General features: G+C 58.7%; 98 protein-coding genes and 1 pseudogene (1 of these 99 running past the window's edge). 51 read left to right on the top strand and 48 right to left on the bottom strand.

The annotated features are described in order from the left end of the window. From H663_RS30470 to H663_RS30445, 6 genes are all read right to left on the bottom strand, one after another. Nucleotides 1-14713: the 5' portion of a type I secretion C-terminal target domain-containing protein gene (locus H663_RS30470; protein WP_053174185.1), read on the bottom strand. 1874 nt of this gene lie to the left of the window's left edge; the window shows 14713 of its 16587 coding nt (coding positions 1-14713); it begins with the start codon at nucleotides 14711-14713; the stop codon falls past the left edge of the window. Between the two features lie 153 nt (nucleotides 14714-14866). Beyond that, the gene (locus tag H663_RS30465; RefSeq protein ID WP_053174184.1) at nucleotides 14867-16207 is read right to left on the bottom strand and encodes a TolC family outer membrane protein; all 1341 of its coding nucleotides are present in this window, start codon (nucleotides 16205-16207) and stop codon (nucleotides 14867-14869) included. 1 nt (nucleotide 16208) lies between these two features. Then, a complete protein-coding gene (locus tag H663_RS30460) occupies nucleotides 16209-17552 on the bottom strand; it encodes an HlyD family type I secretion periplasmic adaptor subunit (protein WP_083451250.1) in 1344 nt (447 codons plus the stop codon). After that, nucleotides 17549-19237 carry a type I secretion system permease/ATPase gene (locus H663_RS30455; protein WP_053174182.1) on the bottom strand — a complete coding sequence of 563 codons (1689 nt, stop codon included), beginning with the start codon at nucleotides 19235-19237 and terminating at the stop codon, nucleotides 17549-17551. Before H663_RS30455 ends, H663_RS30460 begins: the two co-directional genes overlap by 4 nt. Further along, entirely contained in the window at nucleotides 19234-20988 is a 1755-nt protein-coding gene (locus H663_RS30450; RefSeq protein ID WP_083451249.1) for a type I secretion system permease/ATPase, read from the bottom strand. Before H663_RS30450 ends, H663_RS30455 begins: the two co-directional genes overlap by 4 nt. A 241-nt stretch (nucleotides 20989-21229) precedes the next feature. After that, nucleotides 21230-21463, bottom strand: coding sequence for a DUF6429 family protein (locus H663_RS30445; protein WP_420844046.1), 234 nt, complete (start codon nucleotides 21461-21463; stop codon nucleotides 21230-21232). 510 nt (nucleotides 21464-21973) lie between these two features. On the opposite strand from H663_RS30445, the gene H663_RS30440 reads away from it, so the two are divergent. From H663_RS30440 to bktB, 6 genes are all read left to right on the top strand, one after another. Further along, nucleotides 21974-22645, top strand: coding sequence for a DUF1345 domain-containing protein (locus H663_RS30440; RefSeq protein WP_083451248.1), 672 nt, complete (start codon nucleotides 21974-21976; stop codon nucleotides 22643-22645). A gap of 44 nt (nucleotides 22646-22689) precedes the next feature. After that, nucleotides 22690-24138, top strand: coding sequence for an argininosuccinate lyase (argH, locus tag H663_RS30435; protein WP_053174178.1), 1449 nt, complete (start codon nucleotides 22690-22692; stop codon nucleotides 24136-24138). A 405-nt stretch (nucleotides 24139-24543) separates the two neighbouring features. Beyond that, nucleotides 24544-26169, top strand: coding sequence for a DUF4139 domain-containing protein (locus H663_RS30430; RefSeq protein ID WP_083451247.1), 1626 nt, complete (start codon nucleotides 24544-24546; stop codon nucleotides 26167-26169). 175 nt (nucleotides 26170-26344) lie between these two features. Beyond that, a complete protein-coding gene (locus H663_RS30425; protein WP_053174174.1) occupies nucleotides 26345-26833 on the top strand; it encodes a bacteriohemerythrin in 489 nt (162 codons plus the stop codon). A gap of 106 nt (nucleotides 26834-26939) precedes the next feature. Continuing rightward, a complete protein-coding gene (locus H663_RS30420) occupies nucleotides 26940-27695 on the top strand; it encodes an SDR family NAD(P)-dependent oxidoreductase (RefSeq protein WP_053174172.1) in 756 nt (251 codons plus the stop codon). A gap of 107 nt (nucleotides 27696-27802) precedes the next feature. Beyond that, nucleotides 27803-28987 carry a beta-ketothiolase BktB gene (bktB, locus tag H663_RS30415; RefSeq protein WP_053174171.1) on the top strand — a complete coding sequence of 395 codons (1185 nt, stop codon included), beginning with the start codon at nucleotides 27803-27805 and terminating at the stop codon, nucleotides 28985-28987. Nucleotides 28988-29565: 578 nt separating this feature from the next. Here bktB and H663_RS30410 read toward each other — a convergent pair. The 3 genes from H663_RS30410 to H663_RS30400 all read right to left on the bottom strand — a co-directional run bounded on the left by H663_RS30410 (nucleotide 29566) and on the right by H663_RS30400 (nucleotide 34013). After that, on the bottom strand, nucleotides 29566-30318 hold the full coding sequence (locus H663_RS30410; protein ID WP_053176760.1) for a 2OG-Fe dioxygenase family protein: 753 nt from the start codon (nucleotides 30316-30318) through the stop codon (nucleotides 29566-29568). 540 nt (nucleotides 30319-30858) lie between these two features. Continuing rightward, nucleotides 30859-31335, bottom strand: a complete 477-nt coding sequence (locus H663_RS30405) for an FKBP-type peptidyl-prolyl cis-trans isomerase (protein WP_053174170.1) — start codon at nucleotides 31333-31335, stop codon at nucleotides 30859-30861. A 221-nt stretch (nucleotides 31336-31556) separates the two neighbouring features. Then, nucleotides 31557-34013: a UvrD-helicase domain-containing protein gene (locus H663_RS30400; RefSeq protein ID WP_053174169.1), complete on the bottom strand. Its 2457-nt coding sequence runs from the start codon at nucleotides 34011-34013 to the stop codon at nucleotides 31557-31559. A 203-nt stretch (nucleotides 34014-34216) separates the two neighbouring features. Between H663_RS30400 and H663_RS30395 the strand changes: the two genes are divergently transcribed. Further along, nucleotides 34217-34423, top strand: coding sequence for a hypothetical protein (locus H663_RS30395; RefSeq protein WP_053174168.1), 207 nt, complete (start codon nucleotides 34217-34219; stop codon nucleotides 34421-34423). Between the two features lie 229 nt (nucleotides 34424-34652). Here H663_RS30395 and H663_RS30390 read toward each other — a convergent pair whose 3' ends face one another. Both H663_RS30390 and H663_RS30385 read right to left on the bottom strand, forming a co-directional pair. Further along, a complete protein-coding gene (locus H663_RS30390) occupies nucleotides 34653-35066 on the bottom strand; it encodes a hypothetical protein (RefSeq protein ID WP_053174166.1) in 414 nt (137 codons plus the stop codon). A gap of 27 nt (nucleotides 35067-35093) precedes the next feature. After that, a complete protein-coding gene (locus H663_RS30385; protein ID WP_053174164.1) occupies nucleotides 35094-35609 on the bottom strand; it encodes a YbjN domain-containing protein in 516 nt (171 codons plus the stop codon). A gap of 176 nt (nucleotides 35610-35785) precedes the next feature. Between H663_RS30385 and H663_RS30380 the strand changes: the two genes are divergently transcribed. The 14 genes from H663_RS30380 to H663_RS41595 all read left to right on the top strand — a co-directional run bounded on the left by H663_RS30380 (nucleotide 35786) and on the right by H663_RS41595 (nucleotide 45386). After that, nucleotides 35786-36199, top strand: a complete 414-nt coding sequence (locus tag H663_RS30380) for a helix-turn-helix domain-containing protein (protein WP_053174162.1) — start codon at nucleotides 35786-35788, stop codon at nucleotides 36197-36199. A 107-nt stretch (nucleotides 36200-36306) separates the two neighbouring features. Beyond that, nucleotides 36307-36471: a hypothetical protein gene (locus tag H663_RS41600; protein WP_165803898.1), complete on the top strand. Its 165-nt coding sequence runs from the start codon at nucleotides 36307-36309 to the stop codon at nucleotides 36469-36471. A gap of 52 nt (nucleotides 36472-36523) precedes the next feature. Beyond that, on the top strand, nucleotides 36524-36715 hold the full coding sequence (locus tag H663_RS41315) for a hypothetical protein (protein ID WP_133240003.1): 192 nt from the start codon (nucleotides 36524-36526) through the stop codon (nucleotides 36713-36715). A 64-nt stretch (nucleotides 36716-36779) separates the two neighbouring features. Further along, nucleotides 36780-37466: a GTPase gene (locus H663_RS30375; RefSeq protein WP_053174160.1), complete on the top strand. Its 687-nt coding sequence runs from the start codon at nucleotides 36780-36782 to the stop codon at nucleotides 37464-37466. Beyond that, a complete protein-coding gene (locus H663_RS30370) occupies nucleotides 37444-37932 on the top strand; it encodes a hypothetical protein (RefSeq protein ID WP_053174158.1) in 489 nt (162 codons plus the stop codon). The genes H663_RS30375 and H663_RS30370 overlap by 23 nt, the downstream gene beginning before the upstream one ends. Further along, nucleotides 37925-38719 carry a hypothetical protein gene (locus H663_RS30365; protein ID WP_053174156.1) on the top strand — a complete coding sequence of 265 codons (795 nt, stop codon included), beginning with the start codon at nucleotides 37925-37927 and terminating at the stop codon, nucleotides 38717-38719. The genes H663_RS30370 and H663_RS30365 overlap by 8 nt, the downstream gene beginning before the upstream one ends. A 117-nt stretch (nucleotides 38720-38836) precedes the next feature. Beyond that, entirely contained in the window at nucleotides 38837-39439 is a 603-nt protein-coding gene (locus H663_RS30360) for a hypothetical protein (RefSeq protein WP_053174154.1), read from the top strand. Nucleotides 39440-39568: 129 nt separating this feature from the next. Next, nucleotides 39569-40867, top strand: coding sequence for a hypothetical protein (locus tag H663_RS30355; protein ID WP_053174152.1), 1299 nt, complete (start codon nucleotides 39569-39571; stop codon nucleotides 40865-40867). A 29-nt stretch (nucleotides 40868-40896) separates the two neighbouring features. Continuing rightward, the gene (locus H663_RS30350) at nucleotides 40897-41178 is read left to right on the top strand and encodes a hypothetical protein (protein ID WP_053174150.1); all 282 of its coding nucleotides are present in this window, start codon (nucleotides 40897-40899) and stop codon (nucleotides 41176-41178) included. A gap of 12 nt (nucleotides 41179-41190) precedes the next feature. Further along, nucleotides 41191-42084 (top strand): hypothetical protein, encoded by an 894-nt coding sequence (locus H663_RS30345; RefSeq protein ID WP_053174148.1) that lies wholly within the window; start codon nucleotides 41191-41193, stop codon nucleotides 42082-42084. A gap of 32 nt (nucleotides 42085-42116) precedes the next feature. Continuing rightward, the gene (locus H663_RS30340; RefSeq protein WP_053174146.1) at nucleotides 42117-42383 is read left to right on the top strand and encodes a helix-turn-helix domain-containing protein; all 267 of its coding nucleotides are present in this window, start codon (nucleotides 42117-42119) and stop codon (nucleotides 42381-42383) included. Between the two features lie 187 nt (nucleotides 42384-42570). Next, nucleotides 42571-43806 carry a DUF445 domain-containing protein gene (locus H663_RS30335; RefSeq protein WP_053174144.1) on the top strand — a complete coding sequence of 412 codons (1236 nt, stop codon included), beginning with the start codon at nucleotides 42571-42573 and terminating at the stop codon, nucleotides 43804-43806. 202 nt (nucleotides 43807-44008) lie between these two features. Beyond that, on the top strand, nucleotides 44009-45148 hold the full coding sequence (locus tag H663_RS30325; protein ID WP_083451356.1) for a peptidylprolyl isomerase: 1140 nt from the start codon (nucleotides 44009-44011) through the stop codon (nucleotides 45146-45148). Between the two features lie 76 nt (nucleotides 45149-45224). Beyond that, on the top strand, nucleotides 45225-45386 hold the full coding sequence (locus tag H663_RS41595; RefSeq protein WP_165803897.1) for a DUF445 family protein: 162 nt from the start codon (nucleotides 45225-45227) through the stop codon (nucleotides 45384-45386). Nucleotides 45387-45691: 305 nt separating this feature from the next. Here H663_RS41595 and H663_RS42505 read toward each other — a convergent pair. Then, nucleotides 45692-45833, bottom strand: a pseudogene (locus H663_RS42505) (IS5/IS1182 family transposase); the annotation flags it as partial. Between the two features lie 175 nt (nucleotides 45834-46008). Beyond that, nucleotides 46009-47337, bottom strand: coding sequence for a PQQ-binding-like beta-propeller repeat protein (locus H663_RS30315; RefSeq protein ID WP_165803896.1), 1329 nt, complete (start codon nucleotides 47335-47337; stop codon nucleotides 46009-46011). Nucleotides 47338-48391: 1054 nt separating this feature from the next. On the opposite strand from H663_RS30315, the gene H663_RS30300 reads away from it, so the two are divergent. The 12 genes from H663_RS30300 (at nucleotide 48392) to H663_RS30240 (ending at nucleotide 63406) form a co-directional block, all read left to right on the top strand. Beyond that, nucleotides 48392-48706 (top strand): hypothetical protein, encoded by a 315-nt coding sequence (locus H663_RS30300; protein WP_083451245.1) that lies wholly within the window; start codon nucleotides 48392-48394, stop codon nucleotides 48704-48706. A gap of 669 nt (nucleotides 48707-49375) precedes the next feature. Further along, nucleotides 49376-50353 carry a GMP reductase gene (locus tag H663_RS30295; protein ID WP_053174131.1) on the top strand — a complete coding sequence of 326 codons (978 nt, stop codon included), beginning with the start codon at nucleotides 49376-49378 and terminating at the stop codon, nucleotides 50351-50353. Nucleotides 50354-51325: 972 nt separating this feature from the next. Further along, on the top strand, nucleotides 51326-52915 hold the full coding sequence (locus H663_RS30290) for an ABC transporter substrate-binding protein (RefSeq protein ID WP_053174129.1): 1590 nt from the start codon (nucleotides 51326-51328) through the stop codon (nucleotides 52913-52915). Between the two features lie 88 nt (nucleotides 52916-53003). Beyond that, nucleotides 53004-53981 carry an ABC transporter permease gene (locus H663_RS30285; RefSeq protein ID WP_116695851.1) on the top strand — a complete coding sequence of 326 codons (978 nt, stop codon included), beginning with the start codon at nucleotides 53004-53006 and terminating at the stop codon, nucleotides 53979-53981. After that, nucleotides 53981-54889, top strand: coding sequence for an ABC transporter permease (locus H663_RS30280; RefSeq protein ID WP_116695852.1), 909 nt, complete (start codon nucleotides 53981-53983; stop codon nucleotides 54887-54889). The genes H663_RS30285 and H663_RS30280 overlap by 1 nt, the downstream gene beginning before the upstream one ends. Nucleotides 54890-54905: 16 nt before the next feature. After that, nucleotides 54906-55937 carry an ABC transporter ATP-binding protein gene (locus H663_RS30275; RefSeq protein ID WP_240620483.1) on the top strand — a complete coding sequence of 344 codons (1032 nt, stop codon included), beginning with the start codon at nucleotides 54906-54908 and terminating at the stop codon, nucleotides 55935-55937. Beyond that, nucleotides 55934-56944, top strand: a complete 1011-nt coding sequence (locus H663_RS30270) for an ABC transporter ATP-binding protein (protein ID WP_053174125.1) — start codon at nucleotides 55934-55936, stop codon at nucleotides 56942-56944. The genes H663_RS30275 and H663_RS30270 overlap by 4 nt, the downstream gene beginning before the upstream one ends. A gap of 31 nt (nucleotides 56945-56975) precedes the next feature. Further along, nucleotides 56976-58646, top strand: coding sequence for an amidohydrolase (locus H663_RS30265; protein WP_053174123.1), 1671 nt, complete (start codon nucleotides 56976-56978; stop codon nucleotides 58644-58646). A 129-nt stretch (nucleotides 58647-58775) separates the two neighbouring features. Beyond that, nucleotides 58776-59828, top strand: a complete 1053-nt coding sequence (locus tag H663_RS30260; protein WP_053174121.1) for a CobW family GTP-binding protein — start codon at nucleotides 58776-58778, stop codon at nucleotides 59826-59828. 941 nt (nucleotides 59829-60769) lie between these two features. Then, on the top strand, nucleotides 60770-61726 hold the full coding sequence (gene tauA, locus H663_RS30250) for a taurine ABC transporter substrate-binding protein (RefSeq protein WP_053174117.1): 957 nt from the start codon (nucleotides 60770-60772) through the stop codon (nucleotides 61724-61726). Nucleotides 61727-61800: 74 nt separating this feature from the next. Then, complete coding sequence (locus H663_RS30245; RefSeq protein ID WP_053174115.1) at nucleotides 61801-62589, top strand: taurine ABC transporter ATP-binding protein; 789 nt, start codon at nucleotides 61801-61803, stop codon at nucleotides 62587-62589. Further along, nucleotides 62582-63406: an ABC transporter permease subunit gene (locus H663_RS30240; RefSeq protein ID WP_053174113.1), complete on the top strand. Its 825-nt coding sequence runs from the start codon at nucleotides 62582-62584 to the stop codon at nucleotides 63404-63406. Before H663_RS30245 ends, H663_RS30240 begins: the two co-directional genes overlap by 8 nt. Nucleotides 63407-64812: 1406 nt before the next feature. On the opposite strand, the gene pdxR is transcribed toward H663_RS30240, so the two are convergent. After that, nucleotides 64813-66411 carry a MocR-like pyridoxine biosynthesis transcription factor PdxR gene (gene pdxR / locus H663_RS30235; RefSeq protein ID WP_053174111.1) on the bottom strand — a complete coding sequence of 533 codons (1599 nt, stop codon included), beginning with the start codon at nucleotides 66409-66411 and terminating at the stop codon, nucleotides 64813-64815. Nucleotides 66412-66523: 112 nt separating this feature from the next. On the opposite strand from pdxR, the gene H663_RS30230 reads away from it, so the two are divergent. Both H663_RS30230 and H663_RS30225 read left to right on the top strand, forming a co-directional pair. Beyond that, a complete protein-coding gene (locus tag H663_RS30230) occupies nucleotides 66524-66916 on the top strand; it encodes a nuclear transport factor 2 family protein (RefSeq protein WP_240620482.1) in 393 nt (130 codons plus the stop codon). 68 nt (nucleotides 66917-66984) lie between these two features. After that, nucleotides 66985-68403, top strand: coding sequence for an NAD(P)/FAD-dependent oxidoreductase (locus tag H663_RS30225; protein ID WP_053174109.1), 1419 nt, complete (start codon nucleotides 66985-66987; stop codon nucleotides 68401-68403). A gap of 15 nt (nucleotides 68404-68418) precedes the next feature. On the opposite strand, the gene H663_RS30220 is transcribed toward H663_RS30225, so the two are convergent. The 5 genes from H663_RS30220 to H663_RS30200 all read right to left on the bottom strand — a co-directional run bounded on the left by H663_RS30220 (nucleotide 68419) and on the right by H663_RS30200 (nucleotide 72741). Continuing rightward, nucleotides 68419-68718: a hypothetical protein gene (locus H663_RS30220; RefSeq protein ID WP_053174107.1), complete on the bottom strand. Its 300-nt coding sequence runs from the start codon at nucleotides 68716-68718 to the stop codon at nucleotides 68419-68421. Nucleotides 68719-68726: 8 nt separating this feature from the next. Next, nucleotides 68727-68981: a sulfur carrier protein ThiS gene (gene thiS, locus H663_RS30215; protein ID WP_053174105.1), complete on the bottom strand. Its 255-nt coding sequence runs from the start codon at nucleotides 68979-68981 to the stop codon at nucleotides 68727-68729. A 16-nt stretch (nucleotides 68982-68997) separates the two neighbouring features. After that, nucleotides 68998-70278 carry an NAD(P)/FAD-dependent oxidoreductase gene (locus tag H663_RS30210; RefSeq protein WP_053174103.1) on the bottom strand — a complete coding sequence of 427 codons (1281 nt, stop codon included), beginning with the start codon at nucleotides 70276-70278 and terminating at the stop codon, nucleotides 68998-69000. Nucleotides 70279-70390: 112 nt separating this feature from the next. Then, nucleotides 70391-72238 (bottom strand): aldehyde ferredoxin oxidoreductase family protein, encoded by a 1848-nt coding sequence (locus H663_RS30205; protein WP_053174101.1) that lies wholly within the window; start codon nucleotides 72236-72238, stop codon nucleotides 70391-70393. A gap of 26 nt (nucleotides 72239-72264) precedes the next feature. Then, nucleotides 72265-72741 (bottom strand): 4Fe-4S dicluster domain-containing protein, encoded by a 477-nt coding sequence (locus H663_RS30200; RefSeq protein ID WP_053174099.1) that lies wholly within the window; start codon nucleotides 72739-72741, stop codon nucleotides 72265-72267. Nucleotides 72742-72895: 154 nt separating this feature from the next. On the opposite strand from H663_RS30200, the gene H663_RS30195 reads away from it, so the two are divergent. Next, entirely contained in the window at nucleotides 72896-74035 is a 1140-nt protein-coding gene (locus tag H663_RS30195; RefSeq protein WP_053174097.1) for a helix-turn-helix domain-containing protein, read from the top strand. Here H663_RS30195 and H663_RS30190 read toward each other — a convergent pair whose 3' ends face one another. The 10 genes from H663_RS30190 to xseB form a co-directional block, all read right to left on the bottom strand. Then, complete coding sequence (locus tag H663_RS30190) at nucleotides 74036-74851, bottom strand: ABC transporter substrate-binding protein (RefSeq protein WP_053174095.1); 816 nt, start codon at nucleotides 74849-74851, stop codon at nucleotides 74036-74038. Then, nucleotides 74848-75570, bottom strand: a complete 723-nt coding sequence (locus tag H663_RS30185; protein WP_053174093.1) for an ATP-binding cassette domain-containing protein — start codon at nucleotides 75568-75570, stop codon at nucleotides 74848-74850. The genes H663_RS30190 and H663_RS30185 overlap by 4 nt, the downstream gene beginning before the upstream one ends. After that, a complete protein-coding gene (locus H663_RS30180) occupies nucleotides 75567-76310 on the bottom strand; it encodes an ABC transporter permease (RefSeq protein ID WP_053174091.1) in 744 nt (247 codons plus the stop codon). The genes H663_RS30185 and H663_RS30180 overlap by 4 nt, the downstream gene beginning before the upstream one ends. A gap of 130 nt (nucleotides 76311-76440) precedes the next feature. After that, on the bottom strand, nucleotides 76441-78240 hold the full coding sequence (locus H663_RS30175) for a TRAP transporter large permease (protein WP_053174090.1): 1800 nt from the start codon (nucleotides 78238-78240) through the stop codon (nucleotides 76441-76443). Continuing rightward, the gene (locus tag H663_RS30170; protein WP_053174088.1) at nucleotides 78240-78839 is read right to left on the bottom strand and encodes a TRAP transporter small permease subunit; all 600 of its coding nucleotides are present in this window, start codon (nucleotides 78837-78839) and stop codon (nucleotides 78240-78242) included. The genes H663_RS30175 and H663_RS30170 overlap by 1 nt, the downstream gene beginning before the upstream one ends. Before the next feature lie 129 nt (nucleotides 78840-78968). After that, complete coding sequence (locus H663_RS30165; RefSeq protein ID WP_053174086.1) at nucleotides 78969-80093, bottom strand: substrate-binding domain-containing protein; 1125 nt, start codon at nucleotides 80091-80093, stop codon at nucleotides 78969-78971. Between the two features lie 91 nt (nucleotides 80094-80184). Next, a complete protein-coding gene (locus H663_RS30160; protein WP_053174084.1) occupies nucleotides 80185-81264 on the bottom strand; it encodes a TRAP transporter substrate-binding protein in 1080 nt (359 codons plus the stop codon). A gap of 182 nt (nucleotides 81265-81446) precedes the next feature. Then, nucleotides 81447-83291, bottom strand: coding sequence for a 1-deoxy-D-xylulose-5-phosphate synthase (dxs, locus tag H663_RS30155; RefSeq protein ID WP_053174081.1), 1845 nt, complete (start codon nucleotides 83289-83291; stop codon nucleotides 81447-81449). A gap of 3 nt (nucleotides 83292-83294) precedes the next feature. Then, nucleotides 83295-84203 carry a polyprenyl synthetase family protein gene (locus H663_RS30150; RefSeq protein ID WP_053174079.1) on the bottom strand — a complete coding sequence of 303 codons (909 nt, stop codon included), beginning with the start codon at nucleotides 84201-84203 and terminating at the stop codon, nucleotides 83295-83297. Further along, on the bottom strand, nucleotides 84200-84451 hold the full coding sequence (gene xseB, locus H663_RS30145; protein ID WP_053176750.1) for an exodeoxyribonuclease VII small subunit: 252 nt from the start codon (nucleotides 84449-84451) through the stop codon (nucleotides 84200-84202). Before xseB ends, H663_RS30150 begins: the two co-directional genes overlap by 4 nt. Before the next feature lie 275 nt (nucleotides 84452-84726). On the opposite strand from xseB, the gene H663_RS30140 reads away from it, so the two are divergent. The 3 genes from H663_RS30140 to H663_RS30130 are packed head-to-tail and all read left to right on the top strand — an operon-like array spanning nucleotide 84727 to nucleotide 87628. Then, the gene (locus tag H663_RS30140) at nucleotides 84727-85854 is read left to right on the top strand and encodes an aromatic ring-hydroxylating oxygenase subunit alpha (RefSeq protein ID WP_053174077.1); all 1128 of its coding nucleotides are present in this window, start codon (nucleotides 84727-84729) and stop codon (nucleotides 85852-85854) included. Between the two features lie 13 nt (nucleotides 85855-85867). Continuing rightward, a complete protein-coding gene (locus H663_RS30135; protein ID WP_053174076.1) occupies nucleotides 85868-86755 on the top strand; it encodes a DMT family transporter in 888 nt (295 codons plus the stop codon). 15 nt (nucleotides 86756-86770) lie between these two features. Beyond that, nucleotides 86771-87628: a sulfurtransferase gene (locus tag H663_RS30130; protein ID WP_053174074.1), complete on the top strand. Its 858-nt coding sequence runs from the start codon at nucleotides 86771-86773 to the stop codon at nucleotides 87626-87628. A gap of 70 nt (nucleotides 87629-87698) precedes the next feature. On the opposite strand, the gene rplS is transcribed toward H663_RS30130, so the two are convergent. The 4 genes from rplS to rpsP form a co-directional block, all read right to left on the bottom strand. After that, entirely contained in the window at nucleotides 87699-88082 is a 384-nt protein-coding gene (gene rplS / locus H663_RS30125; protein WP_053174072.1) for a 50S ribosomal protein L19, read from the bottom strand. Nucleotides 88083-88249: 167 nt separating this feature from the next. Then, the gene (trmD, locus tag H663_RS30120) at nucleotides 88250-88999 is read right to left on the bottom strand and encodes a tRNA (guanosine(37)-N1)-methyltransferase TrmD (RefSeq protein ID WP_053174070.1); all 750 of its coding nucleotides are present in this window, start codon (nucleotides 88997-88999) and stop codon (nucleotides 88250-88252) included. Nucleotides 89000-89027: 28 nt separating this feature from the next. After that, nucleotides 89028-89645 (bottom strand): ribosome maturation factor RimM, encoded by a 618-nt coding sequence (gene rimM, locus H663_RS30115; protein ID WP_053176748.1) that lies wholly within the window; start codon nucleotides 89643-89645, stop codon nucleotides 89028-89030. A gap of 16 nt (nucleotides 89646-89661) precedes the next feature. Further along, nucleotides 89662-89913 (bottom strand): 30S ribosomal protein S16, encoded by a 252-nt coding sequence (rpsP, locus tag H663_RS30110; RefSeq protein ID WP_053174068.1) that lies wholly within the window; start codon nucleotides 89911-89913, stop codon nucleotides 89662-89664. 137 nt (nucleotides 89914-90050) lie between these two features. On the opposite strand from rpsP, the gene H663_RS30105 reads away from it, so the two are divergent. Then, nucleotides 90051-90572: a GNAT family N-acetyltransferase gene (locus tag H663_RS30105; protein WP_053174066.1), complete on the top strand. Its 522-nt coding sequence runs from the start codon at nucleotides 90051-90053 to the stop codon at nucleotides 90570-90572. Between the two features lie 8 nt (nucleotides 90573-90580). After that, the gene (locus tag H663_RS30100; protein ID WP_053174064.1) at nucleotides 90581-91027 is read left to right on the top strand and encodes a TM2 domain-containing protein; all 447 of its coding nucleotides are present in this window, start codon (nucleotides 90581-90583) and stop codon (nucleotides 91025-91027) included. Nucleotides 91028-91108: 81 nt separating this feature from the next. Here the strand turns inward: H663_RS30100 and H663_RS30095 are convergent, their stop codons facing one another. The 8 genes from H663_RS30095 to H663_RS30060 all read right to left on the bottom strand — a co-directional run bounded on the left by H663_RS30095 (nucleotide 91109) and on the right by H663_RS30060 (nucleotide 97755). Then, complete coding sequence (locus H663_RS30095) at nucleotides 91109-92122, bottom strand: inorganic phosphate transporter (RefSeq protein ID WP_053174062.1); 1014 nt, start codon at nucleotides 92120-92122, stop codon at nucleotides 91109-91111. Nucleotides 92123-92143: 21 nt separating this feature from the next. After that, on the bottom strand, nucleotides 92144-92791 hold the full coding sequence (locus H663_RS30090; RefSeq protein ID WP_053174061.1) for a DUF47 domain-containing protein: 648 nt from the start codon (nucleotides 92789-92791) through the stop codon (nucleotides 92144-92146). Nucleotides 92792-92885: 94 nt separating this feature from the next. Continuing rightward, complete coding sequence (locus H663_RS30085) at nucleotides 92886-93248, bottom strand: DMT family protein (protein ID WP_053174059.1); 363 nt, start codon at nucleotides 93246-93248, stop codon at nucleotides 92886-92888. Then, nucleotides 93245-93736, bottom strand: coding sequence for a 2-amino-4-hydroxy-6-hydroxymethyldihydropteridine diphosphokinase (gene folK / locus H663_RS30080; RefSeq protein ID WP_053174057.1), 492 nt, complete (start codon nucleotides 93734-93736; stop codon nucleotides 93245-93247). Before folK ends, H663_RS30085 begins: the two co-directional genes overlap by 4 nt. A gap of 5 nt (nucleotides 93737-93741) precedes the next feature. Then, complete coding sequence (gene pcnB, locus H663_RS30075) at nucleotides 93742-95295, bottom strand: polynucleotide adenylyltransferase PcnB (protein WP_053174055.1); 1554 nt, start codon at nucleotides 95293-95295, stop codon at nucleotides 93742-93744. Further along, nucleotides 95292-95960, bottom strand: a complete 669-nt coding sequence (locus H663_RS30070) for a histidinol-phosphatase (RefSeq protein WP_053174053.1) — start codon at nucleotides 95958-95960, stop codon at nucleotides 95292-95294. The genes pcnB and H663_RS30070 overlap by 4 nt, the downstream gene beginning before the upstream one ends. Further along, complete coding sequence (gene hda, locus H663_RS30065) at nucleotides 95957-96643, bottom strand: DnaA regulatory inactivator Hda (protein ID WP_053174051.1); 687 nt, start codon at nucleotides 96641-96643, stop codon at nucleotides 95957-95959. The genes H663_RS30070 and hda overlap by 4 nt, the downstream gene beginning before the upstream one ends. Continuing rightward, on the bottom strand, nucleotides 96640-97755 hold the full coding sequence (locus H663_RS30060) for an AI-2E family transporter (RefSeq protein ID WP_240620481.1): 1116 nt from the start codon (nucleotides 97753-97755) through the stop codon (nucleotides 96640-96642). Before H663_RS30060 ends, hda begins: the two co-directional genes overlap by 4 nt. Nucleotides 97756-97888: 133 nt before the next feature. Here H663_RS30060 and purM point away from each other — a divergent pair, with 133 nt between their 5' ends. Then, a complete protein-coding gene (gene purM / locus H663_RS30055; protein WP_053174049.1) occupies nucleotides 97889-98941 on the top strand; it encodes a phosphoribosylformylglycinamidine cyclo-ligase in 1053 nt (350 codons plus the stop codon). Between the two features lie 38 nt (nucleotides 98942-98979). On the opposite strand, the gene H663_RS30050 is transcribed toward purM, so the two are convergent. Together H663_RS30050 and murJ are read right to left on the bottom strand one after the other, a co-directional pair. Continuing rightward, the gene (locus H663_RS30050; RefSeq protein WP_053174047.1) at nucleotides 98980-99840 is read right to left on the bottom strand and encodes a SirB1 family protein; all 861 of its coding nucleotides are present in this window, start codon (nucleotides 99838-99840) and stop codon (nucleotides 98980-98982) included. Nucleotides 99841-99858: 18 nt separating this feature from the next. Next, nucleotides 99859-101424 (bottom strand): murein biosynthesis integral membrane protein MurJ, encoded by a 1566-nt coding sequence (gene murJ / locus H663_RS30045; RefSeq protein ID WP_053176744.1) that lies wholly within the window; start codon nucleotides 101422-101424, stop codon nucleotides 99859-99861. Between the two features lie 190 nt (nucleotides 101425-101614). On the opposite strand from murJ, the gene rpsT reads away from it, so the two are divergent. Beyond that, nucleotides 101615-101917, top strand: coding sequence for a 30S ribosomal protein S20 (rpsT, locus tag H663_RS30040; RefSeq protein ID WP_053174045.1), 303 nt, complete (start codon nucleotides 101615-101617; stop codon nucleotides 101915-101917). 105 nt (nucleotides 101918-102022) lie between these two features. On the opposite strand, the gene H663_RS30035 is transcribed toward rpsT, so the two are convergent. Continuing rightward, nucleotides 102023-102343, bottom strand: coding sequence for a DUF3579 domain-containing protein (locus H663_RS30035; RefSeq protein ID WP_053174043.1), 321 nt, complete (start codon nucleotides 102341-102343; stop codon nucleotides 102023-102025). Nucleotides 102344-102556: 213 nt separating this feature from the next. Here H663_RS30035 and H663_RS30030 point away from each other — a divergent pair, with 213 nt between their 5' ends. The 8 genes from H663_RS30030 to H663_RS29995 all read left to right on the top strand — a co-directional run bounded on the left by H663_RS30030 (nucleotide 102557) and on the right by H663_RS29995 (nucleotide 111299). Next, nucleotides 102557-103759 (top strand): aspartate aminotransferase family protein, encoded by a 1203-nt coding sequence (locus tag H663_RS30030; RefSeq protein WP_053174041.1) that lies wholly within the window; start codon nucleotides 102557-102559, stop codon nucleotides 103757-103759. Further along, nucleotides 103756-104691 carry an ornithine carbamoyltransferase gene (gene argF / locus H663_RS30025; protein WP_053174039.1) on the top strand — a complete coding sequence of 312 codons (936 nt, stop codon included), beginning with the start codon at nucleotides 103756-103758 and terminating at the stop codon, nucleotides 104689-104691. Before H663_RS30030 ends, argF begins: the two co-directional genes overlap by 4 nt. 355 nt (nucleotides 104692-105046) lie before the next feature. Then, nucleotides 105047-105355 carry a YkgJ family cysteine cluster protein gene (locus H663_RS30020; protein WP_053174037.1) on the top strand — a complete coding sequence of 103 codons (309 nt, stop codon included), beginning with the start codon at nucleotides 105047-105049 and terminating at the stop codon, nucleotides 105353-105355. A 68-nt stretch (nucleotides 105356-105423) separates the two neighbouring features. Continuing rightward, nucleotides 105424-106053 carry an arylformamidase gene (kynB, locus tag H663_RS30015; protein WP_053176742.1) on the top strand — a complete coding sequence of 210 codons (630 nt, stop codon included), beginning with the start codon at nucleotides 105424-105426 and terminating at the stop codon, nucleotides 106051-106053. A 23-nt stretch (nucleotides 106054-106076) separates the two neighbouring features. Further along, a complete protein-coding gene (gene kynU, locus H663_RS30010; RefSeq protein WP_205872712.1) occupies nucleotides 106077-107363 on the top strand; it encodes a kynureninase in 1287 nt (428 codons plus the stop codon). A 10-nt stretch (nucleotides 107364-107373) separates the two neighbouring features. Beyond that, nucleotides 107374-108279 (top strand): tryptophan 2,3-dioxygenase, encoded by a 906-nt coding sequence (gene kynA, locus H663_RS30005; RefSeq protein WP_053174034.1) that lies wholly within the window; start codon nucleotides 107374-107376, stop codon nucleotides 108277-108279. Between the two features lie 288 nt (nucleotides 108280-108567). Next, on the top strand, nucleotides 108568-109035 hold the full coding sequence (locus H663_RS30000; RefSeq protein ID WP_053174032.1) for a (2Fe-2S)-binding protein: 468 nt from the start codon (nucleotides 108568-108570) through the stop codon (nucleotides 109033-109035). Beyond that, nucleotides 109032-111299: a xanthine dehydrogenase family protein molybdopterin-binding subunit gene (locus H663_RS29995; protein ID WP_053174029.1), complete on the top strand. Its 2268-nt coding sequence runs from the start codon at nucleotides 109032-109034 to the stop codon at nucleotides 111297-111299. Before H663_RS30000 ends, H663_RS29995 begins: the two co-directional genes overlap by 4 nt. A gap of 2 nt (nucleotides 111300-111301) precedes the next feature. Here H663_RS29995 and H663_RS29990 read toward each other — a convergent pair whose 3' ends face one another. The 4 genes from H663_RS29990 to H663_RS29975 form a co-directional block, all read right to left on the bottom strand. Continuing rightward, nucleotides 111302-112546, bottom strand: coding sequence for a lytic murein transglycosylase (locus H663_RS29990; protein WP_116695850.1), 1245 nt, complete (start codon nucleotides 112544-112546; stop codon nucleotides 111302-111304). A gap of 118 nt (nucleotides 112547-112664) precedes the next feature. Beyond that, complete coding sequence (locus H663_RS29985) at nucleotides 112665-113447, bottom strand: HNH endonuclease (protein ID WP_053174023.1); 783 nt, start codon at nucleotides 113445-113447, stop codon at nucleotides 112665-112667. 30 nt (nucleotides 113448-113477) lie between these two features. Beyond that, a complete protein-coding gene (locus H663_RS41305; RefSeq protein ID WP_133240001.1) occupies nucleotides 113478-114050 on the bottom strand; it encodes an HNH endonuclease in 573 nt (190 codons plus the stop codon). Nucleotides 114051-114113: 63 nt separating this feature from the next. Further along, a partial coding sequence (locus H663_RS29975) for an ISL3 family transposase (RefSeq protein WP_116695849.1) occupies nucleotides 114114-115343 on the bottom strand: 1230 nt, incomplete at its 5' end.

Genomic DNA, 115343 nt, shown 5'->3' with positions numbered 1-115343 from the left:
CGAGCAAGTTGGCAGCCGTATTGCCAGCGATGACGTTGTTCAATGCATTGCCCGTTGCGTTGATGGCTGATGCGCCAGTCAAACCCAGGTTCTCGACAAAGTTGCCCAAGACATAGTTCACCGAACTGTTGACCTGGTCCACCCCCCCAGCATCCACGCTGCCATTGAGCGATGTGCTCTCGGACACCACGTCGGAGGCATCGTCGACCACATAGCTGTCATTGCCCGCACCCCCGGTGAGCGTGTCGGCACCCATTCCACCGTCCAGGGTGTTGCCAGCAGCATTGCCCACCAACAAGTTGTTCAGTGCATTGCCCGTCGCATGGATGGCTGCGCCCCCGGTCAGTGACAGGTTCTCTACAAAAGCGCTCAGCGTGTAGCTCACGGAACTGTTGATCTGATCTTGCCCGCCTGAATCGATGGAGCCGTTGAGCAAGGTGCTCTCCGACACCAGATCGGCCGCATCATCGACCACATACACGTCATCACCCGCGCCACCGGCCAGGGTGTCCGCACCCAGACCACCGTCCAGCGTGTTGGCTGCAGCATTGCCAGTGATCAAGTTGTTCAGACCATTGCCTGTGCCGTTGATGGCCGAGCTTCCCGTCAGGCTCAGGTTCTCGACAAACGCACCCAGCGCATAGCTCACCGAACTGTTGACCTGGTCCACACCACCTGCATCCACTGTGCCATTGAGCAAGGTGGCCTCAGACACCCAATCGGCCAGATCGTCGACCACATAGGTGTCGTTGCCAGCACCTCCGATGAGTGTGTCCACGCCCAGACCACCATCGAGCGTGTTGGCTGCGGCGTTGCCTGTGATCAGATTGTTCAGTGCATTGCCGCTTGCATTGATGGCTGAGCCCCCTGTCAGATTCAAGTTCTCGACAAATGCACCCAATGCATAACTGACCGAACTGTTCACCACGTCCGTGCCACCGGCGTCAATGCTGCCATTGAGCAGCGTGCTCTCAGACACCACATCAGCCGCGTTGTCCACCACATAGCTGTCATTGCCTGCCCCACCGATCAGCGTATCGGCACCCAGGCCACCGTCCAAAACGTTGTCGCCAGCATTACCGGTGATGGTGTTACTCAAGCCATTGCCCGTGCCATTGATGGTCGTGCTGCCCGTCAATGTGAGTTTTTCGAGATAGCTGCCCAATGTGTAGCTCAAAGAACTGCTGACCAGATCGGTACCCCCGGCATCAATGCTGCCGTTAAGCATAGTGGTCTCTGACACCACATCAGCGGCGTTGTCCACCACATAACTGTCATTGCCTGCACCACCGACCAGCGTGTCGGCACCCGCACCACCGTTCAAGATGTCATGGCCCGCACCACCGTCGAGCCAGTTGGCCGCCGCGTTGCCCGTGATCGCGTTGTTCGAAGCATTGCCTGTACCGTTGATGACCGAAGTGCCCGTCAGAGTCAGATTCTCCACAAACACGCTCAGGGTATAGCTCACAGAACTGTTGACCAGATCGGTGCCACCTGCGTCAATGCTGCCGTTGAGCAGCGTGGCTTCCGAGACCACATCCGCCGTGCTGTCCACCACATACGTGTCGTTGCCCGCACCCCCTGCCAAAGTGTCATCGCCTGCGCCACCACTGAGGGTATTGGCTGCAGCATTGCCGACGATCAGGTTGTTCAGGGCATTGCCTGTGCCGTTGATGGCCGCACTGCCCGTCAAGCTGAGGTTTTCGACAAAAGAACCCAGGGTGTAGCTCACCGAACTGTTGACCCCGTCCACACCGCCTGCGTCCACCGTGCCATTGAGCGCCGTCGCCTCTGACACCACATCAGCGGCGCTGTCCACCACATAAGTGTCGTTACCGGCACCGCCAACCAATGTGTCGGCCCCGGCGCCACCGTCAATGGTGTCATCGCCATCGCGACCCACCAATTGGTTGTTGGTGGCGCTGCCCGTGATGACATCGTTGAAATCCGAGCCCTCTGCGTGCTCGATGTTTTTCAGGGTGTCTGTACCGCCCAAGCCCAAAACATTGTTGGCACCACCCCAGCCATCCACGGCCAAACCGGTCGTCAAATTGATGTTCACACCTGCAGGGTCCCCACTGGAGAAGACCCAGTCGTTGCCCGCACCACCATCCAAAATGTCGCTGCCACCATCGCCGCGCAGCCAGTTGTCCCCACTGTTGCCCACGATGGTGTCGTTGGAACGCGTGCCGGAAATACCTTCGATGTTGATCAAGGTATCCACACCGCCTTTTTTGTCCGCAAGGGTGCTGCCCAACGTGACGTTGATGCCACCCATGCTCAAGGGCGTGTCGACAAAGGTCACGATGTCAATGCCTGCCCCGCCGTCGATCGTGTCGTTACCGGCAAAGCCCGTGTAGAACTGCCGCACATTGACATCGTCGCTGCCACGCAGATAGTCGTTGTAGTTCGAGCCCTGGATGTTTTCAATGTTGATGAGCGTATCCACGCCCCCCATGCCATCCATAGCGGTACCACCGGCCACCGTCACCACGCCTGTCAAGCCGGTCACTTTGGCCGTTGCACCATTGACCACCAGTGCCGTGGCGCTCAAGTTCACAATGGCACCCGCTGTTGATTGCCAATAACGGACATTGTCCGAATTGGCGCCGCCATCCAGCGTGTCATTGCCTGCACCACCATCGAGCACATCGCGATCACTGCTGCCCACAATCCAGTCGTTGCCACTGCCACCGTACACCTGGTCAATGTCAATCAGGGTGTCCGTGCCGCCCATGCCATCTTGCGCCACACCTGTGGCAAGGTTCACGGTCACTGCAGCCGTGCTGGTGCTGTAGTCGGCACGGTCACTGCTGGCATACGAGCCCCCGGTATTGGCGTTGTTGCCGTTGAGCGTGTCATTGCCCGCATTGCCGCGCAGCAGCTCAAAAAAGAAACCACTTGCATCGCGGCTTTGACTGCCCCCGCTGATCACATCATGGCCTGCGCCGCCCACCACGCCGTCCACATTGAGCAACACATCCGTGCCGCCCCATCCATCACTGACGATGCCCGTGCCCAGGTTCGCACTCACAGCTTGAGCACCTGTGTTGGAAGAATAGTCGGCGATGGTGAAGAAGTCGCCCGCATCCCCCTGGATCGTGTCATTGCCGCCATTGCCCCTGAACACCTCCGTGATGCGATTGCCTTGTGCATCGGTGGTGTGCGAAATATCGCCACCGATGAAAACATCATTGCCCGCAGTGCCCCAAACCCGCTCAATGCTGATCAGCTTGACGCTGCCTTGCGTGCTGGTGGCCATGCCTGTGGCCAGGTTCACGGTCACCACAGGTGTTGTGGGCGTTGTGCTGGGATAGGCCAAGGTGTCATCACCGGCACCACCGTTGATGGTGTCATTGCCAATGCTGTTGGTGGCGTAGCCCGTGTTGAAGATGTCGTTGCCGTCCCCCCCCACCAAAGAATCGTTGCCACCCAGTCCGTAGAAATGATCGGCCCCAGCCGTGCCCGTCAGCGTGTTCGCGCTGTCGTCGTTGGTTGTGAATGCCGAGTTGTCACCCACCAGCAAAACGCTGCCATTGGAGAACACCATGTTCGCGCTGCTCAGCGACTTGCTGTCGGTGTTCAAGGTGATGCTTTTGCCACCACCGACCAGGGTCACTGCGGTCGAGCCGTTCCATGTCAGGTAAAAACTGCTGGCGCTCAAACCGTTGTTGTCAATCAACAACCGGTCTGTCAATGGATTGAACGCCCGGACGCTGCCATGGCTCAAACTCGACCAATTGCTGCTGCTGCTGGCCAACGACGTATCCAGAACCGTGACCTTGGCGGTCGCTCCCCCCGCGCTGGCTGACATGACTTCTGAGCCCTCAGTCACAAAGTCAGCGGCCAGGTTCACCGTGAAGCTTGCCTTGCCGTTGTTGCCCACCACCGCGGTGCCCGTCAACTTCCCCCCCACCACATCGGCTGCCGACACGCCCGTGAGCGCATAAGACACACTCTGTCCGACTGCCACATCCGTAGTGGTCACAGTGAACACCACCGCAGACCCTTCGTTCACAGAAGTGCCAGAAGCGGCGATGCTGTAGCCCGTCACCACTGCTGCGGTTGACAAGCTGGTTTTGCTCTCCACCGTGCCAAAGCCGTCGGTGTAGGTGGCGGTGACAGAAATTTTCTGCCCGACCTGCGCCGCAACTGGCTTGAACGTATTGCCAGTGGCGCCCGCAATGGCCACACCATTGGCCTTCCATTGGTAGGCCACCGCGCCCATGCCGTCTGCATCGGCCAAGGTGTTGTTGGCTGTGAGCACCAAACCCTGTTTGGCCGTGCCCGAGATGGTCACACTGCCTGTGGGCGCATCATTGACGTTGGCCACCAATGCCGTCTCTGCACTGGTGAAAATGGCCAGGTTCTCATGACCGTCTGTATAAGTTGCATTGAGGCTGATGCGTTTGTTCACCAGCGCCTGCGTCAGCACCAAAGTGTCTGTGGTTTGACCGCCAATGGCCTGACCGTCGGCCAACCATTGCAAGCTCACAGGTCCCATGCCGTCATCATCTTGCAAGGCCTCCAGGGCATGCAAAGCCTGACCTTGCATGGCCACACCGGTGATGGTCAAGCTGCCTTCGGTTGGTGAATCCTGGGGCAGGATTTCTGTGGTGGCTTCACTGGCTATGACCTCTTCGGTGTCGCCACCATCCAGGTAGCTGACCTCAACGCTGATGCGCTGGCCCACATGGTCGTCCGTCAAATCCAGCGTGGCCTGGTTAGCTTCTTCAATCAACTCGCCGTTGGCATACCACTGATAGCCAAAGTCTCCTTCTGGTGGCAAGCCGTCTGCATCACTCAAACCCGACAGATCGACCGACAAGGTTTGAGAAGCCCAGGTATTGCCAACGATGCTCACACCCCCTTCAGGCGCATCGTTCAGGTTCAAAACAGGCCCTGTCGACGCACTGAACATGGACTCTGCCTTGCCAAAACCATCGGTGTAGCTGGCGCGCACATACAGGTGTTGCCCCACATGATTTTGCGTGGGGGTGAACACATCTGCCGTCGCACCGACTATGGCACCTTGATCCGAATACCACTGGTAGCTCACCTGACCCATACCATCCAGATCGGCCAGCTTGTGCGTGACCGTGAGGGTCTGCCCTTGTTGCGCCAGCCCAGTGACCGTGACGCTGCCGGTGGGCAGATCATTGATGTTCAGCACCTTGGTGGTGGATGTGCTTTTCACCGATTCCTGATGCCCATTGCCGTCGGTGTAGCTGGCAGTCACGCTGATGGATTGACCCACCTGATCCTGGCCCAATTTGAACGTGCTGCCTGTTGCACCCTGCACGGCTTGGCCATTGGCTTGCCACTGATAGCTCACCGAGCCCATGCCGTCGGCATCGGCCATGGTGTTGGATGCCGTGAGGGTCTTGCCCTGCGTGGCGATGCCTGTGACTTTGACCACGCCTGTGGGCAAGACATTGGGTGCCAGGCTGACCGTCTTGTCTGCAAAGGCCATACTTTCAATGCGCGTCAGGGTGTCAGTGCCGTCAGCCCCCACATTGGCCTTGACCGTGGTGATGCCTGCTGCAGACGTGCTGATGGTGTAGTCGGCCACGTTGCCCGAGAACACCGCTGTGTCCACACCCGCACCACCATCGATGCTGTCATCGCCCCGACCACCCAGCAGCACGTTGCTGCCTGCATTGCCCGTCAATTGGTCGTTGTAGACCGAGCCCATCACGTTTTCGATGTTGCTGAGCACGTCTTGGCCTGCTGCACCCATAGCCTGGCCGGTGGACAGGTCGACGGTGACCCCGCCCTCCACGTTGTTGTATTCAGCCCAGTCGTTGCCGCCACCACCGTCAAGGGTGTCGTCTCCCAAACGGCCGTCCAGGCGGTTGTCTTGTGCATTGCCGATGATCACATCGTTCAGGTCCGAGCCTTCCACGCCTTCGATGTTGATCAGCGTGTCCACCGTGCCAAAACCGTCTTGTGCCTGACCTGTGGCCAGGTTCACCACCACGCCGGATGTGGGCGACTTGTAGGTATAGGCCACCTCTTCGTAACCACCTCGCCCGTCGATGGTGTCGTTGCCTTTCGCGCCAGCAAAACTCTCCTGCGCTGTGTTGTCATCCCGGCCCAGCATCACATCGTCAAAGTTGCCGCCCCCCACGTACTCGATGTCGATCAGCGTGTCCGTGCCGCCCATGCCGTCTTGCACCTGGCCTGCACTGAGACCCATGTCCACAGAGATCCCTTGCAGGGCGTCCCAATAGTAGGCCTCGTCCCATCCGCCCATGCCATCCAGAGTGTCGCTGCCCGCGCCTCCAATGAAGCCTTCGATAGACAAGTCCCCCATGATGCGACCAGCCCCCCCGCCGACCAAAAGATCGTCCAGTGCCGAGCCTGCCACCTGGTACACACCGCTGAAGGTGTCTTCGCCCACAATTTGGGCCAACTCGCCTGTGCGCTTGGCCGCATCCAGTGCCCAGGACTTGCCTGTGCCCATATTGACTTCGACACCTACGCTGGCGTCGTAATAGACAATGCGTGTGGCACCGTTGCCCAGGATGGTGTCATTACCGCCTTTGCCATCGAACTCGTTCCAGGCACCATTGCTGCCCGCGTTGGCCGACTTGCTGGAGAAACCCCGTGCGTCGTAAACATCGTCGTATTGCGTGCCGCGAATGCGCTCAATCGAGCGCAAGGTATCCACGCCAATGTTGTCCATCACCCAGGTACCACTGGCATTGAGGGTGTAGTTGCCCATCGGGTAGCTGCTGGCTGCCACGCCCATGACCTGACTGGCAGGCGAAGCCCATGCATCGATCCCCATGGCCCAAGCCTGGCCCTGAGCCATGTTCACTTTGACGCCCAGGTTGGAGCCCAGATATTCCGCACGGTCGGTGCCCGCACCGCCGTCAATGTAGTCGTTGCCGCCACGGCCACGGAAACCTTCAAAATCATCGTAGGCACCGCCGACCAAGGTGTCTGCAAAGTCCGTCGCACGCACTTGGTCAACACCCGACAGAGTCTTGACCCCCAGCGATTGGCCATTGATGCTCAGGTGACTCATGTCCACCTTGGCGTTGTTGCCTTCAGCCGCCAAATACACCACGATCCCTTGGCCTGTGGTGCTCATCATGTTGAAGCCAGACTGCACGCTGACCACCGTGTTGCCATTGCCCACGACCTTGTCGTTGCCATAGGTCAAGCCCACGTAGTTGTGGCTGGCACCCAACAAGTGGTTTTCTGTCATGCCACTGAAGTCAAACGCATCTTCAAAGCGCGTGTCGCCAAAAGAGCTGATGCGCTCCAGGGTGTCCATGCCCGCTTGCTGGCTGCCCGCTGCGCCATAGCTCACCGTTCCCGTGAAACCGGTGTAGCTCAGTTGAACGCCGGTCTGTGACCAGTTGTAGTTGAGCCATGGCGAATTCACCCAGGGCATGTTGACCTGCTGATCCAAAATGAATTGGTCGTTACCGCCAAAGCCCAACAGGTTGACCGAGTGCTGATCGCCTGCAGCCTCGTCGTTGCCAGACAATTCCCCGAGCGAGCCGATCACCCGGTCTGTCTGCCGGGTGGTGCGCACCTCTTCGATGCCACGCAGCATGTCTGTGCCGATGTCTGCACCTGCCAGACCAGTAACCGTCATGTCAGACAGGTTCAGCTGCACACCGCCCGAGCTGAGTTGGCTGTAATTGGCGGTGTCGTAATCGTTGTAATCAAAGGTCTTTCCCTCCGTCTTCCAGGTCAGGTTGCGCTGTTCGCCACCGACCAGCAGGTCATCGCCAGGGCCGCCGACCAAGGTGTCGTTGCCTTCAAAGCCCAGGAGATAGTCGTTACCGGATGTGCCGGTCAGCGAGTCATTGCCGCCGGATAATTCCGTGTTGCCGATGAAGGCATTGAAAACGCGAATGCCCTCGTTGCTGCCATGGGCTGGCAACTGGACATTGATCGCTACAAAATCACTTTCAGGATCAAAAAACACCAATGATTTGATGTTTTGAAGGGTGTCCACACCCTGGTATGTGGGCAAGGATGCGTCCCTCAGATCCGTCACCGTCCAGTCTTGTGACCCGGAGGCGTTGGGCGTGATGTGTGAAGTCGCCACACCATCAATTTTGAGCACCCACCCCTCAGCGTCATCCGAATCCATGCGCCAATTGCTTGAAGTCATTCCTGGCACACCGATCACAGCCATGTCCGACCCATCAAGGCCGGTCAACTGATCGTTACCCCCACCACCCACCATGACCGCGTAACCCTTAGCGCTGACCAGCGTATCGTCACCACCCCCTGCAATCGCTATATTCCAGCGATTGAGGGTGATCACATCACTGTATTCACTGCCTTCTACTTCTTGAATGTTGCGCAGCACATCCTGGCCACCTTGACCATCTGCAGCTGTACCCGCGACCAGGTTCACCACCACCCCGCTGGTGGCATCCCTGTAGTCCACGCCATTGTGCTGAGACCGTTCACCACCATCGACCAGGTCGTTGCCCGCTCCCGGACGGATGTCATCTGATCCGCCTATGCCATAAATGGTGTCGTCACCCGAGGAGCCCACCAGCCAATCGTTGCCACTGCCGCCCGTGATCACATGAGGCGAAGTCAGCGACAGGGCGGGGCCATAGTTGCTCGACATGTAGAGCGTTGTTGCAGCGCTCTGGTTGTTCGCGTCCACTCCGTGCAACACCAGTTGTTCCACACCGACCAAACGGTCGGTGCCCATGTTGGTCACGTTGGCACCTGTGCGCAGGTCTGTGACGGTCCACTCCGTGGTGCCATTGCCAGCCGGCAGCGCACTGACGGACAACAAGTCCATGCCATTGCTGCTGACCTTCCAGACGTTCATGCCATTGTTCATCAAACTGATGGACTGAATCGGTGTGTTGCCCCAGTAGTACTCGGCGATGTCCTGTGCTGCTCCGCCCACCATCAGGTCGTTGCCCTGATCGCCTTGGTAACTGCCACCTCGAGCCCCCCCATAAATCGTGTCATCGCCTGGGCCTGCGTTGATCCAGTTGCCGTTCGCGCCGCCATAAATCACATCATTGCCACGCTCCGCAAACAAATAACCACCGTTGTCACCCATGGTGATGGTGTCGTTGCCTTGTGTGGCGTGCGCCGACTCGATACCGGTCAGGGCGTCTTGACCGATGTCTGCACCGCGGGCATAACCGGCCTTGAGGTTGATGTCCGCCGCAGTGCTGAAATCGTTGTAGATGACCACGTCACCACCATCGGCACCGCCATTCACACTGTCGTCCCCCGCACCCGGCTTGAAATGATTTCTCAGGTCATTGCCCTGCAAGGTGTCATTGAAGCGCGTGCCATCCACATTCGCAATGTGCGTCAAGATGTCCGAGCCGCCTTGCCCATCTTGGGCGGTGCCTGCAGCCAGGTCCACGACCACACCTGTGGTGGCGCCCGAAAAACGAAGCACATCATCACCCGTGGGTCCACCGTCCAGCGTGTCGTTGCCCGCGCCGCCGTCGAGCGCGTCATGGCCTGCGCCGCCAACCAAGCTGTCATGGCCATCACCACCCTGCAAATTGTCATGGCCATCCATGCCCAGCAAGGTGTCGTTGCCCCCCACACCTGCCAGATCGTCGTCGCCAGAAGTGCCGATCAACAAGTCGTTGCCCGACGTGCCCGTCAAGGCCTGCACCGAAGGCACGTTCGCGTTGAAGCCCAACACCAAGGTTTGACGGAAACTCTGGTTGTTGCCATCGACACCATCCAGCCACATGCGTTCAATGGATTGCAGTGTGTCCACCCCATGTGGGCTGTCAGAACGCGTATCGGTGACCGTCCAGGTGAGATCCGCGTTGGCCTGCAACTTGAACATCGTGGCGCTGCCCGACTTCAAAGACCAGTTGTGGGTGCCCTCTTGCGTGAGGACCCATTGGTCAATCCGTTCGCTGCCCAGGAAATAGGTGGTCGAGTCATCCCCCTCGCCACCCACCACCAGATCGTTGCCAGCTTCGCCCACCAAAACATCGTTGCCGACACTGCCAATCAAGGTGTCATGGCCTTGTGCACCATAGGCTAAGCCACCGCTGCGGCCCAAGGTGATCTGGTCATCAAACGCAGTGCCCGTGGCCGATTCAATGTTCTGCACCGATTGACTGGAAGCCCCGACTGACGCAACACCTGTCAGCAGGTTCAGGTTCACACCTTGGGTGAGGTTGCTGTAGTTCACAAAGTCATAGTCCGCCCCACCATCAAGCGTGTCATGGCCTTCGCTGCCCATCAGCTGGTCATTACCGGCATTGCCCAGAAGATAGTCAGTACCCGAAGTGCCGCCCAGCACATCATCGCCCGAAGTGCCCTGTACCAAGGTGATCGCTGCACCATCCGGCGGGTAGTTGGGGTTGAAGTTCGCACCCAGCAAGCTGCTGGCCGTCACATTCTTGAGCACTGCCAAGGTCAGCGGCGCGCTCTGCGTGCCTGCATTGCCATCGGCATCCACCTGCAGCCAGGTGTCGGCACCGTTTTGCACCAGCTTGAGATAACCACTGGTGAACGGGTTGGTGCCGTCGTAACTGGTGGCCGCGTTGCGCAGCAAGTCCGAGTAATCCAACACATCACCCCCTGCACCGGCTGCAAAGTCGGTGATCACCATGGCGGTAGCCGCCATGTCCACCGAACCGGCTTCGGTCAAGAACTTGCGGGTGCCCTCCAGCAAAGTTTTGTATTCTTGCGCCGTGAGCTTGAAAACATCCGAGCCCGCACCGCCTGTGAGCGTGGCTTGCAACACGCCGCCTACCGACAACACATCCTCACCATCGCCACCGTCCAGCGTGGCTTGCGCCACGCCATAGGGGTTGGTCCCGACATAGTTGGAATTGTTCATGCCGGCGCTTTCGTCCATGACCGACAAGATGTCATTGCCGCTGCCACCCCGCAGCACCGCTGTGACTTGGCCAGATGAACTGGTGGTGTTTCCGTTGAAAGAATTGCCTGACAGCATCAATGTGTCTTGGTCAGCACCACCATCGAGCACAAAGTTTCTGTCCTTGACCACATTGCCATCGGTTTGCTGGCTCGCCCAGGTGTCGTATCTCACCGCCATCCAGTCATTGCCCGCATCCCCTGAGATGGAGGCGAGCCTGTTGTTGACGAGGGTAAAGGCGTCATCCCCCTCTCCTCCGGACAAGCTCGCCATGGAATAGTTGTTGACGCTCAGGTAATCATTGCCCGCATCGCCAGACAAAATGGCTGTGCCTCCGATCACATTCCCCATCATGCTGCCATTGGCACTGCGCATCTGACCTTCTGCATAGAGCGCATCATCGCCCGCGCCACCACTCAGATTCACCACCGCACCGGTGGCGTTCAGGTTGTCGTTGCCCAAGCCACCCAGCAAGGTTTGGCCGCCTGTCATGGACCTGGCCGTCAAGTTGTCACGGCCGTCACCCCCGTCCAGGTAGTTGGTGCCCTGGTCATCTGTGAGCGTGTCGTCTCCAGCTTCGCCATACAAGCTGTCGTTGCCGTAGTTGCCCACCAAGGTGTCGTTGCCATCACCCCCCAAAATTTTGTCACTGCCGGCCTGACCATCGATGCTGTCATCTCCCGCCAAGCCGCTGATCGCGTCGTTGCCAAATCCTCCTGACAATGTTTCTGCTGCGATGGTGCCGGTCAGGTTCAGCGGGATCGGGGCTGCCCCATCGGGCGAATAATTGGGGCTGAAGTTCGCACTGAGCAAACTGCTGGCCGTCACGTTCTTGAGCACTGCCAGCGTGAGCGGCGTGTTCTGTAAACCCATACCTCCATCTGCATCCACCTGCAACCAGGTGTCGGCACCGTTTTGCACCAGCTTGAGATAGCCACTGGTGAACGGGTTGGAGCCGTCGTAAGTGGTGGCCGCGTTGCGCAGCAAGTCCGAATAGTCCAGCACATCGCCACCTGCACCCGCCGCAAAGTCGGTGATCATCATGGCGGTCGGCACAATGCCCACAGAACCGGCTTCGGTCAAGAAATTGCGCGTGCCTTCCAGCAAGGTTTTGTACGCTTGCGCCGTGAGCTTGAAGACATCCGAGCCTGCACCACCTGTGAGACTGGCTTGCAACACGCCGCCCACCGACAACACATCGTTGCCATCGCCACCGTCCAGCGTGGCTTTCACCACACCATAGGGGTTGGTTCCAAGATAGTTGATATTGTTCAGGCCCGCGTTGTCGTCGATCACCGACAACAGGTCATTGCCGCTGCCACCGCGCAGCACTGCTGTGATTTGGCCAGATTGACCCGTGAAGTTTCCGTTGTAGGAATTGCCCACCACCGACAGGGTGTCTTCGTCAGCCCCGCCATCGAGCACAAAGCTTTTGTCCTTGACCCCATTGCCATCGCTTTGTTGGCTCGCCCAGGTGTTGTAAATCACCGCCAAATTGTCTTTACCGGCATCACCCGACAAGCTCGCCATGCGCGTGGCGTTGGCATTGAGGTTGTCGTTGCCATCGCCGCCTGACATGCTCGCCATCGCGTAAAAGTTGACGTTGAGGTGATCATTGCCCGCATCGCCCGCCAATGCGGCTTGGCCCCCCATCACATTCCCCACATAGGCGTAATTCGCATTGCGCAATTGGCCATCGGCATGGATCGCATCATCGCCCGAGCCACCACTGAGGCTGACCATCGCACCGGTGGCGTTCAGGTTGTCGTTGCCCAACCCCCCCAGCAAGATTTGGCTGCCCGTCAAGGACCTGGCCGTCAACATGTCGCTGCCATCGCCCCCATCCAGGTAGTTGGTAGCCTGATCATCTGTGAGTGTGTCGTCACCTGCTTCGCCATACAGGCTGTCGTTGCCGTAGTTGCCCACCAAGGTGTCGTTGCCATCACCCCCCAAAATTTTGTCACTGCCCGCTTGGCCATCGATGCTGTCATTGCCCGCCAGGCCGCTGATCGTGTCGTTGCCAAAACCGCCTGACAATGTTTCTGCTGAGCTGGTGCCTGTCACATTCAATGGCGTCGGGGCGTCTCCATTGGGCGAATAATTGGGGCTGAAGTTCGCACTGAGCAAGCTGCTGGCCGTCACATTCTTGAGCACGGCCAGCGTGAGCGGCGTGTTCTGTAAACCCATACCTCCATCTGCATCCACCTGCAACCAGGTGTCGGCACCGTTTTGCACCAGCTTGAGATAGCCACTGGTGAATGGGTTGGAGCCGTCGTAACTGGTGGCCGCGTTGCGCAGCAAGTCCGTGTAGTCCAGCACATCGCCCCCTGCACCGGCTGCAAAGTCGGTGATCACCATGGCTGTGGGCACAATGTCGACCGAACCGGCCTCGGTCATGAACTTGCGGGTGCCTTCCTGCAAGGTTTTGAATTCTTGTGCCGTGAGCCTGAAGACATCGGAGCCCGAACCACCTGAGAGCGTGGCTTGCAACACGCCGCCTACCGACAACACGTCGTTGCCTTCACCACCGTCCAACATGGCTTGCGCCACGCCATAGGGGTTGGTTTCACCATAGTTGTTGCTGTTCATGCCAGCGGTGTCGTCCATCACCGTCAAGATGTCATTGCCGCTGCCACCGCGCAAGACCAAGCTGACTTTGCCTGTCAGAGAACTGAAGTAATTGGCGTTGTATGAAGTTCCACCCGCTGACAGCGTGTCATCCTCGGCCCCGCCATCGAGCAAAAAGCTGATGTCCTTGACCCCATTGCCATCGGTTTGTTGGCTCGCCCAGGTGTTGTAAATCACCGCCAAATTGTCTTTACCGGCATCACCCGACAAGCTCGCCATGCGCGTGCCATAGGTTTTGAGGTTATCGTCGCCATCGCCGCCTGACATGCTCGCCATCGAGTAGCTGTTGACGTGCAGGTCATCATTGCCCGCATCGCCGGTCAACACGGCTTTGCCAGCGATCACATTGCCCATGTTGTTGTAGTTCGCATTGCGTAATTGGCCATCGGCATAGATCCAATCATCGCCCGCCCCACCACTGAGACTCACCACAGCACCGGTGGCATTCAGGTTGTCGTTGCCCAGACCACCCAGCAAGTTTTGGCTGCCTGTCAAGGACTTGGCCGTCAAGTTGTCACTGCCATCACCGCCGTCCAGGTAGTTGGCGCCCTGATCATCTGTGAGCGTGTCGTCACCGGCTTCGCCATACAGGCTGTCGTTGCCGTAGTTGCCCGCCAGCTTGTCGTTGCCATCACCGCCCAAAATCTTGTCGCTGCCTGCTTGGCCGTCGATGCTGTCGTCGCCTGCCAGGCCGTTGATCGTGTCATCACCAAAGCTGCCTTGCAAGCTGTCGGTTGCCCCCGTCCCCTCAATATTCAAGCCCGGCGAAGCCATCACGCTGGTGCTGGCGGTGTAGGCCGCCAATGATGAAGTGGACAAAGGCACGGCTGTCGCCGTTTGGGCGCTGCTCAACACCTGGCCAAAGCCCATGCTGGCTGTGTCCGTGTCGGTGCCCCCCAACTGACTCAAAACAGGAGCCCAGTCCGTCACAGGCAAAGTGGATTGCCATGTCACGCGACCAACTTGAACCTCGGTTTTGGCGGGGTCCAGGCTGGTGATGTAGGTAGCCCAGGAAAACGCATGGCTGCCCAGCCCTTGGCTGTAAATTTTGCCCCCCAATGTGCTGACCACATCGAGCGTCAAATGGGCGCTGTTTTCTTGGATGCGAAAACCCAATGATTGACCCGATGCAATCGTGTAATCAGCCGTGTACGTGAAGTACAGGTCATAACTTGCGGTGGTACTTGTCAGGCTGACATTGCGGATAAGCAGTTGTGCGGTCATGGTGAGGCCCAGAGGGTAAGAACACGCCCATGGCCAAACTACAGCTACACCACAGGTAATTTTGACGATTTAATCATAATAATGACAAAATTACAAATCAAATATGAAAACTATCAACACTTTTCTAAGTAGTTGCCGCAATCGAACAACAGCTCAGGGCTGCACATCCAGCAAAGCCGACAGTGCTTGCAAGACCTGCTGGGGGTCGGTGCCCGCCATGGTTTGCAGTTTGAGGTGGGCGAGCAGAAATTGGTAGCGTGACTGGGCAAGGTCTCGCCCGGCTTCGGCCTGGCGTTGCAGTGCGTTGAGCAAGTCGGTCTGGCTGCGGGTGCCCGCCTGAATGCCTTTGCGGGTGGAGATGACCATCTGGTCAGACGAGCGCTGGCTTTGCTCCAGGGCTTTGACGCGCAGCAAGCCCGCGGTGGTGTTCTGGTATTCCTTGCGCACTTGCAAGCTCAGGTTGCGGCGCGTTTGTTCCAGCAGTTCTTCCTCGCGCAACAAGCTGGCCTCGGCCTGCCGAATCGCCGATTGGGTTTGCCCCCCTGCGTACAAGGTCCAGTTGAGCTGCACGCCCAGGGTCCTGTTTTGGTAGCTGGAGTTGGGGTTCAATGCATTTTCCCCCTGACTGCGGGTGACTTGTGCCACCAGGTCGAGCGTGGGATGGTGGCCGCTGTTTTGTTTCTTGACCTCGGCCTGTGCGGCCTCGACTTTGGCCCGGGACAGCACCATTTCCGGGTGCTGGGCCAGGGTGCGTTCGATCCATTCGGGAATGTCTTGACCCACAGAAGGCAGCGTCTGCGCTGTGGGCAGATTGCGGACAACCATGTTGGGCACCTCTTGCGAGACGACCGATTGCAGCTGCTCTCGGGTGAACGCCACTTGTTGGCTCGCTTGCAGGGCTTGCGCCTGGGCCATGTCGAGGCGAGCCTGGGCTTCGTCGATGTCGGTTCGGGTGCCTTGGCCCTTGTCAAAGTTGCGTTGCGCGGCGCTCAGCAGGCCTTGGGTGGACTGCAGCAGCACACGGCTGAAAGCCAGCACGTCTTGTGCCAGCAAGACCTCCAGGTAATAGCCCGCTGTGCGGCCCAGCAATTCCAGCTGTGCGCGTTGCAGTTCGGCGTCTGCGGCGCGGCTTTGGGCGCGGGACTGTTCGAGTTGCTCGAATTGCGGTTTGCGGTAGAGGGTTTGCCGCAGCAGCAGGCCTGTGTTTTGGCTGCTGTACTGGTAAGGCGTGGTGACCGTGCCCAAGGTTTGTTGCAGGTTAACTTGATTGTGGCTGTTGCTGACCGAGACGTTGGGCAGCAGCGCTGCCTGGGCCTGTGCTTCGATTTCTCGGGCTGCCGCCGCTTGGGCTGCGGCAGCGCGGAAACCGGGGTCTTTGTCGCGGGCCAGTTGCCAGGCTTGTGTCAGGTCCATGGCCTGTGCGGGGATGCACGCCAACAGACAGGCGCAGCTCAGCGCGGCCAAGCCTGGGCGCATGATGGCTTGGAGGAACACCTCACTCCTCCTTCATGGATTGGGACAAGCGCCGCACCAGCGGATAGGCCAGATAGGTCAGCAGCGAGCGCTCACCGGTGCGAATGACCACCTCGGCCTGCATGCCCGACTGCAAAGCACGCGCACCCAGGCTGCGCAAGCCTTCGGGGGTGAGCACCAAACGGGCCAGAAAGTAGGACTGCCGGGTTTCCGGCTCATTGATCAGGTCTTTGGACACCGACATGACTTGGGCCTCGGTGACCAGTTGGGGTGAATGCGCGAAGGCAGAAAACCGGACATCGGCCAGCAAACCGGCCTTGACGCGGTCGATGACGTGCACGGGGATGCGTGCTTCGATCACCAGGGGGGAGCGCTCGGGCACGATGTCCATGAGCCTTTGACCCGGCCCCACCACGGCACCCACGGTCTGCACGCTCAAGGCGACCACCTGTCCGGTGGCGGGTGCCTTGATTTCGGTGCGTTCCATGTCCTGCGTGACGGCAGTGAGCTTTTCTGCATCGGCCTGAACTTCGCGGCGGATGTCGGCCAACTGGTTGTCCAGCTCCTTGAGGTATTCAAAGCGCACCTGCTGCGTGCGTTGGTTCAATTCATCGATGCTGCGTGACAAACGAACCCCGGTCGAATCCAGGTCTGCGATGACGCTGGACACATCAGCCAGGTTGCGCTCCAGTTCGTTCAGGCGAGCACGGGGTGCATAGCCCTCTTTGACCAGATCGGCAATGTTGCTCACCTCTTCTTGCAACAAGGCCGATTGCCGCTTGCGTTGCACCAGCATGCGCGCATTGCCATCCAACTGGGCGCGCAAGCCCGCCTGGTTGTCGGCCAGTCCGCGCACGTTGGCCTCCAGTGCCGAGCGGCGTGACTGAAACAGCTGGGTCTGCACTTGCAGATGGGGCTGGGTCAGGGGGTCGTTCTGGGCGGCCAGCAGATCGGCATGCCATTGCACTTGGGGCAAGTTCAGGCGCTCGGACTGCAAACGGCTTTCAGCGGCGCGCAGGGCCAGGTAGTGCTGACGCACCGATTCGAGCTGGGCCCGGGGCATGGCCTGCTCCAGGGTCATGACCACCTCGCCCTCCTGGACTTGCTGTCCTTCTTGAACCCGAACATCCCGCACGATGCCGCCTTGCAGGTGCTGAATGGTTTTGCGTTTGGTGTCCAGTGTCACCAGGCCTTCTGTGGGCACGCCTTCATCCATGGGGGCCAGTGCGGCCCAGACCAACAGGCCCGCAAAGCCCAGGATCAGCGCCCAGCGGCCCACGCGTTGCAAGGGTTGGGTGTCCTGGAGGGTTTGTCGAATGTGCGCATCGGTGTCAGGCGCAGGGGCAGCGGGTGTTGACGGATTCATGGTGTGGTCACGGGGCCCTGTGGAAGTGTGATGGCTGCAGTCAATTGGGCAAGCACCTGCGAGGGCGGGCCCCAGTGCTTCACTTGCCCAGACGCCAGGACAAGCAGCCAGTCGGCGGCTTGCACAATCGGTTTGCGGTGGGTGATGAGCACCACGGTTTTGCCCTCTGATTTGAGCGATTGGACCGTGGCCAGCAAGGCCTGCTCGGCCGCATCGTCCAGGTGGGCGTTGGGTTCGTCCAGCACCAGCAGACTGGCCTGTGCATACAGGGCTCTGGCCAGACCGATGCGCTGTTTTTGACCGGCTGAGAGCATGATGCCGGCCTCGCCAGTGGGTGTGTTGTAGCCCTGTGGCAAACGCAAGATCAGGTCATGGATGCCTGCCTGACGGGCAGCGGCTACCACTTGCTCGCTGTTGACTTCACCCATGCGGGCAATGTTTTGGGCCAGGGTGCCGGGCAGCAAGTCCATGTCTTGCGGCAAGTAACCGATATGTTCGGTGCGCCAGGCAGCAGGCAGGCCCTGCACAGGCTGTCCACCGAGCAAGACCTCGCCCTGCGTGTGGGGCCAGACACCCAGCAAGACTCTGGCCAGCGTGGATTTGCCGCTGCCGCTTGGCCCCATGATGCACAGCACCTGGCCAGCTTGCACCTGAAAGGAGACGCTCTGCAACACCGCCTGATCGCTGCCGGGCGCGTTGGCACTGACCGCGCGGCAGTCGATGGCCGGGGACCAGGCTGCCTGGGCACTTGGCCCGGAGGGTGGTGGTGCGTGGTCACGCAGCAAAGCTGTCATGCGGCCCCATGACGCACGCGCAGCGAGCATGGGCCGCCAGGTGCCCACCAGCAAGTCCAGGGGTTGCAAGGCACGCGACATCAAGGTGCTGGCCACGATCATGGCACCGGGACTGATGTCACCACGAACGACCAACCAAGCCCCCATGGCCAAGGACAGTGACTGTTGCGTGTAGCGAAAGAATTTGCTGAAGGCCTGCAAGCGGTGGCTGATGTGTTCGACCGATTGCTGCGCCACCATCTGACGCAGATGTCGTGACTCCCAATCGGCATGCAAGGCGGGCAGCATGCCCATGGCGTGGATCACCTGGGCGTTGCGCAGCTTGGCTTGCTGGTCTGCCTGCACTTGTTGACTCGCTTGCAAAGCGGCCAATGCGGGCTGTGCAGCCAGGCGGTGCCCGGCCCAGGCGATGCCCAACAAGACCGCGCCACAGCCGATGGCCAACACCCCCAGCCAGGGGTGCAGCACAAACATCACCCCGATGTAAATCACCACCCACGGTGCATCAAAAAAAGCAAACACGCCATTGCCCGTGAGGAATTGACGCACTTGGGTCAGGTCGTTCAGGGCCTGTGCGGGCTGCACCTGACCCCGGAGTCTTTGCGACTGAAAACTCGCTTGCAAAAGCTCAGGGGCAAATGCCTTGTCGATGCGCATGCCGGTGTTCACCAGCAGCCGCGAACGCGCCATCTCGGCCAGACAGACCAGCAGCAACACCCCCACCAGGAGCAAGGTGCTCATGAGCAAGGTGAGCTGGTTGCGCCCGAGCAGCACGCGGTCATACACCTGAAGCATGTAGAGGCTGGGCATCAACATGCCTGCATTGATGAGCAAGCTCCACAGGCCAACCAGGCGCCATTCTTTGCGGAATGCTTGGATCAGGGCGTTCATGGCGCGACGCCTGCCGTGGGGCGGGGCTGTTGCATGGCTTTTTGCAAAGCTGCAATGACTTCGTCTCGCGGGCCACATGCTTGCATGTGTCCGTCACGCAACACCATGAGCTGATCGGCCAGGCTGAGCACGGCAGTCCTGTGGGTGATCAGCACCACGGTGCAGCTGCGGGCCTTGGCAATGGCCAGGGTTTGCGTCAGTTGCGCCTCACCCATTTCATCCAGATGCGCATTGGGCTCGTCCAGCACCACCAGACGCGGCCAGCCATACAAGGCGCGCGCCAGCCCGACGCGCTGGCGCATGCCGCCCGACAGGACATGGCCGTCCACACCCAATGGGGTGTTCAGCCCCAGAGGCAGACCTGCGATCCACCCTTGCAAGCCTGTGGCCGTGATGACTTCATCGAGCAAGTTTTGATCGGGCTGCTGAAAACGGGCGATGTTGAGCGCCAAAGTCCCGTCAAACAGTTCCACGTTTTGCGGCAAGTAACCGATGTGTGGTCCGATCTCGGCGCGATCCCAGGCATGAATGTCCACCCCATCCAGGCGCACCTTGCCCGTAGCAGGCGGCCAGATGCCCACCAGCATGCGCGACAAACTGGTTTTACCCGCGCCAGAAGGGCCCAGCACAGCAAGCAACTGGCCCGGCTCTAGGCGAAATTGAACACCTTTGAGCAACTCGGCCTGACCGTCCGGCGAGCGAAGACTCAAATTTGCACCGCTCAGCAAGCCCTTGGGCGCTGGCATCGGCATGGGGGGTGTTTCTTTTTGGGCAGGCCCCAAAAAACTGTCCAAGCGCTGCCAGGAAGCCCAGGCCTCATGAATGGTGCGTGAGTGCATGATCAATTGGGTGATGGGGCTGAGCGCCTTGGCCCCCAGGATGGAGGCCACCACCATCATCCCGCCATGGGCCGGAATCAGGCCCATCAGCGTCAGCCAGCAGCCCAAGCCCAACAGCAAAGAGGCCTGCAGGACCTGGATGAAACGCGACATGGCCGAGCCCCAGCCTGCACCATGGGAAGCCTGCGCCTGAAGGTCCAGAAAAACGTCTTGTCGCTCTTGCCAAAGCCGCTGAGCGCGGTCTTGCATGCCCATGGCCAACACACTTTCAGATTGGCGCAGCAGGGAAGAAGCCAAGATCTGGGAGGTCTGAGCGGCCTGCTGGGCATGGTCCATGGGCTGGTGCACACGCTGGTGGGTGATGTAGGTCACCACACCCAGCACGGCACCCGCCATCACCGAGGCCACCCCCAACCAAAAGTGAATGGCAAAAATGATCAGGATGACCACCACGGCAAAAGGCAAATCGACCAAGGCCAGGGTGGCCGGGGATGTCAAAAAAATGCGCACTTGCTGGACATCGGCCAAATTGGCCTGAACCGGCCCAGGCCCTGTCAACTGCGCTTGTTGCGTCATTTTCCAGATGCGTGGCGATAACTGCAGCTCCAGTTTGTTGGCCAGCATCTGCAGCCACGATTCACGCACCCAGTCGATGACTTCCATCCACGCATAGACCGCAATGATCAGGACTGTCATCATGACCAGCGTCAGGCCGCTTCGGCTGGTGACCACCCGTCCATACACCTCCAGCATGTACAAGGAAGGTGCCAAAGCCAGCAGATTGCTCAGGCCGCCATAAGCAAACACCTTGCGCAAGCTGGCCACCCAGACAGGCCGAAACAAGGACAACCAAGACGGTTCAGAGGAATGACGCAGAGATAGAGGTGATGACATGCCTGCAGGGGGATCCATGAAACAGTGCGTCGTGTCAAAACGCTCAAATCATTCTGTTGCCCCATTCAAAATCAGGCGAAGGTCTCAAATGAACAAAACAGAATACCAATGTTTGTTTATAACATCTTTGGCGATTTTATAAATATGAAACACGCATTGCCGCGATGACCTTCGACTACAGAGCATTGGCTAAGCCGACATGTACTCTCACAGTGCGGCGGAGCCGCACTCACGGCGTGGCATTCAGGCAAGAACTGATTCAGGACTTTTGTTCATCTGATTCGAACAACAGCCGAAACAATCGATCCGACTCTTGCAAGCCCTCATCGGTCAACACCACTGACTTGGCCTTGCCAACCGGGCTCGAGATAAAACCCTTGGCATGGAGTCTCTCCATCACAGCCCAATCAAAGCCTTTCCATGACCTGTTGCTGTCATGCAAACCCAACTGCAGCAATGCCAGCACCGCTTGGTCGATGCGCTCCGTGTTCATCTTGATGACTCCTCTGTTGACTGATGACCGTGTGCTTGCTGCCATGGTCCACATGCAGCAAGACCCGAAGTTTGCCCTATTGATTCGGCCGTGTGAAATTTTCAATGCTCAAAGATGTTGTAGGTCGGCGGTCGAAGACCCCGACATGGGCCTGTACTGAACCAACAATGTCGGACTCTGCGAGTGCCGACCTACGAGATAAATGTAGGTCGGCGGTCGAAGACTCCGACATGGGCCTGTGCCAAAACCCATAACGTCGGACTCTGCGAGTGCCGACCTACGAGATAAATGCAGATCGGCGGTCGAAGATCCCGACATGGGCCTGTGCCAAAACCCATAACGTCGGACTCTGCGAGTGCCGACCTACGAGATAAATGTAGGTCGGCGGTCGAAGACCCCGACATGGGTCTGTGCCAAAACCCATAACGTCGGACTCTGCGAGTGCCGACCTACGGGATGCCATTTCTCACACATTTCAATCTTCAACGTGCCGGATCAATAATTGAGCTCATGAAACGCCCCCTGCACACGTTCATGCGTCAGGTCAACGCCCGCATCCGTTTGGTCAGTGCCGCCCTGTTTGGCGTGGTACTGCACCTGGCGCTGCCACCCGACTGGCCCACGCTGACCACCACCCGAATTTTGCTGTGCTGGAACGCCGCTGTTGCGCTGTACCTGCTGATGGCCTTGTGGGTCATGCGGCAGTCGGATGTGGAGCACATGCGCCAGCGGGCCTACCGCCAAGACGAAGGCCAAAAGACCATTCTGCTGCTGACCATTGGGGCGGTGCTCGCCAGTCTGGTGGTCATTGTGGCCGAGCTCTCGGCCATCAAATCTCTCAGCGGCAGCGACAAGCTGCTGCACATTGGCCTCACGGGCGCAACAGTGGCCAGTTCCTGGGTGTTCATGCACCTGATGTTTGCCATGCATTACGCCCACGACTACTACCTGAGCGGACGCCACGGGCGCGAACCCGGTCTGGCATTTCCGCAGGAACCCATGCCGGACTACTGGGACTTTTTGTACTTTTCGGCGGTGATCGGCACCTCGGGCCAGACGGCCGATGTGTCCTTCACCTCCAAGGCCATGCGCCGCACCGGGCTGGTGCACTGTGTGCTGGCTTACTTTTACAACACCACGGTGCTGGCCCTGACCATCAACATTGCGGCCAGCCTGATGTGAGCCCGGCCGGGAGCCTGCCCGGTGCCCGATAAAATCCCTCACCTATGACAAACCAACTCGACAAAAAATCCCAAGCTTGGTCCGCACTCTTTTCTGAACCCATGAGCGAGTTGGTCAAGCGCTACACCGCCAGCGTGTTCTTTGACAAGCGCCTGTGGCAAGCCGACATCCAGGGTTCGCTGGCCCATGCCGAGATGCTGGCCACGCAAAACATCATTGGCGCGAGCGACCTGGCCGACATCCAGCGCGGCATGGCGCAGATCACCCAAGAGATCGAAACTGGCGCTTTTGAATGGAAGCTCGACCTGGAAGACGTGCACCTGAACATCGAGGCGCGCCTGACCCAGCTGGTGGGCGACGCAGGCAAGCGCCTGCACACCGGCCGCAGCCGAAACGACCAGGTGGCCACCGACGTGCGCCTTTGGCTGCGCAGCGAGATGGACTTGATCATCGATTTGCTGGCCGACCTGCAAAAGTCGCTGGTCGATGTGGCCGAGCAGAACGTCGACGTCATCCTGCCGGGCTTTACCCACTTGCAAGTGGCCCAGCCGGTGAGCTTTGCGCACCACCTGCTGGCCTATGTGGAAATGTTCAGCCGCGATGCCGAACGCATGGTCGACGTGCGCCGCCGCACCAACCGCCTGCCGCTGGGCAGCGCCGCCTTGGCCGGCACCACCTACCCGCTGGACCGCGAGCGCGTGGCCCGCACGCTGGGCATGGTCGATGAGGCGGGCAACCCACAGGTCTGCCAAAACAGCCTGGACGGCGTGAGCGACCGCGACTTTGCCATCGAATTCACCGCTGCGGCCAGCCTGTGCATGGTGCACATCAGCCGTTTCTCGGAAGAATTGATTTTGTGGATGAGCCAGAACTTTGGCTTTGTGCGCATTGCCGACCGCTTCACCACCGGCTCGTCCATCATGCCGCAGAAGAAAAACCCCGACGTGCCCGAGCTGGCGCGGGGCAAAACCGGCCGCGTGGTGGGCCACCTGATGGGCCTGATCACCCTGATGAAGGGCCAACCCCTGGCCTACAACAAGGACAACCAGGAAGACAAAGAGCCGCTGTTCGACACGGTGGACACGCTCAAAGACACCCTGCGCATCTTCAGCGAAATGGTGGGCGGTCAGGTCAACCCCGCCACGGGCCAAAAAGAAGGCGGCATCACCGTCAACGCGGCTGCCATGGAAGCGGCCGTGAAAAAGGGCTATGCCACGGCCACCGACTTGGCCGACTACCTGGTCAAAAAGGGCCTGCCGTTTCGCGACGCCCACGAAGTGGTGGCTCATGCGGTCAAGACTGCCCAAGGCCTGGGTGTGGACTTGTCCGAATTGCCCCTGGAGACTCTGCAAAAGTTCGACAGCCGCATCGAAGCCGATGTGTTCGGCCCGCTCAGCCTGCAGGGGTCGCTGAATGCCCGCAACACCTTGGGCGGCACAGCCCCCGCGCAAGTACGTCTGCAGATTGCGCGGCATCGCGTGCGTTTGGGCTGATACCCCGCAGGTCGCAAGCCTGCGCACCAGTCATGCGGGCTAAGGCGAAAGCCCACGTCGGGGCTGAAGCCACCGACCTACAGGGGCCCATTGATTCGGCCCCGTGAAGTTTTCAATGCGCAAAGATGTTGTCGGCGGTCGAAGACCCCGACATGGGTCTGTGCCGAAACCCATAACGTCGGACTCTGCGAGTGCCGACCTACCAGATCAATGCTCAATGATGTTGTAGGTCGGCGGTCGAAGACCCCGACATGGGTCTGTGCTGAAACCCATAACGTCGGACTCTGCGAGTGGTGACCTACAGGGACGTAGCCCTCTCGAAAAGCCCGACCTTGCCTGCCTCGCCCTGTCGTTGAAGTACCATGCGTACAAATCACGGCTCCCCATACTCCAAGAGGTCGGCAGATGAACTTTTCAACCAATCACGCCATCCAATCTTTACGAATCGGTGCAAGTCATCTGTGCAGGCTGGTGCCACTGTGTTTTGCCAGCGCCAGCTGGGCGCAGTCGCCGCCGACCGAGGTGCATTCCGCCATCCAGAACGTGACCGTTTACCCCGGTGTGGCGGTGATTGAGCGTGTGGCCAAAGTGCCGGCCAATTCACGCCAGCTGGTGCTGCCCTGCCTGAGCACAGCGTTTGACATGTCGGCCCTGCGGGTCGATGGGGGCCCTGGCGTGACGCTGGGTGCCATCAGCGCGGTAGACCTGCCCCGTGCCGAAGTGCCTGCATGTGCCCGCAGCCCACTGGACACCCAAATTTCGACACTGGAGCAGCGCATTGCCGCTTTGCGTGCAGAAGAAGCTTCACACGATCTGGTGCTGAACTATCTCAAAAATTTGAGAACCAACGTCGGCCCAAACAAAACCAAACAGGCCATGACGACGACGATGGCGCAAGTCCAACGCAGCGGTTTGAAGACCCGCATGCAACAGCTGCACCTGGCTCGCGAGCGCGAAACTTTAGAACGTGAACTCAAACCCCTGCAAAGCCAACGTGAGCGTCAGCAAGCGCCAGCGTACGTTCGTCAATTGAGCGTGCAGTTGAGCGCCGAACAAGACAGCGAACTGCGGCTGAGATACCCCGTGCAAGCGGCAACATGGGCACCCGCCTATCGCGCCACACTGGACAGCAACAATGCCAGCGTGCAGATGGAACGCCTGGCCCAGGTCAGCCAAAACAGTGGCGAAGACTGGCGTGACGTGAGCTTGCGGCTGTCAACAGGCTCACCCCGTTCAGCACCACAAGGACCTTTGCCTCGGTCCTGGATCATTTCACCCCGCCCCCTGTTACCCGAAGGACGCGTGATGATGCTGGCCCCGGCCACGCCCGCGGTATCAGCGCCAGCACCCGCGATGGAAAAGCGCAACGGCTCAGCACCTGCTCTGGACTTTGCGGTCCAAGTGGCACAAGGTGAATACGCCACCGAATTTCTGGTGCCCGGCAAAGTGGGTGTCGCCAGCGGTCAAGAGCGTGTGGCTTTCAGCCTTGAACGCCAAAACTGGCCGGCCAAACTGTTTGTACAAACCAGCCCGACATCCGAAGCCAGCGCCTGGCTCAAGGCCGAAGTGGCCCGCCCCGCTGGGGTCTGGCCAGACGGCTCACTCCAACTCTTGCGCGGTCAGCACACCATTGGCCAAAGTACCTGGCGCATGGGCAACGAAGCCCAACTGACGCTGCCCTTCGGACGAGATGAGCAAGTGCGTGTACAGGTCAAATCCAGTCCCCAGCAAACCGCAAGCGCGGGTTTGATCAGCACCCGTCAGGAACGGCGTGAATCGCACCACTATGAAGTGCAAAACCTGCACGGCATCCCCATTGAGCTGGAGGTGCTGGAGGCACGCCCCCTTGGTACAGATGCACAGATCAGCGTTCAAGCCGTGTTTGATCCAGCGGTAGAGCCTCAACCTTGGCGTCCCGGAACTGGCATCGTGGTCTGGAGAAAAACCTTGCCCCCTTCGGCAACAGCCACCTTCAAGGCCGACTATTTGATGACCTACCCCAAAGACGTTCCCATCAGCGAAAACCGTTGATGACGCACGACCGCATGGCCGCCCAGCGCGCAGGCATCGGGCAGTGATGTGGTTTGGCCATGCATCTCTTTGAATCGCCCCAGACGGTCTTGAGAGGGGCGTGACAAGGCCGGGAGGGCACTTCCGCGATAATTTGCGCCAACCATCCCGCTATACCTTCTATACCCTGCCCCACATGACCACAGCCAGCCCCACCCTCATGCCCTGGACCAAATCCCTCCGCACCGGCGATGTGCGCATGGACGAAACCCACCAGGAGTTTGTGGACATGATCAACCAGATTCTGGCCACCCCGGAAGACCAGCAGTTGCCGGTCTACAAAGAGTTCCTCAACCACACGGTGGAGCACTTTGCCCAGGAAGAGCGCTGGATGCTGGCGACCGGCTTTTCCGCCGACAACTGCCACGCCGAGCACCACGCCACCATTTTGGAGACCATGCGGGTGGTCGAAGCCCACTATCTGGACAGCGACAACACCATCATCACCCGCATGGCCGAGGCTCTGGCCGAGTGGTTTCCGGGTCATGCCAACAGCATGGACGCCGGATTGGCCGCGCACCTCCAATCAGTGGGCTTTGACAGCGTGACCGAAACATTGGCCGATCCATCGGCCATCAAAAACGTGACCATGTCCGGTTGCGGCAGCGTCAGCTGCAGCAGCTGATCAATCGCATTCAGCGCCGCCCAACAGCGTTGGGCTGTCAACTGCGGCACTCATTGAGTGCTGCCGCACTTTACGTGCAGGGCATGGGGCCACTAACATGCTCCTCATGACAAAACACCTTTACATCCTCACAGGCGCCTCTCGGGGCATGGGCCTGGCCATCGCAGAACAGCTGCTCCAAGCGGGCAACAGCCTGCTGTGCATCTCGCGCCACAGCAACGACACACTGGCGGCTGCCGCCCAAAAAGCCGATGTGCCTTTGTTGCAATGGACGCAAGACCTGGCTGACGGACAAAGCGCCAGTGAACGCCTGCGCCAGTGGCTGGCCTCGCAAAACCCCGCCGAACTCAGCGGTGCTACCTTGATCAACAACGCCGGCGTGATTCCGCCCATCGGCCCCTTGAGCCAGTCCCAGCCCGCTGATCTGGCCCTGGCCCTGCGCGTGGGCCTTGAAGCACCCATGCAACTGTGCGCCGCATTTTTAGGGGCGACCGATGCATGGACCCTCCCGCGCCGCGTGCTCAATATTTCTTCGGGTCTGGGCCGCAGCGCCATGGCGTCGCAAGCCGGTTATTGCGCGGCCAAAGCGGGCATGGACCACTTCACCCGCTGCATGGCGCTGGACGAAGCCCTCAAAACCCACGGTGCTAAAGTCTGCTCGCTGGCACCCGGGGTGATCGACACCGACATGCAGGTGCAACTGCGCGGCGCAGCGGTCAAGGCCTTCCCGGACCAGGCGAAATTTACCCAACTCAAGGAAAAGGGCCTGCTCAGCTCGCCCCAGCAGGCGGCCCACCAAGTGTTGTCCTACTTGGCCCGGCCCGACTTCGGGCTCAACCCCATCGGGGATGTGCGCGACTGAGCCCTGGCCCGCCCATCAAATCGCCGCCCCTGTCAGGTCAATGTAGCGATTGGCCCTGACACTGAGCGGCATTTTCAATTTTTATTTCCCTACTGGAGACCTTTCCCATGAGCCGTGAAGTTGTTGTTGTCAGCGGTGTGCGCACCGCCATTGGTACCTATGGCGGCAGCCTGAAGGACATCGCCCCCACCGAGCTGGCCGCGCAAGTTGTGCGCGAAGCCCTCTCGCGGGCAGGGACAGAAGGCAAAGACGTGGGCCATGTGGTGTTTGGCCATGTGGTCAACACCGAGCCCAAAGACATGTATTTGTCGCGCGTGGCAGCCATCAACGGCGGCTGCGCCGATGGCACCCCGGCATTCAACGTGAACCGCCTGTGCGGCTCGGGCCTGCAGGCCATCGTCAGCGCCAGCCAGTCCATCTTGCTGGGTGACTGCGACATCGCCATTGGCGGCGGCGCTGAAAACATGAGCCGTGGCCCCTACGCTTCGCTGTCTGCCCGCTGGGGCGCCCGCATGGGAGACACCAAGATGGTCGACATGGTGGTCGGTGCCCTGCACGACCCCTTCCACACCATCCACATGGGCGTGACGGCTGAAAACGTGGCCGCCAAATACGGCATCACCCGCGAGATGCAGGACGCGCTGGCTGTGGAAAGCCACAACCGCGCCGAACGCGCCACGGCAGCCGGTTACTTCAAAGACCAGATCCTGCCCGTCATGCTCAAAAGCAAAAAAGGCGAAGTGGCCTACGCCACTGACGAACATTTCCGCCCCGGCTGCAAGCTCGAAGACATGGCCAAGCTCAAGCCCGTGTTCGTGAAAGAAAACGGCACCGTGACCGCTGGCAATGCTTCGGGCATCAACGACGCGGCAGCCGCTGTGGTCTTGATGGAAGCCGGTGCCGCCAAGGCCCGTGGTGCCCAGCCCATGGCGCGCCTGGTCGGTTATGCCCACACCGGCCTGGACCCCAAGATCATGGGCGTGGGCCCCATTTCGGCCACGCACGCCGTGCTCAAGAAAACGGGCCTGACAGTCAATGACCTGGACGTGATCGAAGCCAACGAAGCCTTTGCTGCCCAAGCCTGCGCCGTGACCCGCGAACTGGGCCTGGACCCCGCCAAAGTCAACCCCAATGGCTCGGGCATTTCGCTGGGCCACCCCATCGGTGCCACCGGCACGCTGATCACCGTGAAAGCCCTGTACGAGTTGCAGCGCGTGAACGGCCGCTATGCACTGGTCACCATGTGCATCGGCGGCGGCCAGGGCATTGCTGCGATTTTTGAGCGCATGTAAAACCTGTCGGACCTGAAGGTGCCGACCTACGTGGGCTGTTGTAGGTCGGCGGCTTCAGCCCCGACATGAGCCTGCGCCAAAGCCAACCATGTCGGACCTGGCGGTGCCGACCTACGGGGGCTGTTGCAGGTCGGCGGCTTCAGCCCCGACATGAGCCTGCGCCAAAGCCAACCATGTCGGACCTGACGGTGCCGACCTACGGGGGCTGTTGCAGGTCGGCGGCTTCAGCCCCGACATGAGCCTGCGCCAAAGCAAACCATGTCGGACCTGGCGGTGACGACCTGCGGAGGCTGTTGTAGGTCGGCGGCTTCAGCCCCGACATGAGCCTGCGCCAAAGCAAACCATGTCGGACCTGACGGTGCCGACCTGCGGGGGCTGTTGCAGGTCGGCGGCTTCAGCCCCGACATGAGCCTGCGCCAAAGCAAACCATGTCGGACCTGGCGGTGCCGACCTGCGGAGGCTGTTGTAGGTCGGCGGCTTCAGCCCCGACATGAGCATGCGCCAAAGCAAACCATGTCGGACCTGGCGGTGACGACCTGCGGGGGCTGTTGTAGGTCGGCGGCTTCAGCCCGGGCAGATCAAGCCTTGGCGCTGGGTTCGTCCAGAAAACTGCCCGAGCGCAGCGTGACCACCAGCGTGTCACGCCAACCGCCCGCCTGCTCAGGCTGAATCGGCGTGGTTTCGTGGATCACACGGGTATCGTCCATCAAGAGCAGCGACCAAGACTCGCCAAGCGTGAAACGCTGGCCGCGTGGGCTGTCCATGTCAAACACACGGGTCTCGCCCCCTTTGATGCCGTGCCTGCCAATCAGAAACACGGCCACCCAATTCACGCCATCGCGGTGCGCGCCCTCGGGTGTGGGGCGGCCAATGCCGTCGGTGGTGTCGATGCGAAACTGGTGCGCCTCGGTGAACCACGTCTGCTGCCCTTGGGCCGCAGAAGCCACACGGGCCAGCCAGCGCAGCAGCGCCGACCAGGCCGCTTGCTGCACCACCTCTTGCGCCATGGGCTCAAACCAGCGCTGCATGCCGCCATGCAAGGCGTTGTAAGACAAGGGCTGCCAATGCGCACGGTGAGGCATCGACTGCAGGGCCTCTGAGGTGACCTCAAAACTGGCATGACGCCTACGGCGATAGCGGCCGCCGTCCTTGAGGTACTGGTCCGGCGGCAAATCGTTCCAGCTGGGCTCCAGCGCCTGCAAATCAGCGGCGGATACCCCTGCCAAAGCACACACACTGGCCGCACTCAACACGGCAAAGCCCTGGGCCGACAAAGTGGCATCGAGTTGGTCAGGGGCGGTCAGCGGCGGTGGCAAGGTGTTTTGAGGCATGAAAACGTCCAGGCAATCAGGCAAAGCTGCAAGCATAACGCCCAAGCGGCCCAACTCTTGAACTGCAAAGCTCGGCACTCCAAGCGCCTGACCTTTGCACATGCACCGCCACCACACGCACGAGCGCTTTGTCTCACCACGCCCCGCCGTCGGGGTCTTCGACCGCCGACCTGCACAAGGCATCTCCCCGTATTCGCTTGAGTTTCGTACGCGTAGGTCGGCACTCGAAGAGTCCGACATGTCTTCGCTTGACCGCCACCACTCGCATCAGCGCATTGCCTCACCACGCCCCACCGTCGGGGTCTTCGACCGCCGACCTGCACAAGGCATCTCGCCGTGTTCGCTTGAGTTTCGTACGCGTAGGTCGGCACTCGAAGAGTCCGACATTTTTCGCCTCAACGCAACCACTCGCACAAGCGCTTTGCCTCTTCACGCCCCGCCGTCGGGGTCTTCGACCACCGACCTGCACAAGGCATCTCGCCGTGTTCGCTTCACGGTTCCTACGCGGGGTCGGCACTCGAAGCGCCTGACGCTGTCGCCTCAATGGTGGTGTCCGTGCGCGCCGTGGGCGTGGCGGTGGGTCACTTCTTCGGCCGAGGCGGCGCGCACTTCTTGCACCGTCAGCGTCAAGGTCAGGTGCTGCCCCGCCCAGGGATGGTTACCGTCCAGAATGACTTTGTCGCCTTTGATCTTGGCCACGGTGAACACATGCTCTTGACCATCGTCTGCGCGACCGCGCAGCTGACCGCCCACTTTGACGCCGGGCGGGAAGTCGCTTTTGGAGATGGTTTGCACCAAACTCTCGTCGCGCTCACCAAAGGCATCGGCTGGGGCCAGCTTCAGCGTGGTGGTGAAGCCCACTTCCTGACCTTCCAGGGCTTCTTCAATTTTGGGGAAGGTGTTGTCGTAGCCACCGTGCAGGTATGCCGTGGGTTCTTGTGTCTTGTCGAGCAACTGGCCCTGGGCATTCACCACTTTGTGGTGCATGGTGACGACGGTGTCTTTGGTGATTTTCATGAGGGCTTTCCAAGTTTTCAAAAATGAAGATTGTCGTTCAGTCTGGCGTTCGACGAACCGGGGTCGCCGGGCTATCGCCAGCAGGGCTGGCTCGTACAAATTCAGGTCCGAAGGCATTCCGAAATATTGAGGCCTGAAGGCCAACCTGCACATTCAAGCCAGAAGGTATTTTTGTAGGCGCTTGCCTGCAAGCGATGGCCTGCAAACCAGCAGGCCTTGCCTTACACCACCGTGAGTTTGGCCACGCTCAGCGCCAGCCATTTCACGCCGTGGCGCGGAAAGTTGACCTGCGCACGGGCATCGGTGCCCGTGCCTTCCACAGCCAGCACCTTGCCTTCGCCAAACTTGTTGTGGAACACATTTTTGCCTGCGCTGATGCCGTGCTCGGGCTCGGCTTTTTGCACCGGCAAGGGCGGGCTTTTGTAGGTTTCGGTGCTCAGGCTGCTTTGGCCCCAGGCCGGGCGGGCATGGCGGTTTTGGGCCGGTGTTTGCCCCCATGCACCGCCCCCGCCAAAGCCACCACCACTGGACGAGCCCAGGTTGGAAAAGCCTGCGTTCTTGGGCGTTACCCACTTCAAACACTCTTCGGGCAGCTCTTCCAGAAAGCGGCTTTTCAGGTTGTAGCGGGTCTGGCCGTGCAGCATGCGCGTTTGCGAATGGCTCAGGTATAAGCGCTTGCGGGCGCGGGTGATGGCCACATACATCAGGCGGCGCTCTTCCTCCAGCCCATCAAAATCGTTCATGGCGTTCTCGTGCGGAAACAAGCCTTCTTCCAGGCCCGTGATGAACACCGCGTCAAACTCCAGGCCCTTGCTGGCGTGCACCGTCATCAGTTGTACCGCGTCCTCGCCCGCTTGTGCTTGGTTGTCACCCGCTTCTAATGAAGCATGGGTGAGGAATGCCGCCAAGGGGCTCATGATCACGCCGTCTTCGCTGAATTCGTTGACATCGTCTCCGTCTTCGCGAGAACCGAAGAGCCGTGGCGATTCAGAAATGGACTGCCGCGCTTCGCTCGCAGTGACGTTCATGTTCAGCCCCTGGCTGGCCGGGCTTTGAGACAAGGCCTGGGGCAAAGCCACCGCACTGCGGCCAAAGCCTTCTTGTGTCACAAAACTCTCGGCGGCGTTGACCAATTCTTCCAAGTTCTCCACCCGGTCGGCACCTTCTTTTTCGGCGCGGTAGTGGTTGACCAAGCCGGTCTTGTCCAGCACCAAATCGATGATCTCGCGCAGCGTCATGCCTTCGGTCTGCTCGCGCAGCACATCGATCATGGCCACAAAGGCGGCCAGATTGGCCCCGGCCTTGCCGGTGGTGGCGCTCACCGCGTCGTGTAGCGAGCAGCCTGCGACGCGTGCCGCGTCTTGCAATTGCTCGATGCTGCGCGCCCCGATGCCACGCGGCGGAAAGTTGACCACCCGCAAAAAGCTGGTGTCGTCGTTGGGGTTCTCCATCAGGCGCAAATAAGCCAGCGCATGCTTGATCTCGGCACGTTCAAAAAAGCGCAAACCGCCGTACACGCGGTAGGGGAAACCGGCATTGAACAGCGCGGTTTCCAGCACCCGGCTTTGCGCGTTGCTGCGGTACAGCAGGGCCACTTCCTTACGCTCAAAACCGTCTTGTTTGACCAACTGGCGCAGCTCTTCCACCAGCCACTGCGCCTCGGCAAAGTCAGACGGCGACTCCACCACCCGCACCGGCTCGCCCGCGCCTTGGGTCGTGCGCAAGGTTTTGCCCAGCCGGGTTTTGTTGTGACTGATCAGATGGTTGGCCGAATCCAGAATATTGCTGTAGCTGCGGTAGTTCTGCTCGAGCTTGATCTGGTGCTGCACCTGGAACTCCCGCACAAAGTCGGCCATGTTGCCCACGCGTGCACCCCGAAAGGCATAAATGCTTTGGTCGTCGTCGCCCACGGCCAAAATCGCACCCTCACTACCCTCACCCGGCAAGCCCACCAGCAGCTTGAGCCAGGCGTATTGCAGCTTGTTGGTGTCCTGAAATTCGTCCACCAAAATATGGCGAAAGCGGCGGCGGTAATGCTCACGCACATGCACGTTGTCGCGCAGCAGCTCATACGAGCGCAGCATCAGCTCGCCAAAATCGACCACGCCCTCGCGCTGGCATTGCTCTTCGTAGAGCTGGTACAGCTCCACCTTGCGGCGGGTTTCGTCGTCGCGCACCGTCACATCGCCGGGGCGCTGGCCGTCTTCCTTGCAGCCCGAGATGAAATACTGCAACTGCTTGGGCGGAAAGCGGTCTTCATCCACATTGAACTGCTTGCACAGGCGCTTGATGGCCGACAGCTGGTCCTGAGTGTCCAGAATCTGAAAGGTCTGCGGCAAGCCCGCCAGCTGGTAATGCGCTCGCAAAAACCGGTTGCACAGTCCGTGGAAGGTGCCAATCCACATGGCGTTCACGTTGACGGGCAGCATGGACTGCAAGCGCAGCTTCATCTCTTTGGCCGCCTTGTTGGTGAAGGTCACTGCCAAAATGCCGCCGGGTGAGACCTGCGAGGTCTGCAACAGCCATGCGATGCGCGTGGTCAGCACCCGCGTCTTGCCCGAACCCGCCCCCGCCAGGATCAAGGCATGCTCGGCGGGCAAGGCCACGGCCCGGTATTGCTCCTCGTTGAGCTGGGCGAGCAAGGGGGAAGAAGTGTTCTGGAAGGTGTCTGACAGCATAGCCAAGGATTGTAGAAGCTGCACCGCATGCCCCGGCCTGCGCTGCGTATCCGCCAGCCTGTGCCGGATCGCCATGGATTGACCGCTCAAAAGCGGCTGACATCCCACGAAAATCAAGGGTTTTCGATAAAGCCACAGGGGATAAAAAGCCGCATACTGTATACACAGTTTATTGACTGATTTTCATCCCCAAAGGCCTTCACATGCTTCGCCAATACTTCTCGCAGCTCATGAGCCGCCTGGCGTGCTACATGTACAAGCCCAGCGCAACGGGCTCTTACGATTGCGGATCGCCACAACTGGGCATGGTGGCCTCATCCAACGTCGAACACGCCCATTGGCCTGCCGCACCGCAAAACGATGCGCCCCGACTGAAAATTGACGTGCGACCGAAGTCCACCCAAGGCTAATTCAATCCACTGGCTGCCATGGCCAGTATTCAGCGTCGCTTTCGCGCCTATTGATCCTGCCCTATCAAGTCTGCAGGGTGACTTCAATCTTGCACCTTGTGGAAGCCAGCCCTGCTGGCGATCAGACGCGTGTGGACCACAGGCTTTTCGCTTGGCTGGCAAGCTCCCACAAAATCCTCCCAACTGGCAACACACGACTCAGACTTCACAGGGCCAGATCAATAACTCGTCAATCTTTCAACTTCTCAACAAGCCAACGGCGCAGCGGATCGAACCGCTTGCTCAGAGGCTGAAGACGGCGCAGCCTTTTGGACTCTTCTTGCGCTTGGCGTGCCGCCTCGGCTGCCGCTTGTGCCGCTTTTGCCGCCAATTCAGCCTCGCGTTGCCTTGCTTGCTCTAGTTCTTTCTGTTGCTTCAACCAACGCACAAGGAACAGCACCGCCAAGGGCAAGAAACAAAAAAAGAACAGAACCTGCCCGGAAATGCCAAGTGCTTCGCCCAGCACGGCACTCAAGAGGAACAGCAAAAAGATAACGCCAGCCACCACAAAGGCGGCCAGCTTGAGCGCAAAAATCATCCCGAGAACCGACAAGATCACACCACCCGCAACGATGACACCGATGATGGCCAACAACACACCCATGGTCACACCTCCTGCTTCATTGCAAAGTCACAGCATCACCGATGACAGCGCTTTTTGCGCCTCGTCCTGCATGGCCTTGTCGTAAGCCTGCTGCGCCGACACCTGACCAAACGCCGTGGTCAGCACCGCCTCTGAAAAATCATTGATGCAACTCAAGCTGCGGTACAACGCCCGCAACAACATGGCACGGCTAATCGGCTCATCCACCGAATGCACGGCCACATCAAAACCAACACATCCCGAATCAAACAGCATGAAAAAATGCCCCTGATTCAGGTCCGTGTTCAGCCGCGTCAACAACTGCGCCATCTCGCTGCGGCGCGCCTCGGGCACCGTGATCAGATAGGTGCAGATGATGCGCACCCACTGATCGTCTGGAACGCCGGATGCGATCACGCGAACACCCCAGGCCACCCAATCGCCATTGATCGGGCCGCGCAACTCCTCAGACGCTTCGTCCAGCTCGAAATGCCAATCCTCTGCGGCCAGCAGCGCCTGAAACTCCAGCAGTTTTGCACGCGCATGCAGTTCAATCGTCGTCATGTTTTGTCCTCTCTTGTGTCAAGTTGTGCAATGAAGGCATGAGCCAGCGATGACCACAAACCTGGTCACTTTTCAGACTCATACTTGCACCATATGCAACTATTCTTTAAATTTACAATACCTTGGTATGAATTATTGATAAATTTTACGTACACTATTACGCAACATTGAAACTTATGAGCCTGCAAAACGTCACCACCCACCAAGCCGTACTCGGCGCCGTCATCGCACGCTTGCGCGGCGAGAGCGGCCTCAAACAAACCGATCTGGCCGAAGCCCTGGGCATCACGCCCTCGGCGTATTCGCGGATGGAAAAAGGCGAAAGCGCCATGAGCACCGAACAACTGCGCCTGCTGGCCGAACGGCTGAAGGTGACAGCGAGCCACATCCTGGAACTGACCGACGAAGCCAGCGCCGCCCTGAGCGAAAACTCGGGCGTCAGCGTGAAGTCGCTGAGCCGGGAAGCCTGGGGCGCAGGCGCCATGGTGGCCGCAGGCTTCATGCCCATAGCGGGTGCTGCATTGGGTGCGCTGGTGGGCAATTTGCTGCAAAAGCACTTTGCCAAGGGCAAGAAAAACGATGAGCAATAAATCAAAACAAAGACGCAGTGGCTTGATCACGCCAAGCGACACAACCTGTCGCAGTGGCCCCTGATGATCCCGAACCCAAGACGAACCCACACTTTAAGGAGAACGAAATGAACAACATCAACGCATCCCCCCTCGAACACCTGGCCACCAACGCCATCACCTTTGTGGCCGGTGCACTGGTCACCCTGGGCTTGAGTGCTTACATACGCTACATCAAGCAGGAGGGAGCGGCCCAACCTGAAGCAGCGATCAAGGACACACGACCAAATTGATCGCCTTCACGGACGAGCCAGCAACTAAGCCTGTATTCAGAAACAACACACTATGAAAACACTTCTTCTTATATTTATCGCCACAGCCACCGTGACAGGATGCGGCTGGTTTGACAATCAATTGGCCAGCGTCACAGGATTCAGCAAATCCTGTGTGGATGGCGTCGAATATCTGCAATTCAACAGTGGTGTGAGTGTGGCTTACACAACGGATGGCAAGGTGAAAACTTGTTCAGGTAAATGAACCATCAAAAAACCATTTTTTAAATCAACCTAAATTATTCATTAATTTAAAATGGAGTAAATAAATGTTACCAATAATCGCGGCAATTATTGCATTGGGCGGTACAGGCACGTACGCAGCTTATAAGCGTTACAAAAAAAATGCTCAAGAAGAAAAGATCAAAGAGGTAGAAAAGAGGAAAAATCTGTCCAGATTCATTGTTTGGGGTCGACCGGACACTGGAAAAACTACATTCGTCAGGGGCCTGCGAATCGGGAAAGGCATGGGTCGAAAAAAAGAGGGAACGACAGGAGCCAATGTATATGAAGACGTAATGATCACAAGTTTGGAGGGTGGGCCCTATAAGGTGGCCAAAGTCGTAGATATACCGGGCACCCAAGATCGATTTTCTGACTTTTTGAGTTACGTCAAATCTTTTGAGCATGCTTTTTATTTGGTAAATCTGGCAAAACTCAAGGACGCACACTATATTGCTCGTGTACGTTCGGACATTACCAAAACTATAGAAGCGCTGAAGGCATCCACAAGCAAAAGACTCAACATCATCGGCACACATGTGGATGAATCTGAATGGAAAAATATCCAAGCGTCGGAGGTCAATAACGTGCTACAGGAAGATGAGATATTCAGAGCACTCTATGAGTCTACGACGGAAGTAGCTGGCTACGTTTATGTCGCCAACCTGACCGATGACGTTAGTTTCAAACAACTTTTACGGAGTATTGTCAATGACATCCTTGCTCGAAAATGAGTGCCATGCCTATATTTATGCGCAGGCCTTAGATAATGGTGGTGATTCGGAATATTTGTGGCTATCTTCAAATAGAAAGAGTACTATAAATATTGATTTTACAGACAGTAAAGCCGTCTTTGTACGCGACACAATTGACGCCGCTTATGCTGAAACAACGCCCCGCCGTATAGGCCATAGCATATTTTATCAACGGCGCAAAAATGGCAATTTCATCATAACCGTAAAGCCCGCGACTTTAGATGTCGCTGGCCGCATCTCACCTGTATTGCTCATTTTCAAAAACTTGAGCGCTTTGCAAAATTTGGGGGGATTAGCATTTGCGGCTATCGAACATAATCTAGATCGTCAATTGCCTGATAGTGCTAAGCATGACCTCAAAAAGTTAGTGAAAATTTTGGCCAAGCCAGCGTGGATGGTACGAATTTTCTTGTATTTTAATAGTTACAAGGTTGAAAATGATTGATAAACACATTCAAAAGATCGTGGTGGTTGACCAGAGTTTCATGACAGACCTCAAAAGCACATCGATAACCGACTTCAATACATTCAACAATACAAGTATTGATACCAAAGTAATTTCCTTACCAATAATCGACAAGACTGAGCTGGCAAGCTTATTTGAGATTGTGAATCCGAGTGATTTACAGCCAGGTAATGTCTTGGTACGTCCTCAATATTTTGATCAATTTGTGCCAATTGATAATTTTTCCGAGGAGTTGGTGCCGCGTCGATTTGGTGTGTTTGCTCAATTATGTATTGCCCTCGGTGCAAAAGAAGTTAAGGTATTTAATGATGATCAGGTTGACATTGAGGAGTCTAAGCAACGCACATTAAGTGCGAACTTAACTGGATCTATTCCAGCCGGAGGCGCTGAAGGAGACTTCAAAAAAGATAGTTCTGAAAAGTTTAATGAAAATAGACAATCAATCATGGCGCTTAATACATTAGCACAAGGCGGAGAGGCAAACCTAACTGAGGCCGACCGCATACTGGATATGTACGGGCTGCGCCGTGAAGCACTGTTTATGGACATTTACAACATGCGTCGGGTCACCACGAATAAATTAAGTTCTCACAAAGTGTCGATTGACTTCACAAAAGATATGAATCGCATCTTTGATGATTCTTTAAAGGTAAAACTTCAGGTAATGAGTAAGTTGTACGAAGGCAAAGCAGAATTTCAAAAGACGCAGAAGTCGATCGAGAAAAATAAGCGTGCCACGAAATTGACTGTATTGGTTAATTTCTGATTTATTTATTATCATAAGAAAAACTTCATTTCGGATACCAATCTCTAAAAATCTTAGCACAAAAATGATTGACATCCATTTCTGATTCATCTTGAAATTCAATTCAAAATTCACAAAATGAGCATTTTCAATTCCATCAAAAAAGCCGCCAGTGAACTGGTTTCCAAACCTATTTCCATCCCCATCAATCAAGATACGATCAATGCTGCCATTGCCAAAGCAATCAGTGATGAAAATGACGTGAAAGAGGTCACCGTCACTTTACGCGACGCTTGGTTTGAAACTTACTCAAAACTCGGAACCGGGCTCGGCGATTTGAATGTTACCGCCAATTTCGAGATTCAAAGCTTTGTGATCAACGCCAATACGCAGAGCATTGAACTGCGTCTCAAAGACAAACCTGAACTGAATGCAGAAAACCGCCTTGCAAGCGTCGCATTGCGTGTGGTTGACGGACTTCTGTCTGCATTGTTTGGCACGTCTCTATTGGTTCGCAAGTTAAACGCCAAAGACGGTGTGCGCGTGGAGGGTAATGTCATCACGATTGACCTGGCCAAACTTGGCGTATTGGGTTTGTTGCGTGAATCAGCCCATAATCGCGGAGGGATGATCGGGGAAGGCTTGCTTTCATGGGGCCTTGCGTCATTTTCTGATCGCCTTTCCATACAAGGCATGAATTGCCACGAAGGAAAAATTTCGGTCTTGTTGAAAGTTGAATAAGCCCAAAAGGCTGCAATCAACTTTAAGGGCCGCAAACTTGTTGGCGGCCAAGTCATTAACAAAAGCTTGTAAGACGGCGCTCTGATCGTCAGTGCCCAAGTCGCCACCCCAACCTTTAATGTGAAGCTTATGTCTACATTAACTATCAATTTTATCGTCTGCTGCACTGCAATACTCGTGTTTGTTGCAGTCGGTTTATTCCTTCAATCTCGAAGAAATAAAAAACGACCTAATCTGCAGACCTTTCAGGACGAGCTTGCTACTGTTAAAGAGGATGGTGTGAACTACCCGTCGCCGACAGTGACACAAAAGGGACTTCCGTCTGCCATCTTTTTTGGCACCGATATACAAAACGCTGCTGTTACCGTACGCCCAATTCCGTTGGAAAAAATGAATTTTTTTGATAGCGTACCCGTTGTCAATCAATCTCTCGGGGTTGCGAGTCGGATATCAGCCTTAATGCAGGCAGCTCCTTCTCTGTTAGTGGCGCATAGCCAATCTGGCAAGCAACTCATGGAGGTTGTGGTTAATGGACCGTTGCTAAGGGCTGCTGACGGCAATGGTTTCAGAGCAATGACTACCAGTGGCCGTGGCATAAATGAGCATGCTCGACTTTTTGAGACAACGGATTTAGGTAACCTGGTTAATGCAACTGCGGTTTGGCAATTGGCATCTGTGATCGTTGCACAAAAGCACTTGGCTGACATTAGTCAAAAGCTTACGGAATTGAAAGAAGCAGTAGATGCCATAAGCACATTTCTGGACGAAGGTCGACGCTCGGTGATTAAGGGGACGTATCGATACCTAAAGCAGGCCTACGAAGTACTCACGCAAGGCGAACTTTCACCAGCAATTAGAGGTGAGCTTGAGGCATGCGAAAGAGAACTTCTTGCCATTCAAGATCACCTGATAGCCGAATGCCGCACCCAAACGCGAGCAGTCCCGAAAGACGAAGACACCTTTGGCACCGATAGTCTTCACAAAAACACCGTTCAAAAATACAACAAGCTCTCCAACATCATTAGTGACCTTGATTTGTGTGTGAAGACTCACGCATTGAACTGGTACGTATTGAGTCTCTATCCTGGTGAGCAATCACTCAAAGTCGCGCGACGCAAGGACATCGAACAAGTCTTACTACAATTCGGAGACCTCGAACAAGCGATAGATAAACAGAGTCAAATTGACTTGAGTAAATTCAAAGCCTTTTGGAACTCTGACGACACGTTAGAAGGACGAAAGAACGATGTATCAAGGGAAGTAAAAAACGTCCAAAATCAGCTAAGCCGGACAGGCTCTAGCACTACTTCGCAACTTACCAATACCAAATCATTGCTCTTGGAGCGTGATTGCTCAACACAACTTATAGTCGAGCTGTTTGATGGACAGGTGAAGCAAATCAGACAGCGCGAACTAGTTACTTCATAGCTATTTCGGCAGCCCACGCAAGCATTGCGTTGCGTGGGGTTGACGGACTTCTTTCTGTATTTTTTGGCACGTCTCTATTGGTTCGCAAGTTAAACGCCAAAGACGGTGTGCGTGTGGAGAGTAATGTCATCACGATTGACCTGGCCAAACTTGGCGTATTGGGTTTGTTGCGTGAATCAGTCCAAAATCGTGGGGGAATGATCGGGGAAGGCTTGCTTTCATGGGGCCTTGCGTCAGTTTCTGATCGCCTTTCCGTACAAGGCATGATGTGCCACGAAGGAAAAATCGCCGTCATTATTAAGGTTGAATAAGCAAGGAGTTTTATGTCATTCATGCTTGTCGCAGGAAAGATTTATCACTGCACAGATTGCAATAAAGAAATCCGCATCGACTATGAAGGCGGCGCACAAGTCATACAGGTCAGCGATGCGGTGATTGAGCAGCAAAATTCTTTGTTGGAATTATTTCCTCAACCGCACGCCGAGCCGCACAAATATGGATATTTTATTCATGCTGACGCCATTTGTGAGCATTGCACAAAAATTTACGAATCGCAGCAAACCAAACTTGATCGAATGCGAGAAGTTTTCGACCTGCTAGATGGCATTGAGCTTGCCAAGCAATCTGTCGCAAATGATATACACACTTCATTCAGTACATTTTCGGATGAAGATATTCAAGCAGTCATTGGCGCCGAGGCCTTTAAAGAACTTGTCTCACCGCACATGAACCTGCACAGGAAGAGAAGGTACATCAATCAACTTTTTCAAAAATGGTATTGCACTGACAATTTCATCAAGAGCATCATCAATGAAAATAAAGAGAAAATAAAATCAGCGATTCGAGACGTCGGTTTGCAAGAATGGATCGCAGAATTCAAAAAACAAGAAGTCGTCTTGCATTCACCGCTTAAAACATGGGAGCCAGAGAATCTGAATCCCTATATTCGATCGTCTGCGACCATGGCTTTTCCAGCAGCGGATACCTTGCACATCACCGTTTACAAAAGGCACGCATTGAACATGGCCGGCATCAAGAACATGACCAATCTGTCCGCGCAAAACTTCATCGATCATTACATCAAGACCGATGTCTGCAGGCAGCTCGTCAAGCAAGCCACCTTGGCACGTTTTGCGCCTGAGACAGGCGATGCACCTGCAGCGCTTCGTGCAGCATCCAACAGCCTATCTTGCGTAAACAAGATCTACAGCACATAATATGTATCTCACATATACATACTGGATGCTGTATGAACGGCTACGCAATTCAAACGCCTGATCAACTCAAGCACGTCATTGTCGGGTTCAGAAAAAGTGCTGGCTTGACCCAGGAAGATATGGCGATGCGTTTGGGCGTCGCGCAGCAGACGTATTCCACCAGCGAACGCAATGCTGCCAATATGAGTGTGACCAAGTTGCTCTCCGTCCTCAATGCATTGGGGGTGGAGTTGGTGCTGCAGCCGAAGTCGGCACCCAGATCTTCAGCCGACTCCGGCGTGAAAACTGCACAGTGGTGAGCACCATGAATCGCCTTGTCCTGTGGATGAACGGTGAGAAGGTCGGTACCTGGTCTGTTTCGCAGGGCAGGCACCAGCTTCAGTATGAAGACAATTGGTTGCAGTCGCCGCAGGCGCGCCCACCAGCAAGCTGCTCAATCACATGAAGCATCAGGACCCAGCCCTTCTTCCCCCACTTCTCCTCTTATTGGCCCTCACACTCCTGGCCCTGGCTGAGTTCATGGGGGCTTCGGGCTATTGGGCCTGGGTCAAGGCGGGGGCCGAGGCTGCGGCTGTCGGCGGCATGGCCGATTGGTTTGCCGTGGTGGTGCTGTTTCGCCACCCTTTGGGCATCCCCATTCCCCACACGGCCATTATCCCCAAAAGCAAGGCGCGCATTGCCGACAGCATGGCCGAGTTTGTGCACGCACATTTCTTGCAGCGCGACAAGTTGCTGGCCAAGTTGGCGGATTTCAATGTGGCCCAGCATTTGGGCGATTGGTTGCAGCAAGCCATGCAGGTGCAGCATTTTGTGCAGGGCGTGCGGCAGATGCTGCTGGATGCGCTGCACACCCTGGACGACGCCCCCATTCGCCTGGCCTTGACCGATGCACTGACGACGCAGGCGCAACGCTGGAACGCCGCCAGCACTTTGGGCCAAGCCCTGGATTTGGTGACCAAGGACAACCGGCATCAGCAGGTGCTGAACATGGGTCTCGAGAAAGTTGCCGCCCTGCTGAAAGCCCCGCAGGTGGGCGAGTTTTTGGGCCAGCAGATCCACGAACTCCTCAAGAAGGATTACCCCAAGATTCACTGGGCTGTGGATGCGCTGCATTCCGCCGCCGATTTGAGCCGATCTGCCGCCGACAAATTGAGCGATGCGGTGATGGGCTATTTGCAAGAAGTCTTGTCGAACCCGGCGCACCCGCACCGCGAGGATTTCTCTCGCTGGGTGGCCCAATACATCGACCAGTTGCGCACCGACGCGGAACTGCAAAAGGACTTCAACGACACCAAAGACCGGCTGGTGCAGTCGCCAGAAGTGCGTGATTTTCTGGGCACGGTCTGGACGGATGTGAAAACGCGGCTCATGGCCGATCTGGCCTCAGACGATTCCAGCTTAGCTGGGCACGCCGAACGCGCCTTGCAAGGCCTGGGCCAAAGGCTCGCCAGCGATGAAGGTCTGCGCCAATCGGTGAACCATTATTTTGAGCAAGTGGCCGGGCAGTTGGCTGACCAGCTGAGCCAGGGCATCCCCAAGCACATTGCCGACACGATCAAGGCCTGGGACGACAAGCAGCTGGTTCAAGAACTGGAACGCAGCGTAGGTCGTGATTTGCAGTTCATCCGCATCAACGGCACCTTGGTGGGGGCGGTGCTGGGGTTGGGGTTTTATGGGCTGCACTGGCTGGGTAGTTTTGTACCAAGCCTCTTTCCACAATGATGAAGGCAAGCTCGGGCAACAAGTCTTCTGCTATTTTGTTCAGCGCTTATGTGACTGACCCGGATTCAGAGGGTATTTACCCGAACCTGAGCGAAGTCAGCATGACATCCCTGTTAGCTACTATGCATACAATTTACTATTCGATTTTTTGGAAAACTACCTGTAAAGGCATGAAATGAAATTTATTTATATCTTAATGATCATGTCACTGCTGGCTTCTTGTGGCGGCGGCGGGGGCCAAGACAAAGACTCAACGTTGCCCACCATCACCAGCGTCACCGCCAGCGCGCCCAACAATGGGCAAGTCTTGCTGACAGCATCCGCCACCGACAACCAAGGCGTGACCGGATATTGCTTCAAAACTGACTCATTAACTCCTGCTGCCTCGGACAGCTGCTTTGGCTCTGCCACCGTCAAAATCATTGCTGCACCAACGTCACCCAACAGCTATTTCGTTTGGGTCAAAGATGCCGCCAACAACGTGAGTACGCCTTTCACGTTGAATGTCCCCTTCCCCGTGGACACAACCGTGCCCACCATCACCAGCGTCACCGCCAGCGCCCCCAACAACGGGCAAATCACGCTGACAGCATCCGCCAATGACAACCAAGGTGTGACCGGATATTGCTTCAAAACCTCATCCACCGCCCCCACTGCCAGCGACAGTTGCTTTACAGCGGCAGCCTCTAAAACCATTGCCACACCCACCACACCCACACGTTATTACACATGGTCAAAAGACGCGGCCAACAACATCAGCTCAGCGTTCAATCGGGTTGCAGGAGCTTGTTCAACAGCAGGCGTCAACGCCTCACTGACCAGCAGTTTGCCCGCAGTCTGCGTCTCGACAAACCTAGGTGAATTTGTACTGGAGTTGGAGGCGTCCAAAGCCCCCGTCACCACCACCAACTTTCTCAAATACGTCAACGACGGCTATTACAGCCAAACCGTTTTTCATCGTGTCATTTCAAACTTCATGATTCAGGGTGGGGGTTTTACGGCTGTCCCCATCAGTTCTTCCAACGCCAAACCTGGAACCACTTACCCTGCCATTGTGCTGGAAACCACGGCCACAACAGGCTTGAGCAATACCGCTGGCACCATTGCCATGGCACGAACCAATGTGCTCAACAGCGCCACACACGAATTCTTCATCAACGTTGTGGACAACGTGTTCCTGAACACCAATGGCGGCGGCTACGCAGTATTCGGACGTGTGATCTCAGGTCTGAACACAACGGTTCAAAGTATTCGCAACGTGTCTGTGCAAGCCAATGCCAGTTCAGAAATCAGTCAACCCTTGACACCACCCGTCATCAACTGGGCCTATCAACTCAAATAATTCGCAGGTCGTTGGCTTAAGGCCCGACATGTGGCGTGCGTCAAAGCAACCCTTGTCGAAGCTGAAGCTCTGACCTATGAAGTCGCCTTGGAACGACCGTCAGCTGGTTGATGAACTGGAGCGCAGTGTGGGCCGCCACTTACAGTTCATCCGTATCAACGGCATTGTGGTGGGGGCCCTGCTGGGGCTGGGCCATGGAGGCATGCATGCCTTTGGCGCGCAGCAAGCCTTTAAGTAAAGCGTCCACCGGGCCGCCCACTTCATCCAAGCGCACAAGGGTGCAAACGGTGCGTAGTCGGGGGCGTGAATTCTCATCACAAAAGGACTCGACCAACTGGACATAAGTGTGGCCGCCGGACTTGGTGAGCTTGGTGAACATGGCCCAAAGTGCTGCAAATAGATGGGTGCATGACAAGATGATCGATCAATACGTATTGCATGCCATATTGCCACTACAGAAAAATCTAAAGATCAGTTGTAAGTGTTTGATTTTATTGAGGCCAAAGGCGCAAAAAGGCGAAAAATCGGGATTTGGTGTCGAACTCGGTGGCTAAGTGCGCTCAAATCCAATGGGTCAATGACTTCGACCACGAAGCGGGCCAACTGGTTTGCAGGAATCCATTCATCCACAGACGGTGGCAATAAGTTAAGAGCTGTCACGGTCAACAGTTACAAAGCGACTCATAGTGAAGAACTCGGCAGCATTTCGGTGATGCAAATGTCAATGCTGCCGGCCTCTATGTGATGAAAAGTGACAAGGCTATTGGTAATGTTAGAAAGTTCGACAGATGACTAGAAAAAAGCATAACAATTGATATAAAAAAATGAATTTCTTTTTTTACTATAAAACAAACATTGATCTACAAAGAAGAACCGCTATTTCTTTTTAAATATTTAATTTGAAAATAATCGTGCTCATCTTTTATAAAATTTTGTTGTAAAATAATATTTATTTTTTGAGTTTTCATTTCAAGTTTTGCAATGCCTTTTTCAGTCGCAAAATAAAAGTCACCATTTCTATCCACTTCTATATTTGAAATTACAGCAAATTCAGAGGGAATTTTTATGTTGCCGGTGATTTTTCCATCCATATCCAAAATGTAAATTCCCCCCCTATTACTTGCAATGACTTTATCATCAATTAACGCCCATTTATCGATCCCTTGCAGATCAGCTTTCCAAATTAATTTCCCATTTTTCTTATTGATCGCAATAATACTTTGCTCTGTTTTATCGCTCAAATTAACTGCAGTTAATAAATAATTTTTATATAAATGAGCGCGACCATCCGCATGTATCGAACCAATAGCATCATCAGAAAATTTCCATTTAAATAATTTTGAATTTTTAATGAATGTATTATCTGGATCACTTGTAACGGCACCCGATATATTATTATTTCCATCAAATTTTAATGCATAAAATTTACCATTTTCATCCCCTACAAAAAGAGATTGCCCATCGCTTAGCATTTGTGCGTAAATGGGATTGGAAAATTGATTGGGCTTAGTATTCTCATCATCCGTTGATAGAATATAAGTTCCATAGTTTTTTTGATCGCCACTTTTTTTATCGTACAAATTTAAGAACACTGCAGAATTAACAAAAATAAAACCATTAAATTCTACGGGCTTGAAAAAGTTAAAAACAGTTGGCAAATCTTGTACGAAATTTATCGTGCCTGTGTTTTTTCCAAAGCTGTACAAAGCTGGAATATTTGTACTCATAGGTTGATTGGTTGATGTTATGTAAACGTTTTCCTTGGTCATCAAAGGCTGCGTCATAAAGAGTGGCTTTAGCGAATTGACATAATCAGGATCAATTCCATCTGGTGTTGCAACAGCAAATCCCATGCCTTTGCCTTCACCAAAAATATGTTCTTGCCATAAAATCTTACCGGTATTTAAGTTAAAGGCGATTAATTCACCGCTTTCAAAAGGCTGCAACAATATATTATCACTTAATGAAAAATAATTTCTATTGCCACTTAAATTAAATTTCGATTGATATTGCCATTGAATTTTATTATTCTCCAAGTTAAAGTTCAGGATTTTTCCGTATGAGGAAATAATTAAAGTTTCATGGTCGGCTCTCACGTTTTCTTCGTGGAGATTTGGCCGCAATAACCACCACGAAAAAAAACAACCACCAATCAAAATTAAAGCAATGATTGCTTTGAATTTAATCATTTTAATCATTTTAATCATTTACTAATAAATAATACCCAAATACATATCCATTAAATTCTTATTCGTCGCACGCATCAAAAAACTGAATGCCGATAACGCAATCAGTTAGTTTGTGGCATTTGAATCGGATAAAACCAATGCATTTGATAATGGCCTATCACCGCAGAGCAGCGGCAAATGCTAGCGCTATCAATTCATCAACTCGAGAGATACACGGCTTTGGGTTCCACGAGGGCAATGCTAACATTTATTGATGACCATTTCAATAATAAATCGTCTTAAATATTTTTCCTGGTGCAGACTCGAGTTTGATTCCAGGCATTAATGCAAACACCTGAAACCGTGATTTAATCTCTGAAATGGTGGAGTTTCATCATTGAAATCAACAATTTATATGTCATGTACTTTTCACACTGTAAGTGACCATCGGATGATCTTTTTCATGATCAAGAAACTCCTCTAAGACCCCAACTCCCATGCCGGTTTGCACCTTGCCGGTGAATATCTCAAGCCCATCAATTTCAACGCCCTCGTCGACCCTAATTTCCCCGTACGCTCTGGTGTAGTCAGCAGAGACATTCTGCGCCCCTAATTGCGCCCCCGAATTCGACACTTATTACCCGTCAGTCGATCATTTTTTGGGAGCCCTATGAATCAAGCACTTATCAGCACTTATTTCCCCAATTATTTACAGGCTGGTCAAGTTGTGACTTGGCATTTATGCCAAGCCAGAAAGTGTTCGGAGACTGGGTAGCCAAACGCTGCTCAAACAAGCGCTGCTCAAGCTAGCCAATCAGCACGCAGCCAAAATCAACCGGACACGACCAAGTCGCAAAGATTCAACAGCAAGCTATGTTTATGCGCTTGCCAAACACGGGCATCGTTTTTGTGCCCACTTTCGCCGACCTTTGGGCCCAATCCCTCACCCTTCTCGCAGGGGATGAGGTCAAGAGTAAGCGCGTTGATGACATGCATGTTGCCTTGGCACGCGCGGGCAAGATCACACCTCGTGACATGACCAAGTTGGTCGTCGCTCATCACCGAGACTTGACTCATGTTTGATCCGTTTGGCGACTTTGCCACTGGGGGTTATCTGCGCAACTTTGATCAAGAAAAAGATCTTGAGATTGTCAAAATTGCCGAGCATGAACTGCTCCGTACACAACTGCCTGTTGCCCTGCGTTATTTGGCAGCAAGACAAAGCATAGCGTACGCAGACTTTCTGGCAGTTCACCAAATTCTGTGTGGCGGTCTTTATACGTGGGAAGGCAAAGACCGAGCGCCCCTGTTGCCTGACAGCGCGATCAAGAAAGGGCCCCTGTATTTTTCCATCCGAAAGACTGCATCCGGGCCATCACAGAAGGGCTGAGTTGGGCCCAAGATAAAATCAAATCGCCACTCGCACTGGCTTCATCAGGGGTCTGTTTGCATATGGGCATCCATTCCTGAATGACAATGGCAGAACCATGCTGCTCGAGCATGCAGAACTTTGTTATCGGGCCAACATGTCAGTCAACTGGATGCTCACCCATAAACAGCCGTATCTGGATACGTTGACCAACGCAATCGAGGTCCCCCACAAAGCTTATCTGGATGCCTATCTTCAGCCCTTTATCGCATGACAGATTCCACGCGAAGCTTGGTTGATGTCTTTGGCGCCATTAACTGGCCTCGAAGGCGTTAGCACACCACCAGATGACACAGAGGGCTACGCCGATCCTGCCATCACCCAAGCTTATTAAGATTTCGAGCTTCGGCGTGGCTATCGGTTTGGGGGCTCGGACCCATCCATCGTCTTGAGATTGACATACTCAGGTCATCAAAGCTGAGCACGCTGCTTTCACGCACCCGATAGACACGTTGCCGAAAAATCAGGATCACACAAACGAGTAGAATCAGCCACCGGGCCCAAGATTCTTGCGCCCGGTTTTTTTTGCCCTGAACCTGCAACGGGTTCTCTCTAAAGGGCAAGAAAACCGGCCAGGCCAAGCGCTCACTCGTTCTTTCAACGAATCCTTTTTTGGAGCTTGGTTTTCTCATGGAAATTTTTGACTACGACAACATCCTGTTGCTGCCACGCAAGTGCCGCGTGGAAAGCCGTTCCGAGTGTGACGCTGGCGTCGAACTGGGTGGCCGCAAGTTCCGCCTGCCGGTGGTGCCTGCCAACATGAAGACGGTGGTGGATGAAAACATCTGCCTGTGGATGGCGCAAAACAACTACTTTTACGTGATGCACCGCTTTGACCTGGACAACGTCCAGTTCGTGCGCGACATGCATGGCAAGGGCGTTTACGCCTCGATTTCGCTGGGCGTCAAAGCCCCCGACCGGGCCACCGTGGACCAGCTGGCCGCCGATAACCTGGTGCCCGAGTTCATCACCATCGACATCGCCCATGGACATGCCGACAGCGTGCGCGACATGATCGCCTACATCAAGGCCAAACTGCCCAGCAGTTTTGTGATTGCAGGCAACGTGGCCACACCCGAAGCCGTGATTGACCTGGAAAACTGGGGTGCTGATGCCACCAAAGTGGGCGTGGGCCCCGGCAAGGTCTGCATCACCAAGCTCAAGACCGGTTTTGGCACCGGCGGCTGGCAGTTGTCGGCGCTCAAGTGGTGTGCCCGCGTGGCGACCAAGCCGATCATTGCCGATGGCGGCATCCGCAGCCACGGCGACATTGCCAAGAGCGTCCGCTTTGGCGCGAGCATGGTGATGATCGGTTCGCTGTTTGCGGGCCACGAAGAGTCGCCCGGCAAGACCGTCGAGGTCGATGGCGAGTTGTTCAAGGAGTACTACGGCTCAGCGTCAGACTTCAACAAGGGCGAGTACAAGCATGTCGAAGGCAAGCGCATTCTGGAGCCTATCAAGGGCAAGCTGGCAAACACGCTGATTGAGATGGAGCAAGACGTGCAAAGCTCGATCAGCTATGCCGGAGGCACCAAGCTCATGGACATCCGCAAGGTGAACTATGTCACCCTCGGCGGTGACAACGCAGGTGAACACCTGCTCATGTAAGTGCATCGCTGCGTTTGCAATCAGGGGAGCCAATGGCTCCCCTTTTTTGTGCGCGGGTTGGAAGTCGGTGGTCGAAGACCCCGACGACGGGGCGTGATGAGGCAAAGCGCTCGTGCGCGTGGTGGCGGTCAAGCGAAGGCATGTCGGACTCTGCGAGTGCCGACCTACGGGGAGAGGCATTTTTGTAGGTCGGTGGTCGAAGACCCCGACGACGGGGCGTGATGAAGCAATGTGCTCGTGCGCGTGGTGGCGGTGAAGCGAAGGCATGTCGGACTCTTCGAGTGCCGACCTACGGGGAGAGGCATTTTTGTAGGTCGGTGGTCGAAGACTCCGACGGTGGGGCGTGATGAGGCAACGTGCTCGTGCGCGTAGTGGCGGTCAAGCGAAGGCATGTCGGACTCTTCGAGTGCCGACCTACGGGGAGAGGCATTTTTGTAGGTCGGTGGTCGAAGACCCCGACGACGGGGCGTGATGAGGCAATGTGCTCGTGCGAGTGGTGGCGGTCAAGCGAAGGCATGCCGGACTCTGCGAGTGCCGACCTGCGAAGACCTACGGGGAGAGGCATTTTTGTAGGTCGGTGGTCAAAGACCCCGACGGTGGGGCGTGATGAGGCAATGTGCTCGTGCGCGTGGTGGCGGTCAAGCGAAGGCATGTCGGACTCTGCGAGTGCCGACCTACGGGGAGAGGCTTTTTTGTAGGTCGTTGGTCAAAGACCCCGACGACGGGGCGTGATGAGGCAAAGCGCTCATGCGCGTGGTGGCGGTGAAGCGAAGGCATGTCGGACTCTGCGGGTGCCGACGTACGGGGAGGTACAGATTGACGAGGGCTCAGCTAGGTGAAAACGATAGTGCTGGCCCTATGGTTTTACCTAGTGTGGCTCTCACTGAATCGCTTGCATTTTGATATGTTTCTGATTGAATAAAGATATCGATTCAACAACACGCAAAACATCCAAATCATCAGGAGCTAAAGATGCAAGACTTGGGCAAAAGAGACTTTCTAAAATTGGCAGCTGCAGGCTCTGCCGCCAGCATCATGGGCATTCCCATGCAGGCATTGGCACAAGCTGCCAAAGGGGGTGTGGTGGTGATTGGCACCACACAAAAACCCCGGCACCTGAATTCGGCCGTACAAAGCGGCATCGCCACCATGATGCCCTCTGCCCAATTGTTTGCATCACCCATCCGCATGGATGCCAATTGGAAGCCACAGCCCTACCTGGCCGAGCGCTGGGACTTGTCGCCCGACAACCGCAGCGTCACGCTGTACCTGCGCAAAGACGCTGTTTTCCACGATGGCAAGCCCATCACCGCGGAAGACGTGAAGTTCTCCATCGAGACCATCCGCGACAACCACCCCTTCAAGACCATGTATGGGCCGGTCAATGCGGTGACCGTCTCCGATCCGCACACCGCTGTGGTGCGCCTGTCAGAGCCCCATCCGGCGCTGCTGCTGGCCATGTCCACATCGCTGACACCCATCATCCCCAAGCACATCTTTGGCGATGGCACCGACGTCAAGATCCACCCACGCAACACCAACCCGGTGGGCTCAGGCCCCTTCAAACTCGTGGAATTCAAGCCGGGTGAATTCATCGTGATGGAACGCTTCGACAAGTTTTTTATGAAAGGCGCACCCAAGCTGGACCGCATCATCGTGCGCGAATTCAAGGATTCGTCGAGCATGATGCTGGCCTTCGAACGCGGTGAAATCGACATCCATTCCGAACTCACCGATGCCGGCCTGCTGGAACGCGCCAAGAAAAGTCCGAATGTGACGGTGGCCACAATGGCCCCGGCCATTGGACCGCTGATCTGGCTGGCCTTCAACACCAAGAGCCCCAAGCTCAGCGACAAGCGGGTGCGTCAGGCGATCAACTTTGCGCTGGACAAAAAATACCTGACCGAAACCCTGTTGGGCAAGGTGCATGGCCGCTCCACCGGCCCGATTGCATCGGGCAGCCCCTTCTATGAGCCACAGGTTGAAAAGTATGACCTGAATTTGCAAAAGGCCGCCAAACTGCTCGACGATGCGGGCTACAAACCCGGTGCCAACGGCACACGGCTCACGCTGGACCTGGACTTCATCCCCGGAGCCACCGAGGGCAAAGTGATCCAGGAATACGCCAAGGTGGCGCTGGCCAAAGTCGGCATTGAAGTCAATGTGCGCACCTCGCCCGACTTCCCCACTTGGGCGCGCCGCATCTCCTCACACCAGTTTGACATGACGGTCGACTCGGTCTGGAACTGGGGCGACCCGGTGATCGGCGTGCACCGCACTTGGCTGAGCTCCAACATCAAGCCCGGCATCATCTGGTCCAACACGCAAAACTACAGCAACCCCAAGGTGGACGAGTTGCTGGCTGCCGCTGGCAAAGAGCCGGTCATGGCCAAGCGCAAGGCCATGTACTCGCAGATGCAAAAAATCGTTGTGGACGAGTGCCCGGTGGCATTCTTGTTGGAATTCAACTTCAACATGGCCTTCAACGCCAAGCTGCAAAACCGCCCTGCTGGCATCTGGGGTCTGGTCGATGGCATCACCGACACCAGCGTGAAAGGCTAATGCCGCAAGGCTTGTCTGGCCTGACCACCCCACCGAGCCCACCCCACCCGGGTGCGCTCGGTGGGGTGGTGCGTTTGAAAGCAGTACTTTGAACATTCTTTTCTCAATCCTTCGCCGCTTGGCTGTGGCCGCCGGTCTCATGGTGGCCGTGCTGGCCATCAACTTCAGCTTGATCCATGCTGCGCCGGGCGACCCGGCCAGTGTCATCGCCGGTGAAATGGGCGGTGGTGACCAGGCCGTGATCGACAGCATCAAGAAGGCCTATGGGCTGGACAAGCCCCTGCATGAGCAGTTCATCACCTACTTGGGCAAAAGCGTGCGCGGTGACCTGGGCATGTCTTACACCTACAACAAGCCCGTCAGCAGCCTGATCGCCGAGCGCATTGGCCCCACCATCTTGTTGGTGCTGACGGCCTTGTTGGTGGCGATTGCGGTGGGCACCTTGCTGGGGGTGTTTGCCTCGCTCAAGCCCAAGAGCTTTTCCAGCGCAGTGGTCACTGTCTTTTCACTCGCGGGCCTGGCCATGCCGGTGTTCTGGACCGGCATTTTGTTGGTGATCCTGTTTGGCAAAGTCTGGCCGGTGATGCCTATTTCAGGCATGTACGACGTGCGCAACTACGGTGCCACTGGCTGGGCCGCAGCCCTGGATGTGCTGCACCATCTGGTCTTGCCTGCCCTGACGCTGACCTTGGTGTATCTGGCCCAGTACAGCCGCCTGGCGCGTGCCAGCATGCTCGAAGTGCTGGGCTCGGACTATGTGCGCACCGCCCGCGCCAAGGGTCTGAACGGGGCGGTGGTGGTCTTCAAGCATGCCCTGCGCAATGCCCTGATGCCCATCGTCACGATTGCAGGACTGCAGTTTGGCAACCTGATCTCGGGGGCCGTGCTGGTGGAGACCGTGTTTTCCTGGCCCGGCCTGGGCACCTTGGCGCTGGACGCCATCCTCGGGCGCGACTACCCCACCTTGCTGGGCGTGCTGACCTTTTCTTCCCTGTTTGTGATCACGGCGAACCTGCTCACCGATTTGAGCTACCGCTGGATTGATCCCCGTTTGCGTGCCCAATGATGACTGCCCCACCCGCTTCCACCCCCACCACACCAACAGCACAGGCACTCAAGGCTGCGCCCGTGCTGTCGCCTTGGCGCGAAGCCTGGCGCGTGTTCCGCGGCAACAAGGCCGCCATGCTGGGCTTGGTCTCGCTCATCCTGATCATGCTCATCATGCTGGTCGGCCCCGCTTGGTATGCCGTCGATCCGTTTGGCATTGTGGCCCCCCCGTTTCATGAACCGTTTGTGGACTCGCGCTACTGGCTGGGCAGTGATTACCTGGGCCGCGACATCGTGGCAGGCATGCTGATCGGTGGCCGTGCCACGCTGCTGGTGGGCGTCAGCTCGGCCGCCATCACCGTGGTCATTGGCATCTCCGTAGGCGCGCTGGCCGGGTACTTTGGTGGCTGGATCGACGCCATGCTGTCACGCCTGACCGAGCTGTTTCAGGTGCTGCCTGCCTTGCTGTTTGCCATGGTGCTGGTCACACTGTTTCAGCCCAGCCTGGGCGTGGTCATCTGCGCCATCGGCATGGTCAGCTGGACCGGCACAGCGCGTTTGACGCGGGCCGAGTTCATCAGATTGCGCGGGTTCGAATACGTCAACGCAGCCCGCACCATGGGCGCGGGCCACTGGCGCCTGATCTGGCGCGAAATCCTGCCCAACGCCATGGCACCGCTCATCGTCTCGGCTACCTTGGTGGTGGGCGTGGCCATTCTGTTTGAGGCGGGCCTGAGCTTTCTGGGCCTGTCCGACCCCAACGTGATGAGCTGGGGCATGATGATCGGCTCCAACCGCCGCCACATTCTGGAGTGCTGGTGGGCGGTGACGCTGCCTGGCGCTGCGATTTTCCTGACGGTGTTGTCGGTCAGTCTGGTGGGCGATGGCCTCAACGACGCGCTCAATCCCAAAATGCATTTGCGCTGAGCCCGAAGACACCCGCATGAACTCCCCCATTGACATGACAGAAACAACGACCAACACGGCGCCCTTGCTCGAAGTGCGCGGCCTGGGCGTCGAGTTCCAGACCCGGGGCGGCACCGCCCATGTGCTGGAAGACATCCACCTGCAACTCAGACGAGGCGAAACGCTCGGTCTGGTGGGCGAATCCGGCTGCGGCAAGAGCATCACCGCCCTGGCCCTGATGCGCCTGATTCCGCAGCCGCCCGGGCGCATCACCTCCGGCCAGATCCTGTTTGAAGGCAAAGATCTGCTGCAACTGCCCGAAGCACAGATGCGGCGCGTGCGCGGCAACCGCATCTCCATGATTTTTCAGGAACCCATGACCTCTTTAAACCCCGCCTACAGCGTGGGCGAGCAGATCATGGAATCGGTGCGCTTGCACCAGGGGCTGGATGACCGGGCCGCTTTGGCGCGAGCCATCGAGATGCTCGAAGCCGTGGGCATACCGGACGCCACACGCCGGGTGCACCAGTACCCGCACCAGTTCTCTGGGGGCATGCGCCAGCGCGTCATGATCGCCATGGCCCTGGCCTGCCAGCCCGATGTGCTGATTGCAGACGAACCCACCACGGCACTCGACGTGACGGTGCAGGCCCAGATTTTTGACCTCATCAGCGAGATGCGCGAGCGCACCGGCACCGCCGTGCTCTTGATCACCCACGACATGGGGGCGGTGGCCGAGATGACCGATCGCGTGGCCGTGATGTATGCAGGCCGCATGGTGGAAGAAGGCCCCACCGATCTGATCTTGTCGCGCCCCAGCCACCCCTACACCCAGGGCCTGATCGCCTGTGCCCCGGGCCGCAACCCGCAAAGCCACGGTCAGCCCCTGCAAGAAATTCCGGGCACCGTGCCCTCATTGCTGGAACGACAAGGTGGCTGCACCTTTGCCGAGCGCTGCAGCCACGCGCAGCCGCGCTGCCGCACCCATGTGCCACCCAGCACCTGGGTGCAAAGCGGTCACCGCGTCATGTGTTGGCTCTACCCCGAAGTTCAAGGAGCGCCAGCATGAGTGAGACCTTGCTGCAGGTCAGAGACCTGCGCGTGCATTACCCGCTCAAAAGCGGCTTGTTCCAACCCAAAACCGTGCTCAAAGCCGTGGACGGCGTGAGTTTTGACATCGAACGCGGCCGCACCTTTGGCATCGTGGGCGAAAGCGGCTCGGGCAAAAGCACCACCGCCCTGGCCGTGATGCGCCTGGCCCCGGTAACTGCAGGCCATGTGGCGCTGGGCGACGCCCCCATCAGCACACTGCAAGGCGAAGGCCTGCGGCTGCAGCGCAAACGCTTTCAAATGGTGTTTCAAGACCCGTTTGCCTCGCTCAACCCCCGGGTGCGCGCAGGTCAGGCCATTCGCGATGCCTTGGACCTGATGAACGTGGGCACGCCCGCAGAGCGTGACGACCTGGCGCGCACGCTGTTCTTGCAAGCCGGTCTGCGGCCCGAGCAAATGCAGCTGTTTCCGCACCAGTTTTCGGGCGGCCAACGCCAGCGCATCGCCCTGGCCCGGGCTCTGGCCGGACGGCCCGAACTGCTGGTGTGCGACGAACCCGTGTCAGCGCTCGACGTGGCCATTCAGGCGCAAATTTTGAACCTGATGCAAAGGCTGCAAAAAGAGCTGGGCCTGACCTACCTGTTCATCTCGCACGACCTGGGCGTGATCCGCCACATGTGCGATGACATTGCCGTCATGTACCTGGGGCAATTCGTCGAGCGCGCACCCCGCGAGAGCCTGTTTGCGCGGCCGCTGCACCCCTACACGCTGGCTCTGTGGTCGGCTGCACCCTCCATGGATGCACGCGGACAAAAACGCAAACTGCGCATCCGCCTGCAAGGCGACCCGCCCAGCCCGCTCAATGTGCCCAGTGGCTGCCGTTTTGCCGGTCGCTGCCCCTTTGCCGAAGACGCCTGCCGCGCTGCGCCCCCACCCCTGCGCGAAGTGCTGCCTGGCCACCATGTGGCCTGCCACCGCGTGTCCGACAGCGGTCAGGCCCTTTACCCCTTGCCCACGATCAGCTAAAGCGCTGGCCATAATTTTGAGGAGAACTGCCATGAGCACCACCACCATTTATGTGGCCCGCGAGATCATCACCATGAACCCCATGCAGGCCTCGGCCACGCATGTGGCGGTGCGCGATGGCCGCATCCTGGGCGTGGGCCAGTTGGACGAACTGGCCCAGTGGGGCGACTACACCCTGGACACCCGCTTTGCCGACTGCACGCTCATGCCTGGCCTGGTCGAGGGCCACTGCCACTTGAAGGAAGGCGGCATGTGGGACCTGGAGTACCTGGGCTGGTTTGACCGCCTCAACCCCTGGGGCCAAACCGTCCAAGGCCTGCGCTCCATGGAAGCCGTGGTGCAGCGCCTGATCGAAATCGACCAAAAGATGCAGCAAAGCGGTGAACCGGCCGACAAGCCTTTGCTGGCCTGGGGGTTCGACCCGATTTATTTTGGCGGCGAGCGCATGACGGTGGACCACCTGGACCGCGCCAGCAGCACCCGCCCCATCGTGATTGCGCACGCCAACGGCCACCTGATGAACGTCAACAACCCCATGCTGCGCATCGCCGAGATCGACGAAGACATCGAAGTCGAAGGCGTCGTCAAATTCAAGGATGGCCCCCGCAAGGGTCACCCCAATGGCGAGCTGCAGGAACCCGCTGCCATGCACCTGGTCATGCGCCATGTGGGCACGGCCGGGCTCATGTCGCCGATGGACGAAACCGGCATGATGAACTTTGCGCGCCTGGCCAAGATGCAGGGCGTGACCACCGCCACCGACCTGGTCAACACCCTGAGCGAAGCCGACTGCGCGGTGCTGGAATCGGCCCTGGCCCAAGACGAATGCTGCGTGCGCATCCTGCCCGCCTTCAAGGCTTTTCATGGCACGCACGGTGCCACGCAAGGCGCCGAGCACGTCAACCAGATGAAAAAGCGCAACACCGACAAGCTGCGCTACGGCCTGGTCAAGATGATGCTGGACGGCTCGATCCAGGGCTTTTCAGCGCGCATGCGCTGGCCCGGCCACTTCAACGGCGCACCCAACGGCATCTGGGTCACAGCGCCCAGCCAGTACGAGGCCGATTTCGAGATCTACCACCGCGCAGGCCTGCACATCCACACCCACACCAACGGCGATGAAGCCAGCCTGGCGGCGATTGACGCGGTGGAACGCGTGCTGGCCCGCGCCCCGCGCACCGACCACCGCCACACCCTGCAACACGCGCAAATGGTCGATGCCCCGATGTTCCGGCGCATGGCCAGCCTGGGCCTGTGCGCCAACCTGTTTGCCAACCACCTGTGGTACTGGGGCGACCAGCATTACGAAATGACCATGGGGCCCGACCGCGCCCACCGGCTCGATGCCTGCGGCAGCGCCCTGGCCGCCGGGGTGCCACTGGCCATCCACTCCGACGCCCCGGTCACGCCGCTGGGCCCGCTGTTCACAGCCTGGTGCGCCGTCAACCGCATCACCCCCAAAGGCCGCGTGCTGGGCGAAAAAGAACGCCTCACGGTGCCGCAAGCCCTGCACGCCATCACCCTGGGTGCCGCCTGGACCCTGAAGATGGACCACGAAATTGGCAGCATCGAAGTGGGCAAACGCGCCGACTTTTGTGTGCTGCTGGACAACCCGCTGACCCTGGGCGGTGAAAAACTCAAGGACGCCCGGGTCTGGGGCACCGTGCTGGGCGGCCAGATTTTCCCAGCGCAAGCGGCCTGATCTGCTGACCCCAAAGAAACCAACCCACAGGCCAGTGTTCGTAGGTCGGCGGCTTTAGCCCCGACATGAAGCCTTCGCCGGAGGCCCCCATGTCGGAGCTAAAGCTACCGACCTACGACTGCCCCCACCATGCCCCACACCCCGACACCGCCCCGCATTCCCCTGACAGTGATCGGCGGTTTTCTGGGCGCAGGCAAAACCAGTTTGCTGGTGCACTGGCTGCAGCAAACGCAAGGCCAGCGCATCGCCGTGCTGGTCAATGACTTTGGTGCCATCAACATCGACGCCGAACTGCTGAGCAAAAGCAACAGCGACACCATCGCGCTGAGCAACGGTTGCGTGTGCTGCCAGATTGGCGGCGACCTGAGCCAGGCCCTGCTGCAGGTACTGGACACGCCTCAGCCCTTTGACGCCATCGTCATCGAAGCCAGCGGCGTGTCCGACCCCTGGCCCATTGCCCAGATCGCGCTGGCCGACAAACGCCTGAGCTTGCATGGCGTGCTGGTGGTGGTGGACGCTGCGGCCGTGCGTGCGCACGCCGCCGACCCCTTGCTGCATGACAGCCTACTGCGCCAACTGCGCGCCGCCGACCTGCTGGTGCTCAACAAAACCGATCTGTGCTGCGATGACGAGATTCAGGCGTGCACCACCTGGCTGCACGACACCGTCGGGCCCGTGCCCTGCCTGCACAGCCAGCACGGGCAGTTGCCCCTGGCTTTGCTGCAAACGGACTGGGAGCCTGCATCGGCAGCGGCCTCTGACGACGAGCCTGCTCACATTTGCACCGACCATTGCACGCACGATCACGATCACGATCACGATCACGATCACGATCACGATCATGGGCATGGGCATGGGCATGGGCATGGGCATGGGCACCACCACAGCGCAGACCACGCCAACCTGTTCACCAGCGACAGCCGCAGCCCCGATCAGGTGTTTCACACCGCCTGGCTGCGCGAACAGCTGCAACAAACGCCCGCCTGGGTGATGCGCCTCAAAGGCTGGGTGCGCACCCACGAACACGGCTGGTCAGAGATCCAATTCGCAGGCCGCCACGCCAGCGTGCAACGCGCCCGGCACACCCCCGCACAAGCCCGCGTGCTGACCATTGCGCTGCGCACACCCCAGCAGACCCAAGCCATGCCCTCCTGGATGGATGCAGTGTGGGGCGCCACCTGAACCGCATACCCCAAGCGCCCGCATCGCCAGCAGGGCTGGGTCCTACAACAGACAGCTTCGTAGGTCGGCACTCGAAGAGTCCGACGTTGCAGGCTTCGGCCCAGACCCCATGTCGGGGTCTTCGACCACCGACCTACAAAAACCAAAATGCATTTTGTAGGAGCTTGCCCTGCAAGCGATCACCCGCAAACCCCAAACGCCCGCATCGCCAGCAGGGCTGGGGCCTACCACAGGCTGCTTCGCAGGTCGGCACTCGCAGAGTCCGACGTTGAGCGGGTCGACGCAGGCAACATGTCGGGGTCTTCGACCACCGACCTACAAAAACCAAAATGCATTTTGTAGGAGCTTGCCCTGCAAGCGATCACCCGCAAACCCCAAACGCCCGCATCGCCAGCAGGGCTGGGGCCTACCACAGGCTGCTTCGCAGGTCGGCACTCGCAGAGTCCGACGTTGCAGGCTTCGGCACAGACCCCATGTCGGGGTCTTCGACCGCCGACCTACAACAAACCAAAAGACGTTTTGTAGGCGCTTGCCCTGCAAGCGATCACCCGCAAACGCCCGCATCGCCAGCAGGGCTGGCTCCTACAGGAAAGAACACCGCCCTCAGCGGCCCCGGAAAAACCCTGACGTGTGCGACGGCATCGGTCGGTGCGAACGACGCCATCCAGGCCATGGATGCTTGTGTTTTCAGAGTGGAATGGTTAACTTTCCGGCTCGGCATGGCCACCCAATGAATGAGTCCAACATGCAGCAACTGGCCCTGAACATGACCCTCAACTGGCTCTAGTGTCTGCCCGTCGGCTGCCCCAAACTTCACCGCAGCAGACGCCAGCCATGGTGTCTGCACAGACGACACAACGTTTGAAAAACCCATCAGGAGACAAAGCATGACAACACGTCGATCCCTTCTTTCAGCCACGCCCGCTCTGGGCTTGTCGCTGATGATGTTCACCGGTCTGGCCAGCGCCCAGGCAGCCAAAGAAGTCACCTTCGCTCATCAGGACATGCTGGTGCCTTTGCGCACCGTGATGGAGTCGGGCGAGCTGGAAAAAGCCACCGGTTACAAAATCAACTGGCGCATGTTTGGCGGTGGCGGCGACGTGATCAAGGCCATGGCTTCAGGCGGCGTGCAAATCGGCGAAGCGGGCTCCAGCCCCTTCACCGCTGCGGCCAGCCAAGGCCAGGACCTCAAGCTGTTCTGGATTCTGGACGACATCGGTGATGCCGAAGCCCTAATTGCGCGCAACGGTTCTGGCATCAACAGCATCAAGGACTTGGTCGGCAAAAAAGTGGCCACGCCTTTTGTCTCCACGGCGCACTACCAGTTGATGGTGGGCATGAAGCTCGAAGGCGTGGACAGCAAAAAGGTCAACGTGATGAACCTGCGTCCGCCAGAAATCGCGGCCGCCTGGGAGCGTGGCGACATTGACGCGGCCTTCATCTGGGACCCGATCCTGAGCAAGATCAAGGGCAACGGCAAAGCGATTGCCTCTTCGGCCAGCATCGGTCAAAAAGGCTACCCCACCTTTGACGGTCTGGTGGTCGATGCCAAATGGGCCGTGCAAAACGAAGGCTTCATGGTCGCGCTGGTCAAGGCCCTGATCAAGGCGGATGAGGCTTATCGCGCCAACAAGGCGCAATGGACTGCTGATTCACCCCAAGTGAAAGCTGTGGCCAAGTGGACCAAGGCCAATCCGGCCGATGTGCCTGCGGCCATGGCGCTGTACAAATTCCCCACGGCCCAAGAACAAATTTCGGCCACCTGGCTCGGTGGTGGTGCCGCCAAGGCCATGACCAACACGGCCGTCTTCCTGAAAGAGCAAGGGCGCATTCAGGAAGTCAAGCCGAACTACTCGGCCTTTGTGACCGACGTCTACGTCAAGAAAGCCATGCAGTAAAGCTGTCGGCCTGTGTCAGCCCCCTGCGGCCCAGGCTGCAGGGGGATTGTTTTTTTTCTGTGACTGCGTCTCACATGCCATTACTTGAAGTCAAAGACCTGACGGTCAACTACGCCATCCAGGGCGGCACCCTACAAGCCCTGGCACCCGTGCAATTGCAAATGCGCGATGGCGATTTTGTGGTCGCCCTGGGCGCCTCGGGCTGCGGCAAGACCACCTTGCTCAATTGCCTGGCCGGTTTCCTGCCGCCTTCCAGTGGCGACATCCTGCTGGACGGCCGCCCTGTGAGCGGGCCAGGCGCCGACCGGGGTGTGGTGTTTCAAAAACACGCCTTGATGCCCTGGCTCAATGTGCTGGACAACGTGGCCCTGGGCTTGCGCCTGCGCGGCGTGCCTGCCGCCGAACGTGCCCGCGTGGCCATGGACAAACTGGCCCTGGTGGGCCTTGAAAAATACGCCGAGCGCGGCGTCTACGAATTGTCGGGTGGCATGCAGCAGCGCGTGGGCATTGCCCGCGCCCTGGCCAACGACCCGGCCGTGCTGCTGATGGACGAACCCATGGGCGCGCTGGACGCTTTCACCCGCGAGACGGTGCAGGAAATCCTGCTCAAGGCCTGGGCGCAAACCCACAAAATGGTCTTCTTCATCACCCACTCGGTTGAAGAAGCGCTGTTTCTGGCCACCCGTCTGATCGTCATGAGCCCCAGCCCCGGACGCATCACCCACACCTTTGAAGACCTGCCTTTCTCACGCGCTTTTTTGAGCCACGGCGATGCCCGTCGGGTCAAGTCCGAGCCGGAATTCATCCGCATGCGCGAAGAAGTCCTGTCCATCATCCACCACCGGGAGGCGGCCCATGACTGAGCCCAACAAGGCGAGCGCGCCTTTGAAAACCAGCGCCTTCAAAATCCCCGGCGAGGGCTCCAGCCTCGCCATCAGTGTGGTCACCCTGCTGGCGCTGCTGGGCCTGTGGACCTTGACCACCTCCATGGGCTGGATCAAACCCCTGTTCCTGCCTTCACCGCAGGCGGTGTTCACGCAGTTTTATGAATACATCACCGGCACGGCCAACGACAAGCCCTTGTGGGAACACTTTGTCGCCAGCATGCTGCGCGTGTTTGGTGCCTTTTTGCTGGCCAGCCTGGTGGCCATTCCGGTGGGCATCGCCATGGGCATGTCGCGGGTCTGGCGCGGCATTTTTGACCCACCCATCGAGCTGTACCGGCCCCTGCCGCCCCTGGCCTATTTGCCGCTGATCATCATCTGGTTTGGCATTGACGAGTTGCCCAAGGTCTTGCTGATCTTCTTGAGCTGTTTTGCCCCGCTGGCCATGGCCGCACGCTCGGGCATGCGCAGCGCCTCGCAAGAACAAATGAATGCGGCCTACTCCATGGGCGCAAGCTATGCGCAGGTGATCCGCCACGTCGTGCTGCCCGCCGCCTTGCCGGAAATTCTGGTGGGCATGCGGGTGGCCATCGGCTTTGGCTGGAGCACCCTGGTGGCCGCAGAAATGGTGGCTGCGAATGTGGGCCTGGGCCAGATGGTGCTCAACGCCTCGAACTTCCTGCGCACCGACATCGTGATCATGGGCATCATCGTCATCGGCGTGGTGGCCTATGGTTTTGACCTGCTCATGCGCGCCGTCGAACGCCGCCTGGTGCCTTGGAAAGGCCGGATGTAACCCTCCGCAAATGCTCTGGCACACCCTCGTCAACAGGGCTGGTAAAGAGACAAGGACGTCTTCGCAACTCGATGGCTTCTGCCCCGACATAGGGCCTGGGCGCACCAGTCAAACGTCGGACTCTGCGAGTGCCGACCTACAGGAGTTATGTATTCGTATGTCGGCGGTCGAAGACCCCAACATGGGGCTGGTGAGGCCCGCCAAAGTTGAATCAGGTTCAGCGCCCAAGCACGCCAACGTCGGACTCTTCGAGTGCCGACCTACAAGAGCCGTGTATTCGCAGGTCGGTGGTCGAAGACCCCGACATGGGGCTGGTGAATCCCGCAAATCTTGAATCAGGATAGCGCCCAAGCTCACAAACGTCGGACTCTTCGAGTGCCGACCTACAGGAGTTATGTATTCGTATGACGGCTGTCGAAGACCCCGACATGGGTCTGGTGAAGCCCACCAAAGTTGAATCAGGATCAGCGCCCAGGCCCGCAAACGTCGGACTCTTCGAGTGCCGACCTACAGGAATTATGTATTCGTATGTCGGCGGTCGAAGACCCCAACATGGGGCTGGTGAATCCCACCAAAGTTGAATCAGGATCAGCACCCAAGCACGCAAACGTCGGACTCTGCGAGTGCCGACCTACAGGAGCCATGTATCCGTAGGTCGGTGGTCAAAGACCCCGACATGGGGCCGGGTAAAGCCCACCAAAGTTGAATCAGGTTGAGCGCCCAAGCACGCCAACGTCGGACTCTGCGAGTGCCGACCTACAGGAGCCGTGTATTCGCAGGTCGGTGGTCGAAGACCCCGACATGGGTCTAGTGAGGCCCACCAAAGTTGAATCAGGTTCAGCGCCCAAGCTCACAAACGTCGGACTCTGCGAGTGCCGACCTACGGGAGCCATGTATTCGTAGGTCGGTGGTCGAAGACCCCGACATGGGGCTGGTGAGGCCCACCAAAGTTGAATCAGCACCCAAGCACGCCAACGTCGGACTCTGCGAGTGCCGACCTACAGGAGCCATGTATCCGTAGGTCGGTGGTCGAAGACCCCGACATGGGTCTAGTGAGGCCCACCAAAGTTGAATCAGGTTCAGCGCCCAAGCCCACAAACGTCGGACTCTGCGAGTGCCGACCTACAGGAGCCATGTATTCGCAGGTCGGTGGTCGAAGACCCCGACATGGGGCTGGTGAGGCCCACCAAAGTTGAATCAAGATCAGCACCCAAGCTCACAAACGTTGGACTCTTCGAGTGCCGACCTACAGGAGCCGTGTATTCGCAGGTCGGTGGTCGAAGACCCCGACATGGGGCTGGTGAAGCCCGCCAAAGTTGAATCAGGATCAGCGCCCAAGCACGCCAACGTCGGACTCTGCGAGTGCCGACCTACAACAAACCGAAAGGTTTTTTTGTAGGGGCCTCTCAATGCAAACGCGCCAGCACACGCGGCACGCCGCGTGCCTGGGCCAGGTCATACACCGCTACGGCCAGCGCCCTGATGCCGGGGCCGATTTGATCCACCCCAATGGACGACAAGCGCAGGCGAAAAAACGGGCAAGGATAGGGTGGGTGCATGAAAAACACCTCGCCCGCCTCAATCAGCACCCCTTGTTCACGCGCCATGAGGGCCAGCTCGGCGGTGTCCGCCCAGTCAGGGGCACGCACCCACACCGAGGCACCGCCGGTGGGCAATTCGAACTGAAAATCCGGCAGCTCGCGGCGCAGCGCCTCGCCCACGGCCTGCATGCGTGCCTGCAGTGCCTGGTTCACCCGCCGGGCGTGCGGCTCGTGGTGACCCAAAGACAAAAAATGCGCAAACGCGTGCTGCAAAAAAGCGCTGGGGTGGCGCACCATGGCGTGGCGCAACACCCGCAACTCGGCAATCAGGGCACGCGGTGCCACGATGTAGCCCAGCCGCAAGGACGGTGACAGGCTCTTGGAGATCGAGCCCACATAAATCACACGCCCCACCTTATCGAGGCTTTTGAGCGCGGGCATGGGCTCGCCCACATAGAGGTTTTCGGCCTCGTAGTCGTCTTCGATGACCACAAAGTCGCGCTGCTCGGCCAGGGCCAGCAAACGCTTGCGCCGCTCCAGAGAAAGAGTGCGCGTGGTCGGGCTCTGGTGCGAGGGCGTCACATACACATAGTCCAGCGGGGTCAGGCGATCCACCACCAGCCCCTGATCGTCCACCGCCAGGGGCTGCCACTGCGGCTGACGCGAGGCAAAGCTGTTGCGTGCATGCGGATGCCCCGGCTCCTCCAGGCCCACGCGGGATTGCGCATCGAACAAGGCCTCTCCCAGCATGTAATAGGCGTGCTGGGCCCCCACGGTGATGAGGATTTCTTCGGGCAGCGCAAACACCCCCCGCTTGGGCAAGAGACGCAGACGGATCTGCTCGATCAGTTCGGGCACATCGCTCAGCTCAAAGTCGGGCGTCCACTGCGGCAAATGAACGCGCGCCAGGCTGTGCACGCAACACTCGCGAAACGCTTCGGTCGGAAACAGCTGCGGATCAAAGGTGCCGTAAACAAAGGGGTAAGGGTACTGCCGCCACTGGTCGGGCTTGGCCAGGGTGCGGCGGTCGCTCAGTGAACGGATCAGACGTGCAGACCAGTCCGGCGAGGTCGGCTGGGTCATCGCTGGTGCCTCACGCTCAGGCTGGTTTTGTGGTGTGCGCACAGGCTCGGGCAAGGGCTTTGCGCGCCAATCGGCCTTGGACAAACCCGATGGGCGCTGATCGCCGTGCACTTTCACAAACACTCCGCTGCGTGGATGCGCCTCCAGAAAACCGTCATCGATCAACCGCATATAGGCCGATGTGACGGTGTTGCGGCTCAGGCCCAGCGCCTTGGCCAATTCACGCGATGAGGGCAAGGTGGCACCGGGTGGCAAACGCCCTTCCAGAATGGCCTCGACAGCGGCCAGGCGCAGGCGTTGCTGCAAGGGCATGGCGGGCTTGTCCTGCAGGGCGAAAAGGCTCTCCCACTGAACATCTTTGGTGCGGTGTCGACTGGTCATGCAACCCAGTATAAGCAAGCACGCTGGCACACGCGATTTACCCCATCTGGCTCTATGCACTCGACAAGGATTGGCTATTCTCAAAGCCATTGACCACCCCTTGGAGAGCCCCTTGTCAGCCCCTGTCACCATTGCCACCCTCGAAGCTTTCACCGACGCCTGGAACCGCCACGATGTGGACGCGCTGCTGAGCTTCATGCACCCCGATGGCGTCTTCATGACCGCTGGCGGCCCAGACGCCTGCGGCGCGCGCCACCAAGGCCACGAGGCCTTGCGCAAGGCCTTTCCGGGCGCTTGGGCCACCGTGCCCGATGCCCAATGGATCAATGGCAAACATTTTGTTCAAGGCGACTTTGGTGTGTCTGAATGGACCTATGTCGGCACGTCCACCGACGGCTCGCGCGTGGAAACCGACGGCGTGGACATCTTTGCCTTCAAGGACGGCAAGATCCTCTCCAAGAGCGCTTTCCGCAAAAACCGCCCCAACCTGCCCGCCGCGAAATAAGTGCACCCGCTGCCCGGCCCCGCCGCGCAGCCTGTGAATCAGACTTGCCCCCTTTAGAGAGCCCGCTCATGACGCCCCACGACGCAGCACGCAGCGACACCCGATACGACCCCCAATACGACCCGCTGGTGCACGCCACCCCCGGTGCAGGCCGCGACTATGCGCCCAGCTACTGGGTCGCCAGCGCGGGCACGCCGCCGCCAGACGACGGCCCTGTGCAGCACGACATGGACGTGGATGTGGTGGTCATCGGTGCGGGCTCAACCGGCATCTCGACCCCCTTGTACCTGGCCCAAGAGCAGGGCATTCAGGCTGTGGTGCTCGAAGCCAACCAGAGCGCCTGGGGTTGCTCCAGCCGCAGCGGCGGCCAGGGCCAAAACGCCAGTGGCCGCCTGTCGCGTGCGCAGTGGATCGAGCGCTGGGGCCTGGACGTGGCCAAAAAGCTGGATACCGAAATCCGCACGGGCTTCGAAAACTTCAAAAACCTGGCCTTCGAAGTCGATTGCGACGCCACCGATGGCGGCCACCTGTACGTGGCACACCGCCCCGAAAAAGTCGCCTACCTGAAAGAGCAGGCCCGGGTACGCAACGAGATTTTTGGCTACAAGACCCAAATCCTCTCGGCCGACGAGCTTCGGCAAAACCACTTCAACGACCACGATGCCGCAGGTGCCATGTGGGAGCAAGAAGGCGTGGGCATCCACCCGCTCAAGTTCACCTTTGGCCTGATCCGCAAGGCCCGCGCCCTGGGTGTGAAACTGCACACCGCCAGCCCCGTGCAAGGCTGGGAAACCATCAACGGCGTGCACCACCTGCGCACCCCGGGCGGCACGGTGCGAGCCAAACGCGTGGCCGTGTGCACCGGCGGCTACACCGGACAGGCCTTGAGCCCGCTCACCAAAAACAAGCTGTTGCCCATCTTGTCCAACAACATGGTCACGCAGCCCCTGAGCCCAGCGCAAATTGAGGCCGCTGGCCTCAAAACCCGTGTCTTTCTGACCGACACGCGCACCCTGCGTTTTTACTACCGGCTGCTGCCTGACAACCGCCTGCAAATCGGCAGCCGCAGCGCCGTGACCGGGGCCGAATCGCCCGAGCCCAAACACCTGAAACTCTTGACCGACGGCATTGCACGCAAATTCCCGACTTTGGCGGGCATCCCCATCGAGCACTCCTGGTGGGGCTGGGTCGACGTGAGCCACGACATGATGCCGCGCATCACCCAACCCGACCCCAGCCAAAGCGTCTGGTACGCGCTGGGCTATGGCGGCAATGGGGTGTCGTTTTCCACTTGGGCGGGCAAACGCCTGGCCGAACGTGTGGCCGGCAAAGACGCAGGCCAGGAAGTCTTCCAGCTACCGATCTACAACAGCGAGCTGACCTACCCGCACTTTTTGCACCTGTTCCGCTCGGAAGCCCTCGCCCCCTTCCGCCGCTTGGGCCAGCGCTTTTTGTACAAGTGGTACTGGTGGCAAGACGAGATGTGATGACCCGGCCGAGCCTCAGCCACCGCCACGCTGGGTATACAGGTCAAAGTGGCGCATGAAGGTGTAGCGGTCCTGAGGGTTCAAGCCCTCAAACTTGAACTGCACGCGCAGCACGGGCAGGCGAATTTGTGCAATGACGCGTGGGGGCATGACTTGCCATTGCAGATGCAGCTGGCCTGCGCCGATGCTGATGTGTGCGTTGCTGGCCTGGCATTGCAGCGGGTGCTGGCCCACAGCACGGGGCAGCCAGCCCAGCCATTCGGCTTCGGTGCAGCCCATGTCGCGCTGAAAGGCTTCGGCGTAGCTCGCTTGCATGGCTGGCGTCAGCCACCTGCCACGGGGGGCCAGATGGCCAGCACATCGCCCTCGACCAAGGCCTGGGTGCCCCTGTTTTCGGGGGCGATGTATTTGCCGTTGACCAAGACCAGATGCACCAGCTTGGGTGGCAGACTGAAGGAGTCGATGACTTGCATGATGGTGGTGCCAGATGCCACATCCATGACCATCTGGTTGCTTCGGCGAACCTCGGCAGGCAGATAGTCGGTGAGCGTAGCAAACAGTTTGAAGGTGATGTTCATGCGCGCATTGTCACTTCTATCTGCGACGCGTATCGGCCGCACCACTCCATTGACCCTGGCCTTGCGCGCAGGCCAGATAGGCGTCCATGAGGCGTGTGGGGTCTTGCATCAGGCGGTCTTTCCAGTCGCCCAAACGCACTTGACCTTCGACCAGTCCACGCATGACGCCCACATGCTCGGTCCAGCCGACCGAGTTGCAGCCCACCATGACATCGCCCTGGAACTGCAGGCTCAGGTGTTTGCCTGCGGCTTGGTCGGTCAGCTGGGCTTGTTCGCCACCTTCCACACCTTGCCAGTTGCCAAAGCTGGTGGAAATCAGGCCCAAAGTGTCGAGCACGTTGATCTGGGTCACGCCCTTGAGGGTGGTGTGTTGACCGGCCATGTTGAGCGCGGCCACACGGGCTTGTTCAGCGGCGTTGGGCTGGATGGCACTGACGATGGTCTGGCCACTGACTTTGTCAAAAGCCTCGGCGCAGTCACCCGCCGCATAAATGCCGGGCACATTGGTTTGCAGGCACTGATCGGTCAGGATGCCCTGCAAGCAGGTGATGCCGCTGTCTTTGAGGAAGCCAATGGCCGGGCGCACGCCGGTGGCGCTGATGACCAGATCGGCCTCGACGGTTTGGCCGTTGGACAGACGGACCTGCAGGCCTTGGCCTGCAGACTCAATCGATTCGACACGCGTGCCCACATACACCTTCACGCCTTGGGCTTCACACCAGTCGCGAATCATGCCGCCGGCCATGGGGCCCATCATGCGCGGCACCATGCGGTCACCCATCTCGACCACCGACAGTTCGACACCGCGCTGCTTGAGCGACTCCATGATGATGCAGCCAATGAAGCCCGCGCCCATTTGCAAGACCTTGGCGCCAGGCTTGGCCAGTGCGGCAATGGCACGGGCGTCGGCCAGCGTCCAGCAAGGGTGTACACCGGGCAAGTCCATGCCCGCAATCGGGGGGCGCACGGGCTGCGAGCCGGTGGCGATCAGCAGCTTGTCAAACGCCAGGCTTTGGCCGTTGTCCAGCACCACTTGCCGTGCCGCAGTGTCCACCTGGGTGGCGCGCGCGTTCAGGATGTCGATGCGCAAGTCGGCAAAGTGGGTGTCGCCCTTGCGCAGCCAAGTGCCTTTTTCTTCGACATTGCCGATCAGCAAATAAGGAATCGCCATGCGCGAGTAAGGCGCTTCTTTTTCGTCACCGACGATGGTGATGCGGTCTTGGGGGCAGTGCTTGCGCAAGGTTTCGGCGGCGATGACGCCTGCTGGGCCAGCGCCCAGAATGATGTGATGGGTCATGGTGTTTTCTCCAGAAACAGACAGCGGCCCCTCGGGGCCGCTGTGGTTCCTGTAGAAGCGCGCGCCTGCAGCGAAGGCTTCGCGAGCAGGGCTCGCTCCTACAGGGGCAAGGTCACAGGCCCAGACGTTCCCGGGTGGCCGTTGTGGGGCGGCCTTCGCCGTCCCAGCCGCGCGCGTCGTAGTACTTGGGCAGCATCTCGTCCAACTTGCTGACCATGCCTTTGCCCGGGCCGGTTTTGGCGGCTTCGGTCATCAGGCGCTTGGGCAGGTTGTCGTCGGCCTTGGTGAAGCCGGCGGCGTTGTTGAACTCGCGCTCCATGTTCCAGATGCGCTCACCGATGTGGGCCAGGTGCTCCATGGTGAACTCTTCGCCGCAAGCGGCTTGCACCTGAGGGGCCACGTCGGCCAAGGTCCAGGCAAAGCTGGTGAAAACGCAAATACCTGCCGAGTCAAACGCAGCTGTGGCGTCCTGGAAGGCCTTGACCAATTCGGGCTTGCCTTCGCTCTCGGTCGGCTCGGTCTTGACCGGGATGCCCAGAACTTCAGACGCGATGGTGTAGCCGCGCAGGTGGCAGGCACCACGGTTGGACGTGGCGTAAGCCAAGCCAATGCCCTGGATCACTCGGCCGTCATAGGCCGGGAACTCTTGGCCCTTGACGCTCATGGACAAATCGGGGTGGCCGTACTTGGCGGTCAGGCGCTTGGAGCCCATGCCAATTTCCTTGCCAAAACCGATGCCCTTGGCCGTCATGTCGACAAACTCGCACAGGGCTTCAGCCGAGCCAAACGGAGCCTCCACACCGATTTGCTCTTTGGTCAGCACACCCATTTCGTACAGCTCCATCACGGCACCGATGGTGGCACCGAAGCTGATGGGGTCGAAGCCTTCTTCGTTGCAGATCATGTTGGCGTATTGCAGGGCTTCGAGGTCCTTCACACCGTTGGCTGCACCGAGGGCCCAAGCGGCTTCGTATTCCAGGCCGCCGTTGGCGCCCCAGTACTCAGGCTTGTTCTTGACCGAGAAGTGGCCTTCGTCCATCTTGCTGATGCGGCCGCAGGCGATGGTGCAACCAAAGCAAGCTTGGTTGGTCACCAGATGCTTTTTGCCGTCGGTCTCGCGGGGCGTGACCATGGCTTCGGCCGAGATGTCCTTGGCGCTTTCGAACTGCACGTCGCGGTGGTTGCGTGTGGGCAAGGCACCGACTTCGTTGATCACGTTCATCAGCACCTGGGTGCCATAAGCTGGCAGGCCCTGACCGGTGACGCCGTTATCAGCCAGCACCTTTTTGGCAGCCTTGGTCGCGGCCATGAAGGCCTTGGGGTTTTGCACGTTGCCCACACCAATCGTGCCGCGCACGGCGATGGCCTTGAGGTTTTTGCTGCCCATGACGGTGCCCACACCCGAGCGGCCAGCCGCACGGTGCAGGTCGTTCACCACAGCGGCATACAGCACGCCGTTTTCACCGGCCTTGCCAATGCTGGACACGCGCAGCAGCGGGTCTTGCAGGCTGGACTTGAGGATTTCTTCGGTCTTCCAGACGCTTTGGCCCCACAGGTGACCGGCATCACGCAGTTCAGCTTCGTTGTCGTTGATGTAGAGGTACACCGGCTTGGCCGATGCGCCTTCAAAAATGATCATGTCCCAACCGGCCATTTTCAGCTCGGCACCCCAGTAGCCGCCCGAGTTCGAGCAAGCGATGGCACCAGTCAGAGGGCCTTTGGTGATGACGGTGTAGCGGCCGCCGGTAGAGGCCATGGTGCCAGTCAGCGGGCCGGTAGCCCAGATGATTTTGTTGTCGGCCGACAGCGGGTCAACTTTGGGGTCGACTTCGCTGATCAGGTATTTGCTGCCCAGACCGCGTGATCCCAGATAGGCCTTGGCCCATTCCATGTTCAGCGGTTCAGATTTGACGGTGCCCGCAGTCAGGTTGACGCGGAGAATTTTTCCAGCCCAAGACATGTTGATGCTCCTTAAGGGTGGTGGGTTTAAGCCGCAGAGGGCTGATTGCCCAGCTTGTCGGCCCACTGTTTCATTTTGTCGATGCCGGTCCAGTTGGCATCGACGAAGGTGATGGCACCGGTCGGGCAGGCGTCGGCACAGGCTGGATCGCCACCGCAGAGGTCGCACTTTTGCACCTTGCCAGTTTCTTGCACGTAGTTGATCGTGCCAAACGGGCAGGCGATCGTGCAGACCTTGCAGCCCACGCAGGTGGATTCATTGACCACTTTGGCACCCGTGGCTTTGTCCACGGTGATGGCTTCCACAGGGCATGCGTGCAAGCACCAGGCTTCATCGCACTGGGTGCAGGTGTAGGGCACTTTTTTGCCGGTGTGATGGAAATCAAACACCTTGATGCGCGATTTGGAGGTGGCGTATGTGCCATAGTTCTCGAAAGAACAGGCCATTTCGCACTGCAAGCAGCCGGTACATTTGTCCGGGTTGATGTGCAGGACTTTCTGCATGTGGATCTCCTGTGAAGTGGCGGGCTGTTCAAGCTCGCGCTTATGAATCAGAATGCATAGCGATTGTTGGCGCATACACCCATAAACCGATACGGACTAACCCTAGGTTTGACAAGGTTGCACTCATAAATTCTCAGCTTGATACACATCTGACATGCCCCTGACTGCCCACAACAGCGACCGCCTGCAGCGGATAGAACAAGCCCGTGAACTGGTGTTTCAGGGGCGCTCTGGCCACTTGCGACCCGGGGAATCGCAGGCAGGCGTTTCGCCTTGGCTGACCCAGTCCTGGAAACGCTGCCTGGCCATGGGCCTGCAGCCGCAGCAAAGCGTAGGGTTTGACACCATCTCGGCTCAGCAAATGCGCCGCGTGCAAGAAAACAGCCGCCCACTGGTGCAGGCGGCGCAGTCAGTGCTGGTGGAGCTGGCCCGTGCCATTGCCGACATCCGCTATTTCGCCATCTTGACCAATGCACAGGGCATCGTGGTCGATGTGCACGGCCCGGTGGACCGCCAAGACCGCCGAGCCGACGCCATTGCCCGTGTGGGCGTGGACCTGTCAGAACGCTCGGTGGGCACCACGTCCATCAGTGCAGCCCTGACCGAACTGCAACCGGTCTGGCTGCACCGGGGCGAGCATTTTTTTCAGGACAACAGCGTGTACAGCTGCGCCGGGGCACCGGTTTTTGGCCCTGACGGCTTGTGCGCAGGCATGCTGGACCTGACGGGCATTGAAACCACAGAACGCCCTGCTCTCAAACACCTGGTGCGGCGCTCGGCCCGCAGCATCGAAAACAGCTGGCTGCTGTCCACCGATCACGCCCTGGTGCTGCGCCTGAACTGGCCCGGCAACCAGCCCGGCGACGACAGCGACGGCCTGATCACGCTCGACCACAACGGCCAGATCGTGGGGGCCAACCCCACGGCGCGGCAAATGCTGTCCTTGTCGCCAGACACCGACGGCCAAACGCTGCACGCCAGCGAAGTGTTCGCCTCGCCCTGGGAAAACCTGTTCGACGCCGCCAGCCGCCAAGCCAGTGCACAAGAGTTGCCGCTGTGGTCGGGCCTGCGTTTGCAAACCCAAGCCCTGCGCCCAGGCACCCGCCCTGCGGCTTCGCACAGCGCGAAGACCTCAGAACGTGCTCAGGCGATGGCCAAACCCCTCAAGGACGTGCAGACCGACATGATCCGTGAAGCCGTCCAGCAAGCCCGTGGCAACGTGGCCGAAGCTGCCCGCAGCCTGGGCATCAGCCGCGCCACGGTATACCGCAAACTTGGCTTGCCCAAAGCCTGATCACTTGCCCGCGTTCGGGAAAAACAGCTGCTCGCCGCCGATCTTGTAATCGGCAATCACCCCCTGACCAGCGGCCGAGGTGATCCAGTCCACAAACTTCTGAGCATCGGCCTGCTTGACGTGCGCATGCTTGGCGGGGTTGACCACCATCACGCCATACTGGTTGAACAAGCGGTTGTCGCCCTCCACCAAAATCGCCAGATCGGCGCGGTTTTTGAAGTTGAGCCAGGTGGCACGGTCGGCCAGGACATAGGCGCCTGTAGAGGCCGCAATGTTCAATGCCGGGCCCATGCCGCAGCCGCATTCCTTGTAGCCGCTGCCTTTCTTGTCCGTCAGGTTGGCCGTTTTCCAAAAACGCAATTCGGCCGCGTGCGTGCCGCTCTTGTCACCCCGCGACACAAAGGCTGCGTTGCCTGCAGACAACTTGGCCAAGGCCGCCACAATGTCTTTGCCTTTGGTGGCGGCCGGGTCGGCCTTGGGGCCGATCAGCACAAAGTCGTTGTACATCACGGGCAAGCGCTTGATGCCAAAACCATCGGCCACAAACTTTTCTTCAGCTGCCTGGTCGTGCACAAACACCACATCGGCATCACCCCGCCGCGCCATGTCCAGCGCCTGGCCTGTGCCCAGCGCCACCACCTTCACATCCAGCCCGCTGGCCTTTTTGAAGGCGGGCAAGAGGTGCGCAAACAAGCCCGATTGCTCGGTGGACGTGGTGGACGACATGACGATGGACTGGGCTTGTGCCCAGACCGAGGCGCTGGCCAAAACGGCGCACACCAGGGCACGACGGGTCAGGGAAGTTTTGAAGGTCATGAAAGTTCTCCTTGAACAAAAGCATGCGCTGCCGGGCTGCATGCGGGCAGCACGGCGGGGTTGAAAAAATCGGCCACGGGCAAGTCGGCCATCAAGCGACCTCCCTCCAGATACACCACGCGGGTGGCCAAGCGTTTGACTTGGCCCAGGTTGTGACTGGCCCACACCAGGGTCAACGCACGTTCCTCGCTGCTGGCAAAGTCGGCCATCAAGGCTTCAACCTCGCGTTTGGCATGCGGGTCCAGGCTGGCCGTGGGTTCGTCCAGCAGCAGCACATCGGGCTGCCGCGCCCAGGCGCGGGCCAAGGCCAGGCGCTGCTGCTGCCCGCCCGACAACTGGCGGCCGTTTTGCTGTGCCACAGACAACAATCCAACGCGCTCCAAGGCCTGCAGTGCCAGCACCTTGGCAGCGGCCCAAGACAGGCCCCGTGCGCGGTCCAGCCACAAGCCCAGCGCCACATTGTTCAATGCCGACAGGCGCAACAAATGCGGCCTTTGGAACAGCATGGCCTGGCGCACACCCGGCGCTTGTTGCACCTGCCCTTGCGTGGGCGGCACCAGCCCATGCAAGGTGCGCAGCAAAGTGCTTTTACCCGAGCCATTGGCCCCCACCAGCGCCACGCGCTCGCCCGCCGCGATGCGCAAGCTCACACCCATCAAGGCCGCTTGCGCACCCAGCCGCACACTCACCGCGTCCAGGCCGATCTGCGCGGCGCTCATGGCTGCACCCCTAGTGTTCTGTCCAAAGGCGCGGGCCGCGCGTTGCGCCGCTCACCCCACAGGCGCAGCCCCGCCACCAGCGCATTGAGCAGCAGCACCACGGCCAGCAAGACCATGCCAAGCCCCAGCGCCAGCGGCAAATCACCCTTGCTGGTCTCCAGCGCAATGGCCGTGGTCATGACCCGGGTGAAGCCATCGATGTTGCCGCCCACGATCATCACCGCACCCACCTCCGAGATGGCGCGACCAAAGGCGGTCACGCCAATGGTCAGCAAGGCCAGGCGTTCGTCCCAGGCCAGCAGCAAGCTGCGCACCCAAGGCCCTGCGCCCAATGAGGCCCATTGTTCGCCGTGCTGGCGCTCCACGTCTTCAACCACCTGGCGCGTGAGCGCCGTGACCACCGGCACCACCAAAATGAACTGGGCCAGCACCATGGCCTTGAAGCTGAACATCCAGCCGAGAAAGCCCAAAGGCCCACTGCGCGACAGCAGCAAATACACCACCAGGCCCACCACCACCGAAGGCAGCGCCAGCAAGGTATTCAAGCCCACCAACACCGCGCCCCGCCCCTGAAAACGCGACACCGCAAACCAAGCCCCCAGCGCCACCCCCACGCCATAGGCCAGCAGGCAGGCCGTGGCACTGACGGCCAAGGACCGGGTGACGACCACCCACAGGGCAGGATCAAAAGAGGTGACGAGGTTCAGCGCCGTCAGGACGCTGTCGGTGAAGGTGTTCATACAGCGCTGTGGATGCTACGGCACAAGCCCCAAGTCAGGCATGAGGGGTGTCCACTATGAAAGCGTTTGCATAGGTCGATCCCCATGAAAAAAGCCCGGCGTACCGGGCTCTTCATGGGGCGACAGGAAATTACTTCTTGCCAGACTTCATCTCGGCTTCCAAGGCCTTGGCGGGGTCCTCTTCGGCCGCGGCATCTGCAGCAGGCTTCATGTCATCCATGTTCACTGCGTCGTCCTTGCCAGTGTCTTCCTCGGCGCGGTCGAGCATTTGCTCGAATGCGGCGTCGGCATCGATCTTGACGCCTTCCTTCAGGCCACCTGTCACCAAGTTGGGGAAGGCAATGATGGCGGCGACCATGATCAACTGCAACACAATGAAGGCGATAGAGCCTTTGTAGATCTCAGACGTTTTGACTGCAGGGATGTTTTCACCCGTGATCCGGTCCTTGTAATCGTTTTTGGGCGCCACACTGCGCAAATAGAACAGGGCAAAGCCAAACGGCGGCGTCAAGAACGAGGTCTGCAGGTTCATCGCCACGATCACACCAAACCAGATCATGGCTTGGTCGGCGGTCATGCCCGGCACCAAGCCCGGCAAGATCTTCTCTGCCACGGGGGCCAGGATCGGGATCACGATGAAGGCGATTTCGAAGAAATCGATGAAACAACCCAAGATGAAAATCAGGAGGTTCACCACAATCAGGAAACCGATCGCGCCGCCCGGCATGTCAACGAACAAGTGCTCCACCCAGATGTGACCGTCGGCCGCGTTGAAGGTGAAGCTGAAGACCGTGGAGCCGATCAGGATGAACAACACAAAAGACGCCAGCTTGGCCGTGTTTTCCAGCGCTTGGTTCATCAATTTCTTGTCCAGGCGCTTGCGGCTCACAGCCAGGATCAAGGCACCCAAAGCACCCATCGCGCCGCCCTCAGTGGGTGTCGCGACACCCAGGAAAATCGTACCCAAAACCAAAAAGATCAGGATCAGGGGCGGCATCAGCACAAAGGTCACTTGCTCGGCCAAGCGCGACAACAAGCCCATGCCGGTGAGACGGTTCACGATGGCCAAGGCCAAAGCCACCAGCGAAGCCACTGTCATGGACATGATCACGATTTCGTCATCGGGAGAGGGCAAAGTACGTTCGAGCCAGGCGGTCATGATCCCATCGTGGACAGTCGCCCAGACGTAGCCCACCACCGTGCACAAGATCAAGAGCAAGAACAAGGACACATGGCCTGATTTGCCATTGGCTTCGCGGTAAATGCGGGCTTCTACCGGCAGCGCGGGCACCATGGCCGGCTTGAAAATCGCCACCACGACAATGAACAGGACGTACAAACCCACCAACAACAAGCCGGGCACCAAAGCGCCGGCATACATGTCACCCACCGAACGGCCCAATTGGTCGGCCAACACGATCAACACCAACGAAGGGGGGATGGCTTGCGCCAAGGTGCCCGAAGCCGTGATGGCCCCGGTAGCGATCACACGGCTGTAACCGTAGCGCAGCATGATGGGCAAAGAGATCAAGCCCATGGAAATCACGGCAGCAGCCACGACGCCGGTGGTGGCCGCCAGCAAGGCGCCCACCAAAATCACCGCAATGGCCACACCACCGCGCACGGGACCGAACACCTGGCCCACCGTCTCCAGCAAATCCTCGGCCATGCCGGATTTTTGCAAGATGATGCCCATGAAGGTGAAAAACGGAATGGCCAGCAAGGTGTCGTTTTGCATGATGCCGAAAATGCGCAGCGGCAAGGCTTGGAACAAGGAGGGCGGGAACAACCCGGCCTCCATGCCAATGAAGCCAAAGCCCAAGCCGCAAGCGGCCAGTGCGAAAGCCACCGGAAAACCGGTGAGCAGCAGCACAAACAAACCGGCAAACATGATGGGCACAAAGTTCTGTGCCAAGAAAGTCGCTTCCATCAACGTGCTCCCTGCGCTTGCTGCGCGATTTTTTCAAGTTCCAGCATTTCTTTTTCTTCGTCCGACATGGTGCTTTCAGCCGACAAGGGGTCTTCTCCAGCCCCGGTTAAAAACGACAAGCGCTTGATCAACTCCGACACGCCTTGAAGCATGAGCAATCCAAAACCGAGGGGTACCAAAGCGTAAACAGGCCACCGGATCAGGCCGCCCGCGTTGGAAGACATCTCGCCCGTGTTGTAGGCCTGGATGAACAAGGGCCAAGACAAGTAAATGCACAAGTAACAAAATGGAAACAGGGCCAGCAAGATACCACCCACATCGATCCAGTTGCGGGCACGCGCCGTCAGCATGGTGGAAATGAAGTCAATGCGTACGTGGGAATTTCTCAGCAAACCGTAACCTGCGCCCAGCAAAAAGACTGCGGCAAACAGGTACCACTGAATCTCCAGCAAACCGTTCGAACTCACGTTGAAGGCCTTGCGCACGATGGCATTACCCGCGCTGATGAGCGTCACGATCAAAATCAGCCACGTGGTGAATTTGCCCACCGACTGGTTCAAGCGGTCAATGCCGCTTGAGAGTTTCAATAAAGATTTCATTTGAACTCCAAAAAACTTGCGCGATTGTAAGTCTGTGTTAGCGCGCTCTCGAACCACCCCCCCGAAAACCAGCGTTGATATTTTCGGCGCTCGGTTTGAAACCCTTTCAAACCTTCGGGCAGATTCGGTTCAAGCGCCTGAGTGGGGCCTTGAAGACCTGAATTGCCACCAAGGCAGCATGCTGCGCAAGGATTGCACCTGACCGGTCTGGGGTGTTGGGCTGTAGCCGCCCAGGCTCTGCAGTCTGGCTTGCCAGGCTGAACTGCTCAGCAAACGCCTCAATTGCAAGACGGGCGGGGTATCGAGCGCCGAGGCCAGGCACACCAGCCAATAATGCTCCTGGTGCAGGGGCACAAAATCGAGGCCATGGACATGGGCGGCTTGGGCGATGCCCAGGCCCACATCGGCTTGACCCGACGCAATGCGCGCGGCCACTGCAGCGTGTGAGTTTTCCTCCTGCGCATAGCCACAAAGCGCCGCGGGCAATAAGCCTCTTTCTTCCAAACACTGGTCGAGCAACAATCGGGTGCCGGTTCCGCTGCTGCGGTTGACAAAGCGCACACCCGCTTGGCAAAGATCTGCCCAATCCCTCAAGCCCAAGGGGTTCCCCTTGGCGACCATCAACCCTTGCGAACGCTGGGCAAAACCGATCAATTTGTGCTGGCCCGTTTTGAGCAAGGGCTTGTAGGTGCGGGCGACCAAGGACTCGACGTCGGGTTGCCAAGGGGCATGGAAACCCGCCACATGGCACCGCCCCTCGTTCAAAGCTCGAATCGCGTCCACGCTGCCACAAAACCGCAGGTCCAAATGCAAGGCTTGGGATGCGGCCTCTTCGCGCAGCAGGTCCATGGCCGCGTCATGACTGGCAAAGACGGGCAGGGCCAGGTGGGCGGGGTCAAACGCCACCGCAAATGTTTTTTCCAGGTCGGCATGCAAGGCACTGATTTGCGGCAATAGCCGAGCCTGCGCTTGGCGCTCTGCCCACAGCAGCTTGTCGGCAAAACCGGTGAGTCTGGCCGCCTGCCCTTTCTCCCAAATGATCAGGGCCTGACCCAAACTTTGCTCCCAGCGTTTGAGCTCCCCCCAGACATGGCGGTAAGACAAGCCCATGGCATTGGCGGCCCCACCAATCGAGCCGGCATCGCGCACCGCCTGCAACAAGTCCATCAGCGGGTTGCGCAGCGGACTTTGGCGGTTGCGCACCGCTTCAGCGCCCGGGGATGCCCATTGGTAAGAAAGCTCGATGTGTTGCATGGTGGTAAGTTTGCACGACGACACGACCCATTGGGAAACTTCATGAAAAAAGGCCCCGAAGGGCCTTTTTTCATGCATGCATGCCCGCTGTTTACAGCTTGGCCGATTGCATGTAGCGATCGAACGTGGCTTCGGTGAAACGGAACCACTGGTTTTGGTCCTTGCGGAAAGCCGAGTAGTCGTCGTAGATCTTCTTCCAGTTCGGGTTGGACTGGCGCAGCTCTTCGTACAGGGCCATGGACTGCTTGAAAGCCTCGTCCATCACCACCTTAGGGAAAGGCCGCAACTTGACACCGCCGGCCACCAAGCGCTTGAGGGCCGCAGGGTTGCGGTTGTCATAACGCGCTTGCATTTCGGTGTGCGCGTAAGACGCAGCAGATTCCACGATGGCCTGGTTCTCTTTGGACAGGGCGTTGAAAGCAGCCTTGTTGATGTAGAAGTCCAGCTGTGCGCCACCTTCCCAGAAACCTGGGTAGTAGTAGTTTTTAGCCACTTTTTGGAAGCCCAGCTTTTCGTCGTCGTAGGGACCGACCCACTCCACGGCGTCAATGGTGCCTTTTTCCAGAGCTTGGTAAATCTCGCCACCGGGAATGTTCTGCGGCACAGCGCCCATGCGGGACAGGACCTTGCCAGCGAAACCGCCGACGCGGAACTTAAGGCCCTTGATGTCTGCCAAGGTCTTGATTTCCTTGCGGTACCAGCCGCCCATTTGGGCGCCAGTGTTGCCGCCGGGGAAGTTGATGATGTTGTACTTGTCGTAGAACTCACGGAACAGCTTCATGCCGTTGCCGTCATAGAACCAGGAGGTGAGCTGGCGGCTGTTCAAACCAAACGGAATGGCCGCGCCCAGGGCGAAGGTGTCGTCCTTGCCAAAGAAATAGTAAGGGGCTGTGTGAGCCGCCTCAACTGTGCCTTGCTGAACACCGTCCACCACGCCGAAAGCGGGCATCAATTCGCCTGCAGCATGCACGGTGACGACAAACTTGCCGCCAGACATGGCATTGACCTTTTCGGCAAACACTTCGGCTGCGCCAAAGATGGTGTCCAAGGCTTTCGGGAAGCTGGAAGCAAGGCGCCAGCGGATGGCGGCCTGGGCGTGAACTGCAGGTGCAGCACCCGCAGCCAAAACACCGGCAATACCGGCGTTTTTAATGATGGAACGACGATCCATGAGGAACTCCTTGTGATGAATACTCAAACCCGTTTGAAAGGGGTTGCTTGGTAAAGCAGCACTTATTTTAGAAAGCCCCACGACTCAAAACCGTGGGGGTTTACCCTTTTTTAAATCATTAAATTGATAGGGCTTTAGCCATTCCGAAGGCCTCATGACGTGCAGATCGGCAAGAAATTGTCTTAAAGCCACCGCCGCCGAATCGAAGCCTCAATGCCAGCGGCATCCAGCCCCTGCAAAGCCAGCAGCTTGGCCGGGTCGCCATGCTCAATGAACACATCAGGCAAGCCCAGGTGCAAGACTGGCCGGATGATTTGCAATGCCTGCAGGGCCTCAGCCACGGCGCTGCCTGCGCCGCCCATGATGCACCCCTCCTCCACGGTGACGATGCGCTCGTGGCTTTGGGCGATTTGGGCCAGCAAGTCGACATCCAGCGGCTTGACCCAGCGCATGTTGACCACCGTGGCGTTGAGCTTTTCTGCGGCCTGCAGGGCCGGAGCCAGCAAAGTGCCGAAGGCCAAAATAGCCAAGTTATCGCCTTGGCGGCGCACTTCGCCTTTGCCAAAGGGCAAGCCGTCCAGATCGTGGCCGGGCTGCGCGCCCACACCCGCACCGCGTGGGTAACGCACCACCACCGGGTGGTTTTGTGCATAAGCCGTGCTCAGCAACTGTCGGCATTCGCGCTCGTCGGCCGGACAGGCCAGGCTCATGTTGGGGATGCAACGGATGTAGGCAATGTCGTAAACCCCGGCGTGGGTGGCTCCGTCGGCACCCACCAATCCCGCGCGGTCGAGTGCGAACACCACTGGCAGGTTTTGCAGCGCCACGTCGTGGATCAGCTGGTCATAGCCGCGCTGCAAAAAGGTGGAATAAATCGCCACCACAGGCTTGAGGCCTTCGCAGGCCATGCCAGCGGCAAAGGTCACGGCGTGCTGCTCGGCAATGCCCACGTCGTAATAGCGCTTGGGAAAGCGCTGATGGAACTCGACCATGCCCGAGCCCTCGCGCATGGCAGGCGTGATGCCGACCAGGCGCATGTCTTTTTCGGCCATGTCGCACAGCCACTGGCCAAACACCTGGGTGAAGGTGGTTTTGGCTGGTGTGGCGGCAGGGATCAGGCCCACGTTGGGATCGAATTTGCCGGGACCGTGGTAGGCGACCGGATCGGCTTCGGCCTTTTCATAGCCCTGACCTTTTTTGGTCACCACATGCAAGAACTGCGGGCCATCTAGGTGTTTGATGTTTTCCAGCGTCGGGATCAGCGACTGCAGGTCGTGCCCGTCGATGGGGCCGATGTAGTTGAAACCGAATTTCTCGAACAGCGTGGCGGGCACGACCATGCCTTTGGCGTGTTCCTCCAGGCGCTTGGCCAGCTCGAAAAGGGGCGGTGCGTTTTTGAGCACATTTTTGGCACCGGCCTTGGCCGCCGAATAAAAACGCCCGCTCATGAGTTGGGCCAAATAGCGGTTGAGCGCACCCACCGGAGGGCTGATCGACATGTCGTTGTCGTTCAGGATGACCAACAGCTTGCACTCTTCCACGCCCGCGTTGTTCAGGGCCTCAAAGGCCATGCCAGCGGTCATGGCACCGTCACCGATCACGGCAATCGAGTGGCGCGATTCGCCTTTTTGACGGGCTGCCACGGCCATGCCTAAAGCGGCCGAGATGCTGGTGGACGAGTGCGCCGTGCCAAAGGTGTCGTATTCGCTCTCGTCGCGCCGAGGAAAGCCCGACAAACCGCCAAACTGACGCAATGTGGGCATGCGCTCTCGGCGGCCCGTGAGGATTTTGTGCGGGTAAGTCTGGTGCCCCACATCCCAAACGATGCGGTCTTCGGGGGTGTTGAAGACGTAGTGCAAAGCCACCGTCAACTCCACGGTGCCCAGGTTGGAACTGAGGTGACCACCGGTTTTGGAGACGTTGTCGAGCACGCAGTGACGCAGTTCGTCGGCCAGGCGCGGCAAGTCTGAGCGTGCCAGTTGGCGCAAGTCAGCGGGGGATTGGATGGCGTGGAGCAGTGAGGTCATGACTTAATGGGTGCGTTGCACCACCATGGTGGCCAGGGCGCGCAAGGGCATCAAGCGTTCAGCGGGTAAACCGCTGTCCAGCAAGGCTTGTTCGGCTTCCTGGGCCAATTGATCGGCCAGGCGCTGTGCAGGCGCAAGGCCCATCAGCGCCACGTAGGTGGGTTTGTCGGCAGCGGCGTCTTTGCCGGCTGTTTTGCCCAGGGTGGCGGAGTCGGTGGTGACATCCAAAATGTCATCCACCACCTGAAACGCCAGGCCCAAAACTTCTCCGAATCGGCTCAAGGCGGCCGATGTTTCATGTGATTGCGCAGGTCCACAGGTTGCCCCCATTTGCACACCGCACAACAAGAGGGCGCCGGTTTTGAGGCGGTGCATCTGGCGCAACTGCGCTTCATCCAGACGATGGCCCACACTGGCCAAGTCAATCGCCTGACCGCCGGCCATGCCAAAGTAACCGCTGGCACGCGCCAGCAAACCCACACACGCCGCTTGCACTGCGGCGGGCACCTCGGTGATGGGGGGCGTCAAAAATTCAAACGCCAAGGCTTGCAGCGCATCCCCAGCCAGCAAAGCCTGCGCTTGGCCAAACTGCACATGCACTGTGGGTTTGCCTCGCCTGAGCACGTCGTTGTCCATGCAAGGCATGTCGTCGTGCACCAGCGAATAGGCATGGATCAGCTCCAGCGCGCAGGCCGCACGCAGGGCTGCTTGGTTGTCAGTGGGTGCGCCCACCGCCTCGGCCGCAGCAAGCACGAGCAAGGGGCGAAGACGTTTGCCACCATCCAGAACGGCATAGCGCATGGCCTGGCCCAACTCCGCCGGGGCCTGAGCGTCCACCCATTGAGACAAGGCATCTTCGACGCGGTCCAAGTGGGCTTGCATCCAAGCTTTGAAATCCGATGCCTTGTTCATGTGCCATTCCAGGGTTTGAGTTGCGCACCGTCCAACACTTTGATCTGGTCCTCCACGGCCTGGAGTTTGTCACGGCAAAAGGCCAACAAGGCAGCGCCCCTCTGGTAACCCGACAAAAGCAGATCCAGGGGCATTTGTCCAGATTCCAGTTGAATCACCAACTGCTCCAACTCCGACAAGGCACCTTCATAAGTGGCTGGCAAGGGGGCTGCGAGTTCTGAAGTCTCTGTTGGGGAAGCCTTGGGCATGGGGTATTCCGTGAAAAATCTGATTTTAGGCGCTTCAATGGCCCCGGATGCACGCCACAAGCCCCACATTTTTTGAAAATATCGGCGCATCAGACCACAAAACACCCTTGCTTGCACTCTGTAGACACAGCACACAAGCCAGTCCAAACACCCTGCGGGGTACAATCGACGGTTCCTCGGCAGGGTGTACCCTGTCATTTTTTTGCGCCAGTGTCTTCGGATTCAGCGCTTTGTCCCTGCCCCTTCATAGGGGGAGTCTCTAGGTCAGGTCACCCATGTCTGATTTAAGTCTTCAACTGCAGCAGGCCGCAAGCCAACTACCAGTTTCAACTTATTTCGATGAGGCGCTGTTTCAGCGCGAATTGAAAACCCTCTTCCAGCAAGGCCCGCGCTATGTAGGCCACCAGCTGGCCGTGCCCCATGCGGGCGACTATTACACCCTGCCCCACGAGGACCAAGGCCGCGCCTTGGTGCGCAACGCCCAAGGCGGGGTTGAACTCGTCTCGAACGTCTGCCGCCACCGCCAAGCCATCATGCTCAGCGGCCGGGGCAATCTGCACACCCAGCAAAAAGGCAGCGCAGGCGGCAACATCGTCTGCCCGCTGCACCGCTGGACTTATGCGTCCGACGGCCAGTTGCTGGGTGCCCCCCACTTTGCCCAAGACCCCTGCCTGAACCTGAACAACTACAAGTTGCAGGAATGGAACGGCCTGTTGTTTGAGGACAACGGCCGCAACATCGCCGCCGACCTGGCAGGCATGGGACCCCGCTCACAACTCGATTTTTCAGGCTACGCCCTTGACCGGGTGGAACTGCACGAATGCAACTACAACTGGAAAACCTTCATCGAGGTTTATCTGGAGGACTACCATGTCGGCCCCTTCCACCCGGGGCTGGGCCAGTTCGTCACCTGTGATGACCTGAGCTGGGAGTTCAAGGAGCACTATTCGGTGCAGACCGTGGGGGTGTCGGGCGGCTTTGGCAAGCCGGGTTCTGACACTTACAAAAAATGGCATGAGGTGCTGCTGAAATACCGCAACGGCCAACTGCCCGAGCGCGGCGCGATTTGGCTGACCTATTACCCGCACATCATGGTCGAGTGGTACCCGCATGTGCTCACCGTCTCCACCCTGCACCCGATCAGCCCGAACAAGACGCTGAACATGGTGGAGTTTTACTACCCCGAAGAAATCGTCGCCTTCGAGCGTGAATTTGTCGAAGCCCAGCAAGCTGCCTATATGGAAACCTGCATCGAGGACGACGAGATTGCCGAGCGCATGGACGCTGGTCGCAAAGCCCTGCTGGCCCGAGGCGACAACGAAGTAGGCCCCTACCAAAGCCCCATGGAGGACGGCATGCAGCACTTTCATGAGTGGTACCGCCGTCAGATAAACACCCTCTGAGCAGAAAGCGCCGATGCAAGCCTCCTGGATGATTCTTGCGTCGCTGTTTTTTGCATCGATGAGTGTCTGCATCAAATTTGCAGCCTCACACTTTCACACTTTTGAGCTGGTTTTTTACCGGGGCTTGATTGGCATGGTCTTCATGGCCACTCTGTGCAAGATGCAAAACGTGTCGCTGCGCACAGCCATTCCCATGATGCATGTCTGGCGCTCCATCATTGGCGTCGCCTCCCTGTCTGCCTGGTTTTATGCCATTGCCCATTTGCCCCTGGCCACGGCCATGACCCTCAACTACATGAGCGGTGTATGGGTTGCGGCCTTTTTGATTGGCGGCACCTTGGTGATGGGGCGTTTGCAGGACGCGAGCAAACAAGGTCCTGTCGTGCTGACCGTGATCGCTGGCTTCAGCGGTGTCGTCATGATTTTGCGTCCGACCATTGAACAAAACCAGTTGTTTGCAGGCGTCATTGGGCTGCTCTCGGGGCTTGGAGCTGCACTGGCCTACATACAAGTGGCCGCGCTGGGTCGCTTAGGGGAAGCCGAATCTCGGACCGTGTTTTATTTCTCAATGGGCAGCACCCTTGTGGGGGCCGTTGCCATCTTGTTCACTGGTGCGAGTGCATGGACCTGGCCTGAAGCCCTTTGGTTGCTGCCCATTGGCATACTGGCAGCTCTGGGCCAGCTGAGCATGACCAAGGCTTATGCCAGCGGTGCCACCTTGGTGGTAGCCAACTTGCAGTATTCAGGCATCGTCTTCGCGGCCTTGTATGGCTTGTTTTTGTTTGGCGACCAGATTCCCCTCATCGGCTGGACAGGCATGGGGCTGATCATCGCCAGCGGCATTGCAGCCACCGCCCTGCGCAGCCGTGCCCTGCCCCAAGCGCCCGCAGAAGAACACTGAACCAGGAGAAACATCATGTACAACTTGTTGATCACAGCCCAACAGCTTCAGGCCTTAGTCCAGCAAGATGCCAAGATCGCCGTGCTCGACGGCAGTTTTGATCTGATGAACCCGCAAGTGGCTGAAGACTGCTTTCAGGCAGAGCACATTGCAGGTGCCTTTCAGGCGCATCTGGATCAGCACCTGAGCACGCACGAGGCGAGTCAGGCAGTCAATGGCGGACGCCATCCCTTGCCTCAGCGCGAACGGGTTGCCCAATGGCTGGGTCAACTGGGCATAGACAACTCGATGCAAATCGTGGTCTATGACCGCAATGGCAGCCAATACTGTGGACGGGCCTGGTGGATGCTCAAATGGCTCGGCCACGACGCCGTGGCCGTGCTTGATGGGGGCTTACAAGCCTGGAAAGCGCTGGGTGGTCCTTTGGCTTCAGGCCTCGCCACACCCGGACAAGCCAGAACATTTGCACTCCGCCCCCCCTTGCGACAACTGGTCCTCACCGAAACCGTGCTGTCTCAATTGGGCCATCCCACCCAAACCATCGTCGATGCCCGGGCGGCCGCACGTTACCGTGGTGAGGTGGAACCTCTGGACCCCATTGCCGGGCACATTCCGGGTGCCTTGAACCGGCCATTTGCGGATAACTTCACACCGGACGGGCACTTTAAACCTGCCGATGTGCTCAAGGCTGAGTGGGAACAAGTGCTGGCTGGACGTGACGCCAGCACCGTGGTGCACCACTGCGGCAGCGGCGTGACCGCAGTCCCCAACCTGCTGGCCATGGAAGTGGCTGGTTACAGCCCCACCGCCCTGTATGCCGGCAGCTGGAGCGAATGGTCACGCACAGCAGGCTTGCCTTGCGCGCAAGGCTGAAAAGCAAAAGCCCATAAAAAAACCGCCCTGGGCTTGCACCCGGGCGGTTTTTTTTACCTTGGAAAAGGCTTTACGCAGCGGCCACTGGGGCTGCTTTGCGCTGTGGCAACTTTTCCTTGATACGTGCCGACTTGCCGCTGCGGTCACGCAGGTAGTACAGCTTGGCGCGGCGAACATCACCACGGCGCTTGACTTCGATGCTGGCGATCAAAGGGCTGTAGGTTTGGAACGTACGTTCCACGCCTTCACCGCTGGAGATCTTGCGCACTGTGAAGCCGCTGTTCAGACCGCGATTGCGCTTGGCAATCACAACACCTTCATAAGCCTGAACGCGCTTGCGGGTACCTTCGACCACATTCACGCTCACGATCACGGTGTCGCCTGGGGCAAATTCAGGAATCACTTTACCCAAACGGGCAATTTCTTCCTGCTCAAGAGTTTGAATCAAATTCATTTTTTGAACTCCGTCCGATCATGCCTCGCTACACAAGGGGCGTTCTGTGCTGTGCAGGCCATGCTCAAGGCATGACTGAGACAGATCGCGGCGGGTAGAGGATCGAAAAGCCTTTGATTATAACTTTTTCAAAAGCCGTTTCTGAACATCGCACGAATCAAGCAGGCTCACTGTTGTTTCAGGAAGGCCTCATCCTGGCGATTGAGATGACCCGCCACACGGGCTTGGTCGATCAGTTCAGGGCGATGCAAGGCTGTCAAACGCAGGCTTTGCTCGCGGCGCCAGCGCTCGATGTGCGCATGATGACCGGACATCAATTCCGGCGGCACAGCATGGCCTTGCCAAACCTCGGGGCGGGTGTAATGCGGGCTATCGAGCAAACCATCGAGTGCAGGATTGAAGCTGTCGAGTTGGTGGCTGCCCGCATCATTGAGCACACCCGGCTGCAAACGGGCCACGGCGTCCAGCAAAGCCATGGCCGCGATTTCGCCGCCAGAGAGCACGAAGTCGCCCAAACTGATTTGATGGTCAACATGGTGGTCAATGAAGCGCTGGTCCACACCTTCGTAGCGGCCGCACAGCAGCACAGCGCCTGCGCTAGCCGACCATTGGGCCACCGCGCTGTGGTTCAGGGCACGACCTATCGGCGAAAACAACACCAAGGGCGCAGGTTGCGCCTCTTGCCGATCGGCGCGAATGGCCGTCAGGCACTTGAACAAGGGCTCGGCCAGCATGACCATGCCGGGGCCACCGCCAAAAGAGCGGTCATCCACCCGGCGGTAATTGCCTTCGGCGTGGTCGCGCGGATTCCACAAACGCACGTCGACCAAACCGCTTTCGTAGGCACGGCGCGTGATGCCACTGGTCAACAGCGGCGCAAACAACTCGGGAAACAGGGTAATGATGTCAAAGCGCATGGGGATGGCCCTCCACGGCCGAGGCGGCTCAGTAGTCGGGCTGCCAGTCGACCGTGATGCGCTTGCCTGGCAAATCAACCCCGTCGACGAAAGCGGCCACGAAAGGAATCATGCGCTCGACAGGTTTACCGCCCTCAACTTCAGGCCGAGCTTCGATGACCAGCACCGTTTGCGGTCCGGTGGACATGAGGTCGCGCACCTGACCCAGATCCACACCTTCGCGGTTGAGCACTTGCAGGCCGATCAGATCAACCCAGTAATACTCTCCGTCGGCCGCTGTGGGAAAACTCGAACGGGGCACAAAAATGCGTGCGCCACGCAAGGCCTCTGCGGCATTGCGGTCGTTGATGTCGTGGGCAGTGGCCACGATGGTGTCTGAATGGTCTTTGGACTCTTTGATGCGCAAAAGCAAAGGTTCGGTCCATGCAGCAGCTTCAGACTTGGCAGCTGCAGCTTCCGTGGGTCGCTTGGGTTTCATGGGCCGATCGGGCGGCAATAAAAACCAGCGCTTGGAAGAAAAAAGCGCCTCGGGCGAGGCGCTGTGGGGCAAGACCTTGAACCAGCCTTTGATGCCCCAGGCATCGGCAATGCGCCCGACCTCAATGGCGTCAGCGGGCAGAGCCGCTGTCTCCAATGGAGGACGCATCACCAACATCGGCCGATCAGGCTGCAGCTTTGCCAGCTTGACGGATCAGGCGTTCCACAGTGGGAGAAGCCTGGGCACCCACGCTCTTCCAGTAGGTCAGGCGGTCTTGTGCAAGGCGCAGGCCTTCTTCGCCGCCTTTGGCTGTGGGGTTGTAGAAACCGATGCGCTCGAGGAAGCGACCATCACGACGCACGCGCTTGTCGGCGACGACGATGTTGAAGAAAGGACGTGCTTTAGAGCCGCCGCGGTTCAGACGAATAACAACCATGATTTATCCTTGGGTGGTTGGGTTTCTCCGGAACAAATGCCGGGAAGCCCGTTTTCTTTCAGCGTTTGAGACACGCAACTGGCCACCCGGCCAGTGACACACTGAAAAGCCCACCATTATACAACGGGAGCCTTGCCTTGCCACTCATTCGCCCCAGCCGCGAGCAAGATGTCGCCGCCATCACCGCCATTTACAGCCACCATGTCCTCAACAGCACAGGCACCTTCGAGATTGATCCGCCGACCGAAGCCGACATGGCCAGTCGCCGCGCCGATGTGCTGCGCAAGGGTTTTCCGTATTTGGTGATCGAAGAGGCAGGCCGCGTGATGGGTTTTGCCTATTGCAATGTATTCAAGCCCCGTGCGGCTTACCGCTTTTGCGCCGAAGATTCGATATACATGGCCCCAGACGCCCACCGCAAGGGCATGGGCAAAGCCTTGCTGGCAGAGTTATGTGCACAGGCCCAACGCGCAGGTGTGCGCAAATTTCTGGCCGTCATCGGTGATTCAGCCAATGCGGGCTCCATCGGTGTGCACACCGCCTTGGGTTTCAGCCACGTCGGCGTGCTCAAGTCCTGCGGCTGGAAGTTCGGGCGCTGGCTCGATGTCGTGATGATGGAAAAGCCTTTGGGGGCTGGCGACAGCATGGCTCCGCAATAATCAGCCCCATGAAAAACAAAACAATTGCCACTTGGTTGACTTTTTGGACTGGCCCCTTGGGCTTGCACCGCTTTTACCTTTATGGCTTGACCGACATGCTGGGCTGGTTGCTGCCCATTCCGACCGCTTTGGGTTTTTATGGGCTGGAACGCGTGCAGCAGTTTGGCCAGGACGACACCCTCAGCTGGATGCTGATTCCTTTGCTGGGGTTCACCATGGCGGGCTGCGCTTTGAACGCCATTGTTTATGGCCTGACTTCTGTTGAGAAATGGAATGCCAAATTCAACCCCAAAAGCGAAGCACTCCACCCAGCAGGCCGCACCCACTGGGGCACGATCATTGGCATCGCGGTGGCATTGCTGTTGGGCACCACCGTGTTGATGTCCAGCCTGGTGTTCAGCTTTCAGCGTTATTTTGAATACCAGATCGAAGCGGCCCGCCTGATCAGCCAATGAAAAAAGCCGCCCGATGAGTTCATTCGGGCGGCGTTCTCAAAAAGAGCCTATTGGCGAAGCCACGGCCGCTGGGTCGTGCGATCAGTCAAATATCTGGAAACTGACCCAATAGGCCAAGGCGGCCACAAAAGCACTGGCCGGAATGGTCAACACCCATGCCCACACGATGTTGCCTGCCACACCCCAGCGCACGGCGCTGGCACGCTGGGTGGAGCCCACACCCACAATGGCCCCTGTGATGGTGTGCGTGGTCGACACCGGAATACCCAAAGTGGTGGCCAAAAACAATGTCATGGCACCGCCTGTTTCGGCGCAAAAGCCGCCGACAGGTTTGAGCTTGGTGATTTTCTGGCCCATGGTCTTGACAATGCGCCAGCCACCAAACATGGTGCCCAAGCCAATTGCCAAGTAGCAGCTCACGATGACCCAGCCGGGGGGCGAGGCGTCGGCCGTGGTGGCATAGCCCGTGGCGATCAACAGCAACCAGATGATGCCGATGGTTTTTTGCGCATCGTTGCCGCCGTGCCCCAGGCTGTAGGCCCCGGCAGACACCAACTGCAAGCGGCGGAACCACTTGTCCACCTTGGACGGCCGGGCACGCCTGAAGAGGTGAGCCACGCCCACCATCATCAATGAACCCAGCAAAAAGCCGAGCAAGGGCGATACAAAAATGAAGGTCACGGTTTTCAGGATGCCTGTTGAAATCAAGGCCCCTGCCCCGGCTTTGGCGATGACTGCGCCCACAATGCCACCGATCAAGGCGTGTGATGAGCTGCTGGGTATGCCGTAATACCAGGTGATCACGTTCCAGGTGATGGCCCCCACCAGCGCACCAAACACCACATGCGTGTCGACCACACCGGGCTGCACAATGCCTTTGCCCACGGTGGCGGCCACGCTCAGGTGAAAAACAAAAATGGCAATGAAGTTAAAGAAGGCGGCAAACACCACCGCCTGGCCCGGCTTGAGCACGCCTGTGGAGACCACGGTTGCAATCGAATTGGCCGCATCATGAAAGCCATTCATGAAGTCAAAAATGAGCGCCAGGGCGACCAGCAAGGTCACCACCCACAAGGCCGCTTGTACGGTTTCCATAGTCAAGATTCCCGCGTCAGATCAGGAGTTTTCGAGGACGATGCCCTCGATCTGATTGGCCACGTCTTCACACTTGTCGGTGATGGTTTCCAGTAACTCATAAATAGCTTTGAGCTTGATGAGCTCGCGCACATCAGGTTCATCGCGAAAGAGTTTGCTCATGGCGCTGCGCATCACACGGTCGGCGTCCGACTCCAGGCGGTCAATTTCTTCGCAGGTCTTGAGGGCCGATTCGGCCACAGCGGGTTCACCGATGCGGGCCAGCAATTTGACGGCGTCCTGTACACGCTCGCAGCAGCGTACAGACAAATCCGTCAGGCGGCTGATTTCTTCGGTCATGTGGCGTACGTCATACAGCGCCATGGTTTCTGCGGAGTCTTGAATCAGATCGGCTACGTCATCCATGAGGTTGATCAGCGCGTGGATTTGCTCACGGTCAATCGGGGTGATGAAGGTGGTGTGGATCAGTCGGTTGACTTCCTGAGTCACACGGTCAGCGGCGTGCTCCGCGTTGTCGACATCACGGTTGTACTTTTCGCGCAGATGAACATCGTTGTAATTGGCCACCAAATTGGAGAAGGCCCGAGCCGCTTCAACAATGCGTTCTGCATGTTGATTGAAGAGTTCAAAAAAATTGCCTTCTTTGGGCAGCAACTTACCAAACAGCATGAAAAACTCCGAGTGACTTGAAAAAGCAAATATGACATTTGCATGACAAAGAAGAGTTTAACCGCTGGGTAGGGCCAAGAGAGTCCATAAGCGCTCAGCCGCTTCGGAAAATGAAATACACCGCCCCCACCATGCACAAAGCGGCCCAAAGGTAATCCAGCTTGAAGGGCTCCTTGAGATAAAAGACGGCAAAAGGCACAAAAACCGTCAAGGTGATGACCTCTTGCATGATTTTGAGTTGACCCACACTGAACTGTGTGTGGCCAATGCGGTTGGCGGGCACCTGCAGCAGGTACTCAAACAACGCAATGACCCAGCTCACCAGAGCAGCGGCATACCAAGGCGCTGCCGACATGTTGCGCAAATGGCCATACCAGGCAAAAGTCATGAATACATTGCTGGCCAGCAGCAGCGCCACGGTTTGCAGGGACACGGGCCATGTGCTCCAAAACATCATGGCCAGGCCTCATTCAAGGCTTCTATGGCCTGCCCCGCCACGCCGGCCCAGTGCTCGGTCGTCACCCGTTCCGGCACCAATTCGGCCAAGGGATACAGCACAAAGGCCCGGCTCCACATGCGCGGGTGCGGCACCGTCAGGCGCGGGCTGTCGATTCGGGCATCGCCGTAAAGCAGCACATCCAGATCCAGCGTGCGCGGCGCATTCGGGTAGGGCCTGCGGCGTCCGGCATCGTTTTCCAGGGCTTGCAAGGCGTCCAGCAAATCCGGTGCGCTCAATCGGGTGCTCAGCCTGGCCACGGCATTGATGAAATCAGGCCCTTGCGCTTCGTGGGGGGCCGTGCGGTACAGGCGAGACTGGCCTGTGCACTCGGTGCCTGGCAACCTCCCCAGCGCCAGTAGGCTGTCTTTCACGGTTTGCCGTGCATCCCCCAGGTTGGCACCCAGCGCCACATACGCGGTCACGGGGTCTGGCTGCAAGGCGGGCATGGCACTTATGCTGCGCCGCTCTGACCGCCTGCCTCGGCGTCTGGTTTGCGGCGGCGACGGCGACGTTTCTTGGCAGCACCTTCGCCCTCCGCTGTCTCAGCCTGTTCTGGCAAGGAAGCCGATGCGGCTTTGGGCGCAGGGGCGCGGGCAGCCACACCCTCGGGTCGGGGCGCACGGCGCGCCTTGGGTTTGGCCAATTGCTCAGCTTTGGCCGCATTGACCAGATCTTCACGTTCCGCATCACTGGCCATGCTGAACTCTTGCCACCAGTCGGCCAACATGAGTTCCACCTCCTGCACATCGGCGCGCAGGCGCAAAAAGTCAAAGCCTGCCCGAAAACGCGGTTGCTCCACCAGGCTGAACGGGGTGGCCCCGACACGCTTTTCAAAGCGCGGCTGCATCATCCAGATTTCGCGCATGTCGGCGGCCAGCTTGCCGCGCCCCGAAACATCGCCAATGCGGGCGTCAAACACCTCGTCAATCGCCTCTTGCAGCGCAGGATAGGGGTGCTCCTTGCGCGCCAGGCGTTGTGCCCAGCCATCGCGCACATCAGCCCACAACACGCAAGCGAGCAAAAAGCTGGGCGCCACCGGTTTGCCCTCGCCCACCCGTCGGTCTGTGTCAGCCAGGGCACCTTTGACAAAGTCACTGTCCGCACGCTCCACCACCACATCGAGCAGCGGGTAAATGCCTTTGGCCAGGCCCAGGTGTTTGAGCTGTGCAATCGAGGCCAGGGCGTGGCCTGTTTGCAGCAACTTGAGCATTTCGTCAAACAAACGACTTTGCGGCACATCGGCCAGCAAGGCTTTGGCTTCGATCAGCGGCTTGGCCGTCTTGCTTTCCAGCTTGAAGCCCAGAGGGCTGAGCTTGGCCGCAAAACGCACGGCGCGGATGATGCGCACCGGGTCTTCGCGGTAACGCGCTGCCGGGTCGCCGATCATGCGCAGAGTGTGCTTTTTCGCATCCTGGATACCGCCGTGGTAGTCCACCACGATTTGTGACTGCGGGTCGTAATACATGGCGTTCACCGTGAAGTCACGGCGCGTGGCGTCTTCGTCTTGAGGCCCCCAGACGTTGTCACGCAGCACACGGCCACTCGAATCCACCGCGTGTTTCATGCCTTCGAGCTGACGCTTGCTGGTGCGCTCATTGCCTTTGACCTGCTCTGCAGCCGCATTGTCCATGTGGGCTCGGAAAGTCGAGACCTCGATCACCTCGTGTTCACGGCCACGCCCATACACGACGTGCACGATGCGAAAGCGCCGCCCAATGATGAACGCACGGCGAAACAAGCCTTTGACCTCTTCGGGAGTGGCGTCGGTGGCCACATCAAAATCCTTGGGGCGCAGGCCCAGCAGCAGATCACGCACAGCACCGCCCACGATGTAGGCCTCAAACCCGGCTTGCTGCAGGGTGCTCACCACGTTCACGGCGCGTTCGTCAACCAGTTGGGGGTCAATGCCGTGAACCGATGCAGGCACTTCGGTGCGGCGACCAAAATGGGGTTTGCTGCCGCCAGCCGATTTGCCCAGCAGCTTGGTGATGAATTTTTTGATCATTCTTGAAACAATTCGAGGATGCGCCAGCCACGCTCTGTGGCCAGTTGACGCAACCGAGCGTCAGGGTTCGTTGCCACCGGATGGTGGGCTTTTTCCAGAAGCGGCAGGTCGTTCATGGAGTCCGAATAAAAGCTCATCTCCACATCGCCCCACTCCAGCCCCTGCTGGGCCAGCCATTGCGCGACGCGGATGACTTTGCCCTCCCGAAATGAGGGTGTGCCCTGGATCTCGCCGGTGATCCAGCCAGTGCTGTCGCGCGCCAGCTCCACTGCAATCAACTCGCTCACGCCAAAGGCCTGGGCAATCGGGCGAGTCACGAATTCGTTGGTGGCCGTCACGATCATCACCATGTCACCCGCACGCTGGTGCGACTGTACCAGCGCCTGCGCCTCGGGGGTAATGCGAGGGCGGATCACTTCGTCCATGTAACGGTCGTGCGCACGGGCCGCTTCCACGGCTCCGCGCTCTCGCGCAGCCTGGGTGGCAAAGCGCACGTAGTCATGGATATCGAGCGTGCCTGCCTGGTAATGGGCATAAAACTCGTCATTGCGTTGACTGAACACGGCCGGGTCATTCCAGCCCAACTCAGTCGTGAAGACGCCCCAGGTGTGATCCGAATCGATCGGCAGCAAAGTGTGATCGAGGTCAAACAAGGCGAGTCTCATTCGTTCTCCAGCATGGCGCGCACCAAGGGAATGGTCAGGGCGCGCTGCGCTTGCAAAGCATATTGATCCAGATGATCGAGCAGCTGCATCAAGCTGCCCAGATCACGCGAAAAGCGCTTGAGCATGTAAGACATGAGCTCATCACTCAAAAACAGGCCCCGGGCGTCCGCCTCCTGGCGCAGCACGGCGCGACGCTCTGACTCGTCCAGCACATGTAGCGCATACACATGCCCCCAGCCCAGACGTGTGCGCAAATCGTCACGAAGTTTCAGATCGGCGGGTGGCAGACTGCCTGCCGCCAACACCCAGCGAGGGGCACCGCTGCGAGGGGTCAGCGCATTCACAAACCAGTTGAAAGCCGTGTGCTGCTGCTCCAAGTTGTACAAATGCACATCGTCCATGAGCACCGCTGTCCAGGCCTCATTGAATTCGGGTGGGTTCAGGGTATTGGCATCAAGCCAGCCCACTTGTGCACCCTGCTCTTTGAGCGCGTGTTGTACCGCCTGAATTAAATGGGTTTTACCCGAACCGCTCTCGCCCCACAGGTAGCTGGGCACTGGCGCACGCGTACCGCCCGAAGTCCACAAGCGCAAATGTTCCAGAGCCGCTGCGTTGGGCCCGGCAAAAAAACTGTCCAGCGTGGGTAAAGACGCCAGGCCAATGTCCAAAGCCAGCTGCTTCATGCTTGATCAGCACCTTCCTCGGTTGAGTCTGTGCCGCTTTTTTGATACAAGGCGCTGCTCAAGTATTGCTGACGCAAACGGCGCAAAGCCACCAACAGCACAGCGCTGGCGGGCAAGGCAATCAGCACGCCCACAAAGCCCAGCAACTGCCCAAAGGCCATCAAAGCCAAAATGACCGCCAGTGGGTGCAAACCAATGCGCTCACCCACCAACCGAGGCGTGAGCACAAAACTCTCGATCAATTGCCCCAGGCCAAACACCACGGCCACCATGAGCAAGGCTTGGGAAGACGCCAACTGCAGCAATCCCGCCAGTAAAGCCAAGACCAGGCCCAAGCCAAACCCCAGATAAGGCACGAACACGGCAAGCCCCGTGAAAATACCAATGGGTATGGCCAGCTCCAGGCCAAACAAGCGCAAACCCACCGCGTAATACACCGCCAGGCACAACATGACCAGCAATTGGCCCCGCAAGTATTCACCCAGCACCGTGTCGCAGTCCGCCATGAAACGGTCAAACACAGGACGCCATGCGGGGGGGACCAAATGGGTCACAGCATCCATCAGGCCCGCCCAGTCCTTGAGCAGATAAAACAAGGCCACGGGCACCAGCACCACAAAGCCCGCCAAAGCCAAGGCGGCGTTGCCGCCCATCTTGAGCGAGGACATCAGGGGGTCCCACCAGTCTTCCCGGTTGTCACTCAAATAATCCATGAGTTGAGTTTTCAGCTCGGTCAAATCCAGCGAAACCGAGACACCCATTTGTGCCATCAGGGGCTGAAGGGTGGCGTCCAATTTGTCCAGCAGCACAGGAATTTGTTGCTGCAGCATGGGAATCTCGCGCATGAAAATGGGCACCAACAGCAGTACCAAGCCCAATAAGGCAAACAGCGCCACACATTCCACCAGCACCACTGCCAACAAGTGGGGCAAGCGGCCACCCGTCACCCGAACCAATTTGTGCACCAAGGGGTTGAGGACGTAGGCCATCACAGCGGCCACCACAAAAGGTGCCAGCACCGGTGCCAGCCACCAGAACACAAGGACCGCCAACAGGGCAACACCCAGCCAGGCTGCCAAACGGTTGATCAAAAATGGGGGGGGAGCTTGCAAGGTGGTCTCGGCTTTTGTGGAAGTGTTGCCTGAAGGTCTAGGGTCAACCCTTAAAATATGCACTGATTTTAGTCTGCCAGTCCGTTTATTGGCCCCCCGTTATCCAATTACATGCCCGCTTCGGGCCAAAACCATGAGCCAAACACCCCTTTCCTACAAAGACGCCGGCGTGGACATCGTTGCCGGCGACGCGCTGGTCGAGCGCATCAAGCCCCTGGCCAAGAAAACCATGCGCGAAGGCGTGCTGGCCGGCATCGGCGGCTTTGGTGCCCTGTTTGAAGTGCCCAAACGCTACAAAGAGCCCGTGCTGGTCAGCGGCACCGACGGCGTGGGCACCAAACTCAAACTCGCTTTTGAATGGAACATGCACGACACCGTGGGCATCGATCTGGTGGCCATGAGCGTGAACGACGTGCTGGTGCAAGGCGCAGAGCCCCTGTTCTTCCTCGATTACTTTGCTTGCGGCAAGCTGGATGTGGACACGGCAGCAGCCGTGGTCGGCGGCATTGCCAAAGGCTGCGAACTGTCGGGCTGCGCCCTGATCGGCGGCGAAACCGCCGAGATGCCCGGCATGTACCCTGCTGGCGAATACGATCTGGCCGGTTTTGCGGTCGGCGCAGTCGAAAAATCGAAAATTCTTACGGGCCAGAACGTCAAGGCCGGAGACGTGGTGCTGGGCCTGGCGTCCAGCGGCGTGCACTCCAACGGTTTCAGTCTGGTGCGCAAGTGCATCGAACGCGCGGGCAGCAATACCCCCGCCACGCTCGACGGCAAGCCCTTCAAGCAAGCCCTGATGGAGCCCACCCGCCTGTATGTGCTCAATGTGCTGGCCGCTCTGGCCAAACACCCGAGCACGCAAGAAGCCTCCGGCATCAAGGCCCTGGCCCACATCACAGGCGGTGGTTTGCTCGAAAACATCCCCCGCGTTTTGCCCGATGGCCTGGCCGCCCACCTGCAAAAAGGCAGCTGGCCCCAGACCGAGTTGTTTGCCTGGCTGCAAAAGACGGCGGGCATCGACGACATCGAAATGAACCGCACCTTCAACAACGGCATCGGCATGGTGGTGGTGGTGGACGCGGCTGAAGCCGACAGCTGCGCGGCCACGTTGCGTGCTGCAGGCGAGCAGGTTTACACGATCGGTCGCATCGCGCCGCAAGGCGAAGGTGCCCAGGTGGTCGTGGCCTGAGGGGCGCTTTGCCGGGCCTGCCCCGCCCGGAAAAACGATCAACCGCCTGACAGTTCGCTGATGCGGTGCCTCAGCGCGGTCTGGTCGGGTGCCAGCGGCTCGGCGTCCAGATAGGTCTGCAAATCCAGTTTGGCCGCTTGGGCATCGCCCAGCTCAGCATGCACTAGGCCCCGGTCGCGCCGCTCTGTCCAGGCTTCAGGCAGCAAAATCACCAGTCGGTTGAGCACCTGCAACATGCGTGGCCAGTCTTCCTGTGCCCGAAAAATCTCTTTCAGGTTACGCAACATGCGAGCCAGCAAATCACGCGCCGGGCAGGCCTGAAGATACAGCCCCAGTGGAGTTTCACCATCATCCAGGTCAGCACCAGCGGCCAAGTCAATGTCGTCGCGATAAGGCCCCAGTCGCTCGGCCAGGTTGTCAATGCCCAAGGACTCGCCCGTGAGCGGGTCCAGCACCACCAGCCCATCCATGATCGTGATCTTGACCAAAAAGTGACCCGGAAACGAAATGCCCTGTGCGTTCAAGTTCAAGCCCGCAGCCAACTCCAGCCAGATGACCGCCAGCGAAATCGGGATGCCCCTGCGTGTGCGCAGCACCTCGTGCAAATAGCTGTTTTCGGGGGCGTAGTAGTCATTGGCATTGGGGCCAAAGCTCAGATCTTTGTAAAAAACCTGGGACAAAATGGCCAGCCGAGTCAGGTCATCTGCATCTTCGGGCAGTCGGGCCTTGACCCGTTTGAGCAGGCGTGCCACATCATCCAGCACATGCTGCACATCCAGCTCTGGCTCCTCGTCTTGCGCCAGACTGGCTGCCGCCTCCAGCAGCGGAAAATGCGCATCGCTTTGCACCAAACTGGCAAAGTAATCCAGCGGCGAAACGGGTTCAAAAATCATGTCCATACTTTGCCGGAAACTCAGTCAACGCTTAAGAAACGACTTCAAGCGCAAACCTGAAGCCCATAAAACACCAAAGTACAACATCGCAGACATGGCGAGCAAAAGCACCATCCAGCCAATGCGCCGCCATGGCGCAGCGCGCATCCCCACCCAGTCCAGATGGTGCGCCGCGGCCCACAGCAGCACCGTCAGCAAAGTGGTGGCCCCCACCACCTGAAGCGCAAAACGCGCCCAGCCTGGCTGCGGTTTGTAACTGCCTCGGCGCAGCAAACCGAACAGCAGCCACAGGGCGTTGACCAAGGCCCCCAGACCGATGGACAGGGCCAATCCGGCATGCGCCAAATAGGGCACCAACAGCACATTGAACAGCTGAGTGATCACCAACACCACCACCGCGATCTTGACCGGCGTGCGGATGTCCTGGCTGGCGTAATACCCGGGAGCCAAAACCTTGATGGCCACCAGGCCCAAAAGACCCACGCCATAGCCGGTGAGCGACAAAGTGGTCTGCTGCACATCCCGGTCGGTGAAGGCCCCATAGTGGTAGAGCACAGACACCAGTGGCTGCGAAAACACCAGCAATGCCGCCGCGCAAGGCAGCGCCAGCAGCAGCACCAGACGCAAGCCCCAGTCCAGCATGGCGGCATAACGATCGCTGTCGCCCGTGGCTTTGGCCGCCGCCAACTGCGGCATCAACACCACGCCCAATGCCACACCCAAAATGGCCGTCGGAAACTCCATCAAACGGTCGGCATAGGTCAGCCAGCTGACGCTGCCCGGTGCCAAATGCGAGGCAATCTGGGTGTTGATGAGCAAGGAAATTTGCGCTACACCCACGCCCAGCAGCGCGGGTGCCATCAAGCGCAAGATATTGCGAGTAGCCGGATTGGTCCAGGCCTTTTTGACAGCGCTGGGCCGAAAGCCAAGGCGTGGCAACAAACCCATCCGGGCCAAGGCAGGAATCTGCACCGCCAGTTGCAAAAAGCCTCCCAACATCACGCCTACGGGCAAGGCGTAGATGGCCTCCACACCTTGTTTGGCCAGCCAGGGCGATAACCACCACGCCGCCGCAATCACGCTCACATTCAGCAGCACGGGCGTGGCCGCAGGCACGGCAAAACGCTTCCAGGTGTTCAAAATGCCCGCAGACAAGGCCACCATGGACATGAATGCAATGTAAGGAAACATCCACCGCGTCATTTGCACCGCCGAGTGGTAACCCCGCGCGTCTTGCTGCAAACCGCTGGCCAAGGCCCACACCAGCCAAGGCGCAGCCAACACCCCGAGCACCGATAAGGCCAACACCGACCAGGCCAAGGCTGTGGCCACGTTGTCAATCGCATCTTTAGTGACCTCATCGCCGTGTTGGGCGCGGCTGGCAGCCAAGACCGGCACAAAAGCCTGACTGAAGGCTCCTTCAGCAAACAAGCGGCGAAACAAATTGGGAATGCGAAAAGCCACATTGAACGCATCGGTCAAGGCACTGGCACCAAAGGCCGAAGCAATCAACAACTCACGCACCAGACCTGTGACCCGCGAGGCCAGGGTAAAAAGGGAAACAACGGAGGCAGAACGAAGCAAACTCATGGTGGCACGAGTGTAGCGATCCTGACTGAGCACATCACGCACACAGACCAACAATCGCGCTTGTGTGCAGCCAGTTGCCTGCAAGGGCCATACAGCGGTGCGCTCGGTGAGGGGCACGAAAAGGGCGCATGGGGTCTGCTAGAATGATGGGTTCGCCGACAACATCCTCAGACCCCAAAGGAAAATTACCATGGCATCAGCCAAGCCCAAGAAAAAGAACCCTCGTCTTGCCTCCGGCCGTAAACGCGTCCGTCAAGACATCAAGATAAACGCTGCAAATTCATCGCTGCGTTCCAAATACCGTACCGCTGTCAAGAACGTCGAAAAGGCTGTTCTGGCTGGCGACAAAACCAAAGCCACTGAACTGTTTGCCAAAATGCAAGCGGTGGTGGACACGATTGCTGACAAAGGCATCTTCCACAAGAACAAGGCCTCTCGCGACAAGAGCCGCCTGAGCGCAAAAGTCAAGGGCCTGGCCCTGGCTGCAGCCTGATCCGCTTATAAAGATCAACAGCCCGGCCGGAAATTTCTGGCCGCCGTTTGAAACGGGTGCGCTGTCAGCGAAATAAAAACCGCCTTCGGGCGGTTTTTTCATGGCTTATCTGGAAGGCGTTGTGTCCGGCAACAGGCAGGCTTCGGCCAACTGCAAGCCATTGTCACGGGCAAAATTCATGACAAAGTCCCAGGCCATGACGTCGTAGTCGCGCAAATCACGGTGCACCACCACACATTTGATGCCGCCCAGCGTCGTGGGAATGCACCAGGGCGAATAACTGAGATGGCTGCCCGGTGTTGCGCCGCCCGGGCGGAACGGGCTCATGACGCCTGCCAAACGCTCGGCCCAGTCGCTGGGCCGAAAGGTCTTGCCGTCCTCGGTGACACCTTGGATAAAGACTTCTTTGGCAGTGTTGAGGACCATCGGATAGAGGTGTGAATCAGTGGAGTCCAGAGTTCGGGATCGCCGCCCTCTGGTTTACCCGACTATTCTATCTTATATAAGACTTGAAGCCGCAGGATCAGCAGCAAAAGCCAAGTTGACATGACTCAGACCAAGCGGGTATTTCTGCCTCTAAAATCTCGTTTCAGCGGCCCGCACTTTCGTTGGGCCGATTTTTATTTCTGGAGTTCACGCATGTCCGCTTTCATTGAAGCCGCCTCACCGCACACCATGAACACCTATGGCCGACTGCCGATTGCACTCAGCCATGGTCAGGGTTGCCGAGTCTGGGACGTCAATGGCAAGCAGTACCTCGATGCGCTCGCAGGCATCGCTGTGAACACGCTGGGCCACAACCACCCAGAATTCGCGCCCGCACTGCAGGACCAGATCGGCAAGATCATCCACAGCTGCAACTATTTCCATGTGCCCAACGCCGAAGTGCTAGCGGCCAAGTTGGTTGAGTTGTCGGGCATGACCAATGTGTTTTTCTGCAATTCGGGTCTGGAAGCCAACGAAGCAGCCATCAAACTGGCGCGCAAGTTCGGCCACGACAAGGGCATCAAGAACCCCAAGATCGTCGTCTACGAAAAAGCCTTCCACGGCCGCAGCATCGCCACCCTCAGCGCCACGGCCAATGTGAAACTGCAACAGGGCTTTGGCCCCATGCTCGAAGGTTTTGTACGGGTGCCCCTCAACGACATCGAGGCCTTGAAGAAAGCCACCGTCAATGACCCCGATGTGGTCGCCGTGTTTTTTGAAACCATCCAGGGCGAAGGCGGGGTCAACCCCATGCGAGCCGACTACTTGCGCGACGTGCGCGCCTTGTGCGACCAACAAGACTGGCTTTTGATGATCGACGAAGTGCAGTGCGGCATTGGCCGCACCGGCAAATGGTTTGCCCACCAGTGGGCAGGCATCGTGCCCGACGTCATGCCGCTGGCCAAGGGCCTGGGCTCGGGCGTGCCGATTGGCGCTGTGGTGGCTGGCCCCAAGGCCGCCAACATCTTCCAGCCCGGCAACCACGGCACCACTTTTGGTGGCAATCCGCTGGCCATGCGTGCCGGTGTGGAAACCATCCGCATCATGGAAAAAGATGGTCTGCTGGACAACGCCGCACGCCTGGGCACGCACTTTCACGACCAATTGACCGCCGCATTGGGCGGCCTCCAAGGCATCAAGGAAATCCGTGGTCAGGGCCTGATGATCGGCATCGAATTCGATCGCCCTTGCGGTGTCCTGCTCAAGCAAGCCGCCGATGCGGGCCTCATCATCAACGTGACCGCCGACACCGTGGTGCGCCTCTTGCCCCCATTGATCATGACCACCGCAGAGGCCGACGAAGTGCTGGGCATCCTGTTGCCGCTGATCAAAGCGTTTTTGGCAGAACAAGCATGAGCACGCCACAGCAAAATACCATCCGACATTACCTGCAGTTCACCGACCTGAGCGCTGACGAATACGCTCACCTGTTTGCCCGCGCGGCCGAGATCAAGCGCAAGTTCAAGGCCTACGAAAAGTACCACCCGCTGGCCGACCGGACGCTGGCCATGATTTTCGAAAAAGCCAGCACCCGCACCCGCGTGAGCTTTGAGGCGGGCATGTACCAACTGGGCGGCTCGGTGGTGCACCTGACCACGGGCGACAGCCAGCTGGGCCGCTCCGAGCCCATCGAAGACAGCGCCCGCGTGATCAGCCGCATGACCGACATCGTCATGATCCGCACCTACGGTCAAGACAAAATCGTTCGCTTTGCCTCGCACTCACGCGTGCCGGTCATCAACGGCCTCACCAACGAGTTCCACCCCTGCCAGATCCTGGCCGACATCTTCACCTACATCGAGCACCGGGGCTCCATTCAGGGGAAAACTGTGGCTTGGGTGGGTGACGGCAACAACATGGCCAACACCTGGCTGCAGGCGGCCGAATTGCTGGGTTTTACGGTGCACCTGAGCACGCCCAGCGGCTACGAAGTGGACCAGGCCGTGGCCGGTTTGCGCAGCGCCGAAAGCTACAAAATCTTCAAAGACCCCGAAGACGCCTGCCGAGGCGCTGACCTGGTCACCACCGACGTTTGGACCAGCATGGGCTTTGAGGCCGAAAACGAAGCCCGCAAAAAAGCCTTTGCCGACTGGTGCGTAGACGTTGCCATGATGCAAGTGGCCAAGCCCGACGCCCTGTTCATGCACTGCCTGCCGGCGCACCGGGGCGAAGAAGTCAGCGCCGAAGTCATCGACGGCCCGCAATCGGTGGTCTGGGACGAAGCCGAAAACCGCATGCATGTGCAAAAAGCACTCATGGAGTTTTTGCTGTTGGGCAAGGTGGCGTGAAATCATCAGCATCGTGCCGAGCGTTGATCCACGTCAGTTGTCATGCCAATCCACTTCAGCAGTAATGCCGAGCGAAGCGCGGCCATCCAGCATCGGCATCTTGCAAAACATCATCGTCTGCAGGGCCACCACATTGGACTGCCGCTTCTATTGTTTCCTCGCAGTGACACAAAAAACAGCAAAGCATGTCCAGCACAGTCACCATCGCTACCCAACACCGTCATGGCGAGCGAAGCGTGGCCATCCAGCAACGGCGTCTTGCAAAACATCATCGCCCGCACGGCCACCGCACTGGACTGCCGCGTCACTTCGTTCCTCGCAGTGACAAAAATTCAATCAGTGACGTGTTGACCCCATGAGCCAATGCACCAGCTGCGGCGCTTGCTGCGTCAGCTTTCGGGTGGACTTTTCCGTTTACGAATACGAAGAAGGCGGCGGCGATGTGCCTGCGGGCTTGGCCTCGCCGATCACCGAGCACACCTGCCGCATGCGCGGCACGGACCACAGCCCGCCGCGCTGCGCCGCGCTCTATGGCAAAACGGGCGAAAAAGCCATTTGCGGCATCTACGAATGGCGACCCTCGCCTTGCCGCGAGTTTGAAGAAGGCAGCCCAGCTTGCGAGCAAGCGCGTCGACGCCATTGCCTGCCCGCGCTGAACGTCTGAAGTCTTTTTCACGGGTGTTGGAAATAACCGACACCACGGTTTTTTGGGCGGTGCTACCTTCGCACACCATGAAAAAACTTTGGGATATTTCCCCACCTGTCGATGCGCAAAGTCCGGTCTTTCCGGGCGACACGCCCTACAAGCAGCAATGGGCCGCCACGCTGTCGGACACCTGCCCCGTGAACGTGAGCGCCATCACCCTGTCGCCCCATGTGGGCGCACATGCCGATGCGCCGCTGCACTATGACCCGCAAGGCGCGGCCGTGGGCGCTTTGGACCTGCTGCCCTTTCTGGGCCGCTGCCGCGTCATCCACGCCATCGATGCTGGCCCCTTCTTGATCACCATCGCCCACTTGCAGCGCGCCCTGAACGACGTGCCCGAACGGCTGCTGGTGCGCACCTACCGCCAGTTTCCGAGCCAACACTTCGACACCCAACTCACCGCCTTTGACCCCGCCTGCGTGCAGCACCTGGCCGACTTGGGCGTGCTGCTGATCGGCACCGACAGCGCCAGCATCGACCCGGCCGACAGCAAAGCCTTGCCCAGCCACCAGGCGGTCAGACAGCGCGGCTTGCGCGTGTTGGAAAACCTGCTGCTCGACGACGTACCCGAAGGCGATTACGAGCTGATCGCCCTGCCCCTGAAACTCATGACCGCCGACGCCAGCCCCGTGCGTGCGGTCTTGCGCGAACTTTGAAACACTCTTTGAAAGACAAGCCCATGATGAACCTCACCCCCACCTTGCAAGACTGCGAACTGCTTGATTTGCAAGACCCGCTGCGCAGCCTGCGCCAGCAATTCGATTTGCCGCCCGGCGTGATTTATTTGGACGGCAACTCGCTCGGCGTGTTGCCCAAAACAGTCCCTGCCCGCGTGGCCCATGCCGTGACACACGAATGGGGCACCGACCTGATCAAAAGCTGGAACAGCGCAGGCTGGTTCAACCTGCCCCAGCGCGTGGGCGACAAGATCGCCCGCGTCATCGGTGCCCAGCCGGGCGAAGTGATCGCGGCGGACAGCACCTCAATCAACCTGTTCAAAGTGCTGGCCGCAGCGCTGCACATTGCCAAAGCCGACCACCCGCACAAAACCAAAATCGTCAGCGAACGCAGCAACTTCCCTACCGACCTGTACATCGCAGAGGCCTTGTGCAAGGAACGCGGCTACTCACTGCAACTGGTCGAGGCAGAAGACCTGGTGGCCGCCTTGCAAGCCGATGTGGCGGTGCTGATGCTCACCCATGTGAACTACCGCACTGGCGCCATGCACAACATGCAGGCCATCACCGCCATAGCCCACGCCCAAGGCATCTTGACGGTGTGGGACCTGGCGCACAGCGCCGGTGCCGTGCCGGTCGACCTGAAAGGCTCAGGGGCCGACTTTGCGGTGGGCTGCGGCTACAAATACTTGAACGGCGGCCCCGGCGCTCCAGCTTTTGTGTGGGTGCGCCCCCAGCACACCGACCGCTTTTGGCAACCCCTGGCGGGCTGGTGGGGCCATGCCGCGCCCTTTGCCTTCACGCCCGACTACCAACCCGCCCAAGGCATCACCCGCTACCAATGCGGCACCCAACCCATCTTGAGCCTGACTGCGCTCGACTGCGGCCTGGACGCCTTTTTGGCTGCTGAGGTGCTGGGCGGCATGGCCGCGCTGCGCCAAAAGTCGCTGGCGCTCACAGGCCTGTTCATGCAGCTGGTGCGCACGCGATTGCACGGGCACGGCTTTGGCATCGCCACACCGGCCGAAGAAGCCCTGCGCGGCTCACAAGTGAGCCTGACCCGCACCGAAGGCGCTTACGCCATCGTGCAAGCCCTGATCGCGCGCGGCGTGATTGGCGACTTCAGGGCGGGCGATGGCGGCCAGCACCCCGACATCTTGCGCTTTGGTTTCACGCCGCTGTATGTGGGCTATGCCGACGTGTGGCAGGCCGCAGAACACCTGTGCCAGGTCATGCAAAGTGGCGAGTGGCAAGACGCCCGTTTTGCGCAAAAGAACGCCGTGACCTGAAAGACGTGTCATGAGTTCCTGCCCATTCTCCTCAGCCTCCGCCTCCAACACGGCCAGCACCAGCGCCGCAGCGGGCGATGCCACAGGCGAGCGCATCGTGCACGATGAAAAAGCCCAGCTCGACTTTGATGGCCGCATGAGTTACGGCGACTACCTGCAGCTCGACGCCATCCTGAACGCGCAAACACCGCGCTCGCCCGACCACAACGAGATGCTGTTCATCGTGCAGCACCAGACCAGCGAGTTGTGGATGAAACTGATGCTGCATGAGCTTAAGGCCGCCATGGCGGGCATTGCGCAAGACCAATTGCCCGACGCCTTCAAAAAACTCGCCCGCGTCAGTCGCATCATGGAACAGCTGGTACACGCCTGGGACGTGCTGGCCACCATGACGCCACCCGAGTACAGCGCCATTCGCCCCTACCTGGCGCAGTCCAGTGGCTTTCAAAGCTGGCAATACCGCTGCATCGAGTTTGCGATGGGCAACAAGAACGCGGCCATGCTGCAGCCCCACGCGCATCGCCCTGATCTGTCGGCCATCGTGCAAGCGGCTTACGAAGCGCCATCGCTTTACGACGAGTGCCTGCGCCTGTTGCAGCGCCGAGGTCTGGAGGTGCCTGACACCCACACCCAGCGCGACTGGCGTCAGCCCTACCCGGCCAGCGAGGCGGTGGAAAACGCCTGGCTCGTGGTCTACCGCGACCCTAAGCAACACTGGGACCTGTACCAACTGGGCGAAGAACTCACCGATCTGGAAGACGCTTTCCGCCTGTGGCGCTTTCGGCATGTGACCACGGTTGAGCGCGTGATCGGCTTCAAGCGCGGCACCGGGGGCACCGGCGGTGTGAGCTATTTGCGCAAGATGCTGGACACCGTGCTCTTCCCGGAAATCTGGACGCTGCGCACCGAACTGTGAAACACAAAAACCGCCTTTGACAAGCCCATGTCGGGGTCTTCGACCACCAACCTACACGGAATCATCTACCGCCCTGTAGGTCGGCACTCGAAGAGTCCGACATCTGAGCGCTAAGCGCCACAGCACGCACCCAACAAACACGCTCAATCGCCCGTCGTCGGGGTCTTAGACCATTAACCTCAAAGGTCCGGCACCCCAAACACTTGGACAGGGCTTTGCGGCTGTGACCATACAAGCGCTTGTGCATGTCGTTAACATCTCGCACCAGCAACACTCTCGGGAGACTCCGTGCAACTGAACATCAATGGCCAAAGCCGCACATCCACCGCCGACCCGAGCATGCCCCTGCTTTGGGTGCTGCGCGATGAACTTCAGCTTACGGGCACCAAATTCGGCTGCGGCATCGCCGCTTGCGGGGCCTGCACCGTGCATGTAGACGGCCAGCCCGTGCGCTCGTGCGTGATGCCCGTGTCGTCTGTGGCCAATCAACCAATCAAAACCATCGAGTCCTTGGGCACAGCAGAAAAGCCCCACCCCCTGCAAACCGCGTGGATCGCTGAGCAGGTGCCGCAATGCGGTTACTGCCAAAGCGGCATGCTGATGGCCGCTGCCGCTTTGCTGGACAAAAAAACCCAGCCCAGCGACGCCGACATCGACGCCGCCATGACCAACCTGTGCCGCTGCGGCACTTACCAGCGTGTGCGGGCGGCCATCCACCGCGCTGCGGCTGAACTGAAGAAAGGTGGTGCCGCATGAAGCGCCGCACCTGGATTTTGAGCGCCTTGGGCGCTACCGGCGCACTGGTGGTGGGCTGGGGCGCAATGCCGGCCCGCTCGCGCCTGGGCTCGCCTGAATTGATGCTGCCCACACAAGGCGATGTGGCCCTGAACGGCTGGATCAAAATCGCCGCCGATGGCGCGGTGGTGCTGGCCATGCCGCGCAGCGAGATGGGCCAAGGTGTGCACACCGCGCTGGCCATGCTGGTGGCCGAAGAGCTGGACGTGCCCCTCGCCCGCGTGCGTCTGGAACAAGCCGGTGCCGACAGCATTTACGGCAACGTGGCCATGCTGGTGGCCAGCCTCCCCTTTCACCCGCTGGACAGCGAGGGCGAACACAAACCCGCCAAGATCAAACTGGCCGAGTGGATGGTGGGCAAGATTGCCCGCGAGCTGGGCATCAACGCCACAGGCGGATCGTCTTCGGTGGCCGACCTGTGGGAGCCGCTGCGCATGGCCGCAGCCACCGCACGTGCCAGCCTGGTGCAAGCCGCTGCGGCCGCCTGGAAAGTGCCCGCCAGCGAGATCACCGTGCGCGATGGCGTGATGCAACACGCCTCGGGCCAGAGCGCGCATTACGGCCAAATGGGTGCAGCCGCTGCGGGCAGCACACCGGCCAACATCACCCCCAAAGCCCGTCAGGACTGGAAGCTGATCGGCCAAAGCGCCGCACGCAACGACATCCCGGCCAAAGTCATGGGCCAAGCGCAGTTCGGCATGGACGTGCGCTTGCCCGGCATGCTGTTTGCGGCCGTGCGCATGAACCCGGTGCTGGGTGGCGCAGCCGCCCCCATGGACACCCAGGCCGCGCTGGCCTTGCCGGGCGTGAGCCAGGTGGTGGCGCTGGACGCTTGGGGCGGCGGCACAGGCGGTTTGGCCGTGGTGGCCAGCAACACCTGGCAGGCCCGCCAAGGCGCACAAGCCGTGAAGGTGCAGTGGCCCGAAGCTGAAACAGGTGCAGCAGACACCGTCCGCATCCAGGCCCACCTGCTTGATGCCCTGAACACCGAAAGCGGCTTCACCTTCCACGAGCAAGGCCTGCCGCTCAAGGCCGAGCAAACGGCAGTCAGCCGCATCAGAGCCTTGTACGGAGCGCCCTACCTGGCCCACGCCACCATGGAGCCGATGAACTGCACAGCGCAGGTCAAAGACAACAAGGTGGACATCTGGGTGCCCACGCAGGTGCCGCAAATGGCCCGCGCCATGGCGGCCAAAGTGGCGGGTGTGAAAGAGGAGCAAGTCACCGTGCATGTGACGCTGCTCGGCGGCGGCTTTGGCCGCAGGCTCGAAGTCGACTTTGTGGGCCAGGCCGTGCAGGTGGCCATGGCCTGCAAGGGTGCACCGGTGCAACTGGTGTGGTCGCGCGAAGAAGACATGACGCACGACTTTTACCGCCCCACGCACCTGGCCATGTTCCAAGCGTCCATCGACGCGCAAGGCGAGGTCAGCAGCTTGCGCATCAAATCGGCGGGCGACGCCATCACCCCGCGCTGGATGGCACGCGCTGCGCCGCACCTGTCAGGCCCCATCGACATGCCCGACAAAACCACATCCGAAGGACTGTTCGATCTGCCCTACGGCTTTTTGAACCAGCACATGAGCCATGTGGCCACGAAGTCGGGCGTGCCCGTGGGTTTCTGGCGCTCGGTGGGCCATTCGCACAACGCTTTTTTCTCGGAAAGCTTCATCGACGAACTGGCCCGGACCACGAAACAAGACCCACTTGCCTTTCGCCTGAAGCTGTTGAAAGACGCGCCGCGCTACGCCGCTGTGCTGCAGCTGGCGGCCGACAAAGCGGGCTGGGGAAAACCCATGCCCGCAGGCCGCGCGCAAGGCATTGCGTTGCACAAGTCTTTCGGCTCCATCGTGGCGCAAGTGGCCGAGGTCTCGGTGGAACAAGGGCAGATCCGCGTGCACCGCGTGGTCTGTGCCATCGACTGCGGCACTGTGGTCAACCCGGACACGGTGGCCCAGCAAATGGAAAGCAGCGTGGTCTATGCTTTGAGCGCCGCACTGTTCGGCAAAATCGACATCGTGGGCGGCGTGGTGCAGCAAAGCAATTTTCCAAGCTACCCCATGGTCACGCTCAGCCAGGCGCCGACGGTGGAGACCCACATCGTGCCCAGCACCCGCCACCCGGCAGGCGTGGGCGAACCTGCAGTGCCGCCGCTGGCACCGGCGGTGGGCAATGCGCTGTTTGCTTTGACGGGAAAAAGGCAAATGGACTTGCCGCTGAAGGTGTGAGCTCAGACCCCGCGACCATCACCCTCCGCGCAAACCTTGAGGACTTTCTGGCCGCCTCGGCCATTGGCCTCTAGCCCCAAGCGCTTTTGTTCGGCGCGGATCGCCTCGCGCGATTTGTCGCCCAACATGCCGTCCGCAGGGCCAATGTCGTGGCCGCGCAGTGTCAGCAAGCCCTGCAACTCGCGCCGCTCGGCGCGTGACAGGCCTGCGTCATCGGTGGGCCAGGGCGTGGCGAATGGGCCACCGCCGCGCAGGCGGTCGCTCAGGTGGGCAATGGCCAGTCCATAGCTTTCGGCTGCGTTGTAACTGTAGAGCGCGTCAAAATTGCGCGTGACCAAAAACGCCGGGCCATTGGCTCCGGCCAGCGTCAGCAAACCGACCGAGCCCAAGCTGGCAGGCAAGGCTGAGCCGTCTACCCTGAGCACGCCCCGCTCGGTCCATTCGGCCATCGGGCGTTTGCTGCGACGGCCCTCGCCTGCCAAAGAGATGCCTGCTGGCAACTTGACCTCAATGCCCCAAGGCAGACCCGTTTGCCAACCCGCGCGGGCCAAAAAGTTGGCGGTCGAACCCAGCGCGTCCACGCTGCTATCCATCAGGTCGGCGCGGCCGTCGCCGTCAAAGTCCACCGCCAGGCGCTCGAAGGTGCTGGGCATGAACTGGGTGTGGCCAAACGCCCCCGCCCACGAACCTACAAAACGCTCGGGCGCGATGTGCCCGGCTTGCAAAATGCGCAACGCCGCAAAAAATTCGCCCCTGAAATAACTTTGCCGCCGTCCGTGGCACGACAGCGTGCCCAGCGCCTGCACCAGCGGGTATTTGCCAAAGGTCTGGCCGAAATTGCTCTCCACGCCCCAGACCGCCACCACCGTGGCCGGGTCCACGCCAAAGCGCTCTTCGGCACGCGCCAGCGCTGGGCGGTGCTGGGCCAAACGCGCCGCGCCATCGGCCACACGCTCCTCGTCCACCAGCGCCGACATGTAATCCCAAATGGCGGTGCGAAATTCGGGCTGGAAGTTCAACTTCTCGATCACGCTGAAGTCGGCCTGCAGGCCCGTCGTGTGACGCGCCCAGGTGGCGTCGCTCACCTTGCCCGTGCGCGCAGCCGGGCGCAACTCGGACATGCAGGCTGACAAATCGGTACTTTGTGCCCAGGCTGCTTGGGCAAGCCCCAAAGAGGCGAACACCGCACTCATGCAGGCGGTGCGTACCCAAGCTGAGGCGCATGGGGTGGATGGACGTAGTGTCATGAAAAAAGTCCCAAAAATTTGAATGTGTCTGAGTGCATCTCAACGCGCGCCAGCCAATGTACAGCGTGCAGCAGCTACAAGGCCCAAGGCCTGGGCATTGGGGGAAGGGGTATGAATTTCAGGCCGTCCAAGTATTCACGGTTTGGAACTGGTCGCGGTGATACAGCAAATATGGGGCATGCCCAGGCGCAAGCCAACGCAGCTTGAGCCCATTGGACAAGCCCAGCAAATGTCTATCGGCCAAGGACACAGAACTGCCGATCAGCAAATCACCCGCATCACTGAACGAGATCAAAAACTTGTCAAACAGCGCATCCAAGTTGGCGCTGAGCAAAAAGCCGTTGAAAACATCCAAGCGCTCGGCATCTGTGCTGCAGTCGGCCCAAGGCTTGGCGTGGCTGGCACGCAGGGCCGGGGCCAAGGTCAGCCCCGTGACGGCGCAAGCGCCACCCCAATAGTCAAGCATGGCCTGGCGGTAGCGGTCTTGCCCCACACGCTGGCGTACCAAGCGCTGCACCTCGGTGTTGAAGCTGTCAGCAGCAGGCAGTGCGGCCAAAGCCTGCTGCACCTGCGTATCAAAATCCACCGCCGCTTGGTTGGGCAGCGACTGGGCCAGCACAGCTGCCCGTTGCAGCCACTGGGCCAATTGCGCGTCGGTAGTGGCCACGTAAGCATCACCAGCGCGGGGCCAGTCGGCAAAGCTGCGGGCCAACTCTGGCGGCAAAGTGGCCGGGCCTTGCACAAGGGCCATGGCATAGCCCGGCGACAGCCAAGACACCTCGGCTTTGGCAGGGTGGCGGGCCGAACCCAAAGTCACAGCAGCGCCGGATGCCGACACGGTGTTTTCAAAACCGTGGTCGTGGCCCGCTTTTTCGATGAGGGCGCGCTTGAGTGGTGTCATACGGTTACGTCCGTCCGATTTCGGAATTCATCATGCAACAGGAACTTGCGCACCTTTAGAGAGATTGCAAGCAGGGCAAGCCACTTGCCCGTTCTCTACCGTTGTAGGTCCAGCTTTTGACCATGGGTCTTTATGGTCGCAATGCCAGTTATCCCACACCACGCGAACACCGTCGCACTTGATCTTGACTTGGCAGGTTTGTTGGTCACGGCGAAAAATGGCCATTTTTTGCAAATGGGTGAATTCACGTTGCTTGTCTTTCAAGGGCAAGTTGGGAAAACTTGACAGCAGATCGCGCATCAAAAAATCAAGTCGTGCACGAATCGAATCTTGTGCATCGGTGCTGTGGCTGATTTTTTCTTTGTATGACACCCACTCAGCCTCTGCCGTGTCTGCATCCATAACGTCTTGTGCGCGGCGTCGAGCTTCAAAATCCAAGAACCAATCACGGAGCTGCGGCAGTACGTCAGCAATCGCATAAGCACGTTGTAACTCAGCGATAACCGCATACAAGGCCACTAAGTTGTACCGCTCTAACTCTGGTTTTTTATCCGGAAATACCTGAGCTAATGTGTCTAGGGTGCGTTTGACCGATTTAGCCACTTTGCTTTTAGGATCAAACTGTGCATGTGTTTGGCTCCTCGTCGTTTAGTGTGGAACTTGACATCAAAGGCAGCGGTGGATTAGCACGTTGCTCTTGGGCACAGCCCGCTCCAGCGGGTTGCTTGGCAAATGCTTGAGCTTGGACATCCGCAAATACGCAATGGCGATAAAGTTTCTTGCAGTTCTAAAGCCACGCGCGGCGCGTTTAGCCTGTTGGAGCAAACCATTCATGGCCTCCACATAAGCATTGCTGCGGTTGTCCAGCATGCCGCGCACCACACCGTCCAAGCGCTGCTTTAACGTGCGGGCCAACTTCTTAAAGGGTGCCAGACGACAGCGCGTGGCCCAACTCAGCCACGCCTTCAATTCAGACTTGGCTTGTGTCGCGTTGTTGTGCCTGGCCGCATTGGCATAAACCGTACGCAGCGCCATCTTCAGCCGCCACGCGCGGGCACTCCTCAAGGTCGAATGCTGCAGCCAGTGCATCGCGTTGGTCTGATTGACGCTCCAGCCATCAGGATTGCGGCGCATGCCCCAGGTCAGACTCTTGAGTAATTTGCGGTCGTTGTCACCCAATGCAGCCTTGATCGCTTGGGGCTGGGTGCTTGTCTCGTGGCGTCGCACCTCGTCCATGGCCTCATTGGCCATCGCCACCACATGAAACCGGTCATAACTGATTTGCGCTTGCGTCAAGGCTTGCGCAACCCCTTTGGCGTAGGCTGCGCTCATGTCCTGACAAACGTGCGCGACTTTCCCTGGTTCGCCCCCGTGCGCTTGAAGGTCTTGCGCAAAGTTGACGACCGTTTGATGGTCTCTTCCTTCACAGGCAAACAGTAGGCGCTTCTTGTCAAGGTCATGCACCACGGTGATGTAATCTTGACCCTTGCGCAAGCTGGTCTCATCGATGCCGATGACGCGCACCGCCGACATATCGTCGAGTGAGCGGGCCTCATCCACGTAGTGTTCAATGCGCCGCCACAGCTGTTTGTCGGTGCAGCGCAGCAGTGCAGCGGCTTGGCGCACGGGCAGCTCCCGGCACAAAGACAAAGCCAGCGCTTCAAACAATGCAGTGAAGCCACTGCCCTCGCGCGCCCAGGGGACCTGTGCCTGTGTTGTCTTGCCGCAGTCGCTGCAGGCCACGCGTGGCACCTCGGCGTGCAGCCAAGCTTCGTATTGGAAGAAGTCCAAGTGCCGCCATTGGCGTTTTTGTCGGTCATGAATGCCTTGATCGAGCAAGCCACACACGGGGCAGGCCAGACGTTTGGCATCGCAGGTGAGATCAAAGTCAATGCG

Origin of the sequence: Limnohabitans planktonicus II-D5, from assembly GCF_001270065.2 — a bacterium.
Taxonomy (GTDB): Bacteria; Pseudomonadota; Gammaproteobacteria; order Burkholderiales; family Burkholderiaceae_C; genus Limnohabitans_A; species Limnohabitans_A planktonicus.
The sequence above is the reverse complement of the archived record's forward strand: the minus strand, read 5'-3'. Positions and strand labels throughout refer to the sequence as shown.

Coding starts and splice junctions, on each gene's coding strand:
- H663_RS30460 (WP_083451250.1), bottom strand. CDS start 17,552: ATGAATCCGTCAACACCCGCTGCCCCTGCGCCTGACACCGATGCGCAC.
- H663_RS30455 (WP_053174182.1), bottom strand. CDS start 19,237: ATGAACGCCCTGATCCAAGCATTCCGCAAAGAATGGCGCCTGGTTGGC.
- H663_RS30450 (WP_083451249.1), bottom strand. CDS start 20,988: ATGGATCCCCCTGCAGGCATGTCATCACCTCTATCTCTGCGTCATTCC.
- H663_RS30445 (WP_420844046.1), bottom strand. CDS start 21,463: ATGAACACGGAGCGCATCGACCAAGCGGTGCTGGCATTGCTGCAGTTG.
- H663_RS30440 (WP_083451248.1), top strand. CDS start 21,974: ATGAAACGCCCCCTGCACACGTTCATGCGTCAGGTCAACGCCCGCATC.
- argH (WP_053174178.1), top strand. CDS start 22,690: ATGACAAACCAACTCGACAAAAAATCCCAAGCTTGGTCCGCACTCTTT.
- H663_RS30430 (WP_083451247.1), top strand. CDS start 24,544: ATGAACTTTTCAACCAATCACGCCATCCAATCTTTACGAATCGGTGCA.
- H663_RS30425 (WP_053174174.1), top strand. CDS start 26,345: ATGACCACAGCCAGCCCCACCCTCATGCCCTGGACCAAATCCCTCCGC.
- H663_RS30420 (WP_053174172.1), top strand. CDS start 26,940: ATGACAAAACACCTTTACATCCTCACAGGCGCCTCTCGGGGCATGGGC.
- bktB (WP_053174171.1), top strand. CDS start 27,803: ATGAGCCGTGAAGTTGTTGTTGTCAGCGGTGTGCGCACCGCCATTGGT.
- H663_RS30410 (WP_053176760.1), bottom strand. CDS start 30,318: ATGCCTCAAAACACCTTGCCACCGCCGCTGACCGCCCCTGACCAACTC.
- H663_RS30405 (WP_053174170.1), bottom strand. CDS start 31,335: ATGAAAATCACCAAAGACACCGTCGTCACCATGCACCACAAAGTGGTG.
- H663_RS30400 (WP_053174169.1), bottom strand. CDS start 34,013: ATGCTGTCAGACACCTTCCAGAACACTTCTTCCCCCTTGCTCGCCCAG.
- H663_RS30395 (WP_053174168.1), top strand. CDS start 34,217: ATGCTTCGCCAATACTTCTCGCAGCTCATGAGCCGCCTGGCGTGCTAC.
- H663_RS30390 (WP_053174166.1), bottom strand. CDS start 35,066: ATGGGTGTGTTGTTGGCCATCATCGGTGTCATCGTTGCGGGTGGTGTG.
- H663_RS30385 (WP_053174164.1), bottom strand. CDS start 35,609: ATGACGACGATTGAACTGCATGCGCGTGCAAAACTGCTGGAGTTTCAG.
- H663_RS30380 (WP_053174162.1), top strand. CDS start 35,786: ATGAGCCTGCAAAACGTCACCACCCACCAAGCCGTACTCGGCGCCGTC.
- H663_RS41600 (WP_165803898.1), top strand. CDS start 36,307: ATGAACAACATCAACGCATCCCCCCTCGAACACCTGGCCACCAACGCC.
- H663_RS41315 (WP_133240003.1), top strand. CDS start 36,524: ATGAAAACACTTCTTCTTATATTTATCGCCACAGCCACCGTGACAGGA.
- H663_RS30375 (WP_053174160.1), top strand. CDS start 36,780: ATGTTACCAATAATCGCGGCAATTATTGCATTGGGCGGTACAGGCACG.
- H663_RS30370 (WP_053174158.1), top strand. CDS start 37,444: ATGACATCCTTGCTCGAAAATGAGTGCCATGCCTATATTTATGCGCAG.
- H663_RS30365 (WP_053174156.1), top strand. CDS start 37,925: ATGATTGATAAACACATTCAAAAGATCGTGGTGGTTGACCAGAGTTTC.
- H663_RS30360 (WP_053174154.1), top strand. CDS start 38,837: ATGAGCATTTTCAATTCCATCAAAAAAGCCGCCAGTGAACTGGTTTCC.
- H663_RS30355 (WP_053174152.1), top strand. CDS start 39,569: ATGTCTACATTAACTATCAATTTTATCGTCTGCTGCACTGCAATACTC.
- H663_RS30345 (WP_053174148.1), top strand. CDS start 41,191: ATGTCATTCATGCTTGTCGCAGGAAAGATTTATCACTGCACAGATTGC.
- H663_RS30340 (WP_053174146.1), top strand. CDS start 42,117: ATGAACGGCTACGCAATTCAAACGCCTGATCAACTCAAGCACGTCATT.
- H663_RS30325 (WP_083451356.1), top strand. CDS start 44,009: ATGTCACTGCTGGCTTCTTGTGGCGGCGGCGGGGGCCAAGACAAAGAC.
- H663_RS41595 (WP_165803897.1), top strand. CDS start 45,225: ATGAAGTCGCCTTGGAACGACCGTCAGCTGGTTGATGAACTGGAGCGC.
- H663_RS30315 (WP_165803896.1), bottom strand. CDS start 47,337: ATGATTAAATTCAAAGCAATCATTGCTTTAATTTTGATTGGTGGTTGT.
- H663_RS30300 (WP_083451245.1), top strand. CDS start 48,392: ATGTTTGATCCGTTTGGCGACTTTGCCACTGGGGGTTATCTGCGCAAC.
- H663_RS30295 (WP_053174131.1), top strand. CDS start 49,376: ATGGAAATTTTTGACTACGACAACATCCTGTTGCTGCCACGCAAGTGC.
- H663_RS30290 (WP_053174129.1), top strand. CDS start 51,326: ATGCAAGACTTGGGCAAAAGAGACTTTCTAAAATTGGCAGCTGCAGGC.
- H663_RS30280 (WP_116695852.1), top strand. CDS start 53,981: ATGACTGCCCCACCCGCTTCCACCCCCACCACACCAACAGCACAGGCA.
- H663_RS30275 (WP_240620483.1), top strand. CDS start 54,906: ATGAACTCCCCCATTGACATGACAGAAACAACGACCAACACGGCGCCC.
- H663_RS30270 (WP_053174125.1), top strand. CDS start 55,934: ATGAGTGAGACCTTGCTGCAGGTCAGAGACCTGCGCGTGCATTACCCG.
- H663_RS30265 (WP_053174123.1), top strand. CDS start 56,976: ATGAGCACCACCACCATTTATGTGGCCCGCGAGATCATCACCATGAAC.
- H663_RS30260 (WP_053174121.1), top strand. CDS start 58,776: ATGCCCCACACCCCGACACCGCCCCGCATTCCCCTGACAGTGATCGGC.
- tauA (WP_053174117.1), top strand. CDS start 60,770: ATGATGTTCACCGGTCTGGCCAGCGCCCAGGCAGCCAAAGAAGTCACC.
- H663_RS30245 (WP_053174115.1), top strand. CDS start 61,801: ATGCCATTACTTGAAGTCAAAGACCTGACGGTCAACTACGCCATCCAG.
- H663_RS30240 (WP_053174113.1), top strand. CDS start 62,582: ATGACTGAGCCCAACAAGGCGAGCGCGCCTTTGAAAACCAGCGCCTTC.
- pdxR (WP_053174111.1), bottom strand. CDS start 66,411: ATGACCAGTCGACACCGCACCAAAGATGTTCAGTGGGAGAGCCTTTTC.
- H663_RS30225 (WP_053174109.1), top strand. CDS start 66,985: ATGACGCCCCACGACGCAGCACGCAGCGACACCCGATACGACCCCCAA.
- H663_RS30220 (WP_053174107.1), bottom strand. CDS start 68,718: ATGCAAGCGAGCTACGCCGAAGCCTTTCAGCGCGACATGGGCTGCACC.
- thiS (WP_053174105.1), bottom strand. CDS start 68,981: ATGAACATCACCTTCAAACTGTTTGCTACGCTCACCGACTATCTGCCT.
- H663_RS30210 (WP_053174103.1), bottom strand. CDS start 70,278: ATGACCCATCACATCATTCTGGGCGCTGGCCCAGCAGGCGTCATCGCC.
- H663_RS30205 (WP_053174101.1), bottom strand. CDS start 72,238: ATGTCTTGGGCTGGAAAAATTCTCCGCGTCAACCTGACTGCGGGCACC.
- H663_RS30200 (WP_053174099.1), bottom strand. CDS start 72,741: ATGCAGAAAGTCCTGCACATCAACCCGGACAAATGTACCGGCTGCTTG.
- H663_RS30195 (WP_053174097.1), top strand. CDS start 72,896: ATGCCCCTGACTGCCCACAACAGCGACCGCCTGCAGCGGATAGAACAA.
- H663_RS30190 (WP_053174095.1), bottom strand. CDS start 74,851: ATGACCTTCAAAACTTCCCTGACCCGTCGTGCCCTGGTGTGCGCCGTT.
- H663_RS30185 (WP_053174093.1), bottom strand. CDS start 75,570: ATGAGCGCCGCGCAGATCGGCCTGGACGCGGTGAGTGTGCGGCTGGGT.
- H663_RS30180 (WP_053174091.1), bottom strand. CDS start 76,310: ATGAACACCTTCACCGACAGCGTCCTGACGGCGCTGAACCTCGTCACC.
- H663_RS30175 (WP_053174090.1), bottom strand. CDS start 78,240: ATGGAAGCGACTTTCTTGGCACAGAACTTTGTGCCCATCATGTTTGCC.
- H663_RS30170 (WP_053174088.1), bottom strand. CDS start 78,839: ATGAAATCTTTATTGAAACTCTCAAGCGGCATTGACCGCTTGAACCAG.
- H663_RS30165 (WP_053174086.1), bottom strand. CDS start 80,093: ATGCAACACATCGAGCTTTCTTACCAATGGGCATCCCCGGGCGCTGAA.
- H663_RS30160 (WP_053174084.1), bottom strand. CDS start 81,264: ATGGATCGTCGTTCCATCATTAAAAACGCCGGTATTGCCGGTGTTTTG.
- dxs (WP_053174081.1), bottom strand. CDS start 83,291: ATGACCTCACTGCTCCACGCCATCCAATCCCCCGCTGACTTGCGCCAA.
- H663_RS30150 (WP_053174079.1), bottom strand. CDS start 84,203: ATGAACAAGGCATCGGATTTCAAAGCTTGGATGCAAGCCCACTTGGAC.
- xseB (WP_053176750.1), bottom strand. CDS start 84,451: ATGCCCAAGGCTTCCCCAACAGAGACTTCAGAACTCGCAGCCCCCTTG.
- H663_RS30140 (WP_053174077.1), top strand. CDS start 84,727: ATGTCTGATTTAAGTCTTCAACTGCAGCAGGCCGCAAGCCAACTACCA.
- H663_RS30135 (WP_053174076.1), top strand. CDS start 85,868: ATGCAAGCCTCCTGGATGATTCTTGCGTCGCTGTTTTTTGCATCGATG.
- H663_RS30130 (WP_053174074.1), top strand. CDS start 86,771: ATGTACAACTTGTTGATCACAGCCCAACAGCTTCAGGCCTTAGTCCAG.
- rplS (WP_053174072.1), bottom strand. CDS start 88,082: ATGAATTTGATTCAAACTCTTGAGCAGGAAGAAATTGCCCGTTTGGGT.
- trmD (WP_053174070.1), bottom strand. CDS start 88,999: ATGCGCTTTGACATCATTACCCTGTTTCCCGAGTTGTTTGCGCCGCTG.
- rimM (WP_053176748.1), bottom strand. CDS start 89,645: ATGCGTCCTCCATTGGAGACAGCGGCTCTGCCCGCTGACGCCATTGAG.
- rpsP (WP_053174068.1), bottom strand. CDS start 89,913: ATGGTTGTTATTCGTCTGAACCGCGGCGGCTCTAAAGCACGTCCTTTC.
- H663_RS30100 (WP_053174064.1), top strand. CDS start 90,581: ATGAAAAACAAAACAATTGCCACTTGGTTGACTTTTTGGACTGGCCCC.
- H663_RS30095 (WP_053174062.1), bottom strand. CDS start 92,122: ATGGAAACCGTACAAGCGGCCTTGTGGGTGGTGACCTTGCTGGTCGCC.
- H663_RS30090 (WP_053174061.1), bottom strand. CDS start 92,791: ATGCTGTTTGGTAAGTTGCTGCCCAAAGAAGGCAATTTTTTTGAACTC.
- H663_RS30085 (WP_053174059.1), bottom strand. CDS start 93,248: ATGATGTTTTGGAGCACATGGCCCGTGTCCCTGCAAACCGTGGCGCTG.
- folK (WP_053174057.1), bottom strand. CDS start 93,736: ATGCCCGCCTTGCAGCCAGACCCCGTGACCGCGTATGTGGCGCTGGGT.
- pcnB (WP_053174055.1), bottom strand. CDS start 95,295: ATGATCAAAAAATTCATCACCAAGCTGCTGGGCAAATCGGCTGGCGGC.
- H663_RS30070 (WP_053174053.1), bottom strand. CDS start 95,960: ATGAGACTCGCCTTGTTTGACCTCGATCACACTTTGCTGCCGATCGAT.
- hda (WP_053174051.1), bottom strand. CDS start 96,643: ATGAAGCAGCTGGCTTTGGACATTGGCCTGGCGTCTTTACCCACGCTG.
- purM (WP_053174049.1), top strand. CDS start 97,889: ATGAGCCAAACACCCCTTTCCTACAAAGACGCCGGCGTGGACATCGTT.
- H663_RS30050 (WP_053174047.1), bottom strand. CDS start 99,840: ATGGACATGATTTTTGAACCCGTTTCGCCGCTGGATTACTTTGCCAGT.
- murJ (WP_053176744.1), bottom strand. CDS start 101,424: ATGAGTTTGCTTCGTTCTGCCTCCGTTGTTTCCCTTTTTACCCTGGCC.
- rpsT (WP_053174045.1), top strand. CDS start 101,615: ATGGCATCAGCCAAGCCCAAGAAAAAGAACCCTCGTCTTGCCTCCGGC.
- H663_RS30035 (WP_053174043.1), bottom strand. CDS start 102,343: ATGGTCCTCAACACTGCCAAAGAAGTCTTTATCCAAGGTGTCACCGAG.
- H663_RS30030 (WP_053174041.1), top strand. CDS start 102,557: ATGTCCGCTTTCATTGAAGCCGCCTCACCGCACACCATGAACACCTAT.
- argF (WP_053174039.1), top strand. CDS start 103,756: ATGAGCACGCCACAGCAAAATACCATCCGACATTACCTGCAGTTCACC.
- H663_RS30020 (WP_053174037.1), top strand. CDS start 105,047: ATGAGCCAATGCACCAGCTGCGGCGCTTGCTGCGTCAGCTTTCGGGTG.
- kynB (WP_053176742.1), top strand. CDS start 105,424: ATGAAAAAACTTTGGGATATTTCCCCACCTGTCGATGCGCAAAGTCCG.
- kynU (WP_205872712.1), top strand. CDS start 106,077: ATGATGAACCTCACCCCCACCTTGCAAGACTGCGAACTGCTTGATTTG.
- kynA (WP_053174034.1), top strand. CDS start 107,374: ATGAGTTCCTGCCCATTCTCCTCAGCCTCCGCCTCCAACACGGCCAGC.
- H663_RS29995 (WP_053174029.1), top strand. CDS start 109,032: ATGAAGCGCCGCACCTGGATTTTGAGCGCCTTGGGCGCTACCGGCGCA.
- H663_RS29990 (WP_116695850.1), bottom strand. CDS start 112,546: ATGACACTACGTCCATCCACCCCATGCGCCTCAGCTTGGGTACGCACC.
- H663_RS29985 (WP_053174023.1), bottom strand. CDS start 113,447: ATGACACCACTCAAGCGCGCCCTCATCGAAAAAGCGGGCCACGACCAC.